Origin of the sequence: Mesorhizobium sp. M4B.F.Ca.ET.143.01.1.1 (assembly GCF_004792275.1) — a bacterium.
Lineage (GTDB): Bacteria > Pseudomonadota > Alphaproteobacteria > Rhizobiales > Rhizobiaceae > Mesorhizobium > Mesorhizobium abyssinicae.
The window spans coordinates 278,576-388,915 of record NZ_SRSR01000005.1 but is presented as its reverse complement, the minus strand read 5'-3'; the positions used below and the strand labels follow the sequence as shown (position 1 = coordinate 388,915).

Below are 110,340 nucleotides of genomic sequence, written 5' to 3'. Positions count from 1 at the left end.
GTTTCGCCAATCGCCAACGTCGCAGGAAGAAGTGTTGAGCTTGCGGCCGGCCCCCTTCGCCCCGTCACTATACGGGGAGAAGGTGCCGGCAGGCGGATGAGGGGCGGCGCCGACTTCCGCGAATTACCGCCACGCTCAATGCTTCCTTGAAAGCTGCTTCGTCGCGGCTTCCAGCCCGGCAAGCGTCAGCGGAAACATGCGGCCGCCGAAGGTGTCGCGGATCATCCCGATAGAATGGGTGTAGCCCCAGTTCTTCTGGCTCTCCGGATTCAGCCATATCGCATTCGGCCATTGCTGCAGCAGGCGGCCGAGCCAGACGTTGCCGGCCTCAGGGTTCCAGTGCTCCACCGAGCCGCCGGGATGCGCCAGCTCGTAGGGGCTCATCGAGGCATCGCCGACGACGATCACCTTGTAGTCAGGGCCGTATTTGTGGATGAGGTCGAAGGTCGGAATCGTTTCGGCCAAGCGGCGGCGATTGTCCTTCCAGACGCGCTCGTAGAGGCAGTTGTGGAAGTAGAAATATTCGAGCTGCCGGAATTCGGCGCGGGCGGCGGAGAACAGCTCCTCGACGCCTCTGATATGATCGTCCATCGAACCGCCGACATCGAAGAACATCAAAAGCTTGACCGCGTTGCGCCGTTCCGGCCGCGTCTTGACGTCGAGATAGCCGTGCTCGGCGGTGGCGTGAATGGTGCCGGGCAGATCGAACTCCTCCTCGGCGCCTTCGCGTACCCAGCGGCGCAGCCGCTTCAGCGCCACCTTGATGTTGCGCGTGCCGAGCTCGACACCGTCGTCGAAATTCCTGAATTCGCGCTTGTCCCAGACTTTTACCGCGCGGCGGTGGCGGCTTTCGTGCTGGCCGATGCGCACGCCTTCCGGATTGTAGCCATAGGCGCCGAAGGGCGAGGTGCCGCCGGTGCCGATCCATTTCGAGCCGCCCTGGCGGCGGCCCTTCTGCTCCTCCAGCCGCTGCTTCAGCGTCTCCATCAGCTTCTCGAAGCCGCCCAGAGCCTCGACCAGCCTTTTCTCCTCCTCGGTCAGGTGCTTCTCGGCGAGCCGGCGCAGCCATTCCTCGGGAATGTTGGCGACCTCGACGGCGTCCGGCCCGCCAAGCGCCTCGACGCCCTTGAAGACATGCGCGAACACCTGGTCGAAGCGGTCGATATGGCGCTCGTCCTTCACCAGGGCCGCGCGGGCGAGGTAATAAAAACCCTCGACATCATAGTCGACCAGCCCGGCTTCCAGCCCCTCCAGCAGCGACAGATATTCCCTGAGCGAAACGGGAACCCGCGCGGCTTTCAATTCGAGGAAGAAGGGGATGAACATGCGGCCATCTATAGCAGGTCGTATTCGATGAAGCCCGTGCGGCGCGCGACATGGTCGTAGAGCCGGCGCGCGGTGGCGTTGGTCTCGTGCGTCATCCAGTAGACGTTCTTCACCCCGATCTTGCCGGCCTCGTCCTGCACCGCCTTGATCAACGCGGCGCCCACGCCCTTGCCGCGCACGCCCGGGTCAGCGAACAGGTCCTGCAGGTAGCAGTTGTTGACCAGCGACCAGCAGGAGCGGTGGTAGATATAATGGGTGAGACCCACCGCCTTGCCGTCCAGCGTGGCGATAAAACCTTTCGGCTCGAACTCGCCTTCCGTGAACAGCCGCTTCCAGGTCAGGGCGTAGACCTCGTCCGGCAGCTTGGTCTCGTAGAAGATGAGGTAGGCCGTCCACAGGCGCCGCCAGTCGGCATGATCTGACTGCGCGAGCGGGCGGATGGTGATCTCGGTCATTTCGTTTCCTCCGAACTTTTCCGATACGACGCTGCCTCGGAGGCCGGTTGACGGCAAAGGTCCACAGCCAGGGAAAGCACTGTTGCTGGCGGCCTAGCCCTGCCGTCTCGCCATGAAGGCCAGGCGCTCGAACAAATGGACGTCCTGTTCGTTCTTCAGCAGCGCGCCGTGCAGCTTCGGCAGCATGTTCTTGGGGTCGGCGCGCAGGTCCTCCGGCGCGATGTCGTCGGCGACCAGCAGGCGGATCCAGTCGAGCGCCTCGGAGGTCGACGGCTTCTTCTTCAGGCCCGGCACGTCGCGGATCTCGTAGAACTGCGTGAGCGCCGCCCGCACCAGGTTCTGCTTGATGCCGGGGTAGTGGACGTCGACGATGCGGTGCAGCGTCTCGATGTCGGGGAAGCGGATGTAGTGGAAGAAGCAGCGGCGCAGGAAGGCGTCCGGCAGTTCCTTCTCGTTGTTCGAGGTGATGATGGCGATCGGCCTCAGCGCCGCGTGGATCGTCTCGCCGGTCTCGTAGACGAAGAATTCCATGCGGTCGAGTTCCTGCAGCAGGTCGTTGGGAAACTCGATGTCGGCCTTGTCGATCTCGTCGATCAGAAGCACCACCTTCTTCGGCGCGGCAAAGGCATCCCAGAGCTTGCCGCGCTTGATGTAGTTCCTGATATCGCTAAAGCGGTCGTCGCCGAGCTGGCTGTCGCGCAGCCGCGAAACGGCGTCATACTCGTAGAGGCCCTGCTGCGCCTTGGTGGTCGACTTGACGTTCCATTCGATGAAATCCAGGCCGAGCGCCGCCGCCACCTGGCGGGCAAGCTCGGTCTTGCCGGTGCCGGGCTCGCCCTTGACCAGCAAGGGCCGCTCGAGCGCGATCGCCGCGTTGACCGCAACCATCAGATCCTTGTCGGCAACATAGGCCGCGGTGCCTTCGAAACGCATTTTTTCTCCTGGCCGTTTTGCGGCGACCGTAAGGAGGCGAACTCGGCGGCGCAAGAGCGGGGCAGGGGGACGCTTCGTTCGGCGGTCCCGGAAGCGGCGAATAACGTCGGTGCGGCCAGCCGTTTCTCTGGCGCTCGGGCAGCCATCGGCCTATATTGGTCTCGGCGGTCTGCGCTTCCCGGCAGGTGAAACTTATCCCCGGGGCCTTATCGATCCTTAGGGAGCTGTCCCTGGGAAGACCCGTGGGTTTTCTCACACGGCGCCCACCTACTTTGTAGGCACCCGGGATCGACCTCTCCACCGGTTGTGTGGATCGTCACCTGACGGCAAAGGATCCACTCCCCGTGGATGATGTGTCAGAAAACGTCGCTCCTAAAGCTCCCTCCAGATCTGACCTTTTCTAGCGTCCGCGCATGACCTCTTCCAAAGACCTGAAAAAACATCTGCGCAAGGAAGCGCTGGCGCGCCGCGATGCGCTCGACGAATTCTGGCGCGTGGAGATCGCGCTCGAGATGGCCGAGACGGCGCGCGACCAGATCGCCGTCGAGCCGGGGCAGATCATCTCCGGCTTCTGGCCGATGCGCTCCGAGGTCGACGTGCGGCCGCTGATGTTCGCGCTCCGCGAAAAGGGCGCCAGGCTCTGCCTGCCGGCCATCCTCGACAAGAGCACGATCGTCTTTCGCGAGCTGGTGCGCGGGGCGCCGATGGTCGAGATGGGCTTCGGCACGGTCGGACCGCATGAGGAGGCGGCGGTGCTCGATCCGTCCGTCATGCTGGTGCCGCTCGCCGCCTTCGACGCGCGCGGCCATCGCATCGGTTACGGCGCCGGCTACTACGACCGCGCCATCGGCAAGCTGGCCGACAAGGGGCTGACGCCGAGGCTGATCGGCATCGCCTTCGACTGCCAGGAGGTGGCACAGGTCCCCGATGAGAACCACGACGTGATCATTCCGGAAATACTGACAGAGAGCGGGTTGCGCCGGTTCACGCCGGAATTGTAGAAAAGCGTTTGAGAACGCATGATCTTTTGCGGAAAGTCATGCAGCTTTTGCTTGGCGGACTTTCGGCACGGAATCATATGAGACTTCTTTTCCTCGGCGACATGGTCGGAAAAACTGGACGCACGGCGGTGTGGGAGCAACTGCCGGGCCTGATCTCCGACTTCAAGCTCGACTTCGTTATCGTCAATGGCGAGAACGCCGCTGGCGGCTTCGGCATCACCGAGGAGATTTTTCGCGAGACGCTCGCCGCCGGCGCCGACGTCGTCACCACCGGCAACCACGTCTGGGACCAGCGCGACGCGCTGGTCTTCGCGCCGCGCGAGGAGCGCTTCCTGCGTCCGTCCAATTTCCCCAAGGGCACGCCGGGGCGCGGCTCCGGCGTCTACATCGCCCGGAACGGCGCGCGCGTGCTGGTCGCCAACATCATGGGGCGCGTCTTCATGCATCCCGAGCTCGACGATCCATTCCAGGCCGGCGAGCGCGAGCTCGCCGCCTGCCCTCTCGGCGAGCAGGCTGATGCCGTCGTCATCGATTTCCACGCCGAGGCAACGTCGGAAAAGATGTGCTTCGCGCATTTCGTCGACGGCCGCGCCAGCCTCGTCGTTGGCACCCATACCCACCAGCCGACCGCCGACCACCAGATCCTCAACGGCGGCACCGCCTACCTGTCGGATGCCGGCATGTGCGGCGACTACGATTCCTCGCTCGGCATGGACAAGGAGGAGCCGCTCAACCGCTTCCTGTCGAAAGTGCCGAAAGGCCGCTTCGAGGCGGCGAGCGGGCCGGCGACGCTGTGTGGCGTCGGCGTCGACATCTCCGACCGCACCGGGCTGGCCGAGAAGATCGCGCCGTTTCGTCGCGGGCCGCGGCTCGAGGAAACCGCACCGTCCTTCTGGTCGTGACATTGATATGAGCGGCGTCAGTACCTAACTGGCGGCGACACCTGCTTCAGATCGTAGAGGGGACGACCTCCATGCAGCTCATCGAATTCCTGGCGCCGCACTTTGCCTTCGTCTCCGACCCGACCGCCTGGGTGGCGCTGCTGACGCTGGTGGTGCTGGAGGTCGTGCTCGGCATCGACAATCTGATCTTCATCTCGATCCTGACCAACAAATTGCCCGAGGCGCAAAGAGCGCGCGCGCGCCGGCTCGGCATTTCGGCGGCGCTGATCATGCGGCTGGTGCTGCTCGCCACCATCTCGATCATCGTCCAGCTGACGACGCCGGTGTTCACCGCGCTCGGCCACGGCTTCTCCTGGCGCGACCTGATCCTGATCGCCGGCGGCCTGTTCCTGGTGTGGAAGGCGACCAAGGAAATCCACCACACGGTCGATCCCGAGGATCACAAGGACACGATGCTCGGCGAGACGCTGCAGATCTCGCTCGCCGGCGCGATCTTCCAGATCCTGTTGCTCGACCTCGTCTTCTCGATCGATTCGATCATCACCGCCGTCGGCATGACCGACGAGATCGCCATCATGTACATCGCCGTCATCGTGGCGGTGAGCGTGATGATGCTGGCGGCCGGGCCGCTTGCCGACTTCATCGCCAAGAACCCCAGCATCGTCATGCTGGCGCTGGGCTTCCTTTTGATGATCGGCATGACGCTGATCGCCGACGGCATGGGCTACCACGTGCCGAAGGGCTACATCTACGCGGCGATGGGTTTTTCGGCGCTGGTCGAGGGCCTCAACATGCTGGCGCGGCGGCGCAAGAAGGCAAGGTCCGGCGAAGGGCATTGAAGCGAAGCAGGTTTCGTCGTCAACTCCGAGGCCTGCGGCAGATGCCTTGCGCATCCGATGTCACGCGCGGCTGGACGAATTGAGCCGATTTATCTATAAGCCGGCCATTCCGACAGCGAGCGCCATATGCCCTACAGGCGTATCAGGGACGCTCTGAAATTTTGAATTCGAGCATTTTGAGAAGAGCGAGGTGTCTTCACCTGGCTTCAGGATGCTCTAGCCGAACACGACAGGGGTGCCATGGCTGGCCATTCACAGTTCAAGAACATCATGCATCGCAAGGGCCGCCAGGACGCGGTGCGGTCGAAAATGTTTTCCAAGCTGGCGCGCGAAATCACCGTCGCCGCCAAGACCGGAACGCCGGACCCGGCGATGAATCCGCGGCTGCGCCTTGCCGTGCAGAACGCCAAGGCCGTGTCGATGCCGAAGGACAACATCCAGCGCGCCATCAACAAGGCTTCCGCCGGCGACGGCGAAAACTACGAGGCGGTACGCTATGAGGGCTACGGCCCGGGCGGCGTGGCGCTGATCGTCGAGGCGCTGACCGACAACCGCAACCGTTCGGCTTCGAACGTGCGCGCCGCCTTCACCAAGGCCGGCGGGGCGCTGGGCGAAACCGGCTCGGTGTCGTTCATGTGGAACCGGGCCGGCGAGATCTACTATCCGGCATCGGCCGGCGACGCCGACAAGGTCATGGAAGCGGCGATCGAAGCCGGCGCGGACGACGTCGAATCGGACGAGGAAGGCCACACCATCTACTGCGCCTTCGAGAATCTCGGCGACGTGTCGAAGGCGCTGGAAGCCTCGCTCGGCGAGGCGGAATCGGTGAAGCCGATCTGGCAGCCGCAGAACAACGTTCCGGTTGACGAGGAACGCGCGCAGTCGCTGATGAAGCTGGTCGCCACGCTCGAGGACGACGACGACGTGCAGAGCGTCTACGCCAATTTCGAGGTCGACGACGAGACCATGGCCAAGCTCAGCGCGGCCTAAGTCCGAAATATGAGCGAAGCTCAATCCGAGATGAGCGACAAGCCGCTGCCCACCGTCCGCATCACCTATTGCACGCAGTGCCAGTGGCTGCTCAGAGCCGGCTGGATGGCGCAGGAGCTGCTCTCGACCTTCGGCACCGATCTCGGCGAAGTGACGCTGGTGCCCGGCACCGGCGGCATCTTCAGCATTTCCTGCAACGACACGCTTGTCTGGGAGCGCAAGCGCGACGGCGGGTTTCCCGACGCCGCGAAGCTCAAGCAGCTGGTCCGCGACGTCATCGATCCGGACCGGGATCTCGGCCACTCGGATCGCAAGGGCCACAAAACGAAAGACCCGGCTTGAAGCCGGGTCTTTTGCGTTGAGCCAGACGCCTTTCAAATCAGCGCCATGATAAAGCAGGCCATCGACACGATGGCGGTGACGGTGCGGACGTGGTTCCACATCACCCATGCATTCAGATGGTTCGCCCACACGGCGGCGCCGTTGGCACTTGCCGGGTCGACGGCGGCGAGCGCGTCGTTGAGCGGCACGTTGAAGACCATGGTCACGATCGGGTTGCCGATCAGGTAGATCACGGCGCCGGCAATAAGCCAGTACGAACCCGACTGGCTCCAGCCAAAGAGAACGGCGGCAATGAGCACGAGACAGATGAGACCGGTGCCGAACAGCGCCGTCATGAAGGTCGGCGTGATCACCGTGACGTTGATCGAATTCATTGCAGCGATGCCGCTTGGGATAGGCAGCCGGGCGAGCGCCGCCATGACGAAATTGGAAAAGGCGAAGAAGACGCCGCCGACGACGCCGGAGCCGATCGCGGCGATGAAGGTGAGTGTGGGAAGCAGTTTCATCATCTCAGTTGCTCCAGACGCCGCTGGCGGCGGTTTCGGTTGCGTAGGCGGAAAAGTCCTTCGGCTGGCGGCCGAGCGCGCGCTGCACGCCGTCGGCCAGCGTCTCGTTGCGGCCGTCGAGCACCTTCGTGAAGAGCTCGTCGAGCAGCCAGGCGAATTCCGGCGGCAGGTTGTGCGCCGCCACCGCCTCGGCGAATTCGGCATGTGAGATCTGCCGGTAGCGGATGTCACGGCCGGCGGCATTACCGATCTCGGCGACGGCGTCGGCGAAGCTCAGCAGGCGCGGGCCGGTGAGCTCGTAAAGCTGGCCGATATGACCTGGCTCCGTCAAAACGGTTGCGGCGACGTCGGCGATGTCGTCGACGTCGACGAAAGGTTCACCGACATTGCCGACCGGTAAGGCGACTTCGCCTTCGAGAATGGACTCGATCAGGAAGCCCTCGCTGAAATTCTGCGAGAACCAGGCGCAACGCAGGATGGTCCAGTCGGCACCGGAGGCCTTCAACATCTCCTCGGCGCGCTGGGCCTCAGGCTCGCCGCGACCGGAGAGCAGCACCAGGCGCCTGACGCCGCGTTCGACAGCAAGCCGGGCAAACGCCTCGACTGTTTCGGCGGCGCCCGGCACGGCGATGTCTGGATAGTAGCTGATGTAGACGGCGCCGACGCCTTCGAGCGCACGGCCCCATGTTTCCTTGTCCAGCCAGTCGAAGGGTGGCGTGCCAGCGCGGGAGCCGATGCGCACGAGAATGTTCCTGGCGGTCAGCCGTTCGGCCAGGCGCCGGCCGGTCTTGCCGGTGCCGCCCAGGATCAAAACAGGTTTTGTAGTCATCTCGATCTCCTCGGTTTACAAATATGAGTAATCCTCACATTTGCAAAACGTGATAAACCCTCGTATTTTGTGAGTCAAGCGAGTTGTCGCAGAGTCTTTCCGGAGGGCTCCATGGAAGGCAGAGGTGCCGCGCCGCATCAGCAGGATGGATCAGTGGCCTCGCCACGCCGCTCCCCGAGCCAGCAGCGCAGCCGCGAGCGGGTCGAACGCATGCTCGCCGCCGCCTCGGCGCTGATCGCCGCGCAAGGCAGCGACGCGATGCGCATGGGCGAGGTGGCGGAGCGGGCGGGCGTGTCGATCGGCTCGCTCTACCAGTTCTTCCCCGACAAGCGGGCGATCGTCTGGGCGCTGGCCGAGCGCTACACCGCCGAAAGCCAGGCCTGTATCGCCGCGGCGCTCAAGGATGTCGCAGACGCCGAGGGCTTGCGGCGGGCATTCTCGGAACTGGTCGATATCTACTACCGGCTGTTCCTGGCCGAGCCGGTGATGCGCGACATCTGGTCGGGCACCCAGGCCGACAAGGCGCTGCGCGAGCTCGAGCTCGCCGACAGCCGCGCCAATGCCGAATTCCTCGTCGCGGTGCTGAAGCGACTGCGGCCCGACGCCGATCCGGTGGCACTGGAAACCACAGCCTTCCTGGTCTGGCAGATGGGCGAGGCCGCCATGCGGCTGGCGATCTCCGTCGACCGCCAGGAGGGCGACAGGCTGGTCGCGGCCTACAAGCGCATGGCGCTGAGGGAGCTGGAGGGCGAGTAGGCGACGTTCGCGATTTGCGAAACAGTTGACGACAGCTCCCTTCTCCCGTCTACGGGGAGAAGGGAGCTGTCATGGCAACAAAAAACCCGCCTCGAGGGCGGGTTTTTCAAAATCTGCTGGCGTATCCGGCTTAGAGGCCGAAGCCTTCGAAGCGCTTCTTGAACTTCGACAGGCGGCCGCCGCGGTCGAGCAGGGTCTGCTGGCCGCCGGTCCAGGCCGGGTGCGTGGTCGGGTCGATATCGAGGTTCATCGTATCGCCTTCCTTGCCCCAGGTCGAACGGGTCGAGTATTCGGTGCCGTCGGTCATGACGACCTTGATGGTGTGGTAATCGGGATGGATGTCGGCCTTCATTGTCGTTTTTCCTGGCTTGTGGCGCTGCCGACGGGCCCATGGCCTGCGTCGATGCGCCCCTTTTTAAAACTCGAAGCCGCAGCTATTGAGGAGCCACGGCTTCTAAAACGGTCGGCGAGCCTATACATCAGCCGGAATTGAATCACAAGGCCGCGGCGGGCGCATATTGCACGCACTGCCCGAAGGCGGCCAGAGGAAACGCTCATGGCGGATATCAGTGGCGATGCAGACGGGCGCCGGCGCTCGCTCGGGCCGCTTGCGCGCCTCTATCCCTACATCTTCCGCTACCGCACGATGGTCGTCGGCGCGCTCATCTCGCTGGCCGTGGCGGCGGGGACGACGCTGGCCTTGCCAATGGCCGTGCGGCGCATGATCGATAACGGGTTCTCGTCCTCCGGCTCGACCTTCATCGCCGAATATTTCGCAGCGCTGGTGGCGATGGCGGCGCTTTTGGCAGCCGCATCGGCGGGGCGCTACTATTTCGTCATCACGCTTGGCGAGCGCGTCGTCGCCGACATCCGCCGCGACGTTTTCGCCCATGTCACGACGCTGTCGCCGGCCTTCTTCGACAAGGCCCATTCGGGCGAGATCGTGTCGCGGCTCGCCGCCGACACAACGCAGGTGAAATCGGCGGTCGGCGCCACCGCCTCGGTGGCGCTGCGCAACGTCATCCTCGGCCTCGGCGCGGTGGCGATGATGGTCTTCACCAGCCCGAAACTGTCCGGCCTCGTCATCGCCGCCATCCCGCTCATCGTGCTGCCGCTGGTCGCCTTCGGCCGGTCGGTCAGGCGCAAGTCACGGCAGGCGCAGGACACGCTGGCCAACGCCACCGCCTATGCCAGCGAGCAGATCGGTGCGGTGCGCACGCTGCAGGCCTTCACCAACGAGACGCTGGTCACCGGCCGTTTCTCCGCCGCCGTCGAAGCCGCCTTCGAGGCAGCGCGCGGTTCCGTCTTCGCGCGCGCCTTCCTTACCTTCTTCGCCATCTTCATGATCTTCTCCTCGGTGGTGGCGGTGCTGTGGTTCGGCTCACGCGACGTGCTTTCCGGCACGATGTCGGCGGGCACGCTCGGCCAGTTCCTGCTCTATTCGGTGTTCGCCGCCGGCGCGCTCGGCGCGCTGTCGGAAGTGTGGGGCGAGCTTGCCCAGGCGGCGGGTGCTGCCGAGCGGCTGACCGAGATCCTGGCCGAGAAGCCGGCGATCCAGCCGCCCGCCGATCCGCGGCCGCTGCCGGCGAAGGCGAAAGGCGCGATCAGCTTCGACGACGTCTCGTTCTCCTATCCGGCACGGCCGGACCGCGCCGCCGTGCATGGCCTGAGCTTCCAGGTGAAGCCGGGCGAGACGGTGGCGATCGTCGGCCCCTCCGGCGCGGGCAAGAGCACGGTGTTTTCGCTGATCCTGCGCTTCTACGATCCCGAGACGGGCCGCATCGTCATCGACGGCGTCGATCTGCGCGAGGCCGATCCCGCCGCGATCAGGCAGCGCATCGCCATCGTGCCGCAGGACGTCACCATCTTCGCCGCCAGCGCGCGCGACAATATCGGCTTCGGCCGGCCGGGCGCCAGCGATGCCGAGATCGAGGCAGCGGCGAAGGCAGCGCTTGCCGACGAGTTCATATTGAAGCTCGACAAGGGTTATGACAGCCAGGTCGGCGAGCGTGGCGTGACGCTTTCCGGCGGCCAGCGTCAGCGCGTGGCGATCGCCCGCGCCATCCTGCGCGACGCGCCGATCCTGTTGCTCGACGAGGCGACCTCGGCGCTCGACGCCGAAAGCGAGACGCTGGTGCAGACGGCGCTGGAACGGCTGATGCAGGGCCGCACCACCATCGTCATCGCGCATCGGCTGGCGACGGTGCTGAAGGCCGACCGCATCCTGGTCATGGAAGGCGGCCGCATCGTCGAGGAAGGCACTCACCAGAGCCTGGTCGCCAAGGGCGGCATCTATGCGCGGCTGGCCAAGCTGCAGTTCGAGACCGGCGCCAGCGCTTTCAGGGGCGCGGCCGAGTAGTCACGCTTCGTGCGGGCTCAGACGCCATAACGCTTGCGCAGATGCTCGGTGAAATACGCGGCGTTGAGCTTCTCGCCGGTGGCGCGCCCGAGCAGCTCAGGCGTCGACCAGCGCGAGCCCTGCGACCAGATCCTCTCACGGCGCCAGGCGTTGATGGCGCTGAAATCGCCCTTGGCGAGGTCGTCATCGGCGGACGGATGCTCGCGGGTCAGCGCCGCCCATTGCTGCGCCGCCATCATGGCGCCCAGCGTGTAGGAGGGGAAATAGCCGAAGGCGGCGCCCGGCCAGTGAACGTCCTGCATCGGTCCGTCGGCCGGATTGTCGAGCGTCGACAGGCCGAGATAGTCGCGCATCCTGGCGTCCCAGGCCTCGGGCAGGTCGGCGACCTCCAGCCGCCCCGAGACCAGTTCCTGCTCCAACTCGTAGCGCAGGATGACGTGCAGCGGATAGGTCACCTCGTCGGCATCGACCCGGATCAGGCCGCGCTCGACCCGGTGCACATGCGGCAGGATATCGTCGAGCGACCAGGCCTCGCCGAGATGCCGCTCGACCACCGGCAAGGCCCAGCGCCAGAAGGCCGGGTTGCGGCCAATCTGCTTTTCGACGAACAGGCTCTGGCTTTCGTGGACCGCCATGCCGCGCGCCTTGCCGAGCGGCCAGTGCGCCCAGGCCTTGGGCAGGTTCTGCTCGTAGAGCGCATGGCCGGTCTCGTGCAGCACGCCCATCAGCGCCGACAGGAAATCGGAGGTCTTGTAGCGGGTGGTGATGCGCACATCGCTCGGCACGCCGCCGCAGAAGGGATGGTGCGACACCGACAGCGAGCCATGGGTGAGGTCGAAGCCGACGGCTGCCATCATGGCGAGGCCAAGCTCGCGCTGCCGGTCGATCGCATAGCTGCCCGAAAGCGGCTTCGATGGATGGCGGGCCAGCCGCGCCTCCTGCGCCGCCAGTGCTTCCGGCACGAATTCCCGAAGGAAGCTCTTCAGCTCGGCGAAGACCGGCGTGATGTCGGCGGCGCGGTTGCCGGGGTCGTACTGTTCCATCAGCGCGTCATAAGGGTCGAGGCCCAGCGCATTGGCGCGCAGCGCCGCCTCCTCGCGCACCAGGGCGACGACGCCTTCCAGCGCCGGCAGAAAGCCCGCCCAATCGTTCCTGGCACGCAGGTCGCGCCAGAGCTGCTCGGAGCGCATGCGCGCCGTCGTCTGGCGCTCGACGAACTCGACCGGCAGGCAGGTGAGGTTGGTGTATTGCCGGCGCAACTCCCTCACCGCCGCCTGCTGCTCCTCGTTCAGCGCTTCCTCCTCGGCCGCCGCGATCCAGTCGCCGATCTCCGGCGCCGTCGCCCGGGCGTGAAGCATGCCGGCAAGCGCCGACATCGCCTCGGCGCGCTTCTCGCCGCCGCCGACCGCCATATGCGTCGCCTCGTCGGCGCCGAGGATGGCGAGCGCATGCTCCAGCGCTTCGAGCTTGTGGCCGAGGTCGTCGAGTTTCTGAAAGGACATGGCGGCTCCGGTCTGGTCAGCTAGCGAATTGGACGGCGCGAAAAGATACCAACGCGCCAGCCTTGGCAACCCTGCCGCGCAGGGTGCTCAAACCATCTTGCGTGGACAAGCCCGCGCGTGATCAATGCTGGCATCGAAAGCGGAGGGGGAAAATGATCGGCAACATACTGGTCGCGCTGGTGGCGCTGATCCACTGCTACATCGTCTATCTGGAGATGGTGCTGTGGGATACGCCGCAGGGCCACAAGGCGTTCAGGCTGACGCCGGATTTCGCCAAGGCATCCAAGGTGCTGGCCGCCAATCAGGGGCTCTACAACGGGTTCCTCGCCGCCGGCCTGATCTGGGGGCTCTATCTAGGCGCGGCCGGCTTCCAGGTCAGGATGTTCTTCCTGATCTGCGTCGCCATCGCGGGCCTCTACGGCGCGGCGACCGTCGGCAGGAAGATCCTGTTCATCCAGACCGTGCCGGCCGCGCTTGCCATCATCGCGCTCTGGCTGGGCTGGTAAAAAGGACGCCCTTGGGACGGAGTTCCCTCGGGCGCCAGGTGTCCCTTCCTCGGGTCGAGCGATCAGCCGTTGGGATAGTGCCCGCCGTCGGCGCCGTCGCCCATCAGGAAGCCGGTCCCGCTGTCGATGCGCAGCGCCTGGTCGACATTGTCGAGCCGGCGCAGCAAATCATGATACTGCGCAGCCGGTATCCTGCCGCGATCGGCGGCGGCGGTTTTCGCGGCGGCCTGGCTGATATGGGCGGCGCGCATATGCAGCGTCTGCGCCTCGGCCGGCGTGATCGTGTTGTCCTGCCTGGCGTCGGTGATGCCCTGGTCGACACCCTGCACCTGCGCCATAAGGCCCGCCACGCGCGGACCGGTGAAGTCGGTCGGCGAGGATTCATCGAGTGCGCCCTTGTGATGTCCGGCAGCGTAGGCGCCGGCGAGCGGAGCGGAGACGAGAATGGCGGCAAGTGTTGCAGTCTTGAGAGAGATTGAAGAGCGCATGGCGGCGCTTCCTTCTGCTGGGGAAGGGAGCGGCCGCGCCGCTCCGCCTTCCGACCTTCCGGGCCGTCCGGTTCCGTCGCGTCGCGATGGGAGGCATCGCCGGCGGTTCTCGGCCCTGCGCGGAAAACTAGGAGCGCCCAGTCGTGAAGTGTAATTAAAAAAAGATAATCTTTTCAGGCCTTGCCGGCCTTGCGGCTGCGCCCTAGCGTTGAGCCGGCGAACAAATTCGCGTGATACGCGATCACCGTTCAGTGAGCTTCAACTCGATGCGGCGGTTCTTGGTGCGCGCTTCGTCGGTGTCGGCGGGATCGAGCGGCTGGAACTCGCCGAAGCCGGCCGCGACCAGCCGATTGGCCGGCACGCCGTTCTCGATCAGGAACTTCACCACCGAGGTCGAGCGCGCCGTCGACAGCTCCCAATTATCGCGATAGCGGCCGGTGCCGGACAACGGCTTGTTGTCGGTGTGGCCGTCGACGCGCAACACCCAGCTGATCTCCGGCGGGATTTCCTTCTGCAGTTCGATGATGGCGTCGGCGAGCTTCTTCATCTCGACCTTGCCGGCATCGTTGATCTCCTCGGAGCCAGTCGGGAACAGCACCTCCGACTGGAAGACGAAGCGATCGCCGACGATGCGGATGTTCTCGCGGTCGGCGAGGATCTCGCGCAACCTGCCGAAGAAGTCGGAACGGTAGCGGTTCAGCTCCTGCACGCGCTGCGCCAGCGCGACATTGAGGCGGCGGCCGAGATCGGCGATCTTGGTGTTGGAATCGCGGTCGCGCGCTTCCGACACGTTGAGCGCGTCCTCGAGCGCGCCGATCTGCTTGCGCAGTGCTGCGATCTGCTGGTTGAGGATCTCGACCTGGCTCAGCGCCTGCTGGCTGATCTGGCGCTGGCTGTCGAGTTCGCCGGAGAGGGCGGCGGCGCGCTGGTTGGCGGCGTCGCCGGCGCCGGCGCCTTGCGCCAGCAATTGTTCGAGCCGGCTCTTTTCCGCCTCAGACGCCGACAGCGACGCCTGCAGATTGGCGAGCGAGTCCTCCCTGTCCTGCGTCGTCGAGCGCTCCAGCGCCAGCAGCTGGGTCAGTTCGTTGATCTGCGAGTTGAGGCGGTTGAGCACCGTGTCCTTGCCGGAGATCTCGCGGCCGAGCAGGAACTGCGCCAGCACGAAGACGGTGAGCAGGAACATGATGGCGAGCAGCAGCGTCGACAGCGCGTCGACGAAGCCCGGCCAGTAGTCGATGCGGCGATCGGCACGCCGCGCCCGCGCCAGTGCCACGTCAGTGCACTCCCTGCTTCTTCAGGGCGTCGGCGATCTTTTCCAAGGTGTTGCGCATCGCCTTCTGCTCGTCGGACTGCGCCTCGACCCAATCGCGCATGATCTGCTGTTCCGAGCGCATGTTCTTGACCAGGCCGGAAATGCCGTCGGCCAGATTGGCCATGGCGGTGGCGACGCGCGGGTTGGAGCCGCCGCCATTTTCCTGCAGGCTGCGCAGGCGCTCCGACAACAGGCGGATCTCGTCGGAAGGCTCGCTCCTGGCATTATCGGATACGACGATGTCGGAGGAAAGGTCGGTGACCGAGGACAGCCAGTTCTCGAGCTCGGTATAGAAGCGGGTCTGGGCCCGGCCGGCCTGCAGGTCGAGGAAGCCGAGCACCAGCGAGCCGGAGAGGCCGAACAGCGAGGACGAGAAGGCGGTGCCCATGCCGGCGAGCGGCGCCGACAGGCCCTGCTTCAGTGAATCCAGGACGGCGGCGGCGTCGCCGGTGCCGGGATCGAGCGCTTCGATGGTTTCGCGGATCGAGCCGATGGTGCCGAGCAGGCCCCAGAAGGTGCCGAGCAGGCCGAGGAACACGAGCAGCCCGACCAGGTAGCGCGAGGTGTCGCGGCTCTCGTCGAGGCGGGTGGCGATCGAGTCGAGCATGGTGCGCATCGAGGTCGTCGAGAAGGCGACCGTCGACGAGCGGCCGATCATCGCCTTCATCGGCGCCAGCAGCACCGGTTCGGTGGTCTCCGAGCCGGCGCGGAAGGAGTTGACCCAGCGCACCTCGCGAAACAGGCGCCCGACCTGGGCGAAGGCGAGCAGGATGCCGACCACCAGCACGCCGATGATCAGTCCGTTGAGGCCCGGATTGGTGGAGAAGGCGGTCGAGACCTGGCGGGTCAGGATGGCGGCGATGAAAGCGACGATGATCAGGAAGATCATCATGGTCAGCAGGAAAACCTGCGGGCTCGACAGTTTATGAGGGTCGTAGATCAGAACGTCGGAGCGTCTGCCGATGCCGAAGGATCTGAGAAAAGCCATTCGTGCCCCGTTTCCGATGCGGCTGCCGCCGATCAACCAGTTCGCGACTCTAAACGGAATTGTGACCAAATTGAATGGCGCTTGGCAAGAATGCCGAGCCGGGCTTTCGAGCCTGTTCCCTCCCGATGGAAACGGGATGGGGCTCCATCTTCCTGTTGCGACATGATCTTTTCCGAAAACCGGTTCGGGATCATGTCCTAGAAGCGGTTTATCACCAGACAGTCGACCATGGCTGCCAGGTGCAGGCCGGCGCCGGTGACGACGAAGCCGTGCCAGACGGCGTTGTGGAAGCGCAGGCCCTTCCAGGCGAAGAAGATGACGCCCAGCGAATAGACGATGCCGCCGGCGACGATCAGCGCGATCGATGTCGCCGGCAGGATTTGGACCAACGGGTCGACAAGCACGATGCCGCTCCAGCCTATGGCCAGGTAGAAGACGATCGCCAGCCGGTCGAAGCGGCCGGGGAACAGCACCTTGATGGCGATGCCGACCACCGCCGCCGTCCACACCAGCACGATCATCGAAACGGCCAGCGGCGAGCCGTCGAGCTGGGCGAGAAAGGGCGTGTAGGTGGCGGCGATGAGGAGGTAGATCGCGGCATGGTCGAAGCGGCGCAGGATCCACTTCGCCGGCGACGACACCGGCCACAGATTATAGGCCAGCGACACCGAGAGCACGGTGAGCAGCGCGACGACATAGAAGGCGGCGGCAATGTATTCGCCGGGTCCGGCATGGAAGGCTGCAAGCGCCAGGAAGGCCGAGCCCGCGGCGATCGCCAGCACGATGCCCACCGCGTGAACGATGCCGTCGGCGATCATTTCGGCGCGCGAATAGTGCCAGCGTCCGACGAACGGGATCTCGATCTGTGGCCCTGAATTGCTCATGAGCGGTCCTGCATCGCCCTCATCTGGGCGCTTGCCGGACAGTATTTCAAGCTTTGGTTGCGGTTTTGCGACTGCGGCGCTTCAGCGCGGCGCGCCCGTCAACCGGATTTGCCGGATGACAGCGGCTTCTTGACGGTCTTCAGCAGCGCGCGCTGGATGATCTCGTTGCCGGCGACGACAGAACCACGTTCCAGCATCTCCTGGCCGCCCTCGAAATCGGAGGCGAAGCCGCCAGCCTCGCGGATCAAAAGCAGGCCGGCGGCGATGTCCCAGGCCGACAGGCCGACTTCCCAGAACCCGTCCATGCGGCCTGCGGCGACATAGGCGAGGTCGAGCGAGGCGGAGCCAAGGCGGCGCACGCCCGACACCTCGGCCATCACGTTGCGCAGCTCGATGAGGAAATTGCCGTGCTGGCCGCGGCCGAGATGCGGCACGCCGCAGCCGATCACAGAATCGATGAGCTTGGTGCGGCCGGCAACCCGCAGCCGGCGGTCGTTCATGAAGGCGCCGCCGCCGCGCTCGGCTGTGTAGAGCTCGTCCATCGCCGGATTGTAGACGACGCCGGCGACGACCTGGCCCTGGCGCTCCAGCGCGATCGAGATGGCGAACATCGGGATGCCGTGCAGGAAGTTGGTGGTGCCGTCGAGCGGATCGACGATCCAGCGGTGCTGGCCGTCCTCGCCCTCGACGGCGCCGCGCTCTTCCATCAGGAAGGAATAGCCGGGCCTCGCCTTCGACAGTTCGGTAAACAGGATGTCCTCGGCCTTGCGGTCGGCCTGGCTGACATAGTCGCCCGGCCCCTTCATCGACACCTGCAGGTTCTGCACTTCGCCGAAGTCGCGCGACAGCGAGCGGCCGGCTTTCATCGCGGCCTGGACCATGACATTGAGGATCGCGGAACGCGCCATTTTTTCGTTTCCTGCTGCTTGGCGCTTTAGTCTGCGCGGCGCACGTAAGTGATCTCGTTGGTGTCGACGATGATGCGCTCGCCGGCACCGATGAACGGCGGCACCAGCACGCGGATGCCGTTTTCCAGCACCGCCGGCTTGTAGGACGAGGCGGCCGTCTGGCCCTTCACCACCGGGTCGGCCTCGGTGATGGTCAGCGTCACCTGGTCGGGCAGCGAGATGCCGATCGGACGCTCCTCATAGAGCTGGACCGTGACCATCATGCCATCCTGCAGGAAAGCGGCGCGGTCGCCGACGAAATCCTTGTTCAGCTCGAGCTGCTCATAGCTTTGGGTGTCCATGAACACCAGCGCGTCGTCCTGTTCGTAGAGGAAGGAAAAATCCTTGAGGTCGAGGCGGATCTGCTCGACGGTCTCGGCCGAGCGGAAGCGCTCGTTGAGCTTGGTGCCGTTGATCAGGTTCTTCAGCTCGACCTGGTTGTAGGCGCCGCCCTTGCCGGGCTTGACGGTGTTGGTCTTGACCGCGACCCAGAGGCCGCCATCGTGCTCGATGACATAGCCGGGACGGATTTCGTTGCCATTGATCTTGGCCATGATGATGTGATCCGGAATGAGATTTTCGCCACGAACGGCGATTTGGCGCTTCCAAGACCACAAATCGCCAGGAGAGGCAAGGGAGCGGGGCGACGCAGCCCGATCGGCGGCTGCCTCGTGCCCGCTGCCCGCCGGCGCGTCAGGGCAAGCGGTTCGCCTTCTGCAGCGCCTGCTTGGTCTGGTCGTCGTCGAGCCCTTGCAGGAAATCGTCCATCTGAGGGTCGATCAGCCCGGCGCGGCGGGCGACGATATACCAGGCACCGGCAAGGATCAGATCCGGGTCGGTGCCGATGCCTTCCATGTAGAGCTTGGCGAGGCGGTTCTGGGCGGCGACATTGCCGCCCTCGGCTGCCTGTTTCATCCAGCCGAAGCCCGACTTCAGGTCGCGGCTGCCGCCGCGCCCCTCGATCATCCAGGTGGCGAGGTCGATCTGCGCGGTGTCGTAATTCTGCCTGGCGGCCTGCGCCAAAAGGGTGCGCGCCTGGGAGTCGTCGCGCGGCTTGCCGCCGACGCCGTTGGCGTAGATCTGCGCCATCGCATATTGCGCGTCGGCCAGTCCCGTCGCGGCGGCGCGCTCGTAATAGGTGGCAGCCTTGGCGATGCCGGCGTCGCCGGGATCCTGCTGGACGAGCAGTTGCGCGAAATTGAACTGCGCCAGGCGGTTGCCGGCCTCGGCGGCGGCCTGCATCAGCGCATACGCGGCCTTCTCGTCCTTCTTGACGTAGCGGCCGTCGAGCAGCATCAGCGCGTACTGGAATTGCGATTCCGGCACGCCCTGCTCGGCGGCGAGCGCGTACCATTTGGCGGCCTCCGCGGCGTTGAGCGGCACGCCGAGCCCGCGCGACAGAATCTCCGCTACCAGGGTCTGCGCGGCGGGATCGCCATTCTGGGCACGCGCCAGCGCGAGATTGTAGGCGGTCTTGTAGAGCCCGCGCTGGAAGGCGCCATAGGCGGGATCGGCCGGCTTCGCGCCGAACCGATCGGGGTTGATGCTGTCGGCCGAAGGCAACGGCGCCGTGGTAGCGGGCTGCGGCAAGGGCGTGGCGATAGGCTTGTCGACATGCACGCCTGTGGCCGGTGCGCCCGCGGCTGGCGCGTTTGCAGCCGGTGCGCTTGCATCCGGCTCGCCCGCATCCGGCCGGGGCTGCGGCAGCGGAACGGTCTGTGCGGCTGCCGCCGCCTCGGTCATGAAGGCCGCGGCGAGAACCGCGAGGGGAAGCACGGACCGGCGCACCTCAGTCCTCGAAGCGGGGCGCGGTTTCGTCGAGCAGCGCATTGGCCGCCGCGACCGCCGCCCTGGGATCGGTCCCGTCGGCGAAGACGGCGCTGGACAGGGCCGCGAATTCGGCGCCGGTGGCGGCCACCGCCTCGACCGATGCAAGGTCGGAGCCGGCCATGACGATGCACGGGATCTCGATCATCTCGGCCCACCATTGACCAAGCGACAGGTTGCGCGGATGCGGCTCCGGCTTGTTGTCGTAGCCGAAGCGGCCGAAGAACATATAGTCCGGCCGCGCCTCGCCGAGCTCCAGCGCGTCGTCGCGGGTCTTGGCGCCGCCTGCGCCGACCATCATCTTTCCCTGGAAATGTTCGATGGTCTCGGCGAGCTCCTGGCTGGAGACCTCGACATGGATGCCGTCGGCCTGAACGCGGCCGGCGATGCGGGTGTCGCCGGCAATGACGACCGCCACGCCTGCCGCTTGCGCCGCGGGCACGATCTTCTCGGCTAAGGCCTGGAAGGAAGCCTCGTCCATGCCGTTTTCCGGCAGGATGAGCGAGGCGACGTCGCCGCCGTCGAAGGCCGCGGCAATGCGCTCGGCCGGCGCGTCTTTCGGCGCGATCAGCACGATACGGCAGCGATTGGGCGGCGTGGCGTCGTTCATTGGTCTTCGATCCCGGTTTTCGCCTATGCCGGGCGAAGATGGTTGCATTGCGGCATAGAGCAAAGCGCCCGGTTTGAACAGGCGGGCAAGCGGGATCGTTATCGTGAAGGCGAATGCAGGCCTGGGGTGCCGGTCGCGTTCCGTCACTCTGCCGGTTGCGGGCCCGGTGTCTTTCGCTTCCACGGCGTCCAGCCGAGGGTCATGCCGGCGGCGGCGATCAGGATGGCGGCGGCGCCAACGATCTGGGCGGGGTGCAGCCGATGGCCGAAGGCGCCGACATCGACGAGGATCGCCACCACCGGATAGACGAAGGAGAGCGCCCCCTGCAGATGCGTCGGCAGTTTCTGGATAGCGCCGTACATCAAAATGTACATCAGGCCGGTATGGACGACGCCAAGCGTGGCCAGCATCATCCAGCTCCAGGCGTCCGACGGCAGGTGGGAAAGGTTGGCGAAGGGCGCCAGCATGACGACGCCGACGCAAACCTGGATAAGCGCGATCAGATGCGGCGGCGTGCCCTTGAGCGCCTTGGTGACGATGGCCGCCACGGCCCAGAAGAAGGCCGCGCCCAGCGCCATCGCGATGCCGGTCGCATAGTCGGTGCCGACGTCGCCGGCATCGGGGCCGGTTTGGACGATCAGCAGCATGCCGGCGAAGGCGATGGCGAGCCAAGCCAGCTTGGTCAGGGTCAGCCGTTCGCCAAGGAAGAGCGCGCCGAAGCCGACCAGCATGAAGGGCTGGGTGTTGTAGACGGCGGTGGCGATCGAGATCGAGGCGCGCGGAAAGGCGCTGAACAGGAGCAGCCAGTTGATGACGATGGCGGCGCCGCCGAGCGCGGCAAGCGCGACGACGCGCGGCGTCAGCGTGCCGCGCAGCAGGCCAAGCGCCGCGCAGATGACAAGCAGCGTCGCCGCGCCGAAGGCGCAGCGCCAGAACACCACGTCGATGGCGGGCTGGCCCGAAAGCACGACGAACCAGCCGATCGTGCCGAGGATTGCCATTGCCGCGGTCATTTCGACCGTGCCGCGCAGCGTATTGCTCATGAAAGACCCCAATGATTTTCAGGCTTCATGATCACAAGAGGTCGAGGTCATTTCCATGCTGTGAAAAAGATGATATCGCCTATTCGCCTAATTAAAAAAGGCAGAAATGGCTTTCATCGTGGAATGTGAAAATGCTCGACGATCTTGACCGGCGCCTTCTCGACATCCTCGTCCGAGATTCCAGGACGTCGCTGAAGGATCTCGCGCAGCAGGTCGGCATGTCGTCGCCGAGCGTTTCGGAGCGGTTGCGGCGGCTCGAGGAGCGCGGCGTCATCCGCGCCTTCACCATCGATGTCGATCCGGAAGCGCTCGGCTACCCGCTGCAGGCGATCGTGCGCATCCGGCCCCTCCCGGGCAAGCTGCACATCGTGCAGAAGCTGATCGAGGAGACCCCTGAATTCGGCGAATGCGACAAGGTGACGGGCGACGACTGCTTCGTCGCGCGGCTGTTCGTGCGCTCGATCGGCGAGCTCGACCGGCTTCTCGACCGGATCGCCGACAAGGCGGAAACCAGCACCGCGATCATCAAGGCGCAGCCGATCCGGCGGCGCCCGCCGCCGCTCGGCATCTAAGCCACCCAGGAAAAGTGGAAAAACAGTTCCGTTCGGAATTGCGTAAAAACAATTCGATGTTTGCGTGAAAGGGGACTGTTGAGGTCACCCGTCCGGCAGGCCGAAGACGGCACACGGTCTAGCGATTCCGCGCAATAGATGTTCGCCCAGCGGGACCACGGGCGTTGATGTTTCCGCCGCGACAGCGCCCGAAATCAGCACGCTCCGTCCTAGCGGCCGGCACAGGCCCTCGAGCCTGCTGACGAGATTCACGGCCGGGCCGATGGCGGTGAAATCCAGCCGGTCGGCTGTGCCGATATTGCCCCACACCATGTCGCCCAGATGCAGCGCCATGCCGAACTGCAGTTCGGGCATGCCCTGTGTGGCGCGGACCTGATTGAGCTGCGCCATTCCCGCCCGCGCCGCTCCGATCGCGCGCAACGCCGCCTCGCAAGCCTCCGAAGCCGAGCGCTCGCCGACAGGAAAGATCGCCAGCACCCCGTCGCCGATGAATTTCAGCACCTCGCCGCCAAAAGCGTGAACGGCGCCAGCGATACGGTCGAAGCTGGCGTTGACCGCCGCCACGACCTGTCCGGCGTCCGTCTCCTCCGACAGGGCGGTAAAGTCGCGCAAATCGCTGTAGAGCAGGACGGCGCGGATCGTCTCACCAACCTCGCGCCGAGAACGGCCGGCCAACACCCGCGCCGCGCTTCGCTGCCCAAGATAGGCCTGAAGCAGGGCCGACAGCGCCGACCTGGCGGCGAGAGCGGCAAGTGGCGCAGCCGCGAAGCGCGCCACCTCGTCCAGTGTATTCGATTCGTGCTCCGCCAGAGGGCGGACCGCGACCCAATTCAGCTTTGGAGTCTCGGATTGCGCATCCTGACGCTCAGGCCCAACCGTGTAATCGTGCACGACACCGGTTCCCAGTCCCGCCAGCCAATCGCGTCCGAGATCGCCCTCCCCGGCTCCAGGCATCCTGCCGGCGCCAAAACCCAGCGCTTCCATGACGACGCCTGTCTCGGCCCGCCACAGCCAGGCGCGGCGCGTTATGATCGGATGCGGTGCGGCGAGCGTCAGGGCGCCACCGGCGAGCGGCAGCCCATCGTCAACCAGCCGCGCGCCGAGCGTGGCCAGAAATTCATCCGGTTGGACGGCGCCGCCGGCGTGGTCGACCAACCAGGCGAGAGTTGCAGAAAGCCGCATCGACACGATCATGCTTCGGCGTTCCGCCGCTGTCACCAGCGCGAAATGCCCAAGGCGTTTTTTGTTGAAAGGAAGGGCGATCTGGCGTCGAATCGAATGCGCTGGTCCGGCGCCGCCTGTCGGGCGAGCCATGTTGGCGCGCGCACACCCAGGAGATTTCGATGGCTGAACCCTTGATCGTTCGTCGTGAGGTGCAGATCGCGGCGCCGCCGGCGACGGTCTTCGCCTTCCTGGCCGATCCCGACAAGATCGTGCGCTGGATGGGAACGGAGGCCATGGCACCCCATCCAGGCGGTCTTTACTTGCTGAATTTGGCAGGAAGGGCCACGGCACGCGGCCAATTCACCGAGGTCGTACCTGTCCACCGCCTTGCCTACAGCTTCGGCTGGGAGGGCAACGACCAGACGCCGCCCGGTTCGAGCCTTGTCGAAATCGATCTGCTCGAAGAGTCCGGCGGAACGCGAGTCAAGCTCACCCATAGCGGCCTTGCCGACCGGGAGATTTGCGACAGCCATGAGAAGGGCTGGACGCACTATCTGAGCCGGCTCGCAATCGCCGCCGCCGGTGGCGACCCGGGACCGGACAAGATGTAGGGCTGCGGCCGCGATTGCCGACAGCCAACGACACCAACCGCTAGAGATCCAGCTTGTAGCCGATGTGGCTGGCCTTGAAGCCGAGCCGTTCATAGAAGCGATGCGCATCCGCCCGGCTCTTGTTGGTCGTCAGTTGGACGACCCGGCAGCCGCGCCTGCGGCATTCCTCGACCGCCCATTCCAGCAGGCGCTGTCCAAGCCGTTCGCCGCGCCGGTCGGCGGCGACGCGGACAGCCTCGATCTGCCCGCGTCTGGCACCCTGAAGCGACAGCCCGGCAAGATAGGTGATCTGCAGCGTGGCGATGACGCGGCCACCGTCCGTCATGACAGCCAGGAACTGGTTGGGATCGGCATCGATGGCGGCGAAAGCGTCGCGGTAGGGTTTGGCCAGCGGTTGGCTGGCATCCTCGCGGCCGCGGCCCAGCGGATCGTCGGCGAGCATGGCGACGATCGCCGGTAGATCGGCTTCCTGCGCGCGGCGGATCCGGATTTCGCTCATGTCAAACCTCGTGCATGGGGCGTGACCTTATGCATGGGCGGCGCGTTGCCGCAAATCCGGAAAGCCGTGTTACGGACAGTTGATCGCGCAGGCTGCCGCCAGGGCACATTGTCTATCGCGGCGCCAGGCATTCTGGTCTATTGCAGGGCTCCCACCCTCCAGCCGTTCTCATCCCATGACAGGCCTGCTCAGCGATCCGTGGTTCTATGCCGCCGCCATTCCGGCGGTCATTCTCGTCGGCCTGTCGAAAGGCGGCTTCGGCGGCGCCGTCGGCTTCGTCGGCGTGCCGCTGATGGCGCTGGCCATGCCGCCGGTGCAGGCGGCCGCCATCCTGCTGCCGATCCTGTGCCTGATGGACATCGTCTCGGTCTGGACGTGGTGGGGCGTCTACGACCGCAAGATGCTGGTCGACATGATGCCGGGCGCGGTGATCGGCATCGGCCTCGGCTGGCTGACGGCGGCGCTGGTCACCGAAGAGATGGTGCGGCTGATCGTCGGCGCGGTCGCGCTGATCTTCGTGCTGCGCTGGCTCTATCTGCAGTTCCGCCACGGCGCCGACCATGCGGCGGCGCCCAACCGGGTGGCCGCCGCCTTCTGGGGCACCGTCGCCGGCTTCACCAGCTTCGTCGCCCATGTCGGCGGCCCGCCGTTCCAGGTCTATGCGCTGCCGATCCGGCTCGATCCGAAGGTGCTGTCGGGCACATCGGCGATCTTCTTCGCCGCCACCAACGCGCTGAAGCTGGTCCCCTATTTCGCGCTCGGCCAGTTCGACACCACCAACCTGACGGCGTCGGCGGTGCTGATGCCGTTGGCGCCGCTGGCGACCATCGCCGGCGCCTGGCTGGTGCGGCGCATGCGGCCGGAGGTCTTCTATCCCTTCACCTACGCGACCGTCGCCATCGTCGCGGTCAAGCTGTTGTGGGACGGGATCGCCGGCCTGCTTTGAGAGCAAGGCGCGGCCACGCGACCGTCCCTCGCCGTCATGCTTTCAGGCGGCGCTCGGCACCAAGCGGCGGCTGCGGCCGAAGGCCAGCATGGCGCCCGCCGCCGCCACCAGCGCCATGCCGGCGAGGATGGCGATGTCGTGCACGGTCGGCTTGAGCACCATGTCGGCGATGACCACCAGCATCACCGAATAGTCGAAGCGGGCGGCGCTTATGATGCGCTGGCCGACGGCAAGGACGGCCGGCGTAACGCCATCCTTTGCGATCATGTCGGCCATGCGGTCGGCGCTCGGCTTGAACACGAACATGCCGATCGAGAATGTCGTGGCGTAACCGGCAAGGCCGATCAGGATCCAAAGGTCGGAAAAACCGACCCAGAACGCGCACATGATGAGGCCGAACAGCAGCGTCAGCATCGACATCGGCGCGAAGTAGCGGTTGCCCAACTGCCCGGTGGCGCGCATCGCCTGCAGCTTGCCCTCGACGTTGCCGGCGCGCTCGGCAAGCAGGCCAAGCAGGAACAGCGCGAAGCCGCCGCCGACCCACAGAGTGGCCGAGACGACGTGGAGAAATTTGACGATTGAATACCAGTCCATAGTTTTGCCCCCCGAGGTTCTGGTAATTGCGATGGAGCTGATTTGCTCCACCCGGTTCAGAGGAGCGGGCGTTTAGCGCGGCCCGTGTTTCGGAACGATGTCGCGGCGGCGGCCGGCGTGTTTCGTGGTGCCGGGAACGCCGGGTTTTTGCACCGCGCGCAGTTGAGGACGATTGTGCTGTTACGGCACAGAAGCCGGGCGGCCGGTAAAAAAATCTCGCCGTCGTTAAGGCTTCATTAAGCTTTACGGGCGTTTACTATGCGCATCCAGTGATCTGGATTCTTACCGAGTGGTTGGAGCCACTTTGTTTGACGCCTCCCTGTTAAACTCCTGAGAGCCGCCTTATCCGCGGCTCTTTTTTTGCCCGCAAAGCGGCGCAGTCCGGTCAGGCGTTCGGCGTTAACCGTTTGTTAAACATGTGCTTGCCTTCACCTGCGCCGAAGCGCATTTTCAAGCTCAGTCGTTTAAGGGTGCAGGGCGTTACGGCAAGAGTGCCGATTCGGCTTGCGGCAGTGCAGGGGCGTATCGATGAACGAGCCTTCCAAGGGAAGCGCGAAAACCATCAAATTGGCGGAGCGCCGGGTTTTCTCCCAATCCTTCAAGCCGCTCTATCAGGAGGGCATGGGCCTCGTCGAACAGGCCGCCGAATATCTCGACGGCAAGGGCCGGGCCGAAGCCAAGAAACTGTCACGTACGGCGGCGACGCTCTACGCGGCCGAATCGATGCGGCTGACCACCAGGCTGATGCAGGTCGCTTCCTGGCTGCTTCTGCAGCGCGCGGCGAATTCCGGCGAAATGACCCGCGACCAGGTCGCCTCGGAAAAGTCCAAGGTGCGTCTCGACACCGCTTCCGCGCATGACGAGGCGCTCGGCTGGAGCGAACTGCCGAAGGATTTTCTCGACCTCGTCACCCGCTCGCTGCGCCTGCAGGCGCTGGTGCGCCGCATGGACGAGGAAATCTATGGCAACGCACTGGCCGACACGCCCGCTTTGACCCGCCGCGTCAATCCGGTCTCCGACCAGATCAGCCTGCTGAACACCGCCTTTGCCCGCGGCTGATACGGCAGTTTGACAATTCGCTCTGATGGCCATCTAGCGCCGTTTTCTGCGCTTTCCTACAGCGCCGCGCGTCCTTTCGGACGCGCAAAGGACGCTGTAGCATTTCTTGATCTTGCGCATGATCCTTTCCGAAAATGGGCTCGATTTTCGGGGTCATGCGCGTTGCTCACCTACTTGAGTACGCTCCGCTCCGGTTCTCGAAAACGACGTTATCTATCATGCCTCTTCAGACCGAATTTTGAAGCTGCCTGGGTCCCCGTATAGGTCGTTTCTGGTTTGTTCACATTTTGCTGGCATCGCCCTGCTTCGGAGGTAGACTTCGCGCATGGGGGAAACGATTCGCATCATCGGCATCGATCCGGGGCTGAGGCGCACCGGCTGGGGCATCGTCGAGAGCCTCGGCAATTCGTTGCGCTTCGTCGGCTCCGGCACGGTGCGCTCCGACGACAAGGCGGCGCTGGCGACCAGGCTCTGCCAGCTGCATGACGGGCTGGCCGAGGTGCTGCATCAGGCCATGCCGCACGAGGCTGCGGTCGAGCAGACCTTCGTCAACAAGGATGCGACAGCGACGCTCAAGCTCGGCCAGGCGCGCGGCATCGCCATGCTGGTGCCGGCGCGCGCCGGGCTTGTGGTCGCCGAATATGCGCCCAACGCCGTCAAGAAGGCGGTGATCGGTGTCGGCCACGGCGACAAGAAGCAGATCCATATGATGGTCAAGGTGCTGATGCCGAAGGCGGTGTTCGAGACCGATGACGCGGCGGATGCGCTGGCGATCGCCATCTGCCATGCGCATCACCGGCAAAGCGCCGCCTACCGGATGGCCGCGCTGGCCGGGTAGTTTGTTCTTGACTTGTTCTCGCAGTTGGAATATTTCTTACCGGTAAGAACCGGAGACTCCAATGCGTGTGACCAGCAAGGGCCAGGTGACCATTCCACGCGACTTGCGCGACACTTTCGGCATTGATGCGAATAGCGAAGTCATCTTCGGCATTGAAGGCGGCAAGATCACCATCACACCCCGACATGACAAGGGACGGCAGGCAGATCGTGAAAGACTCGATCGGTTTCTCGCCGCGCTTGACCGGCTGGAGGGTAGCGGCGACCAGACGATGAACGCCGACGACGTCATGGCCTTGACGCGGGATCGCTGATCTTGGCGACGCTTGTCGACACCAATGTTCTTATCGATGTCGCCGTTCGCGATCCTCTCTGGTTGAAATGGTCGCGGCCGAAAATAGAAACTGCACGCAGGCGAGGCAGCCTGGTCATCAATCAGATCATCTACGCTGAGTTTTCGATCCGCTACGACACGATCGATGATGTCGACAATGTGTTGCCCGAGGATGAGTACCGACGTGAGGGATTGCCGTTCGAAGCTGCCTTCGCGGCGTCGAGAGCATTCTCGATCTATCGTCGGCAAGGGGGACCGCGAGAGAAGGTCATGCCCGATTTTTTGATCGGGGCGCATGCCGCCATCCGGGGTTATCCCATTCTTACTCGCGATCCGGCAGGCTTCAGGAAATACTTTCCGGATGTCGAGCTGATCGCTCCTGACACCCACCCCTAAGAAAGTTCCCGGACATGATCGGCAAGCTGAAGGGCACGCTGGACGAGGTCGACGAGGACTTCTGTGTCGTCGACGTGCATGGCGTCGGCTATGTCGCCCATTGCTCGGCGCGCACGCTGGCCTCGCTGCCGGCGCCCGGCGAGGCGGTGGTGCTGTTTATCGAGACCTATGTGCGCGAGGACATGATACGGCTCTACGGCTTCCAGTCGGCACTGGAGCGCGAATGGTTTCGGCTCTTGATGAACAACGTGCAGGGCGTCGGCGCCAAGGTGGCGCTGGCCATCCTCTCGACGCTGGCGCCGGCCGACCTCGCCAATGCGATCGCCTTGCGCGACATCGCCATGGTGTCGCGCGCGCCGGGCGTCGGCAAGAAGGTGGCCGAGCGCATCGTCACCGAATTGAAGGCCAAGGCGCCGGCATATGCGGGCGCTGCCTCCGGCACGATCGGGCTGAAGCAGGAACTCGGCGAGGGCGTGGCGCCGGCGCCGATCACCGACGCCGTCTCGGCGCTGGTCAATCTCGGCTATTCGCGCGACATCGCCGCCAACGCGGTGTCGGCGGCGCTGAAGTCGGCCGGCGAGGGCGCCGACGCCTCGAAGTTGATCCGCTTCGGCCTGAAGGAACTGGCGCGGTGAGGGGCTGCTTGTTCTGGTCCCTGCCGTATGCAAGGAAAGCGGCATGAACCTTTCGCCCCGCCTCATTGCCCCCGACAAGCGCGGCGAGGATGCCGACCAGACCTTGCGGCCGCAATCGCTTGACGAGTTCGTCGGCCAGGCGGCGGTCAGGGCCAATCTCAAGGTCTTCGTCGACGCCGCCAAGGGTCGAGGCGAGGCGCTCGACCACGTGCTGTTCGTCGGCCCGCCCGGCCTCGGCAAGACCACGCTGGCGCAGATCATGGCGCGCGAGCTCGGCGTCAATTTCCGCTCGACGTCCGGGCCGGTCATCGCCAAGGCCGGCGATTTGGCCGCGCTGCTCACCAATCTCGAAGACCGCGACGTGCTGTTCATCGACGAGATCCACCGCCTCAATCCGGCGGTGGAGGAAATCCTCTATCCGGCGATGGAGGATTTCCAGCTCGACCTGATCATCGGCGAGGGGCCGGCGGCGCGCTCGGTCAAGATCGATCTCGCCCGCTTCACGCTGGTTGCCGCCACCACGCGGCTTGGGCTGTTGACCAATCCGCTGCGCGACCGTTTCGGCATTCCGGTGCGGCTCAATTTCTACACGGTCGAGGAGCTGAAGCAGATCGTGCGCCGCGGCGCCCGCATCCTGTCGATGCCGCTCGGCGACGACGGCGCGCTGGAGATCGCCAGGCGGGCGCGCGGCACGCCACGCATCGCCGGCCGGCTGCTGCGTCGCGTGCGTGACTTCGCGTCGGTCGCCGGCGATGGCCATGTCGACCGGCGGATCGCCGACGAGGCGCTGACCAGGCTTGAGGTCGACGGGCTCGGCCTCGACGCGCTCGACCGGCGCTATCTGTCGATGATCGCCCGCAATTTCGGCGGCGGGCCGGTCGGCATCGAGACCATCGCGGCGGGGCTGTCGGAGCCGCGCGACGCCATCGAGGACATCATCGAGCCTTATCTGATCCAGCAGGGCTTCATCCAGCGCACGCCGCGCGGCCGTGTGCTGACGGCCAATGCCTGGCGCCATCTCGGCCTCGAGGCGCCAAAGGATCTGGCGCAGCAGCAGATCAGCCTGTTCCAGGAGGAGTAACGGAGATTTGTTCCCTAGTTGTTTGGGGAACGGCTCGTCTGCGCAAAATCTGCTCGCCGCGGCCAAGCTGAAGGCACAATTGCCGCCTCTAGCTTGATGCAATCGCCATACCAAGGGCCGGGGCGGAGCAATGATCACCAGACGTGGCTTCCTGCGCCTCATCGGCGGCTCGTTCCTGTCGATGGTGTCGCTCGGCGCCTATGCGGTCGGCGTCGAGCCGCTTTTGACGCATGTGAAGCGCTATTTTCTGACGCCGCCGCACTGGCCGGCGGGCCTAAAGCTACGCGTCGTGGCTCTGGCCGACGTCCATGCCTGCCGCCCGTGGATGACGCCAGAGCGGATCGCCTCGCTTGCCGCCGAGGCAAACGCGTTGCAGCCGGATCTCATCGTGCTGCTCGGCGACTATGTCGCCGGCATGCGTCTGGTGACCGACCAGGTGCCTGCCTCCGAATGGGCCTCCGCCCTGTCCGGCTTGAAAGCGCCGCTCGGCGTCAAGGCGATTCTCGGCAACCACGACTGGTGGCACGATCCCGTCGCGCAAAGGGCCGGGGCCGGACCGACGGTGGCGCGCAAGGCGCTCGAGGGTGCCGGCATCACGGTGCTCGAAAACGATGCCTTTCGCCTGGAAAAGGACGGACAGGGCTTTTGGCTTGCAGGTCTCGCGGACCAGCTTGCCTTGCTGCCGGGCCAGGGCCGCGCGGAAGCCAGGGGTCTCGACGATCTCGATGGCACGCTGGCCAAGGTGAGCGACAACGCTCCCATCATCCTGCTCGCGCATGAACCCGACATCTTCCCGCAAGTGCCGTGGCGGGTTTCGCTGACCCTCTCCGGCCACACCCATGGCGGGCAGGTCAGGCTATTGGGCTATTCGCCGGTCGTGCCTTCGGCCTATGGCAATCGCTTCGCCTATGGCCATGTCGTCGAGAACGACCGCAACCTGATCGTCTCCGGCGGGCTCGGCTTCAGCATCATGCCGGTGCGCTTCGGCATGCGGCCGGAGATCCTGCAGATCGATCTCGGCTAAGGCGCGCTGCTGCTCAACCGGCCCTCGTCATGGCAGCGAGCGGATCGCATCCATCACGGCGGGTTCCGCCTTGTCGCCATTGAAGGCATCGACGATGCCGAAGGCGCCGCCATAGCCCCATACCGACCAGGAGAAGCCGTGCGCCTCGGCGCGCGCGATCATCTGCCTGACATAGGCGGCGCGGTATTCGGCGGGCATCACATAGCCGTTGCCATATTCCTGGCGGATCATGCCGAACTCGCCGAGCGTGATGTTTTCCGGTCTTATCCCGTTGGCCTTCGCCCATGCTTCGACGGTCTTGAACGGCGCGTCCATGATGGCGAGCAGCTTGTCGTCCGTATCCATGCTGGCGACCTGCTCGTCGAGATAGGCAAGCATGCCGCTTCGCCGCGTCCATGGCGCCTCGGCCCTGATGCGGGCGCGGATCGTGTCCAGCGCCACGTCGAGCTGCGCGCGCGGCACGGCCGTCAGCGGAAAGGGCAGGCCGGTGACATAGCGGATGAAGTCGCCGGCCCAGGTCGCGCCCTGATGGGTGAGCAGGAACGGATCGTAGGAATGAAAGGTCCAGATGATGTTGTCGTCGGCGATCAGCTTCGGGTCGATCCTGGCCAGTGACGCGGCGTTGGAATAGCACGCGCCGGTGAGGATCAGCGTCAGCCTGGTGGCCGAGGAGCGCGCCGCCGCGAACAGTTTCTTCTGGCGCTCCGGCCACAGATTTGTGCCGTCGCCGTCGCAGTCGACGATCGGCTCGTTCATCGGCTCGAAAGCGACCTGGCCCGGATCCTCGTTTGACAGCGTGCGCGCCATCTTGCGCACCATATCGACATAGGCGTCGAAGGTCCCGGGGTCGTCCATCACCTGCCCCATGCCGATCTTGCGGTTGCCGCCGGCCGGGATCAGATGCATGTCGACGATCACCTTCAGCCCGGCGCGGTTGATCATGCGCGCCGAGTCCAGCACGCTGGCGTAGAGGTCGTCGCGCAGCGCAAGCGTCTCGTCGGACAGGAAGGGGGAGGGGTCGACCGGCATGCGCAGGAAGTCGAAGCCGGCATCCTTCAGCGCCTTGAGGTCATCCTCCTTGAGGAACTTTCGCCATTCCGGGTAGGGCAGGATGGCGGTCGGGTCGTTCCATTTCTCCTCGCCGGCCCAGGTCGTCCACTGGTCGAGGTTGAGGCCGCGTTTCATCGAGAACATCGCGGCATGGGCCGGCAATGCCAAAGCCCCAAGCACCAGCAGTGCCGCCATCAAGGTCTTGATCATCGCGCCCAACAGTGCCATCCGGTTCCAGCGCCGCAACACCTGCCTGCTCGGGCCAGAAAAGGAAAGCGCGATGGACGATCATGGTGAATCGGCGGCGCTCGGCGCCGGGCTTTCCGGCGCGCTGACGGAATTCGGCCATCGGCTGATGGCGCGGGTCTACTATGCCGATACCGATTTCTCCGGCGTCGTCTATCACGCCCGCTATCTCGAATTCTTCGAGCGCGGCCGCTCCGATTATCTGAGGCTCGCCGGCGTCCACCACACCGAGCTTGCCGACGGCAAGCATGGCGAACGCATCGTCTGGGTGGTCAGGCGCATGGAGATCGACTTCAAAAGCCCCGCCCGCATGGACGACATCCTGACCATCGAGACGCGCACCGAGAATATTTCCGGCGCCCGCATCTACATGGCGCAGCAGCTCAAGCGCGGCGACGAAGTGCTGGTCGAGGCCAAGGTCGAAGCGGCGATCATCGGCGAGAATGGCCGCCCAAGGCGTTTTCCGCGCGAATGGATCGCGGCTTTCATGCCAAGAGCAAACGGCTGATATCTCTGGTCAGGGCGATCTGGCGGTCACCATCCGCGCCATGAGGGGGCGCGGCAATGCGCCGCGCTTCATATCATAACCCATCCTTAACCATAACGGTTCATGAAGAGATTGGTGAAGATTGGCGGAATCCGAACGCCTTCCTTTCACCAATATTTGCCCCGAAAAGGCCGCGAAACGGTGCATTCGGGGTGATCCCGCAAGCTTCAAGCTCGCGCGAACGGACCACAAGGGATGCCCATGGGCCCAGCCGCCAGCGACGCCCGGAAAATCTAAGGACGTAACCATGGAAAACATCGCACTCGCCGAACCGGGCGCGCATTTATCGATTTGGGCGCTGTTCATGCAGGCCAGCTGGGTCGTCAAGCTGGTCATGATCGGACTGCTCTGCGCCTCGATCTGGACCTGGGCGATCATCGTCGACAAGCTCGTCGCCTATGGCCGCATGCGGCTTGCCCTCAACCGCTTCGAGCAGGTGTTCTGGTCGGGACAGTCGCTGGAAGAGCTCTATCGCACGCTCGCCGACCGCAAGACCACCGGCATGGGCGCGATCTTCGTCGCCGCCATGCGCGAATGGAAGAAGAGCTTCGAGAAGGGCGCCAAGTCGCCGCTTGGCCTGCAGACCCGCATCGACAAGGCGATGGACCTGGCGCTGACGCGCGAGATGGAGCGGCTGGAGGGACGGCTCGGCTTCCTCGCCACCACCGGTTCGGCCGCGCCCTTCATCGGCCTGTTCGGCACCGTCATCGGTATCATGACCTCGTTCCAGGCCATCGCCGCTTCGAAGAATACCAGCCTGTCGGTGGTCGCACCCGGCATCGCCGAGGCGCTGCTCGCCACCGCCATCGGCCTGCTCGCGGCCATCCCGGCCGTCATCGCCTACAACAAGCTGTCATCCGACGCGAACAAGATCGCCGTGCGCATGGAAGGGTTCTCCGACGAGTTCTCCGCCATACTCTCGCGGCAAATCGATGAAAAAGTCGCGCAGAAGGCCTGAGGTACGATCATGGGTATGTCCGTAGGCATGGCGGGACGCGGCGGGCGCGGCCACAGGCGGCGCGGCCGCCATCACGGTCTGATGTCGGAAATCAACGTCACGCCGATGGTCGACGTGATGCTGGTGCTGCTGATCATCTTCATGGTCGCGGCGCCGCTCTTGACGGTCGGCGTGCCGATCGACCTGCCGGATACGCAGGCCAAGGCGATGAACGTCGACACCCAGCCGATCACCGTCTCGATCAACGCTTCCGGCCAGATCTATCTGCAGGAAACCGAGATCCCGATCGAGGAGCTGGTGGCCAAGCTGCAGGCGATCTCCAAGACCGGTTATGACGAGCGCATCTTCATCCGTGGCGACAAGCTGACGGACTACGGCACCGCCATGAAGGTGATGGCCCGCATTTCGGCGGCCGGATACAAGAACATCGGTCTGGTTTCGCTGCAGGAACAGGATCAGTAGAAGCAAGATGAGGACGGGACTCACCACATCGGTGATCTTGCACACGGTAGCGTTGGCCTTCGGGCTGTTCACGCTGTCGTCGCCGCCTGCCATGCCCGCGTCCGATGTCGAGTCGGTAGCGGTCGACATCGTGCCGATGGAGGCCATCGCGCAGACGCTGCAAGGCGACAAGAAGGCGGTGATGCATGACAAGCCGGCACCGACGCCGACCAAGCGCCCGGACATTGTTCCCGATGCGCAGAAGGTCGGTGAAAACAGCGTCGACACCGACAAGCCGATCACGGACGAGGCCAAGCCGAAGCCGGTCGACCTGACGTCGGCGCCACCGCCGGCGCCAACGCCGACCGAAAAGCCGAAACCCGAGGACGCGCCGAAGCCGAAGGAAGCGCCGAAGCCGACGCCGGCGACAGAAGTGGCGCCGGTGCCGCAGCCAAAGGAAGAGGTCAAGCCCGAGCCGGTCAAGCAGGTGGAACCGAAGCCGACGCCGGCCAAGGAGCCGCCGCCTGCGCCGCAACCGGACAAGACCGCAGCCATCCAGCCGAAGGAAGAGGTCAAGCCGGACGCCGTCGCCGAGGCCATTGCCCAGGAGCCGCCGACCGAAGAGGCCAAGCTTCCGGACTCCGCGCCCGCGCCCGAGGCGCGGCCGAAGCCGCAGCCGGCCCAGGCCGAGAGCGCCAAGGCGCCGGACCGCAAGGACGCCGACAAGCCAGTCAAGGAAGCGTCGTCGAAGCCGAAGTCGGAAGACAAGCAGTTCAACGCCGACGAGATAACGGCGCTGCTCGACAAGCAGAAGCCTTCCGGTGGCGGCGCCAAGCGCTCGACACAGCAGGCCTCGCTGGGCGGCGAAAAGGATCAGGGCCAGAAACTCTCAAGGTCGGAACAAGGCGCGTTGGAAGATCAGCTCGGCCATTGCTGGACCCTTCCGGTCGGCCTCGAAGGTTCCGAGGATTTCACCGTGGTCGTTCGCTTCAACCTGAACGCCTCCGGTAAGTTGGAAGGCCGCCCGACTATCGAAAAGTCCAGCGGCAACCCCCAGTTCGACGCCAGTGCGGTTCGCGCCGTGCAGAAATGTGATGTCGCCGGGCTGCAGGTGCCCGCCGGCAAGCAGGACATATGGTCCGACGTCCGCGTCAACTTTGATCCGAGAGCGATGCTTGGCCTGTAGCCTGAGCACCCAAAAAATCAGCAAGAGAAGCGAGAAGACATGAAAGCCATCCTCAAGCCGCTCCTGATGGTCGCCGCAATGGCGATGGGCATGATTTCTGTCGCCACCTTGCCTGCTCGTGCAACCCTCGAGCTCAACGTCAACAGAGGCAATGTCGAGCCGATGCCGATCGCCATCCCCGACTTTCAGGGAGAGCTTGGCGCGCAGATATCGGAGATCGTAACCGCCGATCTGAAACGGTCAGGACTGTTCGCGCCGATCGACAAGGCCGCTTTTGTCGAAAAGATCACCAACCCAGATGCGGCGCCGCGCTACGAGGACTGGAAGGTCATCAACGCGCAGGCGCTGGTGACCGGCAGCGTGAGCAAGGAGGCGGACGGCCGCATCCGCGCCCAGTACCGGCTGTGGGATATTTTTGGCAACACGCAGTTGGCCGGCGAGCAGTTTTTCGCCAACGACGCCAATCAGCGCCGTGTCGCTCATATCATCGCCGATGCGATCTATGAGAAGATTACCGGCGAAAAGGGCTATTTCGACACGCGCGTTGTCTTCATCGACGAATCCGGCGCCAAAAACGCGCGCAAGAAGCGGCTCGCCATCATGGACCAGGACGGCGCCAACGTGCGCTATCTCTCCGACGGCCGCTCGATCGTGCTGACGCCGCGCTTCTCACCGAACCGGCAGGAAATCACCTACATGTCCTATGAGAGCGGCCAGCCCAAGGTCTATCTCCTGCAGATCGAGACCGGGCAGCGCGAGCTGGTCGGCAACTTCCCCGGCATGACGTTCGCGCCGCGCTTCTCGCCCGACGGCCAGAAGGTGATCATGAGCCTGCTGCGCGACGACGGCAATTCCAACATCTTCGCCATGGATCTGAGGAGCCGCTCGACCACAAGGCTGACCAATTCCACCGCCATCGATACCTCGCCGTCCTATTCGCCCGACGGCAGCCAGGTGGTGTTCACCTCCGACCGTGGCGGGCGCGCGCAGATCTATGTGATGGGCGCCGACGGCTCCGGCCAGACCCGCATCTCCTTCGGCGACGGCGTCTATTCGACGCCGGTGTGGTCGCCGCGCGGCGACCTCATCGCCTTCACCAAGCAGACCGGCGGCGAGTTCCAGATCGGCGTCATGAAGACCGACGGCTCGGGCGAGCGCATCCTTTCCTCCGGCTTCCAGCAGGAGGGGCCGACCTGGGCGCCCAACGGCCGCGTGCTGATGTTCTTCCGCGACTCAGCCGGCGGCCCGAAGCTGGTTTCGGTCGACCTCACCGGCCGCAACGAGCAGTCGATCCCGACCTCGAACTTCGCGTCCGACCCGGCCTGGTCGCCGCTGCTGGAGTGAGGGGGAGGGAATTGGGGAATTGGAGAATTGAAGAACTGAAGAAATGGAGAAGCGGGGAAGCTACGTTGGACGTGCAAGGGACCTGGAGGTCTATAAGCGGGCGTACGCAGTTTCTCTTGAAATTCACAAAGCCACGTTGGCGTTTCCGAGGATCGAGCAATACGCGCTAGCCGATCAGTTGCGTCGCTCGAGCAAGGCCATCTGCGCCAACTTGGCTGAGGGCTTTGCCAAGCAACCTCATTCCAAAGCGGAATTCGCTCGCTTCATTTCAATGGCTATGGGGTCGTGCAGCGAAGTCGAGACATGGATCTCCTACGCGTTCGACCTTGAGTACATCTCTAAGACACAGCTCGACGAGTGGCTACGGTCCTACAATCAGATCTGCGGAATGCTGGTGAATCTCAGAGGGTCGCTGAAGTGACCTCTTTTCTCCAGTTCTTCAATTCTCCAGTTCCCCATTTCCCTCTTTTTTCATGTTTTGGCCGCATTTCCGCCTACGGTCCGCGCGCATTGTCGCCCTTGGTAATGCGTGGGCGTAACGGCCGCGGACGGCGGCCTAAAACCAAATATTAACCGTGTTTCTTGAATGCCGGTTAACCCAAACGTGGTTACTGGGTGATCAACGAAATCACTCGAATGCGAAGGAGAGGCGGCATGGGCCGTATCGCAGCACTTACCAGAAACCCGGCCATGATCGCGCTGGTGGCGGCACTCGCCATCACCGGTTGCGCCTCGAAGAAGACCCCGAACAGCGCGGCCGATCTCGGCCTCAACGGCGCCGGCGCCGCTACGCCCGGCTCCGCGCAGGACTTCACCGTCAATATCGGCGACCGCATCTTCTTCGACACCGACTCCTCGTCGATCCGCGCCGACGCGCAGACGACTCTTGGCCGCCAGGCGCAGTGGCTGAACCAGTACAAGCAGTATGCCATCGTCATCGAAGGCCATGCCGACGAGCGCGGCACGCGCGAGTACAATCTGGCGCTCGGCGCCCGCCGCGCCGCCGCCACCCGCGACTTCCTGGTCTCCAAGGGCGTTTCGGCCCAGCGCCTGAAGACGATCTCCTACGGCAAGGAGCGCCCGGTCGCCGTCTGCGACGACATCTCCTGCTGGTCGCAGAACCGCCGCGCCGTCACCACGCTCTCGGGCGCCGGTTCCTGACGCATGACCCCGAAAATCGGATTCGATTTTCGGAAAGGATCATGCGTCAATCCAAAAGTGCCACGGCGTCCTTTGCGCGTCTGACGACGCGCGGCGCTGTGGGCGGCAAAAATACAACAGCATATGCGAAAGGCGGCCATTTGGCCGCCTTTTTCATATCCAGCGCCCTGAAACAAAATTTGGCCGAAGTCTCGCGCCCTGCTATGAGCCGAGGGCGCTTGGTCCCACTCGGAATCGGAAGGGCGCAACGGGCTATCAATTTCACGGCGAGAGACATAATGCACTTCAGAACGGTCCTCAGCGGCACGCTTGCGCTGCTGCTCCTATCCAGCATCGCGGCCCCGGCAGCCGGCACCGGGCAGCCTGCCGATAGTGGGTTTTCCTTCCACCTGCCGACGCTTGGCATCTTTGGCGAGAAGAAGAAGCCGGAGCAGCAGCAGGTCGCGCAGCAGGATGGCGCCAGCGCCACCGGCCTGGAAGACCAGCTCAGGCAGATGAACGGCAAGATCGAGGAACTCAATTTCCAGATCCTGCAGATGCAGGAGCAGATCCGCAAGCAGCAGGAAGACAACGAGTTCCGCTTCCAGCAGCTCGAGGGCGGCACGCAAGGCGGGCAGCAGCCGGCCAGCCAGAAGAAGTCGGACGCCACGCCGGCTCCCAACAGCGATGGCAATACCGAAAGCGGCACCGACAACAGCGTCGCCGAGGCTCCGGCGACGCAAGCGCCGGCCGATGCCGGCAATCAATCCGACGGTGGCCAGAGCGTCGGCGAGGTCATCGTCGAGTCGCAGACCGGCGATCCCGGCAAGGTGATCACCGGCGCGCCGCCGAAGACGTTCGGCACCATCACCGTCGACAAGAACGGCAATGTGGTCAACGCTGACGGCAACACCCAGGCCAGCGCCCCTGCCGAGACCGCACCGGCGGCCCCCGCGCCGGCAACCGACGCCAAGGCTGGCAAGTCCGGCGGCACGGTGGTCGCGGCACTGCCTTCCACCAACGATCCGGACGAGCTTTACCGCAACTCCTACCAGTTCATCCTGTCGGGCGACTACGGCACGGCCGAGCAGGGTTTCCGCGATCACATCAGCCGCTTCCCGAAGGATACAAAGGCGGCGGACGCTCATTACTGGCTGGGTGAGTCGCTGCTCGGGCAGCAGAAATATCGCGACGCGGCCGAGGTCTTCCTCGCCGCCAGCAAGGACTACCCGAAGGCCAAGAAGGCGCCCGACATGCTCCTGAAGCTCGGTGTGTCGCTGGTCGGGCTGAAGCAGAACGACGTGGCGTGCGCCACTTTCGGCGAGATCGGCAAGCGCTACCCCGATATCTCCAGCGCGCTCAAGGAGCGGGTCAAGCAGGAACGGGCGCTCGCGGCGTGCTAGCTCCTTTGCATGTCGTCGTCCCAAAGCCGGGACCTGTTTCGGACGACATGCGGTGATGCTCGACGCCGAGCCTGACCTTTCGGAACGGCTTTTTTCTGATATCGATTTTTCTGACGGCGCCGTTGTAGCCGTGTCCGGCGGCAGCGACTCGACCGCCCTTCTCATCCTCCTCAAGACCCATCTCGACCGCGTCGCGCCTGCGACCAGGCTGCTGGCGGTGACAATCGACCACGATCTGCGGCAAGGCTCGGCGGCGGAAGCGCGCGAAGTGGCCAGGCTTTGCGCCGAGCGCGGCATCGCGCACCGCACCCTCGTCTGGTCGGGCAAGAAGCCGTCGTCCGGCCTGCCCGCCGCTGCGCGCGAGGCGCGCTACCGGCTGCTGGCCGAGGCGGCGCAAGCGGAAGGCATTGGCCTCATCCTCACCGGCCACACCGCCGACGACCAGGCCGAAACGGTGCTCATGCGGCAAGCGCGTGAACAAGGGGGCCGTGAAGAGGCGCGACGTGAAAAGGAGATCGACGACGAGGGCGGGCGCGGCGTTGCCGGAATGGCGCCGGCTACGCTCCACGACTGGCAACGCTGGATCGTCAGGCCGCTGCTTGGCACGCGGCGCGCGGCGCTGCGCGAAGTGCTGCGCCGCCGCAACATCGCCTGGGCCGAGGACCCGACCAATCTCGATCGGCATTTCGAGCGGCCGCGCGTCAGGGCCACACTTGCCGGCGACGACGGCGCGCGGCGGTTCGCGGAGGCGATGGCGTCGGCCGGGCAGGCCGCCGCCAGCCGTGAAGAGCTTGGCCGGCGCGCAGCCTTGCTGATCCGCGATCTTGCCAGCATGCCGGCCCGGGGCCTCGTTCGCCTCGATCCGGCCTTCGCCGCGCTCGGCGACATTGCGAGTGCTGTCTATGCCTTGCGCATCCTGCTCGCGACGATCGGCGGCGTTTCCTTCCTGCCGGACGCGGCCCGCAGCCAGGCGCTGTTCGAGCGACTTCGGGCCGGATCGCTTTGCGCCACATTGTCGCGGACGGTGCTCGATGCACGGCGTTCCGGCATCTTCCTGCGCCGGGAGTCGCGCGGTTTGCCAGAGCTGGCGCCGGCCGCCAGCGAGGGCCTCTGGGATGGTCGGCGGCGGATCACATTGGCCGACAGGGAAAGCCGATTGTTGATCGGGCCGCTGGGCACGGCGGCCGCGGCAAAGCGGACCGTCGCCGAGGATGGCACGCCGCCGAGCCTTGCACGCGCAGCCCTTGCCGCCGAGCCCGCGCTGTGGCGCGAGGCGGAATGCCTTGGCTTTCCAGGCGAGGCCGGGGTGCCGCCGCAGGTCGGGATCGCTCCCGTCGTGGCGCCGTTCGCGCGCTTCCTGCCGTCCTTCGATCTTGCGCCCGCCGCCGCCGTGGCCCGGCTGATCGGCGCGCCGCCGCTCCCGGCCTTGCCTTTCCACGGCCACAGTGCCGGCTGATGGTTGGGCGAAAGCTTAACCCACACGTGCTGTTATGCTTGGCAAGGGGAGGCGCTCTCCCTATGTTAGGCCCAAGCTTCCTCAGATCATGCGTGTCCGTCCGCGGACGCCCAACGGGACAATAGATGAATCCGAATTATCGCAACCTCGCGCTCTGGGCGATCATAGCGGTCCTGCTCATCGCCCTGTTCAACCTGTTCCAGACGCCGCAGACGCGCGGCGCCTCGAGCGAGGTCGCCTATTCGCAGTTCCTGCAGGATGTCGCGGCTGGACGGGTCAAGACGGTGACCATCGCCGGCGCCCGTATTTCCGGCACCTACACCGACAGTTCGACCGGCTTCCAGACCTATTCGCCCGGCGATCCGTCGCTGGTGTCGCGGTTGCAGGACAAGAACGTCACCATCAACGCCCGGCCTGAATCCGACGGTTCCAACTCGCTGTTCGGCTACCTGATCTCGTGGCTGCCGATGATCCTGATCCTCGGCGTCTGGATATTCTTCATGCGCCAGATGCAGTCCGGCTCCGGACGCGCCATGGGCTTCGGCAAGTCGAAGGCCAAGCTTCTGACCGAGGCGCATGGCCGCGTCACCTTCCAGGACGTCGCCGGCGTCGACGAGGCCAAGGAAGACCTGGAAGAGATCGTCGAGTTCCTGCGCGACCCGCAGAAGTTCCAGCGCCTCGGCGGCAAGATCCCGCGCGGCGTTCTGCTCGTCGGCCCTCCCGGCACCGGCAAGACGCTGCTTGCCCGCTCGGTCGCCGGCGAGGCCAACGTGCCGTTCTTCACCATCTCCGGCTCGGACTTCGTCGAGATGTTCGTCGGCGTCGGCGCATCCCGCGTCCGCGACATGTTCGACCAGGCCAAGAAGAACGCGCCTTGCATCATCTTCATCGACGAAATCGACGCTGTCGGCCGCCATCGCGGCGCAGGGCTGGGCGGCGGCAATGACGAGCGCGAGCAGACGCTGAACCAGTTGCTGGTCGAGATGGACGGCTTCGAGTCCAACGAAAGCATCATCCTGATCGCCGCCACCAACCGGCCCGACGTGCTCGACCCGGCGCTGCTGAGGCCCGGCCGCTTCGACCGCCAGGTGGTGGTGCCGAACCCCGACATCGTCGGCCGCGAGAAGATCCTCAAGGTGCATGTGCGCAACGTGCCGCTGGCGCCCAATGTCGACCTCAAGGTGATCGCGCGGGGCACGCCCGGCTTCTCCGGCGCCGACCTGATGAACCTCGTCAACGAATCCGCCCTGATGGCGGCGCGGCGCAACAAGCGCCTCGTCACCATGGCCGAATTCGAGGACGCCAAGGACAAGATCATGATGGGCGCGGAGCGCCGCTCGTCGGCGATGACGCAGGCCGAGAAGGAGCTGACCGCCTATCACGAGGCCGGCCATGCCATCCTGGCGCTCAACGTGCCGACGGCCGACCCGCTGCACAAGGCGACGATCATCCCGCGCGGCCGCGCGCTGGGCATGGTCATGCAGCTGCCGGAAGGCGATCGCTATTCGATGAGCTACAAGTACATGGTCTCGCGCCTCGCCATCATGATGGGCGGCCGTGTCGCCGAGGAGTTCAAGTTCGGCAAGGAGAACATCACCTCCGGCGCCTCCTCCGACATCGAGCAGGCGACCAAGCTGGCGCGCGCCATGGTCACGCGCTGGGGCTTCTCCGACAAGCTCGGCCATGTCGCCTATGGCGACAACCAGGAAGAGGTCTTCCTCGGCCATTCAGTGGCGCGCACGCAGAACATCTCGGAAGAGACGGCGCAGATCATCGACGCCGAGGTGCGCCGGCTGATCGACGACGCCTATTCGACGGCCAAGGCCATCCTGACCAAGAAGAAGAAGGAATGGATCGCGCTGGCGCAAGGGCTGCTCGAATACGAGACGCTGACCGGCGAAGAGATCAAGCAACTGATCGCCGGCCACAAGCCGGCCCGCGACCTCGGCGACGATACGCCGCCCAGCCGCGGCTCGGCCGTGCCGAAGGCCGGCACCGGCGGCCGCCGCAAGAAGGGCCCGGAGCCCGAAGGCGGCATGGAGCCGCAGCCGCAGGGCTAGAGCAATTCCAGGAAAAGTGTGTAACGGTTTTCCGTCCGGAATTGCGTCGAAACAAATAGTTAGCGCGGTTCGGCGATTCCATGAAACGCTGAACCGCTCTAGTCGAGATCAGAGCGCTTTGCCGTTTCAGGGAACGCAGAAGCGCTCTATTCTTTGGTTTCGGCTTCGCACGACGCGTTGTGAATCAGGAGACGCGCCGGATGTACATTGGAGCGTCATCCTCGGGCCTGTCCCGAGGACCAGCAACGCAACCGGGTTGGCGGTTTCCAACTCCGTCGCCCAGATGTCGCACGACAGCAGATCCTCGGGACAGGCCCGAGGATGACGGCCTGGCGGCTGTGGAATCGCTTTATCCGCCGTATCCGTTTTTTATGATTCAGCTTTCAGCCGCGCATTGCACAGGCTGTAATAGCCGCCGCCCTTCTGGATCCAACGAAGGCCGTTCAACGTACCTGCCTCCTTGTTGCCGTGGTACCCCTGCAGGCAGGTCTTCATCCGCGCCTTCGCGGGCTTTTCGGTCTTGAACTCGGCGGCCAGCGTGGTCGGGAATGTCACGCCCGCCGGCGCTACGGTGGGCGCGACCGCCGCGCTGGTTTCCTTTTTCGGCTGCGGCTCGGTTTTGACCGTATCCGTGCTGACACTCTCCGCAACGGGCATCGCACATTTCTCCTTGCGGAAGGCGGCCCAGTCCATGCCGTTCAGAGTGCCGCCTTCCTTGGCTGCGCGATAGGTCTCTCCGCATTCCTTCATCGTCAGTGCGCTTGCAGGGGCGACGCCCCACGCAACCAATGCCGTCACAGCCAATACCGCCAATTTCAAACTAGACATAAGACCCTCCGGGTTGCTAACGAGATCGATGTCTTTTTGTATACTGTTTGTTCTGTATATGTTCAATCGGAATTTTGCGAGCGACTATAAAGCTGGCGGTGGAAGTGTGGGCGGGTTGACGATGCCGATCGCTCCCGCGAGATGCAGATGCGAGCAAGGCCGGCACCGGCGGCCGCCGCAAGAAAGGCGGCATGCGGCCCCAGCCGCAGGGGTGAGGATGAGCGAATACCTACCAAAAGCGCCGCGGCTGGTCGGTGGCGTTTTTGCTTTTGACCCGCTCTCTTTTCATAAGTCGGCGCTGCCCCTCATCGCCCTGCCGGGCACTTCTCCCCGTATAGTGACGGGGAGAAGGGGCTGGCCGCAACCTCGTCGCCTTTCCTGAAACGTTAGCGATTGGCGAGACCGGCGATGAGAGCGCCCCTCTCCCCGTCACTATACGGGGAGAGGATGCCGGCAGGCAGGTGAGGGGCAGCGCCAACGCCTGAGGAATATCCGCTGGCCAGCTCAAATGCGCCGTACTCGCTCAAATACCCCCAACAAAGAAAAAGGCCCGCGAACCTTACGGTTCGCGGGCCTTCGTCAGCCGTAAACGAAGCGAAATCAGCTCTTCAGCTTGGCATTGCAGAGGCTGTAGAAGCCGCCGCCCTTCTGGATCCACCTGAGCCCATTCAGCGTGTTGGCGTCCTTGTTGGCGTAGTAGAGCTCGAGGCAGGTGTGCATGCGGCCCTTGCCCGGCGTCTCGCTGGCATACTTCTTGGAGATCGCCGTCGGGAACTTCACGCCCTTGGGAGCTGCAACGGTGGGCTTCTCGGGCTCGCTGGTGTAGGTGGCCTCGGTCGGAGCCGGCACCGTGTCGTCGTCGTCCGCGGCAGCGCCGCACTCGGCCTTGCGGAAGTCGTTCCACTTCATGCCGTTGAGCTTGTTGGCGGTCTTGGCCGCCTGATACTTGGCGCTGCAATCGGCCATGCTGAGGCCCTTGCCGCCTTCAGCGGCGGCGGCCTTGGTGGTTGCCTTGGCGGGTTCCGCCGCGGCGGTGGCGCCGGGGCCGCATTCGGCCTTGCGGAAGTCGTTCCACTTCATGCCGGTCAGCGTGCCGGCGGCCTTGGCTGCCTGGTATTTGGCGCTGCATTCCTTGGTGGTCAGGCCCTTGGCGGTTTCCTCGGTCGCGGCCGCCGCCTTGGTGGTCTTGGCGGGCTTGGCGTCGGCAGCAGCGGCGGTGGCACCGGCGCCGCACTCGGTCTTGCGGAAGTCGTTCCACTTCATGCCGTTCAACGTGCCGGCGGCCTTGGCGGCCTGGTATTTGGTGCTGCATTCCTTGGCGGTCAGGCCCTTGGCCGCGTTGTCGTCGGTGGCAGCGGCGGCCTTGGTGTCGGTCTTGGCCGCATCGCTCGCCTTCGCCGTCTTCTTGGCGGGCTTGGTCTCGGCGGTCGTTGCCGCCGCGTCGGTGCCGCATTCAGCCTTGCGGAACTGGTTCCACGTCTGGCCGTTAAGTGTTCCGGCGTCCTTGGCCGCGTTATACTTGGTGCTACACTCGGCCATGGTCAGCGCATTGGCCGGCGCCGCCAGGAACAGGGTTGCGACGGCTAATCCCGTCAAGGTTGCAAGTCGGTGGATGAGCATGGCGTTTTCTCCGTTGCTGCCGCCCATAGGTTGTCCCTTTGCGAAACCAATAGCCCTCAACGCCCGCCCGCGCCAGATGCCAGCGGCGCCGACACCCTCACAAACCGTGTTCCTCCCGATAAGGTGATGGAATCCTTGCGCTCAGATGCCCTTGAGCAAGGTGTGGCGGGCGATTCCGGACCCAGTGGAGCTGCAACGCCTGGTCGTTCCCGCAAGAAGGACCGCCATGATAGACTGTCGAATCAGTTGCACGGCCCGCAACAATGATTTTCTAAGGAATGGTAATATATAATCACGAAATGTGATGATCGGGTGCGGCTCAATTGTGGCAATACGAGCGGCTGAAAAACCGACGGGGATCAGGGAACGCATGGCAGGGCAGTATTTCGGCACCGACGGTATTCGCGGACGCGCCAACAAGTTTCCGATGACGGCGGAAGTCGCCATGCGGGTCGGCATGGCCGCCGGCCTTTCGTTCCAGCGCGGCAGCCATCGCCACCGTGTCGTGCTCGGCAAGGACACCCGGCTTTCCGGCTATATGATCGAAAACGCCATGGTCTCGGGCCTGTGCGCCGCCGGCATGGACGTGTTCCTGCTCGGTCCCATCCCGACGCCGGCCGTCGCCATGCTGGTGCGCTCGCTGCGCGCCGATATCGGGGTGATGATCTCGGCCTCGCACAACCCCTACTACGACAATGGCATCAAGCTGTTCGGCCCTGACGGCTACAAGCTCTCCGACGAGATCGAGGAGCGCATCGAGGGCATGCTGGACAGGGACATCGATCTGGCGCTTGCCGATTCCGACGGGCTGGGCCGCGCCAAGCGCGTCGACGGCGTGCACGACCGCTATATCGAATTCGCCAAGCGCACGCTGCCGCGCTCGATGTCGCTGTCGGGCCTGAGGATCGTCGTCGACTGCGCCAACGGCGCCGCCTACAAGGTGGCGCCCGAGGCGCTGTGGGAACTCGGCGCCGAGGTCGTGGCCATCAATGTCGAACCCAATGGCTTCAACATCAACAAGGAATGCGGCTCGACCCATCCGGCAGGCCTGCAGAAGAAGGTGCATGAGGTGCGCGCCGATATCGGCATCGCGCTCGACGGCGACGCCGACCGGGTGGTGATCGTCGACGAGAACGGCACCATCGTCGATGGCGACCAGATCATGGCGCTGATCGCAGAGTCCTGGCACCAGAGCGGGCGGCTGGCCGGCGGCGGCGTCGTTTCGACGGTGATGTCCAATCTGGGCCTGGAACGCTTCCTCGGCGACATGAAGCTGCAGCTGCACCGCACCAAGGTCGGCGACCGCTATGTCGTCGAGCACATGCGCGCGCACGGGCTGAATGTCGGCGGCGAGCAGTCGGGCCACATCGTGCTCTCCGATTTCTCGACCACCGGCGACGGGCTGGTCTCGGCGCTGCAGGTGCTGGCTTGCATCAAGCGGCAGAACCGGCCGGTCAGCGAGCTGTCGAAGAAGTTCGAGCCGGTGCCGCAGCTTCTGAAGAATGTCCGCATCGCCGGCGGCAAGCCGCTCGAGGAAGCGCCGGTCAAGGCGGCGATCGAGGAGGCGCGCAACCGGCTTGGCAAGGCCGGGCGCCTGGTCATCCGCCCCTCCGGCACCGAGCCGCTGATCCGGGTCATGGCCGAGGGCGACGACCCGCAGCTGGTCGAGGCTGTCGTCAACGATCTCGTCGGCATCATTTCGGAAACCCGCAGCGCCGCCTGATCCGAGCGCGCACGGCCGCCGAATTCGCGAAGCCCGCCATCCGGCGGGCTTTTTTGCGCAATCGCCTCGGCAAGGCCGGGCCGGCCGGGCGAGCAGTTCGCTCTAAAATTGTATAGATTCGTAGTTAATCGGTACGGTTAAACGGCTTTTAACCTTTGCAATTCATTATCCACACCCGAGGTCAATCGCATTCGGGCGGATTCGTTGTTCCGAGGCTTCTTAGGGGTGACAAGCATGTTCAATACAGCAAGAATGGCACTGTTTGCCGCGCTGTTCGCGGGGGTGGCCGGACCGGCGCTCGCCGCCGATCTCGCGGAACCGCCAGTGGTCGAAGCGGCGCCGCCGCCGGTCACCTACGAGCAGCCCGTCGACGTCGGCGGCTGGTATATCCGCGGCGACATCGATTATCACTGGTCGCGTTTCGGCGGCGGCGACTACATCACCTATGGCGCGGCACCGCAGATCCCCGGCAGCTTCGACAGCGGCAAGCTGAAGGGCGCCTTCTCCGCCGGCGCCGGCGTCGGCTACCAGATCAACCAGCACTTCCGCACCGATCTGACGGGCGACTGGATGTTCGGCTCGAAGTTCCGCGGCTCGACCAGCGGCTTCTGTAACACGCCCGCTCCTGGCACGCCTTGCGTGTCGACCGACACCTCGTCCTATTCGGCGCTGCTGCTCCTGGCCAATGCCTATGTCGATATCGGCACCTGGCACGGCTTCACGCCCTATGTCGGCGCCGGTATCGGTGGTGCCTGGGTCAAGTGGGACACGCTGCACAACAGCGACGCCGACGGCGATTTCTTCCATCGCGGCGGCAAGGGCTGGCGCTTCGCCTATGCCCTTATGGCCGGCACGTCCTACTGCCTGACCGACCGCGTCAAGCTGGACGTCGGCTATCGCTACAGCCACATCAATGGCGGCAAGATGTTCGACTACGAGGCGACCAGCAACGTCGGCCCGGGCTACGACCGCGGCATCGACGTGCACGAAGTGCGCGGCGGCCTGCGCTACCAGTTCGGCAGGTCCGACTGCGCCCCGCCGCCGGAGCCTTATGTTCCGGAGCCGGAGCCGATCTATACCAAGTAAGCGCCTGAATATTCGAGAAGTTCCTCAGCCGCCCGGCCTTGCCGGGCGGTTTTCGTTTGCAAGAAAAGTCCGATCTAAAGCTCTTCGAAATCAATTCGCTAACGCTCTGTTATCCTTAACCGGCACTTAACCACTATGGTTAACAATGCTCCTTGAAAAACGGTGCTGCGCTTGCGGCGCGCGCCAAGTTCGGGAGCCGGGGACATGGTATTCAAATCGCGTATAGCGCTGGCGCTGGCCGCCATCGTGCTGATGCCGGTGACGCAGGCGCTGCCGGCCGACTACGATCCGCCGATCTATGTCGATCAGGCGCCGGACTACGTGCCGGTCGAGGTCGGCTCGGGATGGTATCTGCGCGGCGATATCGGCTACGCTTTCAGCCATCCGTTCGAGCATCAGATCTCGGCGAGCGGAGCGACCAGCTTCACCAACGACAGCAGCCTGTTCACGGGCAGCATCGGCATGGGCTACCACCTCAATGACTTCCTCAGGGTCGAACTCAATGGCGGCATCCTTCCGACCAACAAGTTCGGCGACCACGCAGTGGTGCCGGACGGCTGCGCCGGCCATACCAATACGGTGACGATCGGGCCCGGCGGCGTCATCATCATCGGCACGGCCCCGGCTACGGAAGACTGCGTGGCCACGAACCGCGCCACCAACAAGGGCTACAGCGTGATGGCCAATGGCTATGTCGACCTCGGCACCTATGTCGGCATCACGCCCTATGTCGGCGGCGGCATCGGCGTCGCCTACAACAAGTATTTCAAGACCCAGGGCGAGCGCAATTGCGTCGAGATCGCGCCGGATTCGTCGGGCGGCGGCGGCTTCACCTGCGATGATCCGGCGGGTTACCAGGGATCGGAGGATTCCGAAGCAAAATTCAACCTTGCCTATTCGATCGGCGCCGGGTTCTCCTATCAGGTGAGCAAGAACCTCTCGGTCGATCTCGGCTACGAGTACTTCTCGGTGCCGAGCGCCAAATACGTGGCCTTTGACAGCGGCGCCTTCAACATCCACAAGGGCATCGACTACCAGACGGTCAAGCTCGGGCTGCGCTACGATCTCTGGTAGGTCCGCCGGGGCAGGATTCTTGACGGCGGGTCCGTGGACCCGCCGTTTGCTTTTGCGGGCCGCTGCTTGCCGACGCGGCGCGAGTATCCCGCCAGCGACAAAAACTTTCCTCTTGACGCCGGAAGCCTGAACGCATATCGCCGTCCGTGGGCCACCCCTCCCCAACGAGGGGCCACTATCTGGAAGGATAGACCACGATGACGACGCTTACGAAGCCCGGACTCCGTCCGGCAAATCCCAATTTCTCCTCAGGTCCCTGCGCAAAACGTCCCGGCTGGTCGGTCGAGGCGCTGAAAGCTGCCGCGCTCGGGCGCTCGCACCGCGCCAAGATCGGCAAGAGCAAGCTCGAACAGGCGATCGAGCAGACGCGCGAAATCCTCAAGGTTCCGGCCGACTACCGCATCGGCATCGTGCCGGCGTCCGACACCGGCGCGGTCGAGATGGCGCTTTGGTCGCTGCTCGGCGAGCGCGGCGTCGACATGGTCGCCTGGGAAAGCTTCGGCTCGGGCTGGGTCACCGACGTGGTCAAGCAGCTGAAGCTCGCCGACGTGCGCAAGTTCGAGGCCGGCTATGGCGCGCTGCCGGACCTGGCCGGCATCGATTTCGACCGCGACGTGGTCTTCACCTGGAACGGCACGACGTCCGGCGTGCGGGTGCCGAACGGCGATTTCATTCCCGCCGATCGCAAGGGTCTGACCATCTGCGACGCGACCTCGGCGGCCTTCGCGCAAAGGCTCGATTTCGCCAAGCTCGACGTCGTCACCTTCTCCTGGCAGAAAGTGCTGGGCGGCGAGGGTGCGCACGGCATGCTGATCCTGTCGCCGCGCGCCGTCGAGCGGCTGGAGACCTACAAGCCTTCGTGGCCGCTGCCGAAGATCTTCCGCCTCACTTCGGGCGGCAAGCTGATCGAGGGCATCTTCAAGGGCGAGACGATCAACACGCCGTCGATGCTGTGCGTCGAGGATTATCTCGACGCGCTTCATTGGGCGAAGTCGATCGGCGGCCTCGACGCCCTGGTCGCCCGCGCCGACGCCAATGCGGCGGTGCTCGACCGGTTCGTCGCCAAATCATCCTGGCTCGGCCATCTCGCCGTCGACCCGGCGACGCGCTCGAACACCTCGGCGTGTTTTTCCTTCACCGATCCAGATGTCGCGGCGCTCGACGCCGACGGGCAGGCGGCTTTCGCCAAGGGGCTGGTCTCGGCGCTCGACAAGGACGGCGTCGCCTATGACATCGGCGCCTATCGCGATGCACCGCCCGGCCTGCGCATCTGGTGCGGCGCGACAGTCGAGACCGCCGACCTCGAGGCGCTGCTGCCCTGGCTCGACTGGGCCTTTGCCGCGCAGAAGGCGTCGCTGAAGGCAGCGGCCTGAGTTTCTGGCGGGCGGCCTGCAGGCCGCCCATTTCCAACCGGATCAATCCCATTCAAAGGAGGCCGCCATGGCGCCCCGCGTTCTCGTCTCAGACAAGCTTTCAACCACCGCAGTGCAGGTCTTCAAGGATCGCGGCATCGAGGTCGACTATCTGCCCGATCTCGGCAAGGACAAGGAAAAGCTGGCCGAAGTCATCGGCCAGTATGATGGCCTCGCCATCCGCTCGGCCACCAAGGTCACCGAAAAGCTGATCAACGCCGCGACCAATCTCAAAGTCGTCGGCCGCGCCGGCATCGGCGTCGACAATGTCGACATCCCGGCGGCCAGCCGCAAGGGCATCATCGTGATGAACACGCCCTTCGGCAATTCGATCACCACCGCCGAGCACGCGGTCGCGATGATCTTCGCGCTCGCCCGCCAGATCCCGGAGGCCAATGCCTCGACGCATGCCGGCAAGTGGGAAAAGAACCGCTTCATGGGCATCGAGATCACCAGCAAGACGCTGGGCGTGATCGGCTGCGGCAATATCGGCTCGATCGTCGCCACGCGCGGCGTCGGGCTGAAGATGCACGTCATCGCCTTCGACCCGTTCCTCTCGGACAGCCGCGCAGAGGAGCTCGGCGTTCAAAAGGTCGAGCTCGACGAGCTTTTCGCGCGCGCCGACTTCATCACGCTGCACACGCCGCTGACCGACAAGACACGCAACATCATCGACGCGGCGGCGATCGCCAAGATGAAGACCGGCGTGCGCATCATCAATTGCGCCCGCGGTGGGCTGATCGTCGAGGCAGACCTGGTGGCGGCGCTGAAGAGCGGCAAGGTGGCGGGCGCCGGCATCGACGTGTTCGAAGTCGAGCCGGCCGAGAACAACGAACTGTTCGGCATGGAGAATGTCGTGGCGACGCCGCATCTCGGCGCCTCGACCACCGAGGCGCAGGAGAACGTCGCGCTGCAGGTGGCCGAGCAGATGTCCGACTACCTGATCAAGGGCGCCGTCTCCAACGCCATCAACATGCCCTCGATCACCGCCGAGGAAGCGCCGCGGCTGAAGCCCTTCGTCAAGCTCGCCGAGGTGCTCGGCGCCTTTGTCGGCCAGGTTACCGAGGATCCGATCAAGGAGGTCGAGATCCTGTTCGACGGCTCGACCGCGACCATGAACACGCGCGCCCTGATCAGCGCGGCCCTTGCCGGCCTGATCCGGCCGCAGGTCTCCGACGTCAACATGGTGTCGGCGCCGATCATGGTGAAGGAACGCGGCATTATCGTCGCCGAGGTCAAGCGCGACAAGTCGGGCGTCTTCGACGGCTACATCAAGCTGACCGTCACCACAGAGCACAGGACCCGGTCGATCGCCGGCACCTGCTTCTCGGACGGCAAGCCGCGCTTCATCCAGATCAAGGGCATCAATCTCGACGCCGAGGTCGGCCGCGACATGCTCTACACGACCAATGCCGACGCGCCCGGCATCATCGGCCTGCTCGGCACGGTCTGCGGTGAGAACGGCGTCAACATCGCCAACTTCCAGCTTGGCCGCAACCGGCCGGGTGGCGACGCCATCGCGCTGCTCTATCTCGACGCGCCGTTCCCGGAAACGGTCCTGGAACAGGTGCGGGCGCACAAGTCGATCGACTCGGCGAAGCGACTGCGGTTCGACGTCGGCGGCGACTGAACCAGATCGCGCCGATTTGCATGACAGCGCCGCGCGTGCGATAGCCGCGCGGCGCTTGCGTTTGTGCCGGGCGTCGGCCTGGCGGGAGCGCCCGGGACCGGCGCGGCAGGCAAAATTCTTATGCCTTTGGCCGTTTTCGGCGGCAAAGAATGGTCGCGTTCGCCGGGTCTTGACGCTATAGAGGCCTGTCGTTTTCAAGCCGCAAGTCGGCATCTCAAGGGAAAAGCAACATGGCCAATGTGGTGGTCGTCGGCTCGCAGTGGGGCGACGAAGGCAAGGGCAAGATCGTCGACTGGCTGTCGGAGCGGGCCGACGTCGTCGTGCGCTTCCAGGGCGGCCACAATGCCGGCCACACGCTGGTCGTCGACGGCAAGGTCTACAAGCTGTCGCTCCTGCCCTCCGGCGTGGTGCGGCAGGGCAAGCTGTCGATCATCGGCAATGGCGTGGTCTTCGATCCGCACGCGTTCGTCGCCGAGGCGGCGAAACTGAAGGCGCAAGGCGTCGAGGTGACGCCGGACCGCCTGAAAATAGCCGAAAACACCGCGCTTATCCTGTCGCTGCACCGCGAGCTGGACGGATTCCGCGAGGACGCCGCCTCCAATTCCGGGACGAAGATTGGCACGACCCGCCGTGGCATCGGACCCGCTTACGAGGACAAGGTGGGCCGGCGCGCGGTCAGGGTGATGGATCTGGCGGATTTGGAAACGCTTCCCGTGAAGGTCGACAGGCTGCTGACGCATCACAATGCGCTGCGTCGCGGGCTCGGCCACCCGGAAGCGACGCATGAGGCGATCATGCAGGAGCTGACCTCGGTCGCCGGCGACATCCTGCCCTACATGGACCGGGTGTGGAAGGTTCTCGACGACCGTCGCCGCGCCGGCGAGCGCATCCTGTTCGAAGGCGCGCAGGGCACGCTGCTCGACATCGACCACGGCACCTATCCGTTCGTCACCTCGTCCAACACCGTCGCCGGCCAGGCGGCAGCCGGGTCGGGCGTCGGTCCGGGCGCCATCGGCTATGTGCTCGGCATCACCAAGGCCTACACGACGCGTGTCGGCGAAGGTCCGTTCCCGACCGAGCAGAAGAACGAGATCGGCGAGTTCCTCGGCACGCGCGGCCATGAATTCGGCGTCGTCACCGGCCGCAAGCGCCGCTGCGGCTGGTTCGACGCGGTGCTGGTGCGCCAGGCGGTGGCCGTCAACGGCATCAAGGGCATCGCGCTGACCAAGCTCGACGTGCTCGACGGGCTGGACGAGATCAAGGTCTGCACCGCCTACCGCCTCGATGGCGAGACGATCGACTATCTGCCGGCAAGCCAGGGCGCGCAGGCACGTGTCGAGCCGGTCTACGAGACGCTCGAAGGCTGGAAAGGCACCACCGCCGGCGCGCGCAGCTGGAACGATCTGCCGGCCCAGGCGGTCAAGTATGTCCGATACATCGAGGAGCTGATCGGCGCGCCGGTGGCGCTGCTTTCCACCAGCCCGGAGCGGGATGACACGATACTTGTGACCGATCCGTTTCAAGACTAGTTTCTCAGCCTTTCCAGGCATAGCGGCTGATTTGCGGGGGCCGGCCCGGGAACAAAATGCAGGTCCACTGAAGCATGGCAGATTTCATCACCGTTCTGAAAAAGACGATCGACAGTCTCAGCGAGAACACGCCGGAGATGCGGTCGAAGGTCTATGACAAGGCGCGGGCGACAATCGCCAAGAAGCTTGCGGACCACGTCCCGCCTTTGGCGCCGTCGGTCGCCGATCAGCAGAAGCGCACTCTCGAGGATGCCATTTCCAGCGTCGAACGGGGCTATGCCAAAAGCGCGCCGGCGGCCGATCCGCTGGCCGAGCTGGAGCACATCTTCTCCTCGATCGACCGCAACAAGAACCAGCCGAGCCATGTCCGGCAGCCTGTCGTCGCCAAACCCGAACCGGCCAGGCCGGAGCCCGCCAAGCCCGAACCGTTCCGGCCGGCGCCGCCCGTCGCCAAGACGGAGCCAGGCTGGCAGAAGGCGCCGCCAGCGCCGCCGCCATTCGAGACCGATGTCCCCCTGGCTGGCATGGACAGCTCGGTGCCGAACGACCAGGATGAGGTCTTCGACAACGACCAGGAGCCGGCGCCGGCCGAAACTTTCCAGCGGCTGCGCCCCGCCGCGCGCAAGCGCAGCTATGGCGGGCTCATCGCCGCGGCCGCCGTGCTCGTGGTGATCGGCGGCGGTGGCTACGGCATCTGGCTGAACAAGGACGCGTTCGGCTCGATGCTCGGTCTTGGCGGAGATAAGACCGTCACCACCGAGCCGCTGGTGAAGCCGGCCAAGCCTGCCGCCGACGCCGCGGCGGCGCCGCCGGCGGCGGGCGCCGGCGAACCGGCCGAGGCGACCAAGTTCACCCAGCGCCTGACGCCCGAGGGCAAGGAGACCGATCCCGGCCCGGCCGGCGGGCAAAGCGGCATTGGCGAAGGCGAATCCGTCGCTGCGCTGACGACACCGCCGTCAGCCGCTCCGCCGCCAGTCAGCCAGCCGGCAGCGGCTACCGCCGCACCCGCGGTTCCCGCGCCCGGTGCAACGCCGCCGGCCGATGCTGCCGCACCTGCCGCTCCCGCCGATGCTGCCGCACCCGCCGCGCCGGCTGATGCGGCCGCTGCGCCGCCAACACCGGCCGCCGGCGCACAGCCCGCGCCGGCAGCCGGCGCCGCACCGGCCGCTGGCGCTGCGCCAGCCGCACCGGCCGCCGCGCCGACTGAAACCGCGCTGCCGGTCGGCCAGAAGGCGATCTTCTATGAAGAGCGCACCAGCACCCAGCAGGGCTCGGCCGAGCCCGGCAACATCGTCTGGTCGCTGGTGCAGGAATCGCCTGGCGGCGACCTGCCGCCGGAACCGGCGATCCGCGCCGAAGCGACCATTCCGGGCAAGGACATCCAGCTGCGCATGACGATCAGGCGCAACACCGACCAGACGCTGCCGGCCAGCCACATCATCGAGATGATCTTCCTGACGCCGGAAGGGTTTGACGGCGGCGGCGTCGACAACATCCTGCGCATCGCCATGAAGAGCTCCGAACAGGATGCCGGCAGCCCGCTGATCGGCATCCCGGCCAAGATCGCAGACGGCTTCTTCCTTGTTGCTCTCAACGACACCAAGGCTGACGAGGACGCCAATCTGACGCTGCTCAGGGGCCAGGACTGGATCGACGTTCCGGTCGTCTACAAGACCGGACGCCGCGCCCTGCTCACCATGGAAAAGGGCATTCCCGGCGAGAAGGTGTTCGACGAGGCGCTGAAAGCCTGGCAGGCGAAAACGTCGGGATGAGGAAGGGCTGTCGTCGGCTCAGAAGCCTTGGAACAGCCTGGCGGCGAAGACGTCGTAGCGTGACATCAGAACTGCCGATGTTCTTTCAGCGGAACGCCATGCTTGTCGACATAGTCGTTCCAAGCATCCATGGTGGCGCGGTTCTCAAGCTTCCATAGTGGCGTTTTCTCGGCGGCGACCGCTTCGGCTATCCCGGCTTCGGCGGCTCGCGAGACGTTCACATTGAGCCCCTTCGCTTCCTTCATGATCTGTGAATCGATCGACAGATTTGCCGGCTGACGAACCGCGTTCGCGGCTATCTTGCGCATGATGGCCTCCGCAACATGCGTATATGCGCATTGTACGGTTACGGCAGCGAGGCGGCGTTGATTGCCGCTCACCCCTCCATCTCTTCCCGCAGCATCTCCAGCTCGAGCCACTCCTCTTCCAGCGCCGCGAGCGTTACCCGCTCCTTGTCGAGGGCGGCGATGGTCTTCTGGAACGAGGCCGGATCGCGCTCGTAGTAGGAGGGGTCGGCGATGTTGTTCTCCAGCCGGGATATCGAGGCGGTTACTGCCTCGATCTTCTTTGGCAGCGATTCCAGCGCGAATTTCTGCTTGAACGACAATTTCTTCGCCGGGCCTTTCGGCGCGGCCGTTTCAGATCTCGCTGCGGCGGGCGTTTCGCCGGCCTCCGCCCTTGGCCTTGCCTTGCGGTCTTCGAGCTTCGAGCCGCCGCGCTGCGCCAGCATGTCGGAATAGCCGCCGGCATATTCGATCCAACGGCCGCCGCCATCCGGTGCGATCACGCTGGTGACGGTGCGGTCGAGGAAATCGCGATCGTGGCTGACCAGGATGACGGTGCCGGCGAAGCCGGCCACCAGTTCCTGCAGCAACTCCAGCGTCTCCATGTCGAGGTCGTTGGTCGGTTCGTCGAGCACCAGCAGGTTGGCCGGCCTGGCCAGCACGCGGGCGAGCAGCAGGCGCGCCCGCTCGCCGCCCGAAAGCTCGCGCACCGGCGTGCGCGCCTGCTCCGGCTTGAACAGGAAGTCCTTCATGTAGGAGACGACATGGCGCTGCTCGCCATTGACGAGAAGGTTCTCGCCGCGCCCGTCGGTGAGGTAATGCGCCAGCGTCTCCTGCGGATCGACGGCCTCGCGCTTCTGGTCGAGCGTGGCGATCTCGAGATTGACGCCGAGCCGCACGTTGCCGGCGTCCGGCGCCAGCTCGCCGGTCAGCATCTTCAGTAGCGTCGTCTTGCCGGCGCCGTTCGGCCCGACCAAGCCGACGCGGTCGCCGCGCTGGATGCGCGTGGAAAAACCCTTGACCACGGTGAGGTCGCCGAAGCTCTTTTCGATGCTCTTGGCCTCGATCACCAGCTTGCCGGACTCGGCGGCGTCGCTGGCCACCAGGGTGGCAGTGCCCTCGGCGCCGCGATGGCTGCGGAAACGCTGGCGCATGGTCTGCAACTCGCCGAGCCGTCGCATGTTGCGCTTGCGCCGCGCGGTCACGCCGTAGCGCAGCCAGTGCTCCTCGCGCACGATCTGGCGGCCGAGCTTGTGCTGCTCGCGCTCTTCCTCTTCCAGTACCTGGTCGCGCCACTCCTCGAAATGGCCAAAGCCCTTGTCCAGCCGCTTGGTCTGGCCGCGGTCGAGCCAGACGGTGGCGCGCGAAACGCGCTCGAGGAAGCGGCGGTCGTGCGAGATCAGGATCACCGCCGAGGAGGTGCGGGCAAGCTCCTCCTCCAGCCATTCGATCACCGACAGGTCGAGATGGTTGGTCGGCTCGTCCAGCAGCAGAATGTCGGGCTCCGGCGCCATGACGCGGGCAAGGGCGGCGCGGCGCGCCTCGCCGCCGGACAGGTCGTTCGGCCGCTCCTCGCCGGTGAGGCCGAGATGCTCCATCAGATAGGTGGCGCGGTAGGGATCGTCGGCCGGCCCGAGCCCCGCCTCGACATAGGCGCGCACATTGGCGAAGCCATCCATGTCGGGCATTTGCGGCAGGTAGCGCACCGTCGCCGAAGGCTGGCGGAACACCTCGCCGTCCTGCGGCTCGATCATGCCGGCGGCGATTTTGAGCAGCGTAGACTTGCCGGAGCCGTTGCGGCCGACCAGCGCGATCTTGTCCCCGGCGGATGCGCTGAGTGCCGCCCCGTCGAGCAGCGGCGTGCCGCCGAAGGTCAGTCTTATCCCGTCGAGATTGAGAAGAGGCGGGGCCATGTCAGCTTTCAGGAAGAGGATAGGGGTGAGCGAGCAGCAGCGCGCGGCCGTGGCCGAGAGCGATCTCAAGCCGCCCCTTGACCTCGTTGGATATAGTCAGCGACGAGCCGAACGCCACCTCGACCTGGTCGAGCGGCCATTTGGCGCCGGTGACGCTGAGGCCGGAAAGATCGGAAAAGCCGAGCACTGAAAACAGCGTGCCGTCGGCATAGTCGAAGCCGGCCTTGCCCGGCAGAAGGGGGATGCCCTCCTGCGCGCCGCTGGTCAAAAGCACGCTCATGCCGGCCTCGGCCAGGCGGACGGCGAGGGCCAGATGCAGGAAGGCGTGGTCGGCGCGCTTGCCGCCGAAGGCGCCGGCCAGCACCAGGCCGGTGGCGCCGCGCTCGAGCGCCGCGGCGATCGCCAGCTCGCCGTCCGTCTTGTCCTTCTCGGCCGGAAACACCTGGCGCGGCACGGCGGCCAGATCATGCGGCAAGTCCGCCGGCACGGAATCGAAATCGCCGACCCAGAGCTCGGGCGTCAGGCCCAGCATGCGGGCATGGCCGATGCCTCCATCGGCGGCGATGACGCGCGCGCCAGCAAGCTGGCTGTCGAGCCGCGGCGTGCGGACGAGGTCGCCGCCAAGCAGGATGGTGAATGTGCCCATGGGCGTCGCCCTTATCAGCCTCGCCGGCGAAACGGAAGCGGCGCCTGGGAAACCCGGCAAACTTCCGCTTGCGCGGTGCCGTAGCCGGGCCTATGTGTCGAAACGCTCTAACGGGGTGCCGGACGCGGGTTTTCGCGGGCCGGCTGAGAGGCAATCGCCAACCCGCTGAACCTGATCCGGTTTGTACCGGCGGAGGGATTAGACGTTTCGGAACATCCGACGCCTCAATTCCTTTCAACACCAACGAAGGAGGCGCCGATGCGCACGCTCTTATCCCACCTTGTTCTGGCCACCGGCCTGGTTTCGCTTCTCGCGGGCCCTGCGGCCGCGAAGGACAAGCTCACCGTCTACACCTATGAAAGCTTCACCGCCGAGTGGGGGCCAGGCCCGGCGGTGAAGAAGGAATTCGAGGCCGAATGCGGCTGCGACCTCGAATTCGTCTCGGTCGCCGACGGTGTGGCGTTGCTCAACCGCGTCAAGCTGGAAGGCGCGGCGACCAAGGCCGACATCGTGCTCGGCCTCGACACCAACCTGACAGCGGAAGCCAAGGCAAGCGGCCTGTTCGCGCCGCATGGCGGCGTGTCGGGCCTCAACGTCCCCGGCGACTGGAGCGACGACACGTTCGTGCCGTTCGACTACGGCTATTTCGCCGTCGTCTACGACACCGAAAAGCTGAAAGTCCCGCCGAAGAGCCTGAAGGAACTGGTCGAGGGCAGCGCCACCGACAAGATCGTCATCCAGGATCCGCGCACCTCGACGCCCGGCCTCGGCCTGCTGCTCTGGGTGAAGTCGGTCTATGGCGACAAGGCGCCGGAAGCCTGGGCCAAGCTCAAGCCCAAGGTGCTGACGGTGACGCCGGGCTGGAGCGAGGCCTACGGCCTGTTCACCAAGGGCGAAGCGCCGATGGTGCTGTCCTACACGACCTCGCCGGCCTATCACATGGTCGCGGAAAACACCGAGCGCTACCAGGCCGCGTCCTTCGAGGAGGGCGAATATCTGCAGATCGAGGTTGCCGGCATCACCACGACAGGGGCGAAGAATCCGCTGTCGGAAAAGTTCATCGCCTTCATGACCGGCCCGAAATTCCAGGATGTCATCCCCGAAACCAACTGGATGTTCCCGGCCGGCAAGACCGACAAGCCGCTCAATCCGGCCTTCGACAAACTGATCAAGCCGACCAAGACCTTGCTGTTCAGCGCCGAAGAGGTCGCCGCCAACCGCAAGGCCTGGGTGGACGAATGGCTGGCGGCGATGAGCAAGTAGGTTTTTCGATGCTTGCGCCAAGCCACCCCCCGCAAGGGGGGAGAGATCACACAATCTTCGGAAGGGAGCCTTTGCCGCTGAGGACAGGCGCCGGCTCGGATGACTTGGCATCCTTCCTCTCCCCCGTCGATCGGGGGAGAGGTGGCGAGCGAAGCTCGACGGAGTGGGGGTCGACCTTGGCGCGCATCAAGACGATGCTTGCACGCGATCCTCTTTCCTGTGTCCGCTGCGGCGGTTTCCAGGTGGTTCCCCCACTCCGTCGCCGCTTCGCGGCGCCACCTCTCCCCCCTCCGGAGGGAGAGGAAAGGAGCCTCCGCGGGGGAGATGGCCGGCAGGCCAGAGGGGGGCGCGAAGGAACGCGGCTTTCGCTAAGTTCCGCCAAGGTGCAGCGTGCGGCTCGCGCCTCGCTCTGACCCCCGCATTACCGCCGGCATCGCCGCGCTAGGCGCCATCGCCTTGCTGATCGGCGGGGCCTTTGCCGGCCTTGTCCTCGAAGGCGCGCATGATTTCTCCGGCGCCGCCTCGGCCTTCGATCCCTATCTGCTGCGCGTCGTGCGCTTCACGCTGTGGCAGGCGCTGTTGTCGACGCTGCTTTCCGTCGTGCCGGCGTTGTTCGTCGCACGCGCGCTTTCCCGGCATCCGCGATTTCGCGGGCGCGGCCTGATCCTGCAGCTCTTCGCCCTGCCGCTGGCGCTGCCGGCGATCGTTGCGGCGCTCGGCATTCTGGCACTCTATGGCAGCGCCGGCTATTTCGCCGGCCTGCTCGGCGGCCGGGATTGGCCGGGCATCTACGGACTGTCCGGCATCCTCGTCGCCCATGTCTTCTTCAACCTGCCCCTGGCCACGCGCCTGTTCCTCGAGGCGCTGGGCACTGTGCCGGCCAATCACTGGCGGTTGGCAAGCCAGCTCGGCATGGGCGTCCGGCCCGCCTTCCGGCTGATCGAGTGGCCGGCGCTGCGGGCGGCGCTGCCCGGCGTCGCCGGGCTGGTGTTCATGCTGTGCATCACCTCCTTCACCATCGTGCTGACGCTCGGCGGCGGGCCGGCCGCCACGACGCTGGAGGTCGCCATCTACCAGGCGCTGCGCTTCGATTTCGATCCGGCGCGGGCGGTGACGCTGACGCTGCTGCAGATCGCGCTGACCTTCGCCGTGGTGCTGGCGCTGACGCGGCTCGGCGCCAACACGGCCGGCGACGCCAACCTGCCGGTGGCGGCGCGCCGCTACCTTTCGGCGAGCCCGGCGGAAACCTTGCTGAACGCGGCCCTGATCGTGCTCGCCCTGCTGTTCGTGGCCGGCCCGATAGCGGCGACGGTCGCGGCAGGCCTCGGCGCCGACCTCGGCCGGCTGGCCGGCGAGGGCGCGGTGCGGCAGGCGACGCTGACCAGCGTGGTGCTGGCCTTCCTGTCGGCGTCGCTCGCGGTGACGATGTCGCTGGCGCTGATCGCGGCGCGCCGGGCGCTGGCCCTGAAACGCCGTTCCGGCCGCAATACATTGCTGGAACATGCAGCGGATACCGGCGCCGGCTTCGTCCTCGTCGTGCCGCCCATCGTCGTCGGCGCCGGCTGGTTCCTGCTCTTGCGCACAGTCAGCGACGTCTTTGCCATTGCCCCGCTGATGGTCGTCGCCGTCAACGCGGTGATGGCGATGCCCTTCGCCATCCGCGCGATCCGCCCTGCCTATGACGCGGCAAGCGAGCGCCACGAGCGGCTCTGCCTGCTGCTCGGCATATTCGGCTGGAACCGGCTCAGCCTGATCGACTGGCCGTCGCTCAGGCGGCCGCTCGCCACCGGCTTCGCCTTCGCCATGGCGCTGTCGCTCGGCGATCTCGGCGTCATCGCGCTGTTCGGCAGCGATTCCGTGCAGACCTTGCCCTATCTTCTCTTGGCGCGCATGGGCAGCTATCGCACCGCCGACGCCGCCGGCCTCGCGCTTTTGCTCGGCCTCGTCTGCCTGGCGCTGGTGCTTGCCGCCGACCGGCTCGGGCGCGGGGAGAGATCATGATGCCGGCGAACGAAAGCAAGGCGAAAGGGGCGACGGTTCGGCTGGAGGACGTGTCATTCGACTATGGCGAAGCGCCGTTCCGTTTCGACGTCGGGTTCGCCGACGCGAAGATCACCGCCATCATGGGGCCGAGCGGTTCGGGAAAGTCGACGCTGCTCAACCTTGTGGCCGGTTTCGAGGCGCCGCGTTCGGGGCGCGTGCTGATCGACGGCAGCGATGTCAGCGCCGCGCCGCCTTCGGCACGGCCGGTCTCGATGGTTTTCCAGGAGAACAATCTGTTCGCGCATCTTTCGGTGGAGCGCAATGTCGGGCTTGGCCGCTCGCCATCGCTTAGCCTCGGCGAGGCCGACCATGCGGCGATTGCCGAGGCGCTGGCGCGTGTCGGCCTTGCCGGCAAGGAGAGGCGGCTGCCGCGCGAGCTTTCCGGCGGCGAGCGGCAGCGGGTTGCGCTGGCCCGCGTGCTGGTGCGCGACCGCCCGGTGCTCTTGCTCGACGAGCCCTTCGCTTCGCTCGGACCGGCGCTGCGCGACGACATGCTCGATCTGCTCGCCAGCGTCCATGCCGAACGGCAGATGACGGTGCTGTTCGTCACGCACCAGCCCGAGGATGCGCGCCGCATCGGCCAGGACATGGTGTTCCTCGACAACCACACGGTCGCCGCGACGGGGACGGCGGCCGATTTCTTCGACGGCTCTGGACCGGACGCCTTCCGGCGCTATGTCGGCATGGACGCGGCCAAAGGGTCGCGCCTCGACGACCGCGGATGAGGCGCTCGGGTTCTGTTCGGTGCAGGCCGTTGCCTCAAAACCACAGTGCATTTTCGGGCGGCATGCATCGCCGCCGGATCATGGCGTGTTGCCCGGAAGCGGACATAATTTACGCTCAAACCGGGTTTGGGTGATGCAGCGTTTGCTTGCCTTGACTGGAGGAGTATGGCTAGGTCCGCCCATACTGGTCCGGCACAGGCCGTGATTTGCCCGCAAAGATTTGGAAAGGAAGCCGATCTGCCGACCGGCAAGCATAGAGTGCTGACGAAACCGCTGGCGCGCCTCCTCGCGTTGGCCGGCCTTGCCGTGGCGCTGGCCAGCTGCCAGATGTTCACGCCGCCGGATGTGCAGGAATCCGGTTTCCAGCCGTCCGACAAGCCGATCACCGTCGACAATGTCGTAGCCAACTCGAAGCTCGCCGAAATGGCGAAGGCGCAGCACCCGCGCATCCTTGCCACCTATGGCGGCGAATATTCCGATCCCAAGCTCGAGCGCATGGTGGCCAAGGTCGTCGGCAGCCTGACGGTGGTGTCGGCCAATCCGACCCAGACCTATCGCATCACCATCCTCAATTCGCCCAACGTCAATGCCTTCGCGCTGCCCGGCGGCTACCTCTATGTCACCCGCGGCCTGCTGGCGCTGGCCAATGATTCGTCCGAGCTCGCCGCCGTCATCGCGCACGAGATGGGCCATGTCACCGCCAATCACGGCCTGCAGCGCCAGCAGCTCGAAGCCGAGGAAGGCTTGGCGACCAAGGTGGTGTCGGACGTGCTGGGCGACAGTCCGACGGCCAAGGCGGCGCTCATCCGCGGCAAGCTGAGGCTCGCCCAGTTCTCGCGCAACCAGGAACTGCAGGCCGACGCCATCGGCATCAAGTCGATCGGCGAGGCGGGTTATGATCCCTATGCCGCCGGCCGCTTCCTGCAGTCGATGTCGGCCTATACCGATTTCCGCTCGATCAGCGGCGCCACCGATGCCAGCCTCGACTTCCTGGCCACGCATCCGAACACGCCGCAGCGCATCGAGCTTGCCCAGCGGCTTGCCCGCAACTTCGGCCCGCCGGGCATCGGCACGCGCGACCGCGACGCCTTCCTCGCCGGCATTGACGGGCTGCTCTACGGCGATACGCCGGAAGAGGGCTATGTGCGCGGCCAGACCTTCCTGCATCCGGGCCTCGGCGTGTCGTTCACGGTGCCCGACGGCTTCGTCATCGACAATTCGGCGGCGGCGGTGACGGCAACCGGCCCCGGCGACATGGCGATCCGCTTCGATGGCGTCTCGATCGACAAGTCGCGGGCGCTGACCGACTATATCCGCAGCGGCTGGGTGGCCGGCCTCGACGAGTCAAGCGTTCGCCAGGAAACCATCAATGGCAACGAGGCGGCCGTGGCGCATGCCGGCGCCGACGGCTGGCAGTTCGACATCGCTGTGATCCGCGCCGGCGGCCAGGTCTACCGGCTGCTGACGGCGGCACCTTCGGCCAGCACCGCGCTGGAGCCGGTGGCGCGCTCGGTCAGCGGCTCGTTCCGCATCCTGAGCGCTGCCGAGAAGGCGGCGCTGAAGCCGCTGCATATCCGCGTCGTCACAGTCCAGGCCGGGCAGACCATGGGCTCGCTCGCCGCGCAGATGGTCGGCGTCGACCGCAAGCTCGACCTGTTCAGGGTGCTCAACGCGCTATCGCCGGGCGCCGCCGTCTCGACCGGCGACAAGGTCAAGATCGTCACCGACAGATAGGCTGGGGCAGACAGAAGTCAGGCGGCGGTCGCCAGGAATTCAGGATTCTGCTCGACCAGCGCGACTTTCAGCTTTTCCATGGCGCGGGCCTCGATCTGACGGACGCGCTCCTTGGAGATGCCGAGCGCCTCGCCGAGCGCTTCCAGCGTCGCGCCCTCGTCGGTCAGCCGGCGCTCCTCGATGATCCTCAGCTCGCGCGCGTTGAGTGCGCCGAGCGCCGCCTTCAGCCACAGCGAGCGGCGTTCGATGTCGATCGTGTCGCCGACGACCTCGTCGGGCAGCGGATCGTCCGAAATCAGGAAATCCATGCGCTCGGCCGGACCGGAATCATCGCCAAGCGGCGCATTGAGCGAGCTGTCCGGAGCCGACAGGCGCGAATCCATCATCGCCACGTCGGCTTCCGGCACGCCGAGTGCCGCCGACACCTCGCGATAGAGCGAGGCGTTGGAAATCGGCTCGGCGCCGTTCGCCAGCCGGGCGCGCAAACGCCTGAGATTGAAGAACAGCGCCTTCTGCGCCGAGCTGGTGCCGCCGCGCACGATCGACCAGTTGCGCAGGATGTAGTCCTGCATCGAGGCGCGAATCCACCAGGTGGCATAGGTCGAGAAGCGCACTTCGCGTTCCGGCTCGAAACGGGCGGCTGCTTCCAGCAGGCCGACATGGCCCTCCTGGATCAGGTCGCCGAGCGGCAGGCCGTAGTGGCGGAACCGCGAGGCCATGGAGATGACCAGGCGCATATGGGCGACCGTGATGCGGTGCAGCGCGTGCTGGTCGTTGTCCTCCTTCCAGCGCAACGCCAGAAGATGCTCCTCCTCGCGCTCGAGATAAGGAGCCTTCATCGCCGCGCGGACCATGGTCCGTCCTGCCGTGTCGTCGATCATGCCGCGCTCCATTTTCCGATATCGCGGACATTCCGGTGTCCGGATACCATCCCTGGCGTCAGCGGCGGTTGAAATGGCGGCGCCGCGCCCTACAAAGCCAAGAACGTGCCATGCCGGGGAATGTTCCGCAGCGACGGCCGGGCGGCTTTGCGTTGTCTCGGACGACTCTAAACAGCAGGGAGCCTGCTTGCGGATCGGTTCTCGCATACGCTTGAGCATGTCATTCCTGGAATGCCAGATTTTTGAAATCTGGTTCCTTATTTTGCTCAGCCCTATCTGTCAGTTTCCGGCTCTCACAGACGCGCCGGGGCACCGGCCAAAAACGGGATCACAGAAAAATGAAATGGCTTAAGTCGCTCATCATCGCCGGGACGCTGCAGGCCCTGGCGGTCACCGCCGGCCATGCCGGCGCCAATCTCGACCAGATCAAGCAGGCCGGCGTCCTCAAGGTCGGCACGGAAGGCACCTACGCGCCCTTCACCTATCATGACACGTCCGGCGCGCTGGTCGGCTTCGACGTCGAGATCGCCAAGGCGATCGCCGACAAGCTCGGCGTCAAGGTCGAGTTCCTCGAAGGCAAATGGGACGGGCTGATCGCGGGCCTCGACGCCAACCGCTACGACGCCGTCATCAACGAGGTCGGCATCACCGACGCGCGCAAGGCCAAGTACGACTTCTCCGATCCCTACATCGCCTCCAAGGCGGTGCTGATCGTGCGCGGCGACAACACCGACATCAAGACCTTCGCCGATCTCAAGGGCAAGAAGTCGGCGCAGTCGCTGACCTCCAATTTCGGCAAGCTGGCCGAGACCAACGGCGCCGAACTGGTCGGCACCGACGGCTTCGACCAGTCGATCCAGCTTCTGCTCACCGGCCGCGCCGACGCCACCATCAACGACAGCCTCTCCTTCCTCGATTTCAAGAAGCACAAGCCCGACGCCAATGTGAAGATCGCCGCGCAGGAAGAGAATGCCGACTATTCCGGCGTCATCGTGCGCAAGGGCGATCCGGAACTGGTCGCCGCGATCAACAAGGCGCTGGCCGACATCAAGGCGGACGGCACCTACAAGAAGATCGCCGACACCTATTTCGGCCAGGACGTTTCGCAGTAAGCCAGGCCGTCTTGCACTTCGATCCCGGCGGGCCGTCTTTGACGGCCCGCCGGTTTTCGCGTGATATGCACCGCGCAGCCCCTCGCCGGAGCCACCCGCCGCGACGCCGGAGGTGACGGACGGTTATCCAGGCTGCACCTCAAGGAGAGGGCCCCAATGCCGCACTGGCTGCAATTGATGCTGGAATCGCTGCCGACGCTGTTGTGGGCGGCGCTGATCTTCACCGTGCCGCTGACGCTTTTGTCGTTCGCCTTCGGGCTCGTCGCCGGGCTGGCCACGGCGCTGCTCAGGCTGTTCGGCCCCAAGCCCCTGGCGGCCGTGGCCCGCTTCTATGTCTGGATCTTCCGTGGAACGCCGCTCCTGGTGCAGCTCTTCCTGATCTTCTACGGCCTGCCCTCGGTCGGCATCCTTCTCGACGCCTTTCCCGCGGCGCTGATCGGCTTCACGCTCAACATCGGCGCCTATACGTCGGAGATCATCCGCGCCGTCATCGGCTCGGTGCCGAAAGGGCAGTGGGAGGCGTCCTATTCGATCGGCATGACCTGGAGCCAGGCGATGCGGCGCACGATCCTGCCGCAAGCAGGCCGCGTCGCCGTGCCGCCGCTGTCCAACACCTTCATCTCGCTGGTCAAGGATACATCGCTGGCCGCAGCCATCACCGTGCCGGAGATGTTCCAGGCGGCGCAGCGCATCGTCGCCACCACCTACGAGCCGCTGATCCTCTATATCGAGGCGGCGGCGCTCTATCTGGTGATGAGCTCCGTGCTGTCGGCGCTGCAGGCGCGGCTGGAGGTGCGTCTCAACCGCTACGGCGGCTTCCTGGAGGCGAACGCATGATCGGCCTCGACAAGATCGAGAAGCGGTTCGGCGACAACCTCGTGCTGAAGGGGGTCACCGTCAGCATCGAGGAAGGCAGCGTGACCGCGCTGGTCGGCCCGTCCGGCGGCGGCAAAAGCACGCTCCTGCGCTGCATCAACCTGCTGGAGATTCCGACCTCCGGCACGGTGCGGATCGGCGAGGAGACGCTGGAATTCCGCCCGGGCATCAAGGTGCACGCTAGGGACATCCAGCGCATTCGACTGCAGACCGGCATGGTGTTCCAGAACTTCCAGCTGTTCCCGCATCGCACCGCGATCGAGAACGTCATGGAGGGGCTGGTGACGGTGCTGAGATGGCCGGAGGCGAGGGCGCGCGAGCACGCGCTGGCGCTGCTGGAGAAGGTCGGCATGGCGCACAAGGCCGATGCCTGGCCGGCGACGCTGTCGGGCGGACAGCAGCAGCGCGTGGCGATCGCCCGCGCGCTGGCGCCGTCGCCGAAGGTGCTGCTCTGCGACGAGCCGACCTCGGCGCTCGACCCGGAGCTGGCGCAGGAAGTGGTCGAGGTGCTCGGGCAGCTCGCCCGGGAGGGCACGACCATGGTGATGGCCACGCACGATCTGAGGCTCGCCTCCAAGATCGCGCAGGAGGTGGTGTTCCTCGATGCCGGCGTCGTCGTCGAGAAAGGCCCGGCCTCGGTCGTGTTCGACAGGCCGGAGCGCGAGCGGACGAAACGCTTCATCGCCTCGCTGCGGCAGGAGGAGGCTCAGAAGGGTAGCTGAGCCCCTACCTCCCCCTTGTGGGGAGGTCGACCGAAGGTCCGGGTGGGGGTCGGTGCCGCACCCCCGCCCCGCTGCTTCGCAGCGACCCTCCCCACAAGGGGGAGGGTAAAGTCCCAGCAACAAAAAACCCGGCGCGAGGCCGGGTTTTTCGTTTTCTTGAGCGAAAAGCTCAGGCAGCTTCTTCCTGCTCGGCTTCCTCGTTGTCGGCCTTGGCGCCACGCTTCGGGCCCTTGTTGAGGTTGACCTCGATGAGGCGAACCGCCTCGGTCTCCGACATGCGGTTGACGGCGGCGATCTCGCGGGCCATGCGGTCGAGCGCGGCCTCGTAAAGCTGGCGCTCGGAATAGGACTGCTCCGGCTGGTTGTCGGCGCGGTAGAGGTCGCGCACGACTTCCGAGATCGAGATCAGGTCGCCCGAGTTGATCTTGGCATCATACTCCTGGGCGCGGCGCGACCACATGGTGCGCTTGATGCGGGCGCGACCCTGCACGACCTTCAGCGCGCGGTCGACATAGTCCTCTTCCGACAGCTTGCGCATGCCGATGGAGGTCGCCTTGGCGACCGGCACCTTGAGACGCATCTTGTCCTTCTGGAAGTCGATGACGAACAGTTCCAGCTTGTGGCCGGCGACTTCCTGCTCGTCGATCGAGACGATCTGGCCAACGCCGTGCGCCGGGTAGACGATGAATTCGCCGGTCTTGAAACCGTGACGTGCTGCGCTGGACTTCTTCTGCGGGGTGATCGTTGCCATTACGCCCTGAACTCCTTGTTGTAGCGCCGGCATGGCGGCGCCGGCTGAAACTCGCGCGATCGGGGTCACCGACCGTTAGCCGCACAACAGATGAACCCATCCGGAAAAACCGGGGCCAGCCAACCGCACAATTGCGACCGCCTGCCCCAGATCGCTCTGGTCCGGATTGTGAAGTTCACCTTTCAGTGATTTGGGGCGTCTGCGCCATAAATCGACGTTGTGTCACCGGCATGTTTGGCTGATGTAGCACAAAAAGTCGGAAGAATCAAGGTTTTGCTGCATTCGCGAAGGCCGTGCGCCATCCCTGCCTGTCAAGACAGTTCCTGTTTCGCACCTGTTACGCAGCGTCATGCCGGCCGAACCGGCCGTGTCGCTTTTGATTTGCGCATGATCCTTTCCGAAAATCGAAAGCGATTTTCGGGGTCATGCGCTAGTCGCCTTCGCCGGGCTCGGCCGAGAAATATTTCTCGAATTTGCCAGCCTCGCCATCGAAGGTCTTGGCGTCGGCCGGCGGCTCTTTCTTGGCGGTGATGTTCGGCCACTTCTCGGCATATTCGGTGTTGACCTGCAGCCACTTCTCGAGCCCCGGCTCGGTGTCGGGCTTGATCGCGTCGGCCGGGCATTCCGGTTCGCAGACGCCGCAGTCGATACACTCGTCGGGGTGGATGACGAGCATGTTCTCGCCTTCGTAGAAACAGTCGACCGGACAGACCTCAATGCAGTCCATGTATTTGCATTTTATGCAATTGTCGGTCACGACATAGGTCATCGCAGGCTCCGGGACGTCCCGTTTTTGCTGGGCTTTTTGGTGAGGTAACGCCTTTGCCGGCCGCTGGCAAGGGCGGCCGTCCCCAGCGCTGCCGGCGTGCCCGGAAAGGATTTTCCAGACGGCCCGCCGGACAAGGCCGGTCTTGTCTCAATCCTCTCTCAATCCTCGCCGAGCAGCCGGTCGGTTTCCCGCCGCTCTTTCTTGGTCGGGCGACCGCTGCCGGCTTCGCGCAGCGCCGGAATGGCGTCCGGAACCGCCTCGCCCTTCGGCGTGGGCTGTGGCGACATATCCTCATAGAGCAGGCGGGCCTCCTCGGCGGGGCCGCGCCTGGCGCCGGCGCCGAGCACCTTCCAGACCAGAATGCGTCGGTCCAGAGTGAGGGTCAGGACGTCGCCGGGGCGGACAATGTCGGAGGCCTGCGCTGCTTTGTCGCTGTTGATGCGCACGCGGCCAGCGACCACGAGCTTAGCCGCCAGCGAGCGCGATTTTACAGCGCGCGAGAAGAACAGCCATTTGTCGATGCGCTGGCGGGCATCGGTGACCATCGTAACCGCAGGCTACTTCTTCAGCTGGTCGCGCAAGGCGGCGAGCTTGGCAAAGGGCGAGTCCGGATCGAAGCGCGCCGGCCGCTCCTCGCGCGGCTTGGCCTGGAAGGCAGGCTTGCCGGCTTGCCCGCCGCCCTTGCCGTCCTGCCGGCCGCCTTTCCAGTCGGGCCTGCCGTCGCGGCGATCCGGACGTTCGCCTTGCGGCCTGCCCTCGCGGCGCTCGCCAGCCTCGCCTTGCGGTCTCGGCTTGAACTTGGAGCGGTCGAAGCGAGGCTTGCCGTCGCGCTGATCGCGGCGTCCTTCCTGGGCTCCGCCAGGCTGCCCGCCGGCGGCGTCAGCCTGGCCCTCGCGCGCGGCCTGGCCGTTGCGCGGGCGATTGTCCCTGCGGTTGTCGTGGCGATGGCGCGGGCGCTGGTCGAAGCGGCCCTGCCGCCATAGAAGGATGGGTTTCGGCTCCTCGGCCTCGGCGGCCGCCTCGCTGGTGGTGGCTTCCGGCGTCGCGGCAAGCTCGGCGGACACCGCTTCCGCCGCGGGTGACTCCGCGGCCACCGGCTCTGCGGCGACGGCGTCAACTTCGGCTTCTGCCTGCGGCTCTGCCGGAGCAGTATCCGCAGGCTGCTCGGCGACGGCTTCCGCGGCGAGCGGGGCCTCGTCAGGGGCCTCTTCCGAGACCGGCTCGGCAACCATCTCGGTGACGGGTTCGGCCGAAACCTCAACCGGGGCATCTGACGCCACAGCGGCATCCGGGCCAGGTTCGGAACCCTCGGCCGGTGTTTCGACGCCGGCTTCGGCAGACGCCGCTTCGGCCGCGGCGGCCAGCTCGGCCTTTGCCGCTTCCTCGGCCGCAAGCTTGGCGGCGGCCGCCTCGCGGGCGGCATTGTCCTGCGCGTCGAGCCGCGCCTTGACCTCGGCGGCCGGCTTCGGCTCGGCGCGGTAGCCGAGGCCTTTGAGGATCTCTTCCATGTCGTCGGCGGTGGCGCCGAGGATCGACATCATCGGCGGCGTCACCATGAAGGCGTGGCCGTCATAGGCGCCGTCGGGGCGCTGGCCGAGGCCGGGCTTCCAGTTGGTGGCGGGACGGATCAGGTCGGCCAGCCGCTCAAGGATATCGACGCGCACGGCGCGGCGGCCGAGATTGCGATAGCCGGCGAGCTTGTAGAAGCTCTTGTCGAAGGCGGGATCGATGACCACCGAGGTGCGGCCCGACGCCAGCGCATGAACGACGTCGCCAAAGCCGGGCTTGTCCTTGCCGTCGTTCTTCAGCGCCCACAGCAGCGTCACCAGCCCGGCCGGCGCCGGCTTGATCAATGCCGGCACGAAGACGTGATAGGCGCCGAAGCGCACGCCCAGCCGGCGCAGCGCGGCGCGGCCCTCCTGGTCGAGCGACTTCATCTCCTCGGCGATGTCGCGGCGGTTGATGAGGCCGAAATGCTCGACGAGCTGGAAGGCGATGCCGCGGCCGATGCCGGTGAGTTGCTCGGCATTCTTGAGGTCGACCAGGGACTTCAGCAGCGACTCGATCTGGAAATTGACGAAGCGCTCGGCGCGCGCAGCCACCTTGTCGCGCGCCGGACCGGTGAGCTGCTCGTCGGCCAGCAGCACGAGGCGCGGCTTCAGCGGCTCGTCGCCGGCAACCAGCGTTCCGATCGGCGCGCCGATCCAGCGTAGCGTGCCGTCCGAGCCAAGCGCGAGATCGCCATTGGCGCAGGCGCCAAAGCGCTCGGCGCGTGTCTCGAATTCCGCGGCAAGCGCCTTCTGGGCGGCCGTGCGCACGGCCTTGGCATCCTCGCCGCCGGCGCTCTGGTCGGCGGTGAAGCGGAACCCCTGCAACTCGCCGACATGATGGCCTTCGACGAGGACGGTTCCGGTTGGGCTGATTTCGGCTTCAGGCATGGTATTTTCTCTAAGGCGCCGCATGAGGACGGAAGTCCTGCGGTCTACGAAGCGTTTCGTCAACCGCTCATGCAGCGCATCCGACAATCTGTCTTCGATTTCGCGCGTCTTTTCCTGCCAGTGTGCCTGATCGGCCAGCCAGCCAGGGCGGTTGGCGACGAAAGTCCATGTGCGGATCTGGGCAATGCGATGCGACAGCGTGTCGATGTCGCCGTCGGTCGTGTCGGCGCGGCGCACCTGCTCGGCCATGTAGTTCTCGTCGACATGGCCATGCCGGGCGAGGTCCATGTAGATCGAGGCGATCAAGTCTGCATGCTGGGCCGGCGCGATCTTGCGGTAGTCGGGCAGGGCGCAGGCCTCCCAGAGCAGCGCGACGCGCTTGGCGTCGGTGGCGAGCGCGCGGATAGCCTCGTCGCGCGACAGATGCTCCAGCGCCTGCGCGTCCACCGCCGGCAGGGCGCGCGTCAGGCCCTCGACCGGGGCGTTGGTCTCGATCGAGCGCTTCAGCGCGTCGAGGCTGGCGAAGTCGAAATCGGCGGTGCGCCATTGCATGACCTTCACCGGATCGAAATCATGGCTCTCGATCTTCTTGATCAGCTCCTCGTCCAGCGGATCGACCTGTCCGGTGACGCCGAACGTACCGTCGCGCAAATGCCGGCCGGCGCGGCCCGCGATCTGGCCGAGCTCGGCGGCGGTCAGGTTGCGGTACTGGTAGCCGTCGAACTTGCGGTTCTGGGCGAAGGCGACATGGTCGAGGTCGAGGTTCAATCCCATGCCGATGGCGTCGGTGGCGACGAGATAGTCGACATCGCCGGCCTGGAACAGCGCCACCTGGGCGTTGCGGGTGCGCGGCGACAGCGCGCCGAGCACGACGGCCGCGCCGCCCTGCTGGCGGCGGATCAGTTCGGCAATGGCATAGACCTCGTCGGCGGAGAAGGCGACGATCGCCGTGCGCCTGGGCAGGCGGGTGAGCTTCTTCGAACCGGCATAGGCAAGGTGCGACAGCCTGGGCCGCGTCACCACCGAGACGCCCTTGAGGAGGCGCTGCAGGATGCCGTGCATGGTGGCCGCGCCGAGCAGCAGCGTCTCCTGGCGGCCACGCAGATGCAGGATGCGGTCGGTGAAGATGTGGCCGCGCTCGAGATCGCCGGCAAGCTGCACCTCGTCGATGGCGACGAAGGCGGCATCGGTCTCGCGCGGCATCGCTTCGACCGTGCAGACCGAATATCTGGCGCCAGGCGGCTGGATCTTCTCCTCGCCGGTGATCAGCGCGACCTTGTGGGCGCCGACCTTCTCGCAGACGCGCGTATAGACCTCGCGTGCCAGGAGCCTGAGCGGCAGGCCGATGACGCCGCTCTCATGCGCCACCATGCGCTCGATGGCGAGGTGGGTCTTGCCGGTGTTGGTCGGCCCAAGCACAGCCGTCACGTCACGGCCGGAAAGGATCAACGGCTGAGGATGTTTCGGCTGGACGTTCATCGGCCCGGAAATAGACTCTCTGCCGCTCGTTGTCGGGAGCACGCCAGCGATGGCGCGTGTGACAGGCGACACATAAGGACTTCATGCGCGAAGCGAAAGCGGAATGTTCCGCCGTCAGTCTCCCTGGCTCCGTATGAGGGTCCGAAATGCGGTCTCGGTTAATGGTTGGAACGAGTCTGGAACGAATCGGCGACGAATCACTGACTCGCCGAGATTCAGGGTTTGTTCACGGCTACATGTGGGTTTTTTGACGGCGAGTCTCACCACATGCTGAATCTCTTGATTGGCCCGATTCATGCAAGGCGAACGCGGGTCGCGCGGCGCCGTTAACCTTTGCCGATTGGCGACGGACCCTGATCGTCCGCCCTTGCCCAAGATTATGAAATTCTTGACTTTTCCTAACGCGCGTTAACCTTTCGAGGCGGATTTCCGGTCCTCGGCGTTAACGTTCCGGCCAAAGCCGGAACGAATCGGCGACGAATCAGCGATGACGGTGTTTTCCCGGTTTGTTCACCCCAACATGTTGTGTCGCGGCAAAGTTTTCCACCGAGAATCCACAGGGTTGCGAACAGCTTTTGCACAGGCTCCGTGACGGCCGTTAACCTTTGCGTGCCGGATCGGGGCAGGGCGTCGCGCGAGAGACGCCGCGGGGGTTGCAACGGCAACAAAAAACGGGCCGGTCTCCCGGCCCGTTTTTCAGATCGCTGTCTCGGAATTTCGGACCCGAAGCGCGTCGCGTCTTCAAGCGAATTGGCGGACCTCAGGCGAAATACTGGCCGCCATTGGCGCTGATGGTCGAACCGGTGATGAAGCCGGCTTCGTCGGAGGCGAGGAAGACGACGCAGCGCGCGACCTCTTCGGGCTCGCCGAGCCGGCCGACCGGGATCTGCGGGATGATGCGCTCGTTGAGCACCTTCTCGTCGATCGCCTTGACCATCTCGGTGGCGATGTAGCCGGGGCAGATGACGTTGACGGTGATGCCGGCGCGCGCGCCCTCCTGGGCCAGCGCCTTCGAGAAGCCGATATCGCCGGCCTTGGCGGCGGAATAGTTGACCTGGCCGGCCTGGCCCTTCTGGCCGTTGATCGAGGAGATGGTGATGACGCGGCCGAACTTGCGGTCGCGCATGCCGCCCCACAGCGGATGCGTCATGTTGAAGACGCCGGACAGATTGGTGTCGATGACCTCTTTCCACTGCTCGCGCGTGAGCTTGTGGAACATGGCGTCGCGGGTGATGCCGGCATTGTTGACGAGCACCGAGACCGGGCCGAGATCGGCCTCGACCTGCTTGATGCCGGCAGCGCAGGCGTCATAGTCGGCGACCGACCATTTGTAGACCGGGATGCCGGTCTCGGCCTTGAACTTCGCGGCCGCCTCGTCATTGCCGGCATAGTTCGCCGCAACCGAATAGCCGGCCTTCTTCAAAGCGATCGATATCGCCGCGCCGATGCCGCGCGATCCGCCCGTGACGATTGCTACCTTGCTCATGTGGTCCTCCCTTTAAATCGTCTGAGCGAATAGAGAGCAGCGAAAGGCGAATAGGGATTAGTCGTCCCGCCGCGCGACGCTTTTCTTCTCTATTCGCTACTCCCTTTTCGCTATTCGCTGAGCTCAGAGCGCTTCGACGCACATGGCAACGCCCATGCCGCCGCCGATGCAGAGCGTGGCAAGACCCTTCTTGGCGCCGCGGCGGCGCATCTCGAAGACCAGCGTGTTGAAGACGCGGGCGCCGGAGGCGCCGATCGGGTGACCGATGGCGATGGCGCCGCCATTGACGTTGACGATCGACGGATCCCAGCCCATGCCCTTGTTGACGGCGCAGGCCTGCGCGGCGAAGGCCTCGTTAGCCTCGACAAGGTCGAGGTCCTTGACCGACCAGCCTGCCTTCTCCAGCGCCCGCTTCGAGGCCGGGATCGGGCCGGTTCCCATGATCGCCGGATCGACGCCGGCGGTCGCCCAGGAGGCGATGCGGACCAGCGGGGTGATGCCGCGGCGGGCGGCTTCGGCCTCGCTCATCAGCAGCGCGCCGGCAGCGCCGTCGTTGATGCCGGACGCATTGGCGGCGGTGACCGTGCCGTCCTTGTCAAAAGCGGGCCTAAGCTTGGTCATGGCGTCGAGCGTCGCGCCGTGGCGGATATATTCGTCCTGGTCAACGATCGTATCGCCCTTCTTGCCCTTGATGGTGAAGGCGACGATCTCGTCCTTGAACTTGCCGGCCTTCTGCGCGGCCTCGGCCTTGTTCTGCGAAGCCAGCGCGAACTCGTCCTGGTCGTCGCGGGTGATCTGGAACTGGCGCGCGACATTCTCGGCGGTGTTGCCCATGTGATAGCCGTTGAAGGCATCCCACAGCCCGTCCTTGATCATGGTGTCGATCATCTTGTAGTCGCCCATCTTGACGCCGGCGCGCAGATGCTGGGCATGCGCCGAGAGCGACATCGATTCCTGGCCGCCGGCGACGATCACCTTGGCATCGCCGGTGGCGATCTGCTGCATGCCGAGCGCGATCGCGCGCAAGCCCGAGCCGCAGACCTGGTTGAGGCCCCAGGCAGTGGTCTCCTTGGGCAGGCCGGCGTTGATCGAAGCCTGTCGGGCCGGGTTCTGGCCCTGGGCGGCGGTCAGCACCTGGCCGAGGATGACCTCGTCGACTTCGGAAGGCTCGACGTTGGCGCGCGCGAGCAATTCCCTGATCACGACAGCGCCGAGTTCATGTGCCGGGGTGGCGGCGAAGCTGCCGTTGAAGGAGCCGACTGCTGTGCGCGCGGCACTGGCGACAACGATGCCATTGGATGCGGACATTTTCTTCTCCAGACTTCGAGGTGTGGTGTTTTTGGGTGTCGTTGAGGAACTTTCTTGCCCTTTCCCGGTGCCAAGTCAAACCGGAAATGGGCATGCCGGCCATGCGCGGCAAGCAGGCCTGCGCCGGCCAGGGCGGCGGTCCTCGCTTCGCCGCGCAGCATATTCCGGCCGCCGTGCAGCATTAATCGATCTTGCACTGCACAAACCGCTTGGAATTGTGACGCTTTTGCGCATATCCTTGACAGGGCGCAATCGTTACCGGCTGCTTACTCAAATGCGCCGGTGTCCGGGGAGGATACTGATGGCCGCAAAAGACGACCCGATCGTCATCAAGAAATATGCCAACCGCCGACTCTACAACACCGGCACCAGCACCTATGTGACGCTGGAAGACCTCGCCGACATGGTCAAGAAGGGCGAGGAATTCACCGTCCAGGACGCCAAGACCGGCGACGACATAACGCATCCGGTGCTGACCCAGATCATTTTCGAGCTGGAGAACAAGGATGGGCAGAACATGCTGCCGATCCCGTTCCTGCGCCAGCTGATCGCCTTCTACGGCGACCAGATGCAGATGATCGTGCCGAGCTTCCTCGAGCAGTCGATGATTGCCTTCTCCAAGGAGCAGGAGCGTTTTCGCGAACAGATGAAGGGCGCGTTCGGCAAGTCGCCGATGGACATGATGAAGATGTCGACGCCGATGAAGGCGCTGGAGGACCAGACGCGCCGCAACATGGAGATGTTCCAGAACGCCATGCGCATGTTCACGCCGTTTCCGTCGGCGACCTCGAATGGCACTGCGCCTGCCCCGGCCGAGCCGGTGAAAAAGGAAGCGCCGGAAAAGTCCGATGACCTTCAGGAACTGAAGGAACAGATCGCGGCCATGCAGCGCAAGCTCGACACGATGTCGTGACGGGCAGTTGCCATACAGGTGAAGCCGGCCTGACCTGAATCTCAACAAGCCCTGGAGCGACGCGTCCCAGGGCTTGGCTTTGATAAGCACCAGTTCCGCTAAATCCCGACGGGCCCGTCGTAGCGGGCGCGGGGCCGGATCAGGCGGTTGCTCACGACCTGCTCGACGGCATGCGCGGCCGAGCCGACGCTGCGCCCGAGGGCGAACAGCCGGAACGGCGCGTCGGGCGGCAGATGCAGCTGGCGGGTTATAGCGGCCAAGGCGAAGTCGATGTTCGGACGCGCCCCCGTTGCGCCGAGAACGGCCTCGCCGAGGCGTGACATACAGCCATCGGTCTCGACATCGGCCAACAACGCCTCCGCCCTTGGGTCGCCCTCCGGATAGAGTGGATGGCCAAAGCCGGGCAGCGGCCGGTCGTGGCCAAGCCAGCGCTCGACCGCCGCATCGGCTCCCAGCCGGTCGGCGTCCTCGACCAGATTGAGCAAGGCCTCGCCGGCGCCGCCATGGCGCGGTCCGGACAGGGTGGCAAGACCGGCAAGCAGGCAAGCGGCAACCGACGCGCCGGTGGACGCGGCGACCCGCGTGGCGAAGGTCGAGGCGTTCAACTCGTGATCGGCGAGCAGCACCAATGCCCTGCGTATCAAATTGGCGCCGGCAGCGCCGACCGACCAGCCGCGCGCCAATCTCTCATGCACGGCGCCGTTTCCCGCGGCCGCGCCGAGCGCCTCGGCCAGGGCCGCGATGGCGTCGGCGGCGTCGCGGTAGAGCATGGCTGGCCCGCGTCCCAGCGAAGGCCGGCCTTCGGCAGCCAGCTCAGCCAGCGTTACGAATGCCGCATGGCGACCGCTTTCGCGCGCGTCACGGCGGCCGGGCGAGGCAAACGACACCGGGACGTCCGCTGCCCAGAGCAGGCTTGCCGTCTCCTCCAGCGTGGCCGCGCCGGAGAGCGTCACAGCATCCTTTCCGCGATAGAAAAGCCCGCCATGCTGGATGGTCGAGATCGAGGTGGCAAAAGCCGGCTCGCCCCAGTCGATGGCGCTTTCTGCGATCGCTCGCGGGCTTCGGCCGCGCGCGCGGCGCGTGGCGAGGGCGGCGATGTCGTCGGCGCGATACCGGCTGCGGCGCGGATCGGCTGCGTCCGGACGCATGCCGATACGGCCCCGGCTGACATAGGCATAGAGCGTCTGCGGCCGCACCTTGAGTCGTTCCAGCGCCTCCTCACGCGTCAGCCATTCGGACATGTTGTTTGTCATGCAGCCGATTGCTTGGGCATATTGATTCACTTGATCAAGATTGATGCCTCGAACTTGCACCATTAATTCAAGTCCGTAAATGGCGAAGGAGACGAACATGGCAAACGGGCTCGATGATGTGGTGGCGGCGGAAACCGTGCTTTCCGATGTCGACGGCCTCGGCGGCCGGCTGACGATCCGTGGCCATTCGCTGCCGGAACTGGCCGGCCGCTGGCGCTATCCGCAAGTGGCGCGTCTGTTGCTCGACGGCTTCTTCGACGACCTTCCCGGCGATGCTGAACTGGCCGAGGCGATCGGCCGGGCGCGGGTCGAGGTGTTCCAGCGGCTGCAGCCGATTTTTCCGACGCTGGCCGCGCTCGATGTCTACAGCGGCATGCGCGCCGGCATCGCCTTGCTGCCGGATGGCGGGACGCTGGCGGATGCGCTCCGGCTGATCGCCGCGCCAGCGGTGCTGACGCCGGCCTTGCTGCGGGCAAAACGGGGCGACAAAGCGGTCGCGCCGGACAAGGGTGCCGATCATGCCGCCGACATGCTGCGGATGCTGAGCGGCAAGGCGGATTCACCCGACCTGGCCAGGGCGCTCGACACCTATCTGGTCATCGTCTGCGACCATGGCCTCAACGCCTCGACTTTTGCCACGCGTGTCGTCGCCTCGACCCAGGCCGGGCTGACCTCGGCGATCCTGGCCGGGCTCGGCGCGCTCAAGGGGCCGCTGCATGGCGGCGCGCCCGGACCGGTCATCGAAATGCTGGACGCGATCGAGGCGAGCGGCGATGCCGCCGGCTGGCTGCGCGACGAGATCGTACATGGCGAGCGCATCATGGGCTTTGGCCACCGTATCTACCGGGTGCGCGATCCGCGCGCCGACGTGCTGAAGGCGGTGGTGCGGCAGCTGGGCGGCAAGGGTGGAACCGGCCGCCGGCTGGCCTTCGCCGAAGAGGTCGAGCAGGCAGCGCTCGAGGTGTTGCGTGTTGCCAAGCCGCAGCGCTCGATCCAGACCAATGTCGAATTCTACACCGCGCTCCTGCTGGAAGCGGCGGGCTTTCCCGCTGAGGCGTTCTCCAATGTCTTCGCCGCGGGCCGCATCGCCGGCTGGATCGCCCATGCGCGCGAGCAGCAGACGACCGGGCGGCTGATCCGGCCGCAGTCGCGCTATGTCGGGCCGGTGCCGGATCTCGTCGCCTGAAGTCGGTCTCCGCCTTCAGGCGGAGAATCTCGCTCATGAGCGAAATTTCATGTGATCACGCGAGCGTGTTCGTGTTCTTGCCTTGGTCAGGACTTATATGCTGCACTGCAACATAGGTCCGCCGCGGCCGCGCCGACCCGATTCCCGGGCCGGATGAGGCTGCTGGCACCCAACGACAGGAACGCCATGACGACGAACGGCAAGGCGGGAGAAAACAAGAAGATCAACGTCGCGCTGCAGGGCGGCGGCTCGCACGGGGCCTTTTCCTGGGGCGTGCTCGACAGGCTGCTGGAGGACGGAAGGCTGGAGATTTCAGCAGTTTCCGGCACCAGCGCCGGCGCCATGAACGCGGTGGCGCTGGCCGACGGCTTCGTCCGTGGCGGCGTCGAAGGCGCGCGCAAGAAGCTCGACGATTTCTGGCGCGCGGTTGCGCGGAAGGGCCGCTTCAGCCCGGTGCAGCGCATGCCGTGGGACGTCGCCTGGGGCAACTGGTCGATCGAGAACACGCCGGGCTATGTCTTCTTCGAGACGATGTCGCGGGTGTTTTCCCCTTATGTCGCCAACCCGCTCGGCCTCAATCCGCTGCGCGACGTGGTCAAGCAGGAGATCGACTTCGCCAATGTGCGCGCCTGCAAGTCGGTGGAGCTGTTCATCTCGGCGACCAATGTCGAGACCGGACAGTTGCGCGTCTTTTCCGATGGCGAGATCGACCTCGACACGGTGATGGCCTCGGCCTGCCTGCCGCAGCTGTTCCGCGCCGTCGAGATCAAGGGCGTGCCCTACTGGGATGGCGGCTATGGCGGCAATCCGGCGCTCTATCCGTTCTTCAAGACGACTGCCACCGAGGACGTGCTTCTGGTGCAGATCAACCCGGTGGTGCGCGAGGGCACGCCGAAGAGCGCCAACGAAATCCAGAACCGCATCGACGAGATCACCTTCAACGCCGGGCTGTTGCGCGAATTCCGCTCGATCGCCTTCGTCAAGGAGTTGATCGCCGCCGGCCGGCTGCCGCATGGCGAGTACCGCGACATCCGCATGCATCGCATCGATGCCGACGAGGCGTTCAAGGATCTGTCGGCATCGTCCAAGGTCAATGCGGAATGGGCCTTCCTCGCCTATCTGCGCGATCTTGGCCGAAGTGCCGCCAGCGACTGGCTGGAGGAGAACTACGACGCCGTCGGCAAGCGGCCGACGCTCGATCTCTCCGGCGAACTCGACGACGGCTACCGGCCGGTGCGCGGCCCGGCGCCGGGCCGGCGGGTCAAGGAGTTTCTCGCCATACGCAGGAAGCCCGAGCAGGCGCGGCGCGGCGCCTAGCGCACCGGGCACTGCCCGCCGACCTCAACCCTTGTGCAGCACCAGGTCGATCACCCTGATCAGGGCGGCGGCGGCCTGCCGCTGCTCGTCCGGATTGCTGATGCGCGTCTTCATGCCCTCCAGCCCGTCGAGCAGCATGTCGGCGAGCAGCCGCGCCGAAAGCCCCTTGGCGGCGAGGTCGACGCCGTTGCCTTTCGCTTCGGCCTCGATCGCCCTGGCGATGTGCTCGACAAGGCCGCCGCGCCAGCAGCCGACGAGGTCGGCGACGCTCGACTTCATGTCGAGCAGTTCGGCGCCGTGCGGGGAGGCGTGCACGGCGCCTATCATCGAGATCAGCGCGGCGTCGACGGCGCGCATCATACGTTCGGCGAAGGTGCCGCCGCCTTCGAGCTCGCTCTTTGCCTGTTCGACCGAACGGCCGAGCAGCATCAGGGCGATGGCGCGAAAAATGTCGGTCTTGTTCTTGAACAGCAGATAGAGCGCCGGCCGCGACATGTCGGCAGCGCGCGCGATGTCGTCCATGGTGGTGCGCGAAAAACCATAGGCGAGGAACACCTTCATCGCGCCCTCCAGAATGCGGGCGCGCTTGGGGTCGACGGCAATGTCCTCGGCTTCGATCATGGCGGCAAGTCTATCCTGTATGAACTCTATTGACAAAATGACGGATTTTGTCAAGTTGTATGAAGACGAAGTGGCCGAGACCTGCCATTTCGCTCCTGGCTGTGGACGACAACGAAGGGTATCCCCATGCGCCTCACCGTCGATGGACAATCATTCGACATCGATGCCGATCCTGAAATGCCGCTGTTGTGGGCATTGCGCGATCTCGTCGGCAAGACGGGCCCGAAATTCGGTTGCGGCATCGCCGCTTGCGGCGCCTGCACCGTGCATGTCGACGGCCAGCCGGTGCGCTCCTGCTCGCTGCCGGTCGGCGGAGTCAGCGGCGCGATCACCACGATTGAAGGCATCAGCGCCGGCGGCAAGCTGCATCCGGTGCAGCAGGCCTGGCTCGAGGAGCAGGTCGCGCAGTGCGGCTACTGCCAGGCCGGCCAGATCATGAGCGCGGTGGCATTGCTCGAGGAGGTGGCGGATCCGAGCGACGACGACATCGACAACGCCATGGGCGGCAACCTCTGCCGCTGCGGCACCTATCCGAAGATCCGCGCGGCGATCAAGAAAGCCGCGGCGCTGAAGACGGCGGGGCTTTGATCATGGCCAGCATCGGAAAGATCGCCCGCCGCACCTTCCTAATCGGCGCCGCCGCCGTCGCCGGCGGTGTCGGCGTCGGCTATTATTACTACCGCAAGCCCTTCGCGAACCCGCTCGAGGACGATCTCGGCAAGGGGGAGGCGACCTTCAATCCTTATGTGAAGATCGGCGCCGACAACACCATCACCATCGTCGCGCCGCGCGCCGAGATGGGGCAAGGCGTGTCGACGACGCTTGCCGCCATGGTCGCGGAGGAGCTCGATGTCGGTCTCGACCAGGTCAAGGTCGAGCACGGCCCGGCCTCCTATGCCTATTACAACGCGGCGATCCTCCAGGAGGGCGGTCCGTTCGCCTTCTTCGACGAGAGCATGACGGCCGAAGCGGTGCGCTCCGGCCTCGGCGTCGTCGGGAAGCTGCTCGCTTTGCAGGGCACCGGCGGCTCGTCCTCGATGCGCGACGGGTTCGACAAGATGCGGCAGGCGGGCGCTGCCGCAAGGCAGATGCTGATCGCGGCGGCGGCGCAGAAGCTCGGCGTTTCCGCCGGCGAGCTGGAAACCGCCAGCGGCACGGTCCTGCACAAAGCGTCGGGAAAATCGGTCACCTATGGCGAAGTCGCCGCCTCAGCCAGCGCCATGCCGCCGCCCGCCGAGGTCAGGCTCAAGGACAGGGTCGACTGGAAGCTGCTCGGCAAGCCGCAGAAGCGCGTCGACATGCTGGCCAAGGTCACCGGCGCGCCGATCTTCGGCATCGATGTCCGGCTGCCGGAGATGCTCTACGGCACGGTGAAGATGAGCCCGCGCTTCTGGTCGAAGCCGGTGAGCGCCGACCTGTCCAAGGCGGAAAAAATGCCGGGCGTGGTCAAGATCGTGCCGATCGAGACCAGCTACGGCCATGGCTTCGGCGTCATCGCCGAAAACACCTGGGCGGCATTCAGGGCCGCCGAGGCGATCGAGGCCAAATGGGCCGACCCCGAATATCCGCTGGACAGCGCCGCCATCGACGCGGCGCTGAAACAGGCGCTCACCACCAAGGGCTCGGCACTCCGCAACGACGGCGACGTCGACACCGCCTTCGCCGACGCGCCACGCGAAAAGATCGTCGAGGCCGACTATGCGGTGCCGTACCTGGCGCACGCGACGATGGAGCCGATGAACGCCACGGCGCGGCTGAAGGACGGCGCCCTCGACATCTGGTGCGGCAACCAGGCGCCGACGCTGGTGCGCCAGCTCTGCGCCAACGCGGTCGGCATCGAGCAGGACAAGGTCACGGTGCACACAACCTTCCTCGGCGGCGGCTTCGGCCGGCGCGTCGAGATGGACTATGCGCTGTGCGCGGCGCTGATGGCCAAGGAAGCCGGCGGTCGTCCGGTCAAGGTGACCTGGACGCGCGAGGAGGACATGCGCCACGACGCCTACCGCCCCGCGGCAATCGGCAGGTTCCAGGCGCGGCTCGGCGACGATGGCCTGCCGGTCGCGGTCGACATGAAGGTATCGTCGCCATCGATGATCGCCAGCACCTTGCGGCGGCTGTTCCCCTCGCTGTCGGCGATGGGACCGGACAAGACCATCGTCGATGGCGCCTACGACCAGCCCTACACGATCCCGAACTACCGGGTGAGCGGCATCGCCGCGCCCGTCTCGATCCCCGTCGGTTCGTGGCGATCGGTCGGAAGCTCGATCAACGGCTTCTTCCATGAAGGCTTCATGGACGAGATCGCGGCCGCCGGGAAAACCGATCCGGTCGAATTGCGCAAGAAGCTGATGGCCGCTTATCCGTCGGCGCTGAAGGTGGTCGAGGCAGTCGCCGGGATGGCGAAATGGGGCGAGGCGCTGCCGGCCGGCAAGGCCAAAGGCATGGCCTTCACGCTGTCCTTCGGCAGTTGGGTCGGCGAGATCGTGCAGGTCGCGGACACGCCGGCCGGCATCCGCATCGAAAAGGTGTGGATCGCTGCCGATGTCGGCACCGCGCTCGACCCGGACATCATCAAGGCGCAGCTCATCTCCGGCGCCATCTACGGCCTGTCGGCGGCGATGGGCCAGGAAATCACCTTCGCCGACGGCATGGTCGAGCAGTCGAACTTCCACGATTTCGACGCCATGCGCATCTTCCAGACCCCGGTGTTCGAGGTGGCGGTGCTAGAGAATTTCCACAAGATGGGCGGCGTCGGCGAGGTCGGCACGCCGCCGGCCGCTCCGGCGCTCGCCAATGCCATCTTCGCGCTGACCGGCAAGCGCATCCGTAGGTTGCCGCTGTCGAAAGAGGTGACCTTCGCATGAGGAAGCTTCTCATCATGCTGACGCCTGCTGCCATCATCTTGCTGGCGGCGCCTTTTGCAACCGCGCAGGAGTCCCAGCAGCCAGCCCCAGCAGCAGTCGACACGGCCAAGGGCCTGCCCGAATGGGACAAGGTCTATGCGGTGTTCTCGCATCCGCGCTGCGCCGACTGCCATGTCGCCGACGACCGGCCGCGCTGGTCCGGCGCGCATTATGGCGGCACGCGCGTGCATGGCTTCAATGTCCAGCGCGGCGCCGACGGCTCCGGCTTCGGCAATCCCGGCCTGCGTTGCACGACGTGCCATTTCTCCAGCAATTCCAAGGCATTGCATGGGCCGCCGGGGGCCGAGAACTGGCATCTGGCGCCGGCCGAGATGGTCTGGTTCGGAAAGTCCTCGGCCGAAATCTGCGCCCAGATCAAGGACCCCGCCCGCAATGGCGGGCGCAGCCTGCAGGATGTCGCGCTGCATGTTCGCGACGACAAACTGGTTGCCTGGGGCTGGGCCCCGGGAGCGGATCGTGAGCCGGCGCCAGGCTCGGCGGAGGAGACATACACAGCGATCGAGAACTGGATGGCGGCGGGCGCGCCCTGTCCGGCAGCGCAATAATCCATCAAAGTTTCTGACTATTTTGCGTTGCAACTTTGAGGTAGAAGCGGCGCTTCGCCTATCACGGCAAATTGAATAGGGCCTTGCGCGCACCCATATCGGCGACGCGCCCGCATCTGAAAGAAGCGGCCTGGCCGAACCCCGCAGTGGAAACGACGACGATGCCGAAAATCAGGTTTCACAAGCTTGCAGCCATTGTTGTGCTTATCGGATTCGCAGCCTGGATGGGAACGGGTGAATTCTCGTCCGTGGGCAGCGCCGCCGCCGACAAGCCGAAGGCAGAAGACGCCTCGAAGGCTGCGCAGCCGGAGGCCGCCAAGCCGAAAGCCGCTGAGGCCGAGGCGAAGGCGCCGCTGCGCACCGTCGCTGTGGTGACGCCGCCGCGCAAGACCTATGCGCGTGCCATCCGCATTTCCGGGCTGACCGAGGCCGACAAGCGGGCGGTGCTGGCGACGCGCGTCGCCGGCGTCATCGATAAGCTGCCGGTCAAGCAGGGCCAGCGCGTCAAGACCGGCGACCTGGTGCTGATGCTGGCGGCCGAGGAGAAGATCTCCAACGTCGACAACGCCAAGCAGCTTCTGGTGCAGCGCCAGGCCGAGCTGGAAGCGGCCCTGCGGCTGATGAAAACCGGCAATCTGCCGGCGCTGCAGCTCGACACCGCGCGCTCGAACCTGACGTCCGCGCAATCCCAGCTGGAGACCGCGCAAGCCGAGCTCGACCGCAATGAGGTCAAGGCGCCGTTCGATGGCGTCATCGACCGCGTTCCGGTGGAACTGGGTAGCTCGGTGATGCAGGGCGGTGAGGTGGCAACCATCCTCAAGCTCGACCCGGTGATCGCGCGCGGCGAGGTCAGCGAGCGCGACCTGCGCTACATCAAGATCGGCGACGAGGCCAATGTGCGGCTGGTCAACGACCAGAAGGTCACCGGCACGGTGCGCTACATCAGCCGCGACGCCTCATCGCAGACCCGCACCTTCCGTGTCGAAGTGGCGATCCCCAATGCCGATGGCGCCATCCCCGCCGGCATGACGGCCGAAATCACGCTCAGCGCGCAGCCGACCGACGCGGTCATGCTGCCCCGTTCGGTGGTGACGCTGGGCGACAAGGGCGACCTCGGCATCCGCGCCGTCGGCAAGGACAACAAGGTGGCGTTCTACCCGATCGATCTCGTCGACGACACGCCGAACGGCCTGGTGCTGGGCGGCATACCGCAGGATGCGCGCATCATCGTCGCCGGCCAGGAGCTGGTGAAGGAAGCCGATGCGGTCAAGCCGGTCGAGGCCGACCAGGCGACCATCAACAAGCTGATCGGCGAAGCCACCTCCGGGACGCAGTAGCGCAGTCCGATGTCGGGCGCGCCCGACATCGGCCAATTCGCTACTCCTCGAAGACAACTGCAGGCATAAGTCATGGATATCGTCAGACTCGCCATCCACAACGCCCGCCTCACAATATCCGCGCTGCTGTTCCTGCTCGTCGCGGGCTGGGTCGCCTATCAGTCGACACCGAAGGAAGCGGAGCCCGACGTTCCGATTCCGATGATGTATATCAGCCTGATCTATCAGGGCATCTCGCCGGAGGATTCCGAGCGTCTTCTTCTGCGTCCGATGGAAAGCAAGCTGAAGAGCCTGAAGGGCCTCAAGGAGATGCGTTCGGCCGCCTTCCAGGGCGGCGGCTACGTGCTGGTCGAGTTCCAGCCGCAGACCAATCTGGCGACCGCGCTGCAGGACACGCGCAGCAAGGTGCAGGACGCCAAGGCCGACCTGCCGCAGGCGGCCGAGGAGCCGACCGTCAACGAAGTCAACGTCTCCGAGTTTCCGGTCCTTGTCGTGACGCTGTCCGGCGACGTGCCGGAGCGCGTGCTGACGGCGGCGGCGCGCGAATTGCGCGACCGCATCGAGGAAGTGCCCGGCGTCCTCGAAGGTTCGCTGCAGGGCGCGCGTGACGATCTCGTCGAGGTCGTCATCGACCCGGTGAAACTGTCGTCCTACGGGCTGCAGCTCGACCAGGTGATGCAAGGCGTCGGCGCCTCCAACAGCCTGGTCGCCGCCGGCAATCTCGAAGGCTCGGAAGGCAAATACGCGGTCAAGGTGCCGTCGCTGATCGAGACGCCGGAGGATGTCGCCAACCTGCCGGTCGTCGCCACGCCCAATGCCGTGGTGCAGGCCAAGGACATCGCCACCATCCGCTCCACCTTCAAGGACGCCGAGACGGTGACGCGCCTCGACGGCAAGCCGGCAATCGCCATCGAGGTGAAGAAGCGCATCGGTGCCAATCTGATCGACACGCTGAACCATGTCAGGGAAGTGTCCGACAGCTTCATCAAGACGATGCCGGAAGGCATGCACGTCACCTACACGCAGGACAAATCGGTCTTCGTCAACCAGCTGCTCGGCGACCTGCAGAACCACGTCATGATCGCCGTCATCCTGGTGTTCATCGTCATCCTCTACGCGCTGTCTGGCCGCGCCTCGCTGCTCATCGGGCTGGCCATTCCGTCGTCCTTCCTGATCGGCATCCTGCTGCTCGCCATGATGGGCTACACGATCAACATGATCGTGCTGTTCAGCCTCATCCTGGCGGTCGGGATGCTGGTCGATGATGCCATCATCGTCACCGAATTCGCCGAACGGCGCATGAGCGAAGGCATGCCGAAGGCGGATGCCTTCGCGCTGGCCGCAAGGCGCATGGCCGGTCCGGTCATCGCCGCGACGATGACGCGCATCGCCGCCTTCTCGCCGCTTTTGTTCTGGCCGGGCATCATCGGCGACTTCATGAAATACATGCCGATCACGCTGATCGTGACGCTGTCGGCTTCGATGCTCTATGCGCTGGTGTTCGCGCCGACGCTGGGCGCCATCTTCGCCAAGGCGCCCAAGCATCATGAGGACGAGAACCGCGACGGCTGGTACATGGCGCTGGTCAAGCAGGCGGTGCGCTTCCCGATCACCGTGATACTGCTCACCGTCGGCCTGCTGGTCGGCGTCGGGTTCGCCTATTCGAAATACGGTGCCGGCGTCGAATTCTTCCCCAGCGTCGAGCCGGATTACGGCCTGCTCTACGTGCATGCGCGCGGCAACCTTTCGCTGGCCGAGATGGACGCCGCCACCAAGGAAGCGGAAAACCGGCTGCTCGGCTGGCCGGGGGTGAAGTCGGTCTATACGCGCGCCGGCAAGACGCAAGGCGGCGGCCAGGACATTCCTGAGGATGTCGTCGGCGTCATCCAGTACGAGTTCGTCGACTGGCGCGAGCGCAAGTCGGCCAACCAGATCCTCAGCGACCTGCGCGGCGTCATGGCCGGCATTCCCGGCGTCGATGTCGAGGTGCGCGTGCCGGAGGCCGGCCCGCCGACCGGCAAGCCGATCCAGATCAGGCTTTCGGCCGCCGATCCCAAGGGGCTCGACGACAAGGCGCGCGCGGTGGCGGCGCGGATCGCCAAGATTCCCAACGTCATCGACATTTCGGACGGCCTGCCGCCGCCCGGCGTCGACTGGGCGCTCGAGGTCGACCGCGCCAAGGCGGCGCAATACGGCATCAGCCCGACCTCGGTCGGCACGGTGGTGCAACTGGTGACCAACGGCCTGAAGCTCTCGGAATACCGGCCCGCCGGGGCGGACGACGCCGTCGACATAAGGCTGCGCCTGCCCGAGGACCGGCGCACGCTGTCGACGCTGGATGAGCTAAGGGTACAGACCTCGCAAGGCTCGGTGCCGATCTCCAACTTCGTCGTGCGCAAGCCCGAGCCGACGGTCGGCATCCTCAACCGAATCGACGGCGCGCGCACGGTGGTGGTGCAAGCCAATGTCAGCGCCGGCGCGCAGGTCGCGGCGGTGCAGCAGGAAGTTACCAAGGCCGTTTCCGAGATGGATCTCGGCAGCGGCATCCGCTGGAAGCTCGCCGGCTCCAACGAGGACAGTGCCGAGGCCGGCGCCTTCCTCAGCAAGGCCTTCGGCGCGGCGATCTTCCTGATCTTCCTGGTGCTGCTCATGCAGTTCAACAAGTTCACCAGCGTCTGGCTGGTGCTGTCCTGCGTGGTCATGGCGACGGTCGGCGTCTTCCTCGGACTGCTTTTGACGGGCGAAGCCTTCGGCATCGTCATGTCGGGCATCGGCGTCATCGCGCTCGCCGGCGTGGTGGTGAACAACAACATCGTGCTGATCGACACTTACGACCGGTTGCGCGAGGAGGGCTGGGACAAGATGGACGCGGTGCTGCAGACCTGCCGCGAGCGCGCCCGTCCGGTGGTGCTGACGGCGGTGTCGGCGATCCTCGGCGTCTTGCCGATCGCCTTCGGCCTCGGCCTCGAGATCTTCCACCACGAGACGACGATCAACGCGCCGTCGACGCAGTGGTGGATCTCGCTGTCGTCGGCGATCGTCTTCGGCCTGTCCTTCGCCACCTTGCTGACGCTGGTGGTGACGCCATCAATGCTGATGGTGTTCACGCGCAGCAAGGACAGTCGCTTCAACGCGTTTTTCCGGCGGCTGTTCGGTCGCGGCAAGGGCAAGGTTTCAACGACTGTCCCAGGCGACGATGCGGGCGCCGAGCCGGCCGTCGCCTTCCAGAAAGCCGCCGAATAAGTCAGCTCAACCAGGAAGATAAAGGCCGCCCGGGGAACAACCGGGCGGCCTTTTGCATTGTCCCAGCATAACTTCACCTCACGGCGAGGGCTTTCTCATGACGGTCAGCACACTTCTCGTCATCATTCTCATCCTCATCCTGATCGGCGCCGTGCCGGCATGGCCGCATTCGCGCTCCTGGGGCTATGGCCCTTCGGGCATCGTCGGCGTCATCCTGGTGGTGCTTTTGATCCTGTTGTTGATGGGCAGAATCTGATCCCTTATGCGACCGAGCCTCCTCGGAGGCCCGGTCGTCGTCGGCCGCAGTCAGGCGGCCTCGCGCGAGGCGGGAGCGACAGCAATGCCGATATCCCGCATGGCCTCCTTCACCGCCTGATCGAGACGGGTGTGCGGGATTTCGCCAATGATCTTCTCCAGCCGTGTCGAGACCAGCTGGTGCTCCTCGAAACGAAGGTAGGACATCGAGACGATCTCACGCCACATCGCCACGAACGGGCTGCCGGCGCGCAGCACCCACCACGGCATTAAGCCGAGCTTCAGCTTGCGCCCGAGCGCATTCTCGGCCGCGGCCTTGATATCGAGGTCGGTGACGGCATGGCCGGGGAAGTTGAGCGCCTCGTAGAAGCCGAGCTTGTCGAGATTGCGCGCCAGGCCGACGAAAGCCGCTGCGAAATCCGGCAGATAGGCCCATTCGTGGGCGAGATCGGCCGGACCGGGCGCCGTGTAGATGCCCTTCGCCATCTTGGCGGCGACGACCAGATCGAACCAGGAACCGCTGCCGGTGCCGCCGAAGAAGTCGCCGGCCCTGAGCAGAATGGTGCGCACGCGGCCGGCCTCGGCCTCGCGGCGCAACAGATCCTCCATGGCGACGCGGATGCGGCCCTTCTCGGTCGTCGGCCGGAACGGCGTGTCTTCCGTGATCACGCGAGGCATCGGCGAGCCGTAATTGTAGACGGTGCCGGGGAACAGATGCAGCGCGCCGTTGGCGCCGCAGGCGGCCATGACATTCTCGGCCATCGGCAGGCATTTGCCCCAGTCGGTGTAGATCGGGTTGAGGCCGTTGAAGATGATGTCGACGCCTTGCGTTGCGCGGATCAGCGAGCCGCGGTCGAGCGCATCGCCGGCTATCGCCGCGGCGCCCTTGAGCTCGGCCGGCACCTTGCCGCTGCGGGTGACGGCGCGGACATCGAAGCCGGCGTCGATGAAGGCCTTGCCGACGACGCGGCCGAGCCGGCCATTGGCGCCGAGGATTGCGATCTTGGTCATTTCTCGTCTCCGTGTTTGCGTTGGGCCCTCAATCTGAAGCTTTCGCAAACGAATGGAAATTGACTGAAGTTGACGTTCTGATATTCATAAATGAATGGCAGAGATCGACTGGAACCTGATCAAGAGTTTCGTCGCCGTGGCGGAGACCGGCAGCTTGTCGGCCGCCGCGCGAAAGCTTGCGGCGAGCCAGCCGACACTTGGCCGCCACATCGCCGAGCTGGAGCAGGCGCTCGGCGTGACGCTGTTCCGTCGCGGCCGCAGCGGCTACGCGCTGACCGAGGCCGGCAGCGTGCTCTTCGAGCGCGGTCGCGCGGTGAGCGAGCAGGCGAGCGCCTTTTCGCTGCTGGCGCTGGGGTCGGTCGAAGCGATCGAGGGCACGGTGCGCATCGCCGCCAGCGAGGTGGTGGCGGCCTATGTACTGCCGGAGATCACGGCGCGACTTGGTGTCGAGGAAACGGGCATCGAAGTCGAGATCGTCGCCTCGAACCAGGTCGAGAACCTGTTGCGCCGGGATGCCGATATCGCCATCCGCATGGTCAAGCCGGCGCAGAACGAGCTTGTGGCGCGCAAGGTCGCCGACATTCCGCTCTGCGCCTGCGCGGCCAAATCCTATCTCGGCAGGGCCGGCCGCCCGCTGGAGCCCGCCGACCTTGCCGGCCATGCGCTGATCGGCTTCGATCGCAGCGACGAGATGATCCGAGGCTTTGCCGGGTACGGCATTCCGGTCAGCCGCAGCAGCTTTCGCTTAAGGACCGACAATCAGATCGTTTTGTGGGAGGCGGTGCGGGCCGGTAATGGCATCGGCCTTGGCCAGCGTCCGCTGGCCGAGCGCGATCCGCTGGTGGAGATCGTGCTGCCACAGCTTCCACTGCCGGTGCTGCCGGTGTGGCTGGCCATGCATCGCGACGTGCGCAGCAGCGTGCGCATCCGCCGCGTCGCGGACTTCCTCTACGAGGAGCTGAAGCGCTACTCGGCCGGCGCCGGCTAGCGCATGATGCCGAAAAGTGTGAAGCGGTTTTCGGACGGCGTCATGCTCTATTTCTCTAATCTCAGAGCCGGATGGATTTCAGGTCGATCCGACCTGAAATCCATCCGGCTCGGGAGCGAACTCGGCGCGGTGAGCAAGCCCGGCCATCAACAGGACGACGATCAACAGCCCCGACAGGGCGACGAAGATCGGGCCGAAGCTCGAATGCTCGGCGACGAAGCCGATCGCCGACGGCGCCACCAGTATGCCGGAATAGCCCATGGTGGTGACGACGCTCATGCCGGTGCCGGATGACATGCCTTCCTGGTTGCCGCCGGCCGAGAAGATGATCGGCACCATATTGGCGATGCCGAAGCCGCAAAAGGCAAAGGCGGCGATCGCAAGCCAGGGCGAGGGCGACAGGCCAGCCACCAGCATGCCGGCGGCGGCGACAAGGGCCGAGCCGCGCAGCGTCGCCACCGCGCCGAAGCGGTTGCGCACGCCGTCGCCGAGGAAGCGCATCAATGCCATGACGCCCGAAAAGGCCGCGTAAGCAAGGCCGGCGATGGCAAGGTCGGCGCCGAGCTCCTGCTGCAGGTAGAGCGCCGCCCAGTCGAGCACCGCGCCCTCGGAGACCATCGTCAGCAAAGCCATCAGCCCGACCAGATAGACCAGCGGATTCGCCGGCAGTGAGAATTTCCGATGCTCGGCGGCCTCGGGCTTGTCCTCAACAATGAGATGGCCGACAGCGAGCGCGATCACCGCGAAGGCGAGCACCGTCACCACCGTCGCATGGGCGAAATGGCCGTAGTTCTGGATGGCGAAGCCGCCCAGCGCGCCGCCGGCGAAACCGCCAAGGCTCCAGAAGCCGTGCGAGGACGACATGATGGCGCTGGAGAGCCTTCTTTCCACCGCCACCGCGTTGGCGTTCATGGCGACGTCCATGCCGCCGATCGAGCCGCCGAAGATGAACATGGCGATGGCCGCCAGCGGCACATTGGGGGCGAGCGCAACGGCCAGCAGGCCGAAGCTGCCGCACAGGCCGAACCAGCGCAGCACGGCGCGGGAGCCATGCCTGGACATCAGATGGCCGCACCAGGTCATCGCCGCCACCGCGCCGGCGCCGAACAGGAGGATCAGCAGGCCGAGCGTGAATTTCGAGATGTCCAGCCGGGTCAGGAACACCGGGATCTGCGGTGCCCAGCTGCCGGTCAGAAAGCCGTTGGCGAGGAAGATGCCGGCCACGGCCCAGCGTCCGCGCGTCGCGGCTTGCATCGTGATTTGCACGCTCATGATGTGAAGTACGCCGGTGGATCTGGGCAGAAAATTAGATCGATTCAATTCATAGTCAAGCGCTGAGCAGGCAGAAGTGCTTGGGCCAAAGCGGCGACATCGGGTTGGTTCACAGCGTCAACGACAAACTCGTGGACAGGCCATCCGCATGCCGGCGCATGTCGTTGCAGGCTGACCGCCAAGTCAGCCAAGGACAGTTATCAAGACATTCGACTCTTGAGAAAATCGGTTATCACACCAGCCGTGATCGCTGGATGCTCCTCAGGGAAGAAGTGTCCTCCCGTCATCGGCCTTCCCTGTACATCGATCGCCCACCGGCGCCAGAGGGCCAAGGGACCCCCAGCATCGTCGTACCAGCTCGCCAAGGCGCCGCTTTCGCTCCAAAGGGCGAGCAGAGGGCAATTGATGCGCCGGCCAGCACCGAGATCTGCCGCGTCGTTCTCGCGGTCGATACTCGACGCTGCGCGATATTCCTCGCAGATTGCATGGATATGGCCAGGATCGCTCAGGGCGGCAATATAGGTCTCTCGAACCCAGTCGGGAAAAACGTCTCGCGGTGTTCCCCACTCACCAAGCGCATTGTCCACGACCGCGTCGGGCGCGGAGAAAATTAGGCGCTCTGGAAGAGGAGATGGTTGCGCGAGCAACGAAAACGGCCAGAAAGCCAAGGCAAGGCGCGCGTCAGCGCGATCCCACACGTCGAAAGTTGGCACAACGTCCAACACCGCGACGTGAGATACGCATGCGGGATGGTCAAGCGCGGCCCGATAGGCAACTCTGCCTCCTCGATCGTGGCCGACTATGGCGAAGCGATCATGGCCGGCGGATCGCATGGCTTCCACCAGCGTCGTGGCGATCTCGCGCTTCGACATAGCGTCTCTCAAGCGCTCGTCTGGACAATTGCTTCGCCCGTATCCGGGCAGGTCGGCCGCAATCACCTTATATTCGCCCGCCAACAATGGGGCGATCTCGCGCCACATCAGGTTCGTCTCTGGAAAGCCGTGCAGGAGAAGTACGGGAAACCCGTCGCCACCTTCGTAAAGGAAAATTGCGCCGCGCTCGCCTTCAACCACGCGGCTTGTGAAGCCGGGAATCTCTGTCGTATCTTTCATCATGACTTTAGAACGGCAACGAGCCGCTAAAGTTCATAGCGGGTCAGCCGAACGAACGTCGTCGCCTTGAACCGCACCAGATTCGCTAGTGATCCTTCGGCCGCCTTGCCTCGAACTCGGCCTTTTGGCCTCCGACGCGTCGGTCTGGTGGAGCGCCTGCCATTCGGCATAGGGCATGCCGTAAACGATCTCGCGCGACTCGTCCTTGGAGAGCGCGACCCCCTCGGCCTCGGCCGCGTCGCGATACCAGTTGGAAAGGCAGTTGCGGCAGAAGCCGGCAAGGTTCATCAGGTCGATGTTCTGCACGTCGCCGCGCTGGCGCAGGTGGTCGATCAGCCGGCGGAAGGCGGCGGCCTCGAAATCGCGCTTCTGCTCGTCGCTGAGTTCGGTCATGTCATGCACTCCTTGAGCCCTTCTCAGGCCCTATGATACCGGCCCGGTGCGCGAGCCGAACATCTTCACCCGATGTATATCGGGACGGCGGTCGATCGCGTCAACGATCGGCGCCAGCCGCTCGGCCCAGGCGAGGGCGCCCTCGCGCCCGGCGATCAGATCCTGGCGGATCTCGAGCAGCGCGTGGGCAAAGCCGTTGACGATGGCGTGGCGGAACATGGTGTCGCCGCGCAGCGCCCCGTCATAGGGTTCGTTGTCGCCGACGACGAGGTTCTTGTCCTCGGCCAGCATGTCGATCAGCGGCCGCGCCACGCGGTCGTCCAGGTCCCACAATATGCCTACATGCCAGGGCCGCCGGATGCCTTGCATGACGGGCGTAAAGGAATGGATTGAGAAGATGAAGGGCGCCTTGGCTGACGCCTCGGCCACCGAGGCGATCATGGCGCCGACGGCGTCGTGATAGGGCCGGTAGAAGCGGTCGAGCCGTCGCTCGCGCTCTTCTGGAGCCATCGGATAATTGCCCGGCACGATGGTGCCGTCATAAAGCTGGCGGATCAGCGTCGGGTCGTCTTCGCCGCGATTGGGATCGATCAAAAGCCGCGAGAAATTGGCCAGCACTGCCGGCACGCCGAGCGTCGCCGCCAGTTCGCGCGTCACCGTCTCGACGCCGATGTCGTAGGCGATGTGGCGGTCGAACTCGCTCGCCGGCAGGCCGAGGCTGCCATACTCTTCCGGCAGCGCGCGGCGGGCATGATCGCCAAGCAGAACGATGCCTCGCTTGCGGTCGCCTTCGACGATATCGAAAGGCGCGAAAACTGTGGATCGGGTCATCGGCTGGAAATGGTCTGGTCGCTGGCTTCCCGGCAGGGTGGTAACGTCATTCCACGAAGAGGACGCTGGCGCAATGCCGTTGTTTGGCCACGGTTTCTGCGAAGAATCCAACGCATGGCGGCAAATCGCGCCTGGGGCCTTTCTAAATCGATTGGAATTGAACAAAACGGCGCGTTGACATGCGCCCGGAGTTTGCCGAAAAGGGGCGTCGAGAGATGCAGATGTCGTTCTTGAGGGGTTTCAGGATGGGTTCCGCCGGCAGGCCGCGCATGCGCCGCGCCTTCGCCTTGCCGATCCTGACCGTCGTCACCGGGCTCACAGCCATGGTCGCGGCGTCGCCCGCCCGGGCCGATTTCCGCGTCTGCAACGCCACCCAGAACCTGGTCGGCGTCGGCATCGGCTACCGCGCCAAGGCCGGCTGGATCACCGAGGGCTGGTGGCACATCGAAGGGTCGAGCTGCAAGACGCTGATCGAGGGTCCGCTGTCATCAAGGTTTTACTATCTTTATGCAGAAGACGCCGAGCGCGGCGGGCGCTGGGACGGCCCGATCAACATGTGCGTGGCCGAAAAAGAGTTCAAGATCGCCGGCGTAACCGATTGCGTCGCCCGGGGCTTCCAACGCGCCGGATTTCAGGAATATGACACGGGCGAGCAGGCAAGCTGGATGGTCCAGCTGACCGACGAGCCCGCAACGGGAGGCGCACCAGCGGCCCCCGCCCCGGGAACAAACAGTCAATGAGACGTAACCGTAAGGTCAAGATCCTCGCCACCATCGGTCCGGCTTCCTCTTCAGAGGAGATGCTGAAGAAGCTCTTCGAAGCCGGCGCCGATGTCTTCCGCATCAATATGAGCCATACCGACCACGATTTGATGCGCACGCTGGTCGGGCGCATCCGCGCGGTCGAGGAAACGGTCGGCCGCCCGATCGGCATTCTCGCCGACCTGCAAGGGCCGAAGCTCAGGGTCGGCAAGTTCGCTAATGGCAAGGAGACGCTCAGCGTCGGCCAGACCTTCACGCTCGACAACAATCCGGAGCCGGGCACGTCGAGCAGGGTCTACCTGCCGCATCCGGAAATCCTGAGCTCGGTCGAGGCAGGCCATCGCCTTTTGATCGACGACGGCAAGCTGGAGCTCAGGGCGCTGAAGAGCGACGGCAAGTCGATCACTTGCACCGTCGTCGCCGGCACCACGATTTCCGACAAGAAGGGCGTCAGCCTGCCCGACACCGACCTGCCGGTCGGCGCGCTGACCGAGAAGGACCGCGCCGATCTCGACGCGGTGCTGGCGGCAAGCGTCGACTGGGTGGCGCTGTCCTTCGTGCAACGGCCGGAAGATCTCGCCGAAGCGCGCAAGATCGCGCGCGGCCGGGCGCTGATCATGGCCAAGATCGAGAAGCCGCAGGCGGTTACCCGCCTGGCGGAGATCATCGAACTGTCGGACGCGCTGATGGTCGCGCGCGGCGACCTCGGCGTCGAGATGCCGCTCGAGGCGGTGCCCGGCATCCAGAAGCAGATCACGCGTGCGGCGCGCCGCGCCGGCAAGCCGGTGGTGATCGCAACGCAGATGCTGGAATCGATGATCACCGCGCCGGTGCCGACCCGCGCCGAGGTGTCTGACGTGTCGATCGCCGTGTTCGAGGGCGCCGACGCCATTATGCTTTCGGCCGAATCCGCGGCCGGCGCCTATCCGGTCGAGGCCGTGGCGATGATGAACCGTATCGCCACCAAGGTCGAAACCGACCCGACCTATGCCGGCATCATCAACGCGCAGCGCTCGGAACCGGAAGCGACGGGCGCCGATGCGATATCGCTCGCCGCTCGCGAAATCGCCGAAACGCTGAAACTGTCGGCGATCGTCACCTATACGGCCTCCGGCACGACCGGCCTGCGCGCCGCGCGCGAGCGACCGCAAGTGCCGATCGTGGCGCTGTCGCCGATCCTCAACACGGCGCGGCGGCTGTCGCTTTTGTGGGGCACGCATTGCGTGGTGTCGCCCGATGCCGTCGACCTCGACGACATGGTCGACCGCGCCTGCCGCATCGCGATAGACGAGGGCTTCGGCAAGCCGGGCGACCGCGTCATCATCACCGCGGGCGTGCCGCTGAGGACGCCGGGCTCGACCAACATGCTGCGCATCGCCTATGTCGGGTCGGAGACGCAGACCAGCCGCACCTGACTTCTCGGTTTAGTCCGCTGCAGTTCCGAGCGCTCTTGCCGCACCTTCGCCGTGATCGACACGCCGCAGGAAGTGGCGCGCGCGAGGGATGGGATCATGCAGATACTGATCCGGCCCGCGCATCTTGCGCCGGTTGAGTTCGACGGTCTCGAGCAGATCGAAGTCGACCCTTTCGAGCGCGCAGTGCCATCCGGCGCTGTGCGCGGCCCATCCCCTTTTGTGGTGTTGCAGAAGCCGCTCGCGCCGGGAATAGCCATGGTAGTCGAAGGCGATCACGCCGTTCGTCACATAGATGTGATTTCCCGAAAAGCCTTCGCCTGGAATGATCCGCTCGCCGTAAAATCCGCCCTTGGGAGGATGACCGAGGAAAGTGCCCGCAAGGATGTGGCAGGCGCCGTAGCCAAAGAAAATGCGGTCCGGCAGCGCCCAGAATTTTTCGGGGTTTTTCTTGATGCCGTGCTTCAGGACATACATCAGGTCGGCGCCAGCTCGGCGCCGGGCACCGTGATGTCGGGGCATTGTCCCTGGTTGTAGGCATCGTCGGCAAGCCGCGCCTCGACGCTCCTCGCCATCGCCTGCAGGTCGATGCTCTTGCCGGCGGTCTTCTCGATGGCGCCGACGACGAGATCCGGCGCGATCCAGTCGGGTTTGTGGCCGAGATTGTGTACCCAGACCAGCTCGGCGCCGGGGATATCGCGGGCAAGGCCGGTCGAATGGATGGTGGCGTAGACCACCTTGTCGCGGTCACCGGAAATGATGACGGTCGGCGCCTTGATGTCATGGTAGTGCGGCGAAGCGTCGAGCGCGTAGCTGTAGAGCCCAGCCACATCGGCGGCGTTGGCGCGAAAGGCGCCTGGCCGCAGCACCAGGGGGATCGAGGCGGTGGCGACGTAGCCGTCCGGCGCCTTGTTGGGAGAAAAGACGCAGGCCGTGGCAGCATCGATGCGCAGCGCTCCGGCCGGATAGGCTAGCGTCTCGGAAAACAGCGGGCCGATCAGCGGAATGGCCGTCAGATTGTAGTACCAGGCCGTCGCCCCGCCCGGCCAGGGATGGCTGGCGGGCGACAGGAAGACGAGGCCCAGCGTCTTGTCCGGATGCTTGCGGGCAAAGGCGGTGGCGACTGCGCCGCCGAAGGAGTGGCCGACGACGATCGCCTTCCTCATCGCAAGCTGATCCATCAGCGCGGCGATGGTGTCGGCCTGCGCCAGCAAGGTCTCGTTGTCGCCGCGCTCAGACCAGCCGAAGCCGGGCCGGTCCAGAAACAGCATCTCGGCCCGGCCTTCGAGCAGCGGCCGCAGCGGCAGCATCTGATCCTTGAGATTGGCGCTGGCGCCGTGGATGAAGACGATCGGCGGCAGTTCCGCATTGGCCGGCGCCGGAACATGGACATAATGGATGCGTGCGCCGCCGATGTCGGCGAAGTCGCCGACCGGCAGGTTGCGGCGCTCGATCAGCCAGGCACCGGCGCGGGTGACGCCGACAAAGGCAAGGACGAGCGCGAGGAAGAAGGCAAACGCAGCGTAGATGAGGTTCATGATGGAGAATACGGAACGGAGCGGAAATAGTTCTGGAGGAGGGGCTTAGGCAGTAGGCAGTAGGCAGTAGGCAGTAGGCAGTAGGCAGTAGGCAGTAGGCAGTAGGGGATGTTTCTCACTACTGCCTAGCGCCTAATGCCTATTCCCTTAAATGCCTTCGCCGGCAAGCTCTTCCGACAGCGTGCCGACCTGGTCCTGGGCGCTGCGCATCATCGGGTAGATGGCGAGCACCTTCTGCCAGGCCTCCAGCGCCGACTGCTTGTGGCCGGTTTCGGCCATGATCTGCGCCAGGCCGGACAGGGCGCCGAAATGGCGCGGCTCGAGATGCAGCGTGTGGTCGATGTCGGACATCGACTTGCCGTAGTTCTTCATCATGAAATGCAGCGTGGCGCGCCGGTTCCAGCCTTCGGCATAGGTCGGCTGCAAGGTCACCACCTGGTCGAGGAAATCGAGCGCGACGTCGTATTTCTGGTCTTCCATCGCCTTTTGCGACCATTGCATCATCAGGTCGATCGAGGCGCTGCCGGATTGCGACCATTCGCTCCAGATGCGCTGGGCAATGCGCTCGGCGGCCTTTTCATTGCGCTCGCGCTTCAGGTCGGTGAACAGCTGGTCGAGGCGGGCTTGCTTGGTCGCAGCCACAGGCGGCGCGACCGGATCATTCGCCCAAGCGGGCGCCAAAGCGGCCGGCAGGACAGCGCCGGACAGGCAAAGGGTCGCGAGGAATGCAAAACGAATCCGCATCGCCGGAATCTAATCCCGGACGGCGGATCGGCAAAGTGATTTTAGCGTGAAGGAGCCGGCAAGCCGGCAATACCATCATAGACGCGCGGCGTGGTCTCTATGTGCATGTCGTTGTCCCAAAACCGCTTGGCACCTTTGGGCGACATGCACTAAGCCGCGCGCAAAGCTCAGCCCTGGCGCGCCTTGTAACGCGGGGCGGTCTTGTTGATGATGTAGATGCGACCCTTGCGACGAACCAGCTGGTTGTCGCGGTGACGCGCCTTCAGCGCCTTGAGCGAATTCTTGATCTTCATGGTCTTGCCTGTTCGGTCGGGGCCCGCTGCCGGGCCGAATTTTAAAGGCGCGCCCGAAAAAGCGCGCCTTTGAACTTGCGTGGCTCATAAACGAGGAGCCTTGCCCGTGTCAACCGCAAGCGTGCTTTATCGCCGGCTGAAATCGCGGGCAATCAAATGTTCGCCATCTCCGCTGCGTGGCATTGCGCAGCCGGGGTCGGGCTGGAATGGTGCCGTCGCCTCGCAAGATGATTTGGAGACGCACATGCGCCTGATGGTTCTGTCCACCTGTCTTGCCGTGCTGGCGGCGGCCCCGGTCGCGCGGGCGCAGGAATGCGACCGCAACGACGACAGCCAGCAGATGATGAATATCTGCGCAAATGCCGACTACCAGGCGGCGGACGCCAAGCTCAATGCAACCTACAAGGGTCTTGTCGGCGATGGCGACGAGAAATCCAACAAATTGCTGCAGGCGGCGCAGCGCGCCTGGATCACGTTCCGCGACGCGGAATGCGCCTATTCCGCCGCGGACAGCGAGGGCGGCTCCATCTACCCGATGGAGGTCTCGCAATGCCTGACGGAGCTGACCAATGAGCGCGTCAAGCAGCTCACGTCCGGCCGCAACTGCCAGGAAGGCGACGCGACCTGCGCCAGCCCGGACGAGGACGAAGACCAGGACATGCAGTAAGCCGGTGCTCAGCTTCGACGGCTGATCCGGGTGAAATGGCCCATCTTGCGGCCGGCGCGCGCCTCGGCCTTGCCGTAGAGATGCAACATCAGGTCGGGCTCGGCGAGCAAGGCCGGAACGCGGCTGACGTCGTCGCCGATCAGGTTTTCCATGACGCAGTCCGAGTGACGGCCGGGCGTGCCCAGCGGCAGGCCGGCAACGGCGCGGATATGCTGCTCGAACTGCGAGACCGTCGCGGCGGCCTCCGTCCAGTGGCCGGAATTGTGGACGCGCGGCGCCATCTCGTTGGCGAGCAGCGAGCCGTCGGCGAGCACGAAGAACTCGACGCCGATGACGCCGACATAATCCAGCGCCGCCAGTACCTTTGCCACCGCGGCCTGCGCGGCGGCCGCCGTTTCATGGCTGATCCCGGCCGGCAGGGTCGAAGTGTGCAGGATGCCGTCGCGATGGACATTCTCGGCCGGATCGTAGGCGGCGATGCTGCCGTCAAGGCCGCGCGCGGCGATCACCGATATCTCGCGCTCGAAGGCGACGAAGGATTCGAGGATCAGCGGCACATTGCCCATCGCCTCGCAGGTGCCGGAAAAGCCGCCGGTGTCCATGTTGCGGAAGACGCGCTGGCCCTTGCCGTCATAGCCCAGGCGCCGGGTCTTCAGGATGCCGCTGCCGCCGAATTCCTTCAGCGCGGCCGTCAGTTCGGCATCGTTGTCGATCGCGCGGAAATCGGCGGTCGAAATGCCGACGCCGTTGAGAAACTTCTTCTCGGCCAGCCGGTCCTGCGCCACTTCGAGGGCGCGCGCCGGCGGGTAGACCGGCACCTTGGCGGCCAGCGTGCTGGCGGCGGCCACCGGCACGTTCTCGAATTCGTAGGTGACGACGGCGCTGGCCGCGGCGAGTTCGGCGAGGGCCTCTGCATCGTCATAGGCGGCTGTTATCTGGCGGTTGGCGACCTGGGCCGCCGGGCAATCGGCCTGCGGTTCAAGCACCACGGTGCGATAGCCGAGACGGGCCGCGGCCATCGCCAGCATGCGGCCGAGCTGGCCGCCACCGATAATGCCGATGGTCGATCCCGCAGGCAGGCTCATGGCGCGTCCGTCGGTTCGGCGGCAACCTTGGCGGTCTGGGCGGCGCGCCACGCGTCGAGCCGGGCGGCCAGCCGGTCGTCGTTCAGCGCCAGCACGGCGGCGGCGAGAAGAGCGGCATTCGCGGCACCCGCCTTGCCGATGGCGAGCGTGCCGACCGGAATGCCGGCCGGCATCTGGACGATGGAGAGCAGCGAATCCTGGCCGGACAGCGCCTTCGATTCCACCGGCACGCCGAAGACAGGAAGCGGCGTCATCGCCGCCGTCATGCCGGGCAGGTGCGCAGCACCGCCGGCGCCGGCGATGATCACCTTGTAGCCGGCCGCCTTGGCACTCTTGGCGAAATCATAGAGCCGGTCGGGTGTGCGGTGGGCGGAGACGATCAGCCGCTTGTGCGGGATGCCCAGCGCCTCCAGCGTTTCGGCGGCGTGGCGCATCGTCGCCCAGTCGGACTGGCTGCCCATGATGATGGCGACGTCGGCACGCTGATCGGTCAAGGTCTTCGCTCCCGGCGGCAAAGGCGCGCATTAGCGGAATTCGCCGGCAACGGCAAGGACGCGCCGGCATCGCGAGGCCGGCGGCCATAAATCGGCTTACACGGCCGCCTTGCGGAAGCGGGCGACGAAGTCGTCGAGTTCGGGCCGCTCCATGTCCGAGATCGCCCAGTAGGAGAAGGCCCCGTCGCTCCAGTGGACCAGCGAGAAGCCGCCGGACGATAGGTCTTCGGGCTGGCTGGCACTGCCACCCTGCTGCGGCTCGGCGACCAGCGTGATCAGGTGTTCGCGATGGCGATAGACCAATGCCGGCACGGGCCGGTCGGCGATCACTTCGACCCGGCCGCCGATCAGCGCATAGCCGTCCTGCGCGAGGTCGGGCGCCGGGGGCGACACGCCGATGCGGGCGTCGAGCCACGGCTTCACGGTGTGGCGGTCGGACGAAACGATGTCGATCGGGCTGGCGGCGAGCAGGCTGCGGCGATGGCCGCTGGCGACCGCCGCGGCAAAGCTGTCGGACGCGCCGTTGAACATCAGCCATTGCGTTGCGCCGCTGGCCAGCACCGCGCTGATCACAATCGACGCCGCCAGCGCCCGCCAATCGAACGAGCCAAAAAGGCGTGTCTTTGACGATGGCCGCGTCTGGGAGGGACGCGTCCCGGTTTCTCGCCTCTGGCCTCCGTCAGCGCCCGCAATCAATCTTGGTAGCGCCGGCGACGCACCCCGCTGCGGCTCTGCCGCCTCGGCGGGCGCCTGCTGTTCGATGCCCGCCATGCCGATCGCCGCGATGCGGGCCCGAAAGGCATCGCTGACATCGGGACGCGGCAAGCGGCTGACCGCCGCTTGCAACGCGACGATGCGGGCATGCTCGGCGGCAAGCGCCGGGTCGGCGGCGATGCGCCGCTCCACGGCCAACGCCGCTGCCGCATCAAGTTCGCCATCCACAAGGGCATGGATCATAAGTCTGATACCTTCCGGATCGTTGGGCAGTCCGTCGTCATGTCCGGTCATGGCGCTCTCCCCAGTTCAGACACAAGCAGGCCGCGGGCGCGCGCCAGCCGCGACATCACGGTGCCGATCGGCACGCCGAGCATGGCCGCTATCTCGCGGTAGCTCAGGCCGTTGATATCGCGCAGCACCAGCGTCTCGCGGAACGGCCGCGGCAGTGCCGCTATCGCCGCCCCAAGTGCCGCCATATCGGCCTTGGCGATGAGGCTCGCCTCGAGACCATTGTCATCCGGCAGGCCGGCGCCATGCGCCGCCGCCATCTCGTCGAGATCGCCGAGGTCGCCGACGGCGATCGTGCCGCGCGGCCGGTTGCGCGACATCCAGCTGTAGGCGGTGTTGCGCACGATGGTCAGCAGCCAGGCGCGGGCGTTGCCGCCGGCGTAGCCGGCAATCCCGGCATGCGCCTTGAGGCAGGCTTCCTGCACCACATCCTCGGCGTCTGCGGCGTTGCCGGTCAGCCAGCGGGCGAGCGCAAGCGCGTCGCCGAGATGGGGCAGCACCACCGCGCCGAAGCGCTCGGCCAGGGCCTTTTCGCTCAACACCGCACCATTGTCCGGCACCCCGGGCTGGGTCCGCCGCGCGCCTTCAGGGAGCGACGGTGATCCTGCCCTGCATGTGCGGGTGAAGCCCGCAGAAATAGGCAAAATCGCCTGCTTTGGCGAAGGTGAATTCATATGTGTCACCGGTGTCAAGCGCCTTGGAGCGGAAGGAGGAATCGTTGGCGACGACCAGATGTGGGATGTCGTCGTCGTTGCGGAAGGTCACAGTGGTGCCGGGCTTGATCGTCAGCACCGGCGGCGTGAAGGCGAAGTTCTCGATCTTGACCATCGGCGCGTCCGCCGCGCTGAGCGGCTGGGAGGTCGCCGTGGTCAGGGCGAAGGCGGTCAGCATCGCGGCCATGTGCCGGGCCGGAAGGCGTATGCAGATCATGTTGGGCTCCTTTGCCGTTCAGGCGTCGGCCAGTGTCGAATCGATGATGGCGAGGTCCTTGCCGCCTTGCTTGACCATGACGCGGCTGGTGCCGAGCAGGCCCCGCAGCTGGCCGGCCGGCACCGTCATCGGTCCGGGCGAGGCAGCGGTGCCGGGCGCCGGCTGCGGAAAAGCGGTCGAGCGCGCGGTGTGGAAGGTGACGTTGCCTTCCACCTTCTGCATGATCTGATGGATGTGGCCGTTGAGCACGGTGACCGAGCCGAAGCGCTTGAGCAGGCCGAGTGCTTGCGCCGCGTCGTCGGTGCCCCAGCCCCATTCTGGATAGACCGCCCACAGCGGAATATGGGCGAAGACGACGACCGGCGTCGAGGCGCTGACGGCCTTCAAATCGTCCGCCAGCCAGGCGAGTTGCTCGGCACCGAGGTTGCCGAGCCCGCCGGCTTTCAGGTTCACGACATTGACGAGGGCCACGAAATGCACGCCGTTCTGGTCGAACGAGTACCAGCCGGCGCCTTTCGTGCCCTTGCCGTAGCGTTCGAGATAGGCCTGGCCGTTGCCCTCGTCGATCAGGTCATGCTCACCCGGGACGTAGTGCACGTCGAAGCCGGCGCCGCCGATGATCTGGGCGGCATTGTCGAACTGCGCCGGCTTGGAAAGATGGGTGATGTCGCCGGTGTGGATCAGGAAGGCGGGCTTTTGCTGCAGCGCCTGGATCTTGCCCATCGCCTCCTTCAGCGTGTCGATGGCATGCGGATTGGCCGCTTTGTCGAAGCCGATATGGCTGTCGGAGATCTGCAGGAAGGTGAAGCCGGTGGCCATGGCCTCGGCGGCTTGAGCAGCCCCGAGCAGGTTGAGCGATACGGGCACGCCGCCCGAAATCGTCCACAGCACGCCGGTGCCGGCCCAGATCATGCATTCCAGCGCATGGCGGCGGCTGATGCCGTCGCCGCCGTCGTCATCGTGGTGATGGGTCATGTCGGTCTCCTCAACGCCCGAAGCGGCGTATGTCGAGGAGACCCGTCATGCCGGCGGTTTATTCCCGCCCGGCGAAAACCCGGCCGTTCACACTGTCGTGATCAGGAATGCCTAGTCCGGCCAGCGCAAGGCACCGGCTGAATCCTTGCGGGCCACCTTCATTGCGTCCGCCGGGCGGTCCTTGGCGGTCAGCACGGCGCGCAGGCGCTCGGCGACGATCTCGGCCTCGCCGGGATGGAGATTGCAGGGATCGAGGAAGAAATGGCCGCGTTCGACCTCGTGGTTGCGCACGATGATCGGCGGTGAGCCGGCGGCCAGCGCCGAGGCGAGGCCGGTGGCGGTGAAGCGGCTTTCGGGCGCGACGAATATCTGCAGGCGGTCGAGCGGATTGGCGGTCGGGTCGGGGATGATGCGCGCGACGATGCCGGGCAGGCCCTGCAGCGCGTCCTTCCACAGGTTGAGCGCCGCTTCCTCGCGCTTGCGGATGCCGGCATGGTCGCGCTTCTCCCACGCTTCCAGCGCGGCAATCGTGCCGGCGATGCTTTCCTTGCCGACCTTCATGGCCCGAGCGACGCCACGGTTCTGCAGATAGGCGGCGCGCACCAGGTCCTTGCGGCCGGTGACGATGCCGCTGGTCGGGCCGGAGAGGAATTTGTGGCCGCTGTAGACGACGATGTCGGCGCCGCGCGCGAGGAAGCTGCGCAGATCATATTCCGAGGCGGCGTCGACGATCACCGGCACGCCCTTGGCATGGCAGATCTCGCAGAACTCCTCCAGCGACAGCATGCCGTACTGCACGGTGTGATGGGCGACGACGTAGAGGGCGGCCGCCGTGCGCTCGTTGATCGCCTCGCGTACATGATAGTCCTGCGTGACGCTGACGGTGCCCGCCGGGACGACCCTGGCGCCGGCCAGCCGGATCGACTGGTCGATCGGCGCGCCGTAGTTGACGATGTGGCCGAGCTGGATGACGACCTCCGACTTCAGCCCTTCCGTATCGTCTGGCAGCCGCTCGATCGCCAGAAGGTTGGTGCCGGTCATCGCGCCGGCGATCGCCATGGTGATGCCTGAGGCGCAGCAGGCGGTGATGAATCCGGCCTCGCCGCCCGTCAGCCGCGCGACGACCGTGCTGGCAGCGCGCTGCAGGTCGTCCATCTCCACCCATTGCGAGGCGATCTCCGTCATTGCCGCGATCGCTTCCGGAACGATGATCGAGGCGCCGAGCGTCGTCATCGTGCCGGAGACGTTGATGATCGGGCGCAGGCCGAGCCGTTCGCGGATTGTCATGTTGGAGATCGTCATCTTCTGGAATCCCGTATTGAAAAGACCTCAGGCGGCGATTTCGACCACCGCCTCGATTTCGACCGTGATGTTGCCCGGCAGCGAGCCGACGCCGATCGCCGAGCGGGCATGGCCGCCGATCTTATCAAAGACGTCGGCGAAAAGATCGGAGCAGCCATTGACCACCTTGGGATGGTCGCTGAAGGTCGGCGTGGCGTTGACGAAGCCGAGCAGTTTCACCACGCGCACGATGCGGCCGAGGTCGCCGGCAGCGGCATGCATGACGGCAAGCAGGTTGAGCCCGGTGAGGCGGGCGTGCGCATAGGCTTCCTCCACCGTCACGTCCTCGCCCACCTTGCCGGTGCACAGCGTGCCGTCGGCGCGCAACGGCCCCTGGCCGGAGAGGAAGATCAGCCGGCCGCTCTCGGCGTGGGTGACGAAGTTGGCGATGGGCGTCGGCGGCTCGGGCAGCTTCAGGCCGAGTTCGGCGAGCCGGATATAGGGCGTCATGTAGTCTCCTTGCGGCTTCTCTTTGTTCTACGCAACTCCGGACGGAAAACGGCTTGCACTTTTCCTGGAGTTGCCTGGGTCGCCGCCCGATGTCAGAAATGCGAGGCGCGGAACCGCGCCAGGAAGCTGCGGAGGCGCTCGTTGGTGGTCTCCGCCGCCAGGATCTCCTTCGGCGGGCCGACGGCACTGACCCCACCATCGGCCATGAAGACGATGCGGCTGGACGCATCGCGGGCGAAGGCCATCTCATGCGTCACCATCAGCATGGTCATGCCGTCCTCGGCGAGGCTGCGCACCACGGCCAAGACCTCGCCGACCAGTTCCGGATCGAGCGCCGAGGTGATCTCGTCGAGAAGCAGGATCTTCGGCTCCATGGCCACCGCGCGCGCGATGCCGACGCGCTGCTGCTGGCCGCCGGACAGCTCGGCCGGCAGGCTGTCGGCCTTGTGGGCGAGGCCAACGCGGCCGAGCCAGTGCTCGGCGATCGAGCGCGCCTCGGCCGCGCTCTTGCCCCGCACCTTGGTGAGGCCGAGCATGATGTTGCCGGCCGCGGTCAGATGCGGGAACAGGTTGAAGCCCTGGAACACCATGCCGGTCTCGGCGCGCATGCTGGCCAAGTCGCGCTCGCTGCGGCGCTGGCGCGTTGCGGCGTCGCGGTAGCCGACCTCCCTGCCGTCGATGCGGATCGAGCCGCTGTCGTAGCTTTCGAGGAAGTTGACGCAGCGCAGCAGCGTGGTCTTGCCGCTGCCTGACGGCCCGATGACCGTCACCACCTCGCCGCGCGTCACCTCGAGGCTGACAGAGCGCAGCACCGCGACGGCACCGAAGGCCTTGGACACATCGCGGACTTCGAGCAGCGCGGGACGGGCGTTTGAGGCGTCGGACATCATGCTATTCCCGAATGAAGGAGAAGCGTCGCTCCAGCCGACGGCTGGCCAGCGAAAGCGCGTAATTCACGGCGAAGTAGACCAGCGCGCCGAGGATATAGAGCGGCATCGCCTCGTAGGTGCGGCCGATGACCTGGTTGATCGCCTGCATCAGGTCGGTGATGCCGAGCAGCGAGACCAGCGCGCTGCCCTTGACCGCGTCGGTGACGCCGTTGATCCAGGGCGGCAGGAAGCGCCTGAAGGCCTGGGGAAAGATGACGTAGGTCAGCCGCTGGCGAAAGGTCAGCCCGATCGCCATCGCTGCTTCGGACTGGCCCTTGGGGATCGAGCCGACGGCGCCGCGCACATACTCGACCACCTGCGCCGTCTTGAACAGCGTCAGCGCCAGCACCGCGGCCCAGAAGGACTGCAGATGAAGCCCGACCGCCGGCATGCCGTAATAGACGAAGAACATCAGCACCAGGATCGGGATGCCACGGATAGTGTCGCTGAAGATGCGCACCGCCCAGCGCAGCGGGGCGGGGCCATAGACCAGGCCGACGCCCAACAGGACACCGGCGATGAGCGAAAGCACCACGACCAGCAGCGACACCCACAGGGTGATGGCGAAGCCTTGAGCGAGGAACGGGACGGCGTAGAGGATTTGGCTCAGCATGTCAGCGCGCCGCCCTGAACCGGCGCTCGACGAGCCTGAGCGCGAAAAGCAGCGCATAGCCGGTCACCAGATACATCGCCGTGGTGACCAGGTAGACTTCGACGATGCGGAAGGTGTTGAAGTTGATCCACTGCGCGCCGTAGGTGAGTTCGGGCACCGAGATGACCGAGGCGATCGAGGTGTCCTTGAACAACGAGATGAAGGTGTTGGAGAGCGCCGGCAGCGTGATGCGCAGCATCGTCGGCAGGCGCACATGGAGCAGCCGCTGCCAGGGCGTGAGGCCGATCGCCTTGCCGGCATCCAATTGGCCGCGCGGCACGGCCTCGAGGCCGGAGCGGAACACCTCGACCAGATAGGCGCCGCTATAGACCGACAGCGTCAGCACGAACGAGGTCGGCGCGCTGTAGGCGATGTCGATCACCGTCGGCAGTCCGTAGAAGACCAGATAGACGAGCAGGATCAGCGGCACGTTGCGGATGAACTCGACATAGGCGGCGATGATCGCCCGCACCGTGCGTCCGGCCGAAACGTACCAGACCGCCAGCACCAGCCCGATGACGATGCCGATGGCGATCGAGATCACGGCAAGCTCGAGGCTGAGCAGCAGCCCGCCCCAGAGCTTGTCGAAATGGCGCCAGATCAGGTTGAAGTTGAGCGCGTAGCCCATGTGCTGCAGCCTCAAGACTTCCGCCGCGGCGCGAACAGGTCGCGCCGCGCTGGAAGGGAATGGAAGGGCGCGCCAGGCGCCCTTTCTGCGAACGGCATCAGATGACCGGGAAGCCCGGATGACGCGCCGGCGGCTCCAGCCCGAAATAGTCCTTGAACGCCGCGTCGTAGAGCGCGGTTTCGTGGCCGAACATGGCGATGGTGAAGGTCTGGTTGACGTAGGTCAGCCAGTCGAGATCGCCTTGCCGGAGTGCCGCGCCGTAGAGCATCGAGTACCAGCTCTTGCCGGCGTCGAAATATTTGTCGGGATTGCGCGAGGCGAGCCAGCGCACCGTGGAAAGATCGACGGCGGCGGCGTCGACGCGCTTGGATTCCAGCGCCTGCAGCACATTGGCCTGGGTGTCGATCTGCATCACCTGAGCATCTGGCAGGGCGTAATGGACCGAGGTCTCGGCATCGACGTTCTGCAGGATGGAAATGCGGGTCGCCGAGCCGGCGGCGAGCAGCTTGTCGAAGGTCTTGTTCTCGGCGGAAGGAAGCGTCAGCAGGGCGACGCCTTCGACGTAGTAGGGCCGCGAGAAGTTGATCAGCTGCGAGCGCTGCGCCGTCATGGTCATGAACTGGATGGTGATGTCGACCTTGTTGGTGGTCACGTTCGGAATGCGCTGCGCCGGGTCCTGCATGACGAACTCGACCTTGGTCGGGTCGTCGAACAGGCCCTTGGCCAGGATCCGGCCCATGGTGATGTCCATGCCGACAAGCTCGCCGGCATCGTTCTCGAAGTGCCAGGGCGCGTTGGTGCTGCCGGTGCCGACGATCAGCTTGCCGCGATCGAGCACGGTGCGCAGCAGGCTGTCGGGCGCCGCCTGAGCCGCCGCCTTCTTGGCATCGACCGTTGCGGCCGCGGCTACCACGCCGGCCGTTGCCAGCCCCGCCATTCCCAGTTTCAGAAAATCACGTCTTTTGGATGTGTCGTTCACGGCGACCTCCTTTCGTGTTGTGTTCCCCAGTGGACGAGCGATACACGCGTCGGTGATCGACAAGGCGATTGTCTCTTACAAGAGACGCGTGTATCCTGTACAAGACAATACTAACATCAGGAATCGACAATGCAAGATGGCGAAACACTCGCGGAGTGGCAGACCGGAACGGACGAGGAGAAGCCCGCGAACTCACGCGAGAAGGGCCTCAACCGGGTGCTGCA

Annotated in this window: 110 protein-coding genes, 1 other RNA gene, 1 pseudogene and 1 riboswitch (1 of these 113 running past the window's edge); of the genes and pseudogenes, 57 read left to right on the top strand and 55 right to left on the bottom strand. The window is 65.3% G+C overall.

Annotated features, from left to right (window positions below; genetic code table 11):
* Positions 1 to 135 precede the first annotated feature (135 nt).
* The 3 genes from EN786_RS15520 to EN786_RS15510 form a co-directional block, all read right to left on the bottom strand.
* Positions 136 to 1,326 (bottom strand): VWA domain-containing protein, encoded by a 1,191-nt coding sequence (locus EN786_RS15520; protein ID WP_127311410.1) that lies wholly within the window; start codon positions 1,324 to 1,326, stop codon positions 136 to 138.
* Positions 1,327 to 1,334: 8 nt separating this feature from the next.
* Complete coding sequence (locus EN786_RS15515; protein ID WP_127282971.1) at positions 1,335 to 1,781, bottom strand: GNAT family N-acetyltransferase; 447 nt, start codon at positions 1,779 to 1,781, stop codon at positions 1,335 to 1,337.
* Positions 1,782 to 1,874: 93 nt separating this feature from the next.
* Positions 1,875 to 2,714 (bottom strand): MoxR family ATPase, encoded by an 840-nt coding sequence (locus EN786_RS15510; RefSeq protein WP_127311409.1) that lies wholly within the window; start codon positions 2,712 to 2,714, stop codon positions 1,875 to 1,877.
* Between the two features lie 163 nt (positions 2,715 to 2,877).
* Between EN786_RS15510 and ssrS the strand changes: the two genes are divergently transcribed.
* From ssrS to EN786_RS15480, 6 genes are all read left to right on the top strand, one after another.
* Positions 2,878 to 3,033, top strand: a non-coding RNA gene (gene ssrS, locus EN786_RS15505) — 6S RNA.
* 94 nt (positions 3,034 to 3,127) lie between these two features.
* Positions 3,128 to 3,715, top strand: a complete 588-nt coding sequence (locus tag EN786_RS15500) for a 5-formyltetrahydrofolate cyclo-ligase (RefSeq protein WP_127282973.1) — start codon at positions 3,128 to 3,130, stop codon at positions 3,713 to 3,715.
* A 77-nt stretch (positions 3,716 to 3,792) separates the two neighbouring features.
* Complete coding sequence (locus EN786_RS15495; protein ID WP_127311408.1) at positions 3,793 to 4,617, top strand: YmdB family metallophosphoesterase; 825 nt, start codon at positions 3,793 to 3,795, stop codon at positions 4,615 to 4,617.
* A gap of 71 nt (positions 4,618 to 4,688) precedes the next feature.
* Positions 4,689 to 5,456 (top strand): TerC family protein, encoded by a 768-nt coding sequence (locus EN786_RS15490; RefSeq protein WP_127282975.1) that lies wholly within the window; start codon positions 4,689 to 4,691, stop codon positions 5,454 to 5,456.
* 240 nt (positions 5,457 to 5,696) lie between these two features.
* Positions 5,697 to 6,446 (top strand): YebC/PmpR family DNA-binding transcriptional regulator, encoded by a 750-nt coding sequence (locus EN786_RS15485; RefSeq protein ID WP_127282976.1) that lies wholly within the window; start codon positions 5,697 to 5,699, stop codon positions 6,444 to 6,446.
* Positions 6,447 to 6,455: 9 nt separating this feature from the next.
* Entirely contained in the window at positions 6,456 to 6,788 is a 333-nt protein-coding gene (locus EN786_RS15480) for a SelT/SelW/SelH family protein (protein WP_127282977.1), read from the top strand.
* A 32-nt stretch (positions 6,789 to 6,820) separates the two neighbouring features.
* Here EN786_RS15480 and EN786_RS15475 read toward each other — a convergent pair whose 3' ends face one another.
* The gene (locus EN786_RS15475) at positions 6,821 to 7,297 is read right to left on the bottom strand and encodes a DUF1772 domain-containing protein (protein WP_127282978.1); all 477 of its coding nucleotides are present in this window, start codon (positions 7,295 to 7,297) and stop codon (positions 6,821 to 6,823) included.
* A 1-nt stretch (position 7,298) separates the two neighbouring features.
* Positions 7,299 to 8,123: an NAD(P)H-binding protein gene (locus tag EN786_RS15470; RefSeq protein ID WP_127311361.1), complete on the bottom strand. Its 825-nt coding sequence runs from the start codon at positions 8,121 to 8,123 to the stop codon at positions 7,299 to 7,301.
* A gap of 111 nt (positions 8,124 to 8,234) precedes the next feature.
* Here EN786_RS15470 and EN786_RS15465 point away from each other — a divergent pair, with 111 nt between their 5' ends.
* Positions 8,235 to 8,879: a TetR/AcrR family transcriptional regulator gene (locus EN786_RS15465; protein WP_127311360.1), complete on the top strand. Its 645-nt coding sequence runs from the start codon at positions 8,235 to 8,237 to the stop codon at positions 8,877 to 8,879.
* Between the two features lie 130 nt (positions 8,880 to 9,009).
* Here the strand turns inward: EN786_RS15465 and rpmE are convergent, their stop codons facing one another.
* Positions 9,010 to 9,231, bottom strand: a complete 222-nt coding sequence (rpmE, locus tag EN786_RS15460; protein WP_023668748.1) for a 50S ribosomal protein L31 — start codon at positions 9,229 to 9,231, stop codon at positions 9,010 to 9,012.
* Positions 9,232 to 9,435: 204 nt separating this feature from the next.
* On the opposite strand from rpmE, the gene EN786_RS15455 reads away from it, so the two are divergent.
* A complete protein-coding gene (locus EN786_RS15455) occupies positions 9,436 to 11,238 on the top strand; it encodes an ABC transporter transmembrane domain-containing protein (RefSeq protein WP_127311359.1) in 1,803 nt (600 codons plus the stop codon).
* A gap of 17 nt (positions 11,239 to 11,255) precedes the next feature.
* Here EN786_RS15455 and EN786_RS15450 read toward each other — a convergent pair whose 3' ends face one another.
* Positions 11,256 to 12,740, bottom strand: coding sequence for a carboxypeptidase M32 (locus EN786_RS15450; protein WP_135908653.1), 1,485 nt, complete (start codon positions 12,738 to 12,740; stop codon positions 11,256 to 11,258).
* Positions 12,741 to 12,892: 152 nt separating this feature from the next.
* Here EN786_RS15450 and EN786_RS15445 point away from each other — a divergent pair, with 152 nt between their 5' ends.
* On the top strand, positions 12,893 to 13,246 hold the full coding sequence (locus EN786_RS15445; RefSeq protein ID WP_127312019.1) for a DUF1304 domain-containing protein: 354 nt from the start codon (positions 12,893 to 12,895) through the stop codon (positions 13,244 to 13,246).
* 62 nt (positions 13,247 to 13,308) lie between these two features.
* On the opposite strand, the gene EN786_RS15440 is transcribed toward EN786_RS15445, so the two are convergent.
* The 9 genes from EN786_RS15440 to EN786_RS15400 form a co-directional block, all read right to left on the bottom strand.
* Positions 13,309 to 13,734, bottom strand: a complete 426-nt coding sequence (locus tag EN786_RS15440; protein ID WP_127287144.1) for a hypothetical protein — start codon at positions 13,732 to 13,734, stop codon at positions 13,309 to 13,311.
* A gap of 241 nt (positions 13,735 to 13,975) precedes the next feature.
* Positions 13,976 to 15,007, bottom strand: a complete 1,032-nt coding sequence (locus EN786_RS15435) for a peptidoglycan -binding protein (RefSeq protein ID WP_127286862.1) — start codon at positions 15,005 to 15,007, stop codon at positions 13,976 to 13,978.
* 1 nt (position 15,008) lies between these two features.
* The gene (locus EN786_RS15430) at positions 15,009 to 16,034 is read right to left on the bottom strand and encodes a MotA/TolQ/ExbB proton channel family protein (RefSeq protein WP_127286861.1); all 1,026 of its coding nucleotides are present in this window, start codon (positions 16,032 to 16,034) and stop codon (positions 15,009 to 15,011) included.
* A 197-nt stretch (positions 16,035 to 16,231) separates the two neighbouring features.
* Positions 16,232 to 16,918, bottom strand: coding sequence for a hemolysin III family protein (locus tag EN786_RS15425; RefSeq protein WP_127310880.1), 687 nt, complete (start codon positions 16,916 to 16,918; stop codon positions 16,232 to 16,234).
* Between the two features lie 98 nt (positions 16,919 to 17,016).
* The gene (locus EN786_RS15420; protein ID WP_127286859.1) at positions 17,017 to 17,826 is read right to left on the bottom strand and encodes an inositol monophosphatase family protein; all 810 of its coding nucleotides are present in this window, start codon (positions 17,824 to 17,826) and stop codon (positions 17,017 to 17,019) included.
* Positions 17,827 to 17,852: 26 nt separating this feature from the next.
* Entirely contained in the window at positions 17,853 to 18,419 is a 567-nt protein-coding gene (gene efp / locus EN786_RS15415; protein ID WP_127286858.1) for an elongation factor P, read from the bottom strand.
* 139 nt (positions 18,420 to 18,558) lie between these two features.
* Positions 18,559 to 19,608: a tetratricopeptide repeat protein gene (locus EN786_RS15410; protein ID WP_187331444.1), complete on the bottom strand. Its 1,050-nt coding sequence runs from the start codon at positions 19,606 to 19,608 to the stop codon at positions 18,559 to 18,561.
* 46 nt (positions 19,609 to 19,654) lie between these two features.
* Positions 19,655 to 20,302 (bottom strand): thiamine phosphate synthase, encoded by a 648-nt coding sequence (locus tag EN786_RS15405; RefSeq protein WP_127310882.1) that lies wholly within the window; start codon positions 20,300 to 20,302, stop codon positions 19,655 to 19,657.
* Between the two features lie 143 nt (positions 20,303 to 20,445).
* The gene (locus EN786_RS15400; protein WP_127310883.1) at positions 20,446 to 21,345 is read right to left on the bottom strand and encodes a DMT family transporter; all 900 of its coding nucleotides are present in this window, start codon (positions 21,343 to 21,345) and stop codon (positions 20,446 to 20,448) included.
* Between the two features lie 131 nt (positions 21,346 to 21,476).
* Between EN786_RS15400 and EN786_RS15395 the strand changes: the two genes are divergently transcribed.
* Positions 21,477 to 21,917, top strand: a complete 441-nt coding sequence (locus EN786_RS15395; RefSeq protein ID WP_127283750.1) for an Lrp/AsnC family transcriptional regulator — start codon at positions 21,477 to 21,479, stop codon at positions 21,915 to 21,917.
* 84 nt (positions 21,918 to 22,001) lie between these two features.
* Here EN786_RS15395 and EN786_RS15390 read toward each other — a convergent pair whose 3' ends face one another.
* Complete coding sequence (locus tag EN786_RS15390) at positions 22,002 to 23,099, bottom strand: adenylate/guanylate cyclase domain-containing protein (protein WP_127310888.1); 1,098 nt, start codon at positions 23,097 to 23,099, stop codon at positions 22,002 to 22,004.
* Positions 23,100 to 23,260: 161 nt separating this feature from the next.
* Here EN786_RS15390 and EN786_RS15385 point away from each other — a divergent pair, with 161 nt between their 5' ends.
* Entirely contained in the window at positions 23,261 to 23,692 is a 432-nt protein-coding gene (locus EN786_RS15385) for an SRPBCC domain-containing protein (protein WP_127310884.1), read from the top strand.
* Positions 23,693 to 23,732: 40 nt separating this feature from the next.
* Here the strand turns inward: EN786_RS15385 and EN786_RS15380 are convergent, their stop codons facing one another.
* Positions 23,733 to 24,191, bottom strand: a complete 459-nt coding sequence (locus EN786_RS15380) for a GNAT family N-acetyltransferase (RefSeq protein ID WP_127310885.1) — start codon at positions 24,189 to 24,191, stop codon at positions 23,733 to 23,735.
* 175 nt (positions 24,192 to 24,366) lie between these two features.
* Here EN786_RS15380 and EN786_RS15375 point away from each other — a divergent pair, with 175 nt between their 5' ends.
* Positions 24,367 to 25,137, top strand: coding sequence for a sulfite exporter TauE/SafE family protein (locus EN786_RS15375; protein WP_127310886.1), 771 nt, complete (start codon positions 24,367 to 24,369; stop codon positions 25,135 to 25,137).
* A 42-nt stretch (positions 25,138 to 25,179) separates the two neighbouring features.
* Here the strand turns inward: EN786_RS15375 and EN786_RS15370 are convergent, their stop codons facing one another.
* The gene (locus EN786_RS15370; protein WP_127283754.1) at positions 25,180 to 25,731 is read right to left on the bottom strand and encodes a DUF2269 family protein; all 552 of its coding nucleotides are present in this window, start codon (positions 25,729 to 25,731) and stop codon (positions 25,180 to 25,182) included.
* Between the two features lie 528 nt (positions 25,732 to 26,259).
* On the opposite strand from EN786_RS15370, the gene EN786_RS15365 reads away from it, so the two are divergent.
* From EN786_RS15365 to EN786_RS15335, 7 genes are all read left to right on the top strand, one after another.
* On the top strand, positions 26,260 to 26,790 hold the full coding sequence (locus tag EN786_RS15365) for a DUF1465 family protein (protein WP_127283755.1): 531 nt from the start codon (positions 26,260 to 26,262) through the stop codon (positions 26,788 to 26,790).
* 325 nt (positions 26,791 to 27,115) lie between these two features.
* Positions 27,116 to 27,628, top strand: coding sequence for a crossover junction endodeoxyribonuclease RuvC (gene ruvC / locus EN786_RS15360; protein WP_127283756.1), 513 nt, complete (start codon positions 27,116 to 27,118; stop codon positions 27,626 to 27,628).
* Between the two features lie 61 nt (positions 27,629 to 27,689).
* Positions 27,690 to 27,941, top strand: a complete 252-nt coding sequence (locus tag EN786_RS15355; protein WP_127283757.1) for an AbrB/MazE/SpoVT family DNA-binding domain-containing protein — start codon at positions 27,690 to 27,692, stop codon at positions 27,939 to 27,941.
* 2 nt (positions 27,942 to 27,943) lie between these two features.
* Complete coding sequence (locus EN786_RS15350) at positions 27,944 to 28,357, top strand: type II toxin-antitoxin system VapC family toxin (RefSeq protein ID WP_127283758.1); 414 nt, start codon at positions 27,944 to 27,946, stop codon at positions 28,355 to 28,357.
* Between the two features lie 14 nt (positions 28,358 to 28,371).
* A complete protein-coding gene (gene ruvA, locus EN786_RS15345) occupies positions 28,372 to 28,992 on the top strand; it encodes a Holliday junction branch migration protein RuvA (protein ID WP_127283759.1) in 621 nt (206 codons plus the stop codon).
* 43 nt (positions 28,993 to 29,035) lie between these two features.
* A complete protein-coding gene (ruvB, locus tag EN786_RS15340) occupies positions 29,036 to 30,073 on the top strand; it encodes a Holliday junction branch migration DNA helicase RuvB (protein WP_135908651.1) in 1,038 nt (345 codons plus the stop codon).
* 130 nt (positions 30,074 to 30,203) lie between these two features.
* Positions 30,204 to 31,097 (top strand): metallophosphoesterase, encoded by an 894-nt coding sequence (locus tag EN786_RS15335; RefSeq protein ID WP_127283761.1) that lies wholly within the window; start codon positions 30,204 to 30,206, stop codon positions 31,095 to 31,097.
* 27 nt (positions 31,098 to 31,124) lie between these two features.
* Here the strand turns inward: EN786_RS15335 and EN786_RS15330 are convergent, their stop codons facing one another.
* Positions 31,125 to 32,375: a cellulase family glycosylhydrolase gene (locus tag EN786_RS15330; RefSeq protein WP_127283762.1), complete on the bottom strand. Its 1,251-nt coding sequence runs from the start codon at positions 32,373 to 32,375 to the stop codon at positions 31,125 to 31,127.
* A 52-nt stretch (positions 32,376 to 32,427) separates the two neighbouring features.
* On the opposite strand from EN786_RS15330, the gene ybgC reads away from it, so the two are divergent.
* The 10 genes from ybgC (at position 32,428) to ftsH (ending at position 42,928) form a co-directional block, all read left to right on the top strand.
* On the top strand, positions 32,428 to 32,901 hold the full coding sequence (gene ybgC / locus EN786_RS15325; RefSeq protein ID WP_127283763.1) for a tol-pal system-associated acyl-CoA thioesterase: 474 nt from the start codon (positions 32,428 to 32,430) through the stop codon (positions 32,899 to 32,901).
* 286 nt (positions 32,902 to 33,187) lie between these two features.
* Complete coding sequence (tolQ, locus tag EN786_RS15320; RefSeq protein WP_126057874.1) at positions 33,188 to 33,898, top strand: protein TolQ; 711 nt, start codon at positions 33,188 to 33,190, stop codon at positions 33,896 to 33,898.
* A gap of 9 nt (positions 33,899 to 33,907) precedes the next feature.
* A complete protein-coding gene (gene tolR, locus EN786_RS15315; protein WP_126057875.1) occupies positions 33,908 to 34,360 on the top strand; it encodes a protein TolR in 453 nt (150 codons plus the stop codon).
* A gap of 7 nt (positions 34,361 to 34,367) precedes the next feature.
* Positions 34,368 to 35,525, top strand: a complete 1,158-nt coding sequence (locus EN786_RS15310) for a TonB family protein (RefSeq protein WP_127283764.1) — start codon at positions 34,368 to 34,370, stop codon at positions 35,523 to 35,525.
* Positions 35,526 to 35,564: 39 nt separating this feature from the next.
* Positions 35,565 to 36,869 (top strand): Tol-Pal system beta propeller repeat protein TolB, encoded by a 1,305-nt coding sequence (gene tolB / locus EN786_RS15305; RefSeq protein WP_127283765.1) that lies wholly within the window; start codon positions 35,565 to 35,567, stop codon positions 36,867 to 36,869.
* Between the two features lie 43 nt (positions 36,870 to 36,912).
* Positions 36,913 to 37,290 carry a four helix bundle protein gene (locus EN786_RS15300; RefSeq protein WP_127283766.1) on the top strand — a complete coding sequence of 126 codons (378 nt, stop codon included), beginning with the start codon at positions 36,913 to 36,915 and terminating at the stop codon, positions 37,288 to 37,290.
* 233 nt (positions 37,291 to 37,523) lie between these two features.
* The gene (gene pal / locus EN786_RS15295) at positions 37,524 to 38,030 is read left to right on the top strand and encodes a peptidoglycan-associated lipoprotein Pal (protein ID WP_127283767.1); all 507 of its coding nucleotides are present in this window, start codon (positions 37,524 to 37,526) and stop codon (positions 38,028 to 38,030) included.
* 278 nt (positions 38,031 to 38,308) lie between these two features.
* Positions 38,309 to 39,412, top strand: coding sequence for a tol-pal system protein YbgF (gene ybgF / locus EN786_RS15290; RefSeq protein ID WP_127283768.1), 1,104 nt, complete (start codon positions 38,309 to 38,311; stop codon positions 39,410 to 39,412).
* Positions 39,413 to 39,467: 55 nt separating this feature from the next.
* Positions 39,468 to 40,868 carry a tRNA lysidine(34) synthetase TilS gene (gene tilS / locus EN786_RS15285; RefSeq protein WP_127283769.1) on the top strand — a complete coding sequence of 467 codons (1,401 nt, stop codon included), beginning with the start codon at positions 39,468 to 39,470 and terminating at the stop codon, positions 40,866 to 40,868.
* Positions 40,869 to 40,993: 125 nt separating this feature from the next.
* Positions 40,994 to 42,928, top strand: coding sequence for an ATP-dependent zinc metalloprotease FtsH (gene ftsH / locus EN786_RS15280; RefSeq protein ID WP_127311644.1), 1,935 nt, complete (start codon positions 40,994 to 40,996; stop codon positions 42,926 to 42,928).
* Between the two features lie 369 nt (positions 42,929 to 43,297).
* Here the strand turns inward: ftsH and EN786_RS15275 are convergent, their stop codons facing one another.
* Positions 43,298 to 43,756 (bottom strand): hypothetical protein, encoded by a 459-nt coding sequence (locus EN786_RS15275; protein ID WP_127312334.1) that lies wholly within the window; start codon positions 43,754 to 43,756, stop codon positions 43,298 to 43,300.
* A gap of 600 nt (positions 43,757 to 44,356) precedes the next feature.
* Positions 44,357 to 45,376, bottom strand: a complete 1,020-nt coding sequence (locus EN786_RS15265; protein ID WP_127285158.1) for a hypothetical protein — start codon at positions 45,374 to 45,376, stop codon at positions 44,357 to 44,359.
* Positions 45,377 to 45,746: 370 nt separating this feature from the next.
* Between EN786_RS15265 and glmM the strand changes: the two genes are divergently transcribed.
* The 7 genes from glmM to EN786_RS15230 all read left to right on the top strand — a co-directional run bounded on the left by glmM (position 45,747) and on the right by EN786_RS15230 (position 55,602).
* Positions 45,747 to 47,099, top strand: a complete 1,353-nt coding sequence (gene glmM / locus EN786_RS15260) for a phosphoglucosamine mutase (RefSeq protein ID WP_127311748.1) — start codon at positions 45,747 to 45,749, stop codon at positions 47,097 to 47,099.
* Between the two features lie 234 nt (positions 47,100 to 47,333).
* Complete coding sequence (locus tag EN786_RS15255; protein ID WP_127311747.1) at positions 47,334 to 48,185, top strand: outer membrane protein; 852 nt, start codon at positions 47,334 to 47,336, stop codon at positions 48,183 to 48,185.
* A 204-nt stretch (positions 48,186 to 48,389) separates the two neighbouring features.
* Positions 48,390 to 49,259, top strand: a complete 870-nt coding sequence (locus tag EN786_RS15250) for an outer membrane beta-barrel protein (protein WP_127285156.1) — start codon at positions 48,390 to 48,392, stop codon at positions 49,257 to 49,259.
* Positions 49,260 to 49,456: 197 nt separating this feature from the next.
* Positions 49,457 to 50,632, top strand: coding sequence for a phosphoserine transaminase (locus EN786_RS15245; protein WP_127285155.1), 1,176 nt, complete (start codon positions 49,457 to 49,459; stop codon positions 50,630 to 50,632).
* A 67-nt stretch (positions 50,633 to 50,699) separates the two neighbouring features.
* Positions 50,700 to 52,301 (top strand): phosphoglycerate dehydrogenase, encoded by a 1,602-nt coding sequence (serA, locus tag EN786_RS15240; protein WP_127311559.1) that lies wholly within the window; start codon positions 50,700 to 50,702, stop codon positions 52,299 to 52,301.
* A 230-nt stretch (positions 52,302 to 52,531) separates the two neighbouring features.
* A complete protein-coding gene (locus EN786_RS15235; protein WP_127285153.1) occupies positions 52,532 to 53,830 on the top strand; it encodes an adenylosuccinate synthase in 1,299 nt (432 codons plus the stop codon).
* 74 nt (positions 53,831 to 53,904) lie between these two features.
* Positions 53,905 to 55,602 carry a hypothetical protein gene (locus tag EN786_RS15230; RefSeq protein ID WP_135859421.1) on the top strand — a complete coding sequence of 566 codons (1,698 nt, stop codon included), beginning with the start codon at positions 53,905 to 53,907 and terminating at the stop codon, positions 55,600 to 55,602.
* A 65-nt stretch (positions 55,603 to 55,667) separates the two neighbouring features.
* Here EN786_RS15230 and EN786_RS15225 read toward each other — a convergent pair whose 3' ends face one another.
* From EN786_RS15225 to EN786_RS15215, 3 genes are all read right to left on the bottom strand, one after another.
* Positions 55,668 to 55,910: a type II toxin-antitoxin system CcdA family antitoxin gene (locus EN786_RS15225; protein ID WP_127286941.1), complete on the bottom strand. Its 243-nt coding sequence runs from the start codon at positions 55,908 to 55,910 to the stop codon at positions 55,668 to 55,670.
* Positions 55,911 to 55,978: 68 nt separating this feature from the next.
* Positions 55,979 to 57,799 carry an ABC-F family ATP-binding cassette domain-containing protein gene (locus EN786_RS15220; RefSeq protein WP_127286938.1) on the bottom strand — a complete coding sequence of 607 codons (1,821 nt, stop codon included), beginning with the start codon at positions 57,797 to 57,799 and terminating at the stop codon, positions 55,979 to 55,981.
* Position 57,800: 1 nt separating this feature from the next.
* Entirely contained in the window at positions 57,801 to 58,445 is a 645-nt protein-coding gene (locus tag EN786_RS15215; RefSeq protein ID WP_127286939.1) for a thiamine diphosphokinase, read from the bottom strand.
* A 101-nt stretch (positions 58,446 to 58,546) separates the two neighbouring features.
* Positions 58,547 to 58,660: riboswitch (TPP riboswitch) on the top strand.
* Between the two features lie 43 nt (positions 58,661 to 58,703).
* On the opposite strand from EN786_RS15215, the gene thiB reads away from it, so the two are divergent.
* The 4 genes from thiB to EN786_RS15195 all read left to right on the top strand — a co-directional run bounded on the left by thiB (position 58,704) and on the right by EN786_RS15195 (position 64,210).
* A complete protein-coding gene (gene thiB / locus EN786_RS15210; RefSeq protein ID WP_127286940.1) occupies positions 58,704 to 59,708 on the top strand; it encodes a thiamine ABC transporter substrate binding subunit in 1,005 nt (334 codons plus the stop codon).
* Positions 59,709 to 60,098: 390 nt separating this feature from the next.
* Positions 60,099 to 61,709 carry a thiamine/thiamine pyrophosphate ABC transporter permease gene (gene thiP, locus EN786_RS15205; RefSeq protein WP_127285703.1) on the top strand — a complete coding sequence of 537 codons (1,611 nt, stop codon included), beginning with the start codon at positions 60,099 to 60,101 and terminating at the stop codon, positions 61,707 to 61,709.
* Positions 61,709 to 62,476 (top strand): thiamine ABC transporter ATP-binding protein, encoded by a 768-nt coding sequence (gene thiQ, locus EN786_RS15200; protein WP_189524293.1) that lies wholly within the window; start codon positions 61,709 to 61,711, stop codon positions 62,474 to 62,476. Before thiP ends, thiQ begins: the two co-directional genes overlap by 1 nt.
* 258 nt (positions 62,477 to 62,734) lie before the next feature.
* Positions 62,735 to 64,210, top strand: a complete 1,476-nt coding sequence (locus EN786_RS15195; protein WP_245494626.1) for a M48 family metalloprotease — start codon at positions 62,735 to 62,737, stop codon at positions 64,208 to 64,210.
* A 17-nt stretch (positions 64,211 to 64,227) separates the two neighbouring features.
* On the opposite strand, the gene EN786_RS15190 is transcribed toward EN786_RS15195, so the two are convergent.
* On the bottom strand, positions 64,228 to 65,091 hold the full coding sequence (locus EN786_RS15190) for an RNA polymerase factor sigma-32 (protein ID WP_127285705.1): 864 nt from the start codon (positions 65,089 to 65,091) through the stop codon (positions 64,228 to 64,230).
* A gap of 338 nt (positions 65,092 to 65,429) precedes the next feature.
* On the opposite strand from EN786_RS15190, the gene EN786_RS15185 reads away from it, so the two are divergent.
* From EN786_RS15185 to EN786_RS15175, 3 genes are all read left to right on the top strand, one after another.
* Positions 65,430 to 66,203, top strand: coding sequence for an amino acid ABC transporter substrate-binding protein (locus EN786_RS15185; protein ID WP_127285706.1), 774 nt, complete (start codon positions 65,430 to 65,432; stop codon positions 66,201 to 66,203).
* 156 nt (positions 66,204 to 66,359) lie between these two features.
* Positions 66,360 to 67,040, top strand: a complete 681-nt coding sequence (locus EN786_RS15180) for an ABC transporter permease subunit (protein ID WP_127311582.1) — start codon at positions 66,360 to 66,362, stop codon at positions 67,038 to 67,040.
* Positions 67,037 to 67,801 carry an amino acid ABC transporter ATP-binding protein gene (locus EN786_RS15175; protein WP_127285708.1) on the top strand — a complete coding sequence of 255 codons (765 nt, stop codon included), beginning with the start codon at positions 67,037 to 67,039 and terminating at the stop codon, positions 67,799 to 67,801. The genes EN786_RS15180 and EN786_RS15175 overlap by 4 nt, the downstream gene beginning before the upstream one ends.
* 169 nt (positions 67,802 to 67,970) lie before the next feature.
* Here the strand turns inward: EN786_RS15175 and EN786_RS15170 are convergent, their stop codons facing one another.
* From EN786_RS15170 to EN786_RS15145, 6 genes are all read right to left on the bottom strand, one after another.
* Positions 67,971 to 68,552: a CarD family transcriptional regulator gene (locus EN786_RS15170; RefSeq protein WP_127285709.1), complete on the bottom strand. Its 582-nt coding sequence runs from the start codon at positions 68,550 to 68,552 to the stop codon at positions 67,971 to 67,973.
* A 430-nt stretch (positions 68,553 to 68,982) separates the two neighbouring features.
* Positions 68,983 to 69,321, bottom strand: coding sequence for a ferredoxin FdxA (fdxA, locus tag EN786_RS15165; protein WP_006202440.1), 339 nt, complete (start codon positions 69,319 to 69,321; stop codon positions 68,983 to 68,985).
* 158 nt (positions 69,322 to 69,479) lie between these two features.
* Positions 69,480 to 69,866: an RNA-binding S4 domain-containing protein gene (locus EN786_RS15160; RefSeq protein WP_127285710.1), complete on the bottom strand. Its 387-nt coding sequence runs from the start codon at positions 69,864 to 69,866 to the stop codon at positions 69,480 to 69,482.
* 12 nt (positions 69,867 to 69,878) lie between these two features.
* The gene (locus EN786_RS15155) at positions 69,879 to 73,238 is read right to left on the bottom strand and encodes a helicase-related protein (protein WP_127310780.1); all 3,360 of its coding nucleotides are present in this window, start codon (positions 73,236 to 73,238) and stop codon (positions 69,879 to 69,881) included.
* A 760-nt stretch (positions 73,239 to 73,998) separates the two neighbouring features.
* Positions 73,999 to 74,724, bottom strand: a complete 726-nt coding sequence (phbB, locus tag EN786_RS15150; protein WP_127285533.1) for an acetoacetyl-CoA reductase — start codon at positions 74,722 to 74,724, stop codon at positions 73,999 to 74,001.
* Between the two features lie 123 nt (positions 74,725 to 74,847).
* On the bottom strand, positions 74,848 to 76,032 hold the full coding sequence (locus EN786_RS15145; RefSeq protein ID WP_127285534.1) for an acetyl-CoA C-acetyltransferase: 1,185 nt from the start codon (positions 76,030 to 76,032) through the stop codon (positions 74,848 to 74,850).
* A 301-nt stretch (positions 76,033 to 76,333) separates the two neighbouring features.
* Here EN786_RS15145 and phaR point away from each other — a divergent pair, with 301 nt between their 5' ends.
* Complete coding sequence (phaR, locus tag EN786_RS15140) at positions 76,334 to 76,945, top strand: polyhydroxyalkanoate synthesis repressor PhaR (RefSeq protein WP_127285535.1); 612 nt, start codon at positions 76,334 to 76,336, stop codon at positions 76,943 to 76,945.
* A gap of 98 nt (positions 76,946 to 77,043) precedes the next feature.
* On the opposite strand, the gene EN786_RS15135 is transcribed toward phaR, so the two are convergent.
* Complete coding sequence (locus EN786_RS15135) at positions 77,044 to 78,186, bottom strand: citrate synthase family protein (protein WP_127310779.1); 1,143 nt, start codon at positions 78,184 to 78,186, stop codon at positions 77,044 to 77,046.
* A gap of 109 nt (positions 78,187 to 78,295) precedes the next feature.
* Between EN786_RS15135 and EN786_RS15130 the strand changes: the two genes are divergently transcribed.
* Together EN786_RS15130 and EN786_RS15125 are read left to right on the top strand one after the other, a co-directional pair.
* Positions 78,296 to 79,384 (top strand): citrate synthase/methylcitrate synthase, encoded by a 1,089-nt coding sequence (locus tag EN786_RS15130; RefSeq protein WP_127310778.1) that lies wholly within the window; start codon positions 78,296 to 78,298, stop codon positions 79,382 to 79,384.
* Between the two features lie 186 nt (positions 79,385 to 79,570).
* The gene (locus tag EN786_RS15125) at positions 79,571 to 80,701 is read left to right on the top strand and encodes a patatin-like phospholipase family protein (protein ID WP_135908649.1); all 1,131 of its coding nucleotides are present in this window, start codon (positions 79,571 to 79,573) and stop codon (positions 80,699 to 80,701) included.
* 24 nt (positions 80,702 to 80,725) lie between these two features.
* Here the strand turns inward: EN786_RS15125 and EN786_RS15120 are convergent, their stop codons facing one another.
* On the bottom strand, positions 80,726 to 81,322 hold the full coding sequence (locus tag EN786_RS15120) for a TetR/AcrR family transcriptional regulator (protein WP_127310915.1): 597 nt from the start codon (positions 81,320 to 81,322) through the stop codon (positions 80,726 to 80,728).
* Positions 81,323 to 81,448: 126 nt separating this feature from the next.
* Between EN786_RS15120 and EN786_RS15115 the strand changes: the two genes are divergently transcribed.
* The 6 genes from EN786_RS15115 (at position 81,449) to EN786_RS15090 (ending at position 89,627) form a co-directional block, all read left to right on the top strand.
* Positions 81,449 to 81,910 carry a (2Fe-2S)-binding protein gene (locus EN786_RS15115; RefSeq protein WP_127310916.1) on the top strand — a complete coding sequence of 154 codons (462 nt, stop codon included), beginning with the start codon at positions 81,449 to 81,451 and terminating at the stop codon, positions 81,908 to 81,910.
* 2 nt (positions 81,911 to 81,912) lie between these two features.
* Positions 81,913 to 84,186, top strand: coding sequence for a xanthine dehydrogenase family protein molybdopterin-binding subunit (locus EN786_RS15110; protein WP_127310917.1), 2,274 nt, complete (start codon positions 81,913 to 81,915; stop codon positions 84,184 to 84,186).
* Entirely contained in the window at positions 84,183 to 84,791 is a 609-nt protein-coding gene (locus EN786_RS15105; RefSeq protein ID WP_127310918.1) for a hypothetical protein, read from the top strand. Before EN786_RS15110 ends, EN786_RS15105 begins: the two co-directional genes overlap by 4 nt.
* A gap of 161 nt (positions 84,792 to 84,952) precedes the next feature.
* Positions 84,953 to 86,128 carry an efflux RND transporter periplasmic adaptor subunit gene (locus EN786_RS15100; protein WP_127310919.1) on the top strand — a complete coding sequence of 392 codons (1,176 nt, stop codon included), beginning with the start codon at positions 84,953 to 84,955 and terminating at the stop codon, positions 86,126 to 86,128.
* A 72-nt stretch (positions 86,129 to 86,200) separates the two neighbouring features.
* Complete coding sequence (locus tag EN786_RS15095) at positions 86,201 to 89,371, top strand: efflux RND transporter permease subunit (protein WP_127283863.1); 3,171 nt, start codon at positions 86,201 to 86,203, stop codon at positions 89,369 to 89,371.
* Between the two features lie 97 nt (positions 89,372 to 89,468).
* On the top strand, positions 89,469 to 89,627 hold the full coding sequence (locus EN786_RS15090) for a DUF3309 family protein (protein WP_127283862.1): 159 nt from the start codon (positions 89,469 to 89,471) through the stop codon (positions 89,625 to 89,627).
* Between the two features lie 50 nt (positions 89,628 to 89,677).
* On the opposite strand, the gene EN786_RS15085 is transcribed toward EN786_RS15090, so the two are convergent.
* Positions 89,678 to 90,637: an SDR family oxidoreductase gene (locus EN786_RS15085; RefSeq protein ID WP_127283861.1), complete on the bottom strand. Its 960-nt coding sequence runs from the start codon at positions 90,635 to 90,637 to the stop codon at positions 89,678 to 89,680.
* A 94-nt stretch (positions 90,638 to 90,731) separates the two neighbouring features.
* Between EN786_RS15085 and EN786_RS15080 the strand changes: the two genes are divergently transcribed.
* Positions 90,732 to 91,625: a LysR family transcriptional regulator gene (locus tag EN786_RS15080; RefSeq protein WP_127309953.1), complete on the top strand. Its 894-nt coding sequence runs from the start codon at positions 90,732 to 90,734 to the stop codon at positions 91,623 to 91,625.
* A gap of 78 nt (positions 91,626 to 91,703) precedes the next feature.
* Here the strand turns inward: EN786_RS15080 and EN786_RS15075 are convergent, their stop codons facing one another.
* From EN786_RS15075 to EN786_RS15060, 4 genes and pseudogenes are all read right to left on the bottom strand, one after another.
* On the bottom strand, positions 91,704 to 92,879 hold the full coding sequence (locus EN786_RS15075; protein WP_189340447.1) for an MFS transporter: 1,176 nt from the start codon (positions 92,877 to 92,879) through the stop codon (positions 91,704 to 91,706).
* A gap of 218 nt (positions 92,880 to 93,097) precedes the next feature.
* Positions 93,098 to 94,012, bottom strand: coding sequence for an alpha/beta hydrolase (locus tag EN786_RS15070; protein WP_320255269.1), 915 nt, complete (start codon positions 94,010 to 94,012; stop codon positions 93,098 to 93,100).
* An 82-nt stretch (positions 94,013 to 94,094) separates the two neighbouring features.
* Positions 94,095 to 94,402 (bottom strand): annotated as a pseudogene (locus tag EN786_RS15065) (DUF1244 domain-containing protein).
* Positions 94,403 to 94,432: 30 nt separating this feature from the next.
* On the bottom strand, positions 94,433 to 95,233 hold the full coding sequence (locus tag EN786_RS15060; protein WP_127309951.1) for an N-formylglutamate amidohydrolase: 801 nt from the start codon (positions 95,231 to 95,233) through the stop codon (positions 94,433 to 94,435).
* 269 nt (positions 95,234 to 95,502) lie between these two features.
* On the opposite strand from EN786_RS15060, the gene EN786_RS15055 reads away from it, so the two are divergent.
* Together EN786_RS15055 and pyk are read left to right on the top strand one after the other, a co-directional pair.
* On the top strand, positions 95,503 to 95,973 hold the full coding sequence (locus EN786_RS15055; protein WP_189340445.1) for a DUF1036 domain-containing protein: 471 nt from the start codon (positions 95,503 to 95,505) through the stop codon (positions 95,971 to 95,973).
* Entirely contained in the window at positions 95,970 to 97,409 is a 1,440-nt protein-coding gene (gene pyk / locus EN786_RS15050; protein WP_127309949.1) for a pyruvate kinase, read from the top strand. Before EN786_RS15055 ends, pyk begins: the two co-directional genes overlap by 4 nt.
* Positions 97,410 to 97,418: 9 nt before the next feature.
* Here pyk and EN786_RS15045 read toward each other — a convergent pair whose 3' ends face one another.
* The 4 genes from EN786_RS15045 to ykgO form a co-directional block, all read right to left on the bottom strand.
* Positions 97,419 to 97,883: a hypothetical protein gene (locus EN786_RS15045; protein WP_127309948.1), complete on the bottom strand. Its 465-nt coding sequence runs from the start codon at positions 97,881 to 97,883 to the stop codon at positions 97,419 to 97,421.
* Positions 97,883 to 98,944 (bottom strand): alpha/beta hydrolase, encoded by a 1,062-nt coding sequence (locus EN786_RS15040; protein WP_127309947.1) that lies wholly within the window; start codon positions 98,942 to 98,944, stop codon positions 97,883 to 97,885. The genes EN786_RS15045 and EN786_RS15040 overlap by 1 nt, the downstream gene beginning before the upstream one ends.
* A gap of 147 nt (positions 98,945 to 99,091) precedes the next feature.
* On the bottom strand, positions 99,092 to 99,688 hold the full coding sequence (locus EN786_RS15035) for a hypothetical protein (protein WP_127283853.1): 597 nt from the start codon (positions 99,686 to 99,688) through the stop codon (positions 99,092 to 99,094).
* A 167-nt stretch (positions 99,689 to 99,855) separates the two neighbouring features.
* Positions 99,856 to 99,981 (bottom strand): type B 50S ribosomal protein L36, encoded by a 126-nt coding sequence (ykgO, locus tag EN786_RS15030; RefSeq protein WP_006203764.1) that lies wholly within the window; start codon positions 99,979 to 99,981, stop codon positions 99,856 to 99,858.
* 244 nt (positions 99,982 to 100,225) lie between these two features.
* Between ykgO and EN786_RS15025 the strand changes: the two genes are divergently transcribed.
* Complete coding sequence (locus EN786_RS15025; RefSeq protein WP_127283852.1) at positions 100,226 to 100,648, top strand: lysozyme inhibitor LprI family protein; 423 nt, start codon at positions 100,226 to 100,228, stop codon at positions 100,646 to 100,648.
* Positions 100,649 to 100,656: 8 nt separating this feature from the next.
* On the opposite strand, the gene EN786_RS15020 is transcribed toward EN786_RS15025, so the two are convergent.
* From EN786_RS15020 to EN786_RS14965, 12 genes are all read right to left on the bottom strand, one after another.
* Positions 100,657 to 101,733 carry a 5-(carboxyamino)imidazole ribonucleotide synthase gene (locus EN786_RS15020; RefSeq protein WP_127309946.1) on the bottom strand — a complete coding sequence of 359 codons (1,077 nt, stop codon included), beginning with the start codon at positions 101,731 to 101,733 and terminating at the stop codon, positions 100,657 to 100,659.
* Positions 101,730 to 102,227, bottom strand: coding sequence for a 5-(carboxyamino)imidazole ribonucleotide mutase (gene purE, locus EN786_RS15015; RefSeq protein ID WP_127309945.1), 498 nt, complete (start codon positions 102,225 to 102,227; stop codon positions 101,730 to 101,732). Before purE ends, EN786_RS15020 begins: the two co-directional genes overlap by 4 nt.
* A 96-nt stretch (positions 102,228 to 102,323) precedes the next feature.
* Positions 102,324 to 103,235: an anti-sigma factor gene (locus tag EN786_RS15010; protein ID WP_135908647.1), complete on the bottom strand. Its 912-nt coding sequence runs from the start codon at positions 103,233 to 103,235 to the stop codon at positions 102,324 to 102,326.
* Positions 103,232 to 103,771 (bottom strand): sigma-70 family RNA polymerase sigma factor, encoded by a 540-nt coding sequence (locus tag EN786_RS15005; RefSeq protein WP_127309943.1) that lies wholly within the window; start codon positions 103,769 to 103,771, stop codon positions 103,232 to 103,234. Before EN786_RS15005 ends, EN786_RS15010 begins: the two co-directional genes overlap by 4 nt.
* Before the next feature lie 46 nt (positions 103,772 to 103,817).
* Complete coding sequence (locus EN786_RS15000) at positions 103,818 to 104,162, bottom strand: cupredoxin family copper-binding protein (protein ID WP_245478234.1); 345 nt, start codon at positions 104,160 to 104,162, stop codon at positions 103,818 to 103,820.
* Positions 104,163 to 104,180: 18 nt separating this feature from the next.
* Entirely contained in the window at positions 104,181 to 105,137 is a 957-nt protein-coding gene (locus EN786_RS14995; protein WP_127309942.1) for a metallophosphoesterase, read from the bottom strand.
* A gap of 111 nt (positions 105,138 to 105,248) precedes the next feature.
* Positions 105,249 to 106,439, bottom strand: a complete 1,191-nt coding sequence (locus EN786_RS14990; protein WP_127309941.1) for an aminotransferase class V-fold PLP-dependent enzyme — start codon at positions 106,437 to 106,439, stop codon at positions 105,249 to 105,251.
* Between the two features lie 27 nt (positions 106,440 to 106,466).
* Positions 106,467 to 106,928, bottom strand: a complete 462-nt coding sequence (locus EN786_RS14985) for a RidA family protein (RefSeq protein WP_135908644.1) — start codon at positions 106,926 to 106,928, stop codon at positions 106,467 to 106,469.
* A 92-nt stretch (positions 106,929 to 107,020) separates the two neighbouring features.
* The gene (locus tag EN786_RS14980) at positions 107,021 to 107,815 is read right to left on the bottom strand and encodes an amino acid ABC transporter ATP-binding protein (RefSeq protein ID WP_128346799.1); all 795 of its coding nucleotides are present in this window, start codon (positions 107,813 to 107,815) and stop codon (positions 107,021 to 107,023) included.
* 4 nt (positions 107,816 to 107,819) lie between these two features.
* Complete coding sequence (locus EN786_RS14975) at positions 107,820 to 108,470, bottom strand: amino acid ABC transporter permease (protein ID WP_127287158.1); 651 nt, start codon at positions 108,468 to 108,470, stop codon at positions 107,820 to 107,822.
* A gap of 1 nt (position 108,471) precedes the next feature.
* Positions 108,472 to 109,137 carry an amino acid ABC transporter permease gene (locus EN786_RS14970; RefSeq protein ID WP_126057930.1) on the bottom strand — a complete coding sequence of 222 codons (666 nt, stop codon included), beginning with the start codon at positions 109,135 to 109,137 and terminating at the stop codon, positions 108,472 to 108,474.
* A gap of 97 nt (positions 109,138 to 109,234) precedes the next feature.
* Positions 109,235 to 110,116 carry a transporter substrate-binding domain-containing protein gene (locus EN786_RS14965; protein WP_135908642.1) on the bottom strand — a complete coding sequence of 294 codons (882 nt, stop codon included), beginning with the start codon at positions 110,114 to 110,116 and terminating at the stop codon, positions 109,235 to 109,237.
* A 129-nt stretch (positions 110,117 to 110,245) separates the two neighbouring features.
* Between EN786_RS14965 and EN786_RS14960 the strand changes: the two genes are divergently transcribed.
* Positions 110,246 to 110,340, top strand: partial view of an IclR family transcriptional regulator gene (locus EN786_RS14960; RefSeq protein WP_127283442.1) — the beginning only. The gene runs 706 nt beyond the window's last position; the window shows 95 of its 801 coding nt (coding positions 1-95); the start codon lies at positions 110,246 to 110,248; its stop codon lies off the right edge, out of view.

Coding starts and splice junctions, on each gene's coding strand:
- EN786_RS15100 (WP_127310919.1), top strand. CDS start 84,953: ATGCCGAAAATCAGGTTTCACAAGCTTGCAGCCATTGTTGTGCTTATC.
- EN786_RS15215 (WP_127286939.1), bottom strand. CDS start 58,445: ATGGGCACATTCACCATCCTGCTTGGCGGCGACCTCGTCCGCACGCCG.
- EN786_RS15135 (WP_127310779.1), bottom strand. CDS start 78,186: ATGTCCGAATGGCTGACGCGTGAGGAGGCGCTGGAACGACTCAAGGTG.
- EN786_RS15170 (WP_127285709.1), bottom strand. CDS start 68,552: ATGGCAACGATCACCCCGCAGAAGAAGTCCAGCGCAGCACGTCACGGT.
- EN786_RS15450 (WP_135908653.1), bottom strand. CDS start 12,740: ATGTCCTTTCAGAAACTCGACGACCTCGGCCACAAGCTCGAAGCGCTG.
- EN786_RS15060 (WP_127309951.1), bottom strand. CDS start 95,233: ATGACCCGATCCACAGTTTTCGCGCCTTTCGATATCGTCGAAGGCGAC.
- EN786_RS15225 (WP_127286941.1), bottom strand. CDS start 55,910: ATGCGCAAGATAGCCGCGAACGCGGTTCGTCAGCCGGCAAATCTGTCG.
- EN786_RS15440 (WP_127287144.1), bottom strand. CDS start 13,734: ATGCGCTCTTCAATCTCTCTCAAGACTGCAACACTTGCCGCCATTCTC.
- EN786_RS15310 (WP_127283764.1), top strand. CDS start 34,368: ATGAGGACGGGACTCACCACATCGGTGATCTTGCACACGGTAGCGTTG.
- EN786_RS15025 (WP_127283852.1), top strand. CDS start 100,226: ATGCGCCTGATGGTTCTGTCCACCTGTCTTGCCGTGCTGGCGGCGGCC.
- glmM (WP_127311748.1), top strand. CDS start 45,747: ATGGCAGGGCAGTATTTCGGCACCGACGGTATTCGCGGACGCGCCAAC.
- EN786_RS15160 (WP_127285710.1), bottom strand. CDS start 69,866: ATGGTCACCGATGCCCGCCAGCGCATCGACAAATGGCTGTTCTTCTCG.
- tolR (WP_126057875.1), top strand. CDS start 33,908: ATGGGTATGTCCGTAGGCATGGCGGGACGCGGCGGGCGCGGCCACAGG.
- ruvA (WP_127283759.1), top strand. CDS start 28,372: ATGATCGGCAAGCTGAAGGGCACGCTGGACGAGGTCGACGAGGACTTC.
- EN786_RS15020 (WP_127309946.1), bottom strand. CDS start 101,733: ATGAGCCTGCCTGCGGGATCGACCATCGGCATTATCGGTGGCGGCCAG.
- EN786_RS15070 (WP_320255269.1), bottom strand. CDS start 94,012: ATGATGAAAGATACGACAGAGATTCCCGGCTTCACAAGCCGCGTGGTT.
- EN786_RS15490 (WP_127282975.1), top strand. CDS start 4,689: ATGCAGCTCATCGAATTCCTGGCGCCGCACTTTGCCTTCGTCTCCGAC.
- EN786_RS14990 (WP_127309941.1), bottom strand. CDS start 106,439: ATGACGATCTCCAACATGACAATCCGCGAACGGCTCGGCCTGCGCCCG.
- EN786_RS15110 (WP_127310917.1), top strand. CDS start 81,913: ATGGCCAGCATCGGAAAGATCGCCCGCCGCACCTTCCTAATCGGCGCC.
- EN786_RS15430 (WP_127286861.1), bottom strand. CDS start 16,034: ATGGCTTTTCTCAGATCCTTCGGCATCGGCAGACGCTCCGACGTTCTG.
- EN786_RS15425 (WP_127310880.1), bottom strand. CDS start 16,918: ATGAGCAATTCAGGGCCACAGATCGAGATCCCGTTCGTCGGACGCTGG.
- EN786_RS15330 (WP_127283762.1), bottom strand. CDS start 32,375: ATGGCACTGTTGGGCGCGATGATCAAGACCTTGATGGCGGCACTGCTG.
- EN786_RS15515 (WP_127282971.1), bottom strand. CDS start 1,781: ATGACCGAGATCACCATCCGCCCGCTCGCGCAGTCAGATCATGCCGAC.
- EN786_RS15380 (WP_127310885.1), bottom strand. CDS start 24,191: ATGAGCGAAATCCGGATCCGCCGCGCGCAGGAAGCCGATCTACCGGCG.
- EN786_RS15265 (WP_127285158.1), bottom strand. CDS start 45,376: ATGCTCATCCACCGACTTGCAACCTTGACGGGATTAGCCGTCGCAACC.
- efp (WP_127286858.1), bottom strand. CDS start 18,419: ATGGCCAAGATCAATGGCAACGAAATCCGTCCCGGCTATGTCATCGAG.
- EN786_RS15405 (WP_127310882.1), bottom strand. CDS start 20,302: ATGAACGACGCCACGCCGCCCAATCGCTGCCGTATCGTGCTGATCGCG.
- tilS (WP_127283769.1), top strand. CDS start 39,468: ATGCTCGACGCCGAGCCTGACCTTTCGGAACGGCTTTTTTCTGATATC.
- EN786_RS15000 (WP_245478234.1), bottom strand. CDS start 104,162: ATGATCTGCATACGCCTTCCGGCCCGGCACATGGCCGCGATGCTGACC.
- EN786_RS15145 (WP_127285534.1), bottom strand. CDS start 76,032: ATGTCCGCATCCAATGGCATCGTTGTCGCCAGTGCCGCGCGCACAGCA.
- EN786_RS15500 (WP_127282973.1), top strand. CDS start 3,128: ATGACCTCTTCCAAAGACCTGAAAAAACATCTGCGCAAGGAAGCGCTG.
- tolQ (WP_126057874.1), top strand. CDS start 33,188: ATGGAAAACATCGCACTCGCCGAACCGGGCGCGCATTTATCGATTTGG.
- phaR (WP_127285535.1), top strand. CDS start 76,334: ATGGCCGCAAAAGACGACCCGATCGTCATCAAGAAATATGCCAACCGC.
- EN786_RS15235 (WP_127285153.1), top strand. CDS start 52,532: ATGGCCAATGTGGTGGTCGTCGGCTCGCAGTGGGGCGACGAAGGCAAG.
- EN786_RS15375 (WP_127310886.1), top strand. CDS start 24,367: ATGACAGGCCTGCTCAGCGATCCGTGGTTCTATGCCGCCGCCATTCCG.
- EN786_RS15510 (WP_127311409.1), bottom strand. CDS start 2,714: ATGCGTTTCGAAGGCACCGCGGCCTATGTTGCCGACAAGGATCTGATG.
- EN786_RS14980 (WP_128346799.1), bottom strand. CDS start 107,815: ATGTCCGACGCCTCAAACGCCCGTCCCGCGCTGCTCGAAGTCCGCGAT.
- EN786_RS15120 (WP_127310915.1), bottom strand. CDS start 81,322: ATGATCGAAGCCGAGGACATTGCCGTCGACCCCAAGCGCGCCCGCATT.
- EN786_RS15365 (WP_127283755.1), top strand. CDS start 26,260: ATGAACGAGCCTTCCAAGGGAAGCGCGAAAACCATCAAATTGGCGGAG.
- EN786_RS15010 (WP_135908647.1), bottom strand. CDS start 103,235: ATGACCGGACATGACGACGGACTGCCCAACGATCCGGAAGGTATCAGA.
- EN786_RS15410 (WP_187331444.1), bottom strand. CDS start 19,608: ATGACCGAGGCGGCGGCAGCCGCACAGACCGTTCCGCTGCCGCAGCCC.
- EN786_RS15250 (WP_127285156.1), top strand. CDS start 48,390: ATGGTATTCAAATCGCGTATAGCGCTGGCGCTGGCCGCCATCGTGCTG.
- EN786_RS15085 (WP_127283861.1), bottom strand. CDS start 90,637: ATGACCAAGATCGCAATCCTCGGCGCCAATGGCCGGCTCGGCCGCGTC.
- EN786_RS15395 (WP_127283750.1), top strand. CDS start 21,477: ATGCTCGACGATCTTGACCGGCGCCTTCTCGACATCCTCGTCCGAGAT.
- EN786_RS14975 (WP_127287158.1), bottom strand. CDS start 108,470: ATGCTGAGCCAAATCCTCTACGCCGTCCCGTTCCTCGCTCAAGGCTTC.
- EN786_RS15455 (WP_127311359.1), top strand. CDS start 9,436: ATGGCGGATATCAGTGGCGATGCAGACGGGCGCCGGCGCTCGCTCGGG.
- ybgC (WP_127283763.1), top strand. CDS start 32,428: ATGGACGATCATGGTGAATCGGCGGCGCTCGGCGCCGGGCTTTCCGGC.
- EN786_RS15475 (WP_127282978.1), bottom strand. CDS start 7,297: ATGATGAAACTGCTTCCCACACTCACCTTCATCGCCGCGATCGGCTCC.
- EN786_RS14995 (WP_127309942.1), bottom strand. CDS start 105,137: ATGACCCATCACCACGATGACGACGGCGGCGACGGCATCAGCCGCCGC.
- EN786_RS15255 (WP_127311747.1), top strand. CDS start 47,334: ATGTTCAATACAGCAAGAATGGCACTGTTTGCCGCGCTGTTCGCGGGG.
- EN786_RS15040 (WP_127309947.1), bottom strand. CDS start 98,944: ATGAACCTCATCTACGCTGCGTTTGCCTTCTTCCTCGCGCTCGTCCTT.
- EN786_RS15465 (WP_127311360.1), top strand. CDS start 8,235: ATGGAAGGCAGAGGTGCCGCGCCGCATCAGCAGGATGGATCAGTGGCC.
- EN786_RS15130 (WP_127310778.1), top strand. CDS start 78,296: ATGGCAAACGGGCTCGATGATGTGGTGGCGGCGGAAACCGTGCTTTCC.
- ruvB (WP_135908651.1), top strand. CDS start 29,036: ATGAACCTTTCGCCCCGCCTCATTGCCCCCGACAAGCGCGGCGAGGAT.
- rpmE (WP_023668748.1), bottom strand. CDS start 9,231: ATGAAGGCCGACATCCATCCCGATTACCACACCATCAAGGTCGTCATG.
- EN786_RS15095 (WP_127283863.1), top strand. CDS start 86,201: ATGGATATCGTCAGACTCGCCATCCACAACGCCCGCCTCACAATATCC.
- serA (WP_127311559.1), top strand. CDS start 50,700: ATGGCGCCCCGCGTTCTCGTCTCAGACAAGCTTTCAACCACCGCAGTG.
- EN786_RS15485 (WP_127282976.1), top strand. CDS start 5,697: ATGGCTGGCCATTCACAGTTCAAGAACATCATGCATCGCAAGGGCCGC.
- EN786_RS15300 (WP_127283766.1), top strand. CDS start 36,913: ATGGAGAAGCGGGGAAGCTACGTTGGACGTGCAAGGGACCTGGAGGTC.
- EN786_RS15045 (WP_127309948.1), bottom strand. CDS start 97,883: ATGTATGTCCTGAAGCACGGCATCAAGAAAAACCCCGAAAAATTCTGG.
- pyk (WP_127309949.1), top strand. CDS start 95,970: ATGAGACGTAACCGTAAGGTCAAGATCCTCGCCACCATCGGTCCGGCT.
- EN786_RS14985 (WP_135908644.1), bottom strand. CDS start 106,928: ATGACGCCCTATATCCGGCTCGCCGAACTCGGCCTGAAGCTGCCCGAG.
- EN786_RS15115 (WP_127310916.1), top strand. CDS start 81,449: ATGCGCCTCACCGTCGATGGACAATCATTCGACATCGATGCCGATCCT.
- ykgO (WP_006203764.1), bottom strand. CDS start 99,981: ATGAAGATCAAGAATTCGCTCAAGGCGCTGAAGGCGCGTCACCGCGAC.
- EN786_RS15075 (WP_189340447.1), bottom strand. CDS start 92,879: ATGCAAGCCGCGACGCGCGGACGCTGGGCCGTGGCCGGCATCTTCCTC.
- EN786_RS15105 (WP_127310918.1), top strand. CDS start 84,183: ATGAGGAAGCTTCTCATCATGCTGACGCCTGCTGCCATCATCTTGCTG.
- phbB (WP_127285533.1), bottom strand. CDS start 74,724: ATGAGCAAGGTAGCAATCGTCACGGGCGGATCGCGCGGCATCGGCGCG.
- thiQ (WP_189524293.1), top strand. CDS start 61,709: ATGCCGGCGAACGAAAGCAAGGCGAAAGGGGCGACGGTTCGGCTGGAG.
- EN786_RS15400 (WP_127310883.1), bottom strand. CDS start 21,345: ATGAGCAATACGCTGCGCGGCACGGTCGAAATGACCGCGGCAATGGCA.
- EN786_RS15055 (WP_189340445.1), top strand. CDS start 95,503: ATGCGCCGCGCCTTCGCCTTGCCGATCCTGACCGTCGTCACCGGGCTC.
- EN786_RS15125 (WP_135908649.1), top strand. CDS start 79,571: ATGACGACGAACGGCAAGGCGGGAGAAAACAAGAAGATCAACGTCGCG.
- EN786_RS15335 (WP_127283761.1), top strand. CDS start 30,204: ATGATCACCAGACGTGGCTTCCTGCGCCTCATCGGCGGCTCGTTCCTG.
- EN786_RS15190 (WP_127285705.1), bottom strand. CDS start 65,091: ATGATCGACGACACGGCAGGACGGACCATGGTCCGCGCGGCGATGAAG.
- EN786_RS15355 (WP_127283757.1), top strand. CDS start 27,690: ATGCGTGTGACCAGCAAGGGCCAGGTGACCATTCCACGCGACTTGCGC.
- EN786_RS15185 (WP_127285706.1), top strand. CDS start 65,430: ATGAAATGGCTTAAGTCGCTCATCATCGCCGGGACGCTGCAGGCCCTG.
- EN786_RS15275 (WP_127312334.1), bottom strand. CDS start 43,756: ATGTCTAGTTTGAAATTGGCGGTATTGGCTGTGACGGCATTGGTTGCG.
- EN786_RS15520 (WP_127311410.1), bottom strand. CDS start 1,326: ATGTTCATCCCCTTCTTCCTCGAATTGAAAGCCGCGCGGGTTCCCGTT.
- EN786_RS15470 (WP_127311361.1), bottom strand. CDS start 8,123: ATGACTACAAAACCTGTTTTGATCCTGGGCGGCACCGGCAAGACCGGC.
- EN786_RS15180 (WP_127311582.1), top strand. CDS start 66,360: ATGCCGCACTGGCTGCAATTGATGCTGGAATCGCTGCCGACGCTGTTG.
- EN786_RS15090 (WP_127283862.1), top strand. CDS start 89,469: ATGACGGTCAGCACACTTCTCGTCATCATTCTCATCCTCATCCTGATC.
- EN786_RS15495 (WP_127311408.1), top strand. CDS start 3,793: ATGAGACTTCTTTTCCTCGGCGACATGGTCGGAAAAACTGGACGCACG.
- EN786_RS15155 (WP_127310780.1), bottom strand. CDS start 73,238: ATGAACGTCCAGCCGAAACATCCTCAGCCGTTGATCCTTTCCGGCCGT.
- tolB (WP_127283765.1), top strand. CDS start 35,565: ATGAAAGCCATCCTCAAGCCGCTCCTGATGGTCGCCGCAATGGCGATG.
- thiB (WP_127286940.1), top strand. CDS start 58,704: ATGCGCACGCTCTTATCCCACCTTGTTCTGGCCACCGGCCTGGTTTCG.
- EN786_RS15230 (WP_135859421.1), top strand. CDS start 53,905: ATGGCAGATTTCATCACCGTTCTGAAAAAGACGATCGACAGTCTCAGC.
- pal (WP_127283767.1), top strand. CDS start 37,524: ATGGGCCGTATCGCAGCACTTACCAGAAACCCGGCCATGATCGCGCTG.
- EN786_RS14970 (WP_126057930.1), bottom strand. CDS start 109,137: ATGGGCTACGCGCTCAACTTCAACCTGATCTGGCGCCATTTCGACAAG.
- ruvC (WP_127283756.1), top strand. CDS start 27,116: ATGGGGGAAACGATTCGCATCATCGGCATCGATCCGGGGCTGAGGCGC.
- EN786_RS15035 (WP_127283853.1), bottom strand. CDS start 99,688: ATGCGGATTCGTTTTGCATTCCTCGCGACCCTTTGCCTGTCCGGCGCT.
- EN786_RS15385 (WP_127310884.1), top strand. CDS start 23,261: ATGGCTGAACCCTTGATCGTTCGTCGTGAGGTGCAGATCGCGGCGCCG.
- fdxA (WP_006202440.1), bottom strand. CDS start 69,321: ATGACCTATGTCGTGACCGACAATTGCATAAAATGCAAATACATGGAC.
- EN786_RS15420 (WP_127286859.1), bottom strand. CDS start 17,826: ATGGCGCGTTCCGCGATCCTCAATGTCATGGTCCAGGCCGCGATGAAA.
- EN786_RS15245 (WP_127285155.1), top strand. CDS start 49,457: ATGACGACGCTTACGAAGCCCGGACTCCGTCCGGCAAATCCCAATTTC.
- ftsH (WP_127311644.1), top strand. CDS start 40,994: ATGAATCCGAATTATCGCAACCTCGCGCTCTGGGCGATCATAGCGGTC.
- EN786_RS15220 (WP_127286938.1), bottom strand. CDS start 57,799: ATGGCCCCGCCTCTTCTCAATCTCGACGGGATAAGACTGACCTTCGGC.
- EN786_RS15370 (WP_127283754.1), bottom strand. CDS start 25,731: ATGGACTGGTATTCAATCGTCAAATTTCTCCACGTCGTCTCGGCCACT.
- EN786_RS15480 (WP_127282977.1), top strand. CDS start 6,456: ATGAGCGAAGCTCAATCCGAGATGAGCGACAAGCCGCTGCCCACCGTC.
- EN786_RS15080 (WP_127309953.1), top strand. CDS start 90,732: ATGGCAGAGATCGACTGGAACCTGATCAAGAGTTTCGTCGCCGTGGCG.
- EN786_RS15390 (WP_127310888.1), bottom strand. CDS start 23,099: ATGCGGCTTTCTGCAACTCTCGCCTGGTTGGTCGACCACGCCGGCGGC.
- EN786_RS15445 (WP_127312019.1), top strand. CDS start 12,893: ATGATCGGCAACATACTGGTCGCGCTGGTGGCGCTGATCCACTGCTAC.
- ybgF (WP_127283768.1), top strand. CDS start 38,309: ATGCACTTCAGAACGGTCCTCAGCGGCACGCTTGCGCTGCTGCTCCTA.
- EN786_RS15175 (WP_127285708.1), top strand. CDS start 67,037: ATGATCGGCCTCGACAAGATCGAGAAGCGGTTCGGCGACAACCTCGTG.